This window comes from Pseudodesulfovibrio sp. zrk46, from assembly GCF_012516435.1.
GTDB lineage: Bacteria > Desulfobacterota > Desulfovibrionia > Desulfovibrionales > Desulfovibrionaceae > Pseudodesulfovibrio.
This window is the reverse complement of the sequence record NZ_CP051216.1, coordinates 1,997,672-2,113,014: the sequence shown is the minus strand read 5'-3', so window position 1 is coordinate 2,113,014 and position 115,343 is coordinate 1,997,672. Positions and strand designations below refer to the sequence as shown.

Annotated in this window: 92 protein-coding genes and 2 tRNA genes (1 of these 94 cut by a window edge); 38 read left to right on the top strand and 56 right to left on the bottom strand. The window is 51.3% G+C overall.

What is annotated here, in order from left to right; translation table 11 throughout:
• The first annotated feature begins 47 nt into the window (after positions 1 to 47).
• The gene (locus HFN16_RS09565; protein ID WP_168890535.1) at positions 48 to 599 is read left to right on the top strand and encodes a class I SAM-dependent methyltransferase; all 552 of its coding nucleotides are present in this window, start codon (positions 48 to 50) and stop codon (positions 597 to 599) included.
• Positions 600 to 1,120: 521 nt separating this feature from the next.
• On the opposite strand, the gene HFN16_RS09560 is transcribed toward HFN16_RS09565, so the two are convergent.
• The 5 genes from HFN16_RS09560 to HFN16_RS09540 form a co-directional block, all read right to left on the bottom strand.
• Complete coding sequence (locus HFN16_RS09560) at positions 1,121 to 1,846, bottom strand: 4Fe-4S dicluster domain-containing protein (protein ID WP_168890534.1); 726 nt, start codon at positions 1,844 to 1,846, stop codon at positions 1,121 to 1,123.
• Positions 1,847 to 1,856: 10 nt separating this feature from the next.
• A complete protein-coding gene (gene fdnG, locus HFN16_RS09555) occupies positions 1,857 to 4,913 on the bottom strand; it encodes a formate dehydrogenase-N subunit alpha (protein WP_168890533.1) in 3,057 nt (1,018 codons plus the stop codon).
• Between the two features lie 1,458 nt (positions 4,914 to 6,371).
• Positions 6,372 to 6,448 (bottom strand) — tRNA-Asp (locus HFN16_RS09550).
• A gap of 45 nt (positions 6,449 to 6,493) precedes the next feature.
• A tRNA-Val gene (locus HFN16_RS09545) sits at positions 6,494 to 6,569 on the bottom strand.
• A 191-nt stretch (positions 6,570 to 6,760) separates the two neighbouring features.
• Positions 6,761 to 8,044 (bottom strand): RsmB/NOP family class I SAM-dependent RNA methyltransferase, encoded by a 1,284-nt coding sequence (locus HFN16_RS09540; protein ID WP_168890532.1) that lies wholly within the window; start codon positions 8,042 to 8,044, stop codon positions 6,761 to 6,763.
• Between the two features lie 144 nt (positions 8,045 to 8,188).
• On the opposite strand from HFN16_RS09540, the gene HFN16_RS09535 reads away from it, so the two are divergent.
• The 10 genes from HFN16_RS09535 to HFN16_RS09490 all read left to right on the top strand — a co-directional run bounded on the left by HFN16_RS09535 (position 8,189) and on the right by HFN16_RS09490 (position 19,481).
• Positions 8,189 to 9,856, top strand: a complete 1,668-nt coding sequence (locus HFN16_RS09535) for a VCBS repeat-containing protein (protein WP_168890531.1) — start codon at positions 8,189 to 8,191, stop codon at positions 9,854 to 9,856.
• A gap of 65 nt (positions 9,857 to 9,921) precedes the next feature.
• Positions 9,922 to 10,938 (top strand): TRAP transporter substrate-binding protein, encoded by a 1,017-nt coding sequence (locus HFN16_RS09530; RefSeq protein ID WP_168890530.1) that lies wholly within the window; start codon positions 9,922 to 9,924, stop codon positions 10,936 to 10,938.
• Positions 10,939 to 10,993: 55 nt separating this feature from the next.
• The gene (locus HFN16_RS09525; protein WP_168890529.1) at positions 10,994 to 11,482 is read left to right on the top strand and encodes a TRAP transporter small permease; all 489 of its coding nucleotides are present in this window, start codon (positions 10,994 to 10,996) and stop codon (positions 11,480 to 11,482) included.
• On the top strand, positions 11,482 to 12,786 hold the full coding sequence (locus HFN16_RS09520) for a TRAP transporter large permease (RefSeq protein WP_168890528.1): 1,305 nt from the start codon (positions 11,482 to 11,484) through the stop codon (positions 12,784 to 12,786). The genes HFN16_RS09525 and HFN16_RS09520 overlap by 1 nt, the downstream gene beginning before the upstream one ends.
• The gene (gene bioA / locus HFN16_RS09515; RefSeq protein ID WP_348771043.1) at positions 12,783 to 14,792 is read left to right on the top strand and encodes an adenosylmethionine--8-amino-7-oxononanoate transaminase; all 2,010 of its coding nucleotides are present in this window, start codon (positions 12,783 to 12,785) and stop codon (positions 14,790 to 14,792) included. The genes HFN16_RS09520 and bioA overlap by 4 nt, the downstream gene beginning before the upstream one ends.
• Positions 14,793 to 14,829: 37 nt before the next feature.
• Positions 14,830 to 17,208, top strand: coding sequence for a YdbH domain-containing protein (locus HFN16_RS09510; RefSeq protein WP_168890527.1), 2,379 nt, complete (start codon positions 14,830 to 14,832; stop codon positions 17,206 to 17,208).
• A 148-nt stretch (positions 17,209 to 17,356) separates the two neighbouring features.
• Entirely contained in the window at positions 17,357 to 17,560 is a 204-nt protein-coding gene (locus HFN16_RS09505; protein WP_210772184.1) for a hypothetical protein, read from the top strand.
• The gene (locus HFN16_RS09500; RefSeq protein ID WP_168890526.1) at positions 17,550 to 17,912 is read left to right on the top strand and encodes a YdbL family protein; all 363 of its coding nucleotides are present in this window, start codon (positions 17,550 to 17,552) and stop codon (positions 17,910 to 17,912) included. The genes HFN16_RS09505 and HFN16_RS09500 overlap by 11 nt, the downstream gene beginning before the upstream one ends.
• Before the next feature lie 9 nt (positions 17,913 to 17,921).
• The gene (locus HFN16_RS09495; RefSeq protein ID WP_168890525.1) at positions 17,922 to 18,275 is read left to right on the top strand and encodes a DUF1318 domain-containing protein; all 354 of its coding nucleotides are present in this window, start codon (positions 17,922 to 17,924) and stop codon (positions 18,273 to 18,275) included.
• Positions 18,276 to 18,581: 306 nt separating this feature from the next.
• A complete protein-coding gene (locus HFN16_RS09490) occupies positions 18,582 to 19,481 on the top strand; it encodes an RluA family pseudouridine synthase (protein ID WP_168890524.1) in 900 nt (299 codons plus the stop codon).
• Positions 19,482 to 19,494: 13 nt separating this feature from the next.
• On the opposite strand, the gene HFN16_RS09485 is transcribed toward HFN16_RS09490, so the two are convergent.
• The gene (locus HFN16_RS09485) at positions 19,495 to 20,835 is read right to left on the bottom strand and encodes a hypothetical protein (RefSeq protein WP_168890523.1); all 1,341 of its coding nucleotides are present in this window, start codon (positions 20,833 to 20,835) and stop codon (positions 19,495 to 19,497) included.
• Between the two features lie 111 nt (positions 20,836 to 20,946).
• Between HFN16_RS09485 and HFN16_RS09480 the strand changes: the two genes are divergently transcribed.
• Together HFN16_RS09480 and HFN16_RS09475 are read left to right on the top strand one after the other, a co-directional pair.
• Complete coding sequence (locus HFN16_RS09480) at positions 20,947 to 21,501, top strand: BON domain-containing protein (RefSeq protein ID WP_168890522.1); 555 nt, start codon at positions 20,947 to 20,949, stop codon at positions 21,499 to 21,501.
• 12 nt (positions 21,502 to 21,513) lie between these two features.
• Entirely contained in the window at positions 21,514 to 22,038 is a 525-nt protein-coding gene (locus tag HFN16_RS09475; protein WP_210772183.1) for a C40 family peptidase, read from the top strand.
• Positions 22,039 to 22,215: 177 nt separating this feature from the next.
• On the opposite strand, the gene HFN16_RS09470 is transcribed toward HFN16_RS09475, so the two are convergent.
• Positions 22,216 to 22,680: a hypothetical protein gene (locus HFN16_RS09470; protein WP_247648299.1), complete on the bottom strand. Its 465-nt coding sequence runs from the start codon at positions 22,678 to 22,680 to the stop codon at positions 22,216 to 22,218.
• A gap of 172 nt (positions 22,681 to 22,852) precedes the next feature.
• Here HFN16_RS09470 and HFN16_RS09465 point away from each other — a divergent pair, with 172 nt between their 5' ends.
• On the top strand, positions 22,853 to 23,773 hold the full coding sequence (locus HFN16_RS09465) for a sensor domain-containing diguanylate cyclase (protein ID WP_247648298.1): 921 nt from the start codon (positions 22,853 to 22,855) through the stop codon (positions 23,771 to 23,773).
• Here the strand turns inward: HFN16_RS09465 and HFN16_RS09460 are convergent.
• The gene (locus HFN16_RS09460; protein ID WP_168890521.1) at positions 23,770 to 24,003 is read right to left on the bottom strand and encodes a hypothetical protein; all 234 of its coding nucleotides are present in this window, start codon (positions 24,001 to 24,003) and stop codon (positions 23,770 to 23,772) included. The genes HFN16_RS09465 and HFN16_RS09460 overlap by 4 nt on opposite strands.
• 54 nt (positions 24,004 to 24,057) lie before the next feature.
• Positions 24,058 to 25,530 carry a trehalose-6-phosphate synthase gene (locus HFN16_RS09455; RefSeq protein ID WP_168890520.1) on the bottom strand — a complete coding sequence of 491 codons (1,473 nt, stop codon included), beginning with the start codon at positions 25,528 to 25,530 and terminating at the stop codon, positions 24,058 to 24,060.
• Between the two features lie 213 nt (positions 25,531 to 25,743).
• Here HFN16_RS09455 and HFN16_RS09450 point away from each other — a divergent pair, with 213 nt between their 5' ends.
• The 3 genes from HFN16_RS09450 to HFN16_RS09440 all read left to right on the top strand — a co-directional run bounded on the left by HFN16_RS09450 (position 25,744) and on the right by HFN16_RS09440 (position 28,688).
• Positions 25,744 to 26,004 carry a co-chaperone GroES gene (locus HFN16_RS09450; RefSeq protein WP_168890519.1) on the top strand — a complete coding sequence of 87 codons (261 nt, stop codon included), beginning with the start codon at positions 25,744 to 25,746 and terminating at the stop codon, positions 26,002 to 26,004.
• A 159-nt stretch (positions 26,005 to 26,163) separates the two neighbouring features.
• A complete protein-coding gene (groL, locus tag HFN16_RS09445; RefSeq protein WP_168890518.1) occupies positions 26,164 to 27,750 on the top strand; it encodes a chaperonin GroEL in 1,587 nt (528 codons plus the stop codon).
• Positions 27,751 to 28,133: 383 nt separating this feature from the next.
• A complete protein-coding gene (locus tag HFN16_RS09440; protein WP_168890517.1) occupies positions 28,134 to 28,688 on the top strand; it encodes a hypothetical protein in 555 nt (184 codons plus the stop codon).
• Positions 28,689 to 28,757: 69 nt separating this feature from the next.
• Here HFN16_RS09440 and HFN16_RS09435 read toward each other — a convergent pair whose 3' ends face one another.
• Positions 28,758 to 30,821 carry a methyl-accepting chemotaxis protein gene (locus tag HFN16_RS09435; RefSeq protein ID WP_247648297.1) on the bottom strand — a complete coding sequence of 688 codons (2,064 nt, stop codon included), beginning with the start codon at positions 30,819 to 30,821 and terminating at the stop codon, positions 28,758 to 28,760.
• Positions 30,822 to 31,072: 251 nt separating this feature from the next.
• On the opposite strand from HFN16_RS09435, the gene HFN16_RS09430 reads away from it, so the two are divergent.
• A complete protein-coding gene (locus HFN16_RS09430) occupies positions 31,073 to 32,374 on the top strand; it encodes a right-handed parallel beta-helix repeat-containing protein (protein ID WP_168890516.1) in 1,302 nt (433 codons plus the stop codon).
• A 262-nt stretch (positions 32,375 to 32,636) separates the two neighbouring features.
• Positions 32,637 to 32,918: a DUF2325 domain-containing protein gene (locus HFN16_RS09425; protein ID WP_168890515.1), complete on the top strand. Its 282-nt coding sequence runs from the start codon at positions 32,637 to 32,639 to the stop codon at positions 32,916 to 32,918.
• 89 nt (positions 32,919 to 33,007) lie between these two features.
• On the opposite strand, the gene HFN16_RS09420 is transcribed toward HFN16_RS09425, so the two are convergent.
• The 3 genes from HFN16_RS09420 to HFN16_RS09410 all read right to left on the bottom strand — a co-directional run bounded on the left by HFN16_RS09420 (position 33,008) and on the right by HFN16_RS09410 (position 35,831).
• Positions 33,008 to 33,952: a chemotaxis protein gene (locus HFN16_RS09420; protein ID WP_168890514.1), complete on the bottom strand. Its 945-nt coding sequence runs from the start codon at positions 33,950 to 33,952 to the stop codon at positions 33,008 to 33,010.
• A gap of 170 nt (positions 33,953 to 34,122) precedes the next feature.
• A complete protein-coding gene (locus tag HFN16_RS09415) occupies positions 34,123 to 35,214 on the bottom strand; it encodes an N-acetylneuraminate synthase family protein (RefSeq protein ID WP_168890513.1) in 1,092 nt (363 codons plus the stop codon).
• 2 nt (positions 35,215 to 35,216) lie between these two features.
• Positions 35,217 to 35,831, bottom strand: coding sequence for a winged helix-turn-helix transcriptional regulator (locus HFN16_RS09410; protein ID WP_247648296.1), 615 nt, complete (start codon positions 35,829 to 35,831; stop codon positions 35,217 to 35,219).
• 553 nt (positions 35,832 to 36,384) lie between these two features.
• Between HFN16_RS09410 and HFN16_RS09405 the strand changes: the two genes are divergently transcribed.
• The 8 genes from HFN16_RS09405 (at position 36,385) to HFN16_RS09370 (ending at position 45,015) form a co-directional block, all read left to right on the top strand.
• Positions 36,385 to 38,097 carry a long-chain fatty acid--CoA ligase gene (locus HFN16_RS09405; protein ID WP_168890511.1) on the top strand — a complete coding sequence of 571 codons (1,713 nt, stop codon included), beginning with the start codon at positions 36,385 to 36,387 and terminating at the stop codon, positions 38,095 to 38,097.
• 5 nt (positions 38,098 to 38,102) lie between these two features.
• Positions 38,103 to 38,714 carry an adenylyl-sulfate kinase gene (gene cysC / locus HFN16_RS09400; RefSeq protein WP_168890510.1) on the top strand — a complete coding sequence of 204 codons (612 nt, stop codon included), beginning with the start codon at positions 38,103 to 38,105 and terminating at the stop codon, positions 38,712 to 38,714.
• Between the two features lie 343 nt (positions 38,715 to 39,057).
• Positions 39,058 to 40,200, top strand: coding sequence for an ABC transporter substrate-binding protein (locus tag HFN16_RS09395; protein WP_168892315.1), 1,143 nt, complete (start codon positions 39,058 to 39,060; stop codon positions 40,198 to 40,200).
• 125 nt (positions 40,201 to 40,325) lie between these two features.
• Positions 40,326 to 41,243: a branched-chain amino acid ABC transporter permease gene (locus HFN16_RS09390; RefSeq protein ID WP_168890509.1), complete on the top strand. Its 918-nt coding sequence runs from the start codon at positions 40,326 to 40,328 to the stop codon at positions 41,241 to 41,243.
• Between the two features lie 12 nt (positions 41,244 to 41,255).
• Positions 41,256 to 42,326, top strand: coding sequence for a branched-chain amino acid ABC transporter permease (locus tag HFN16_RS09385; RefSeq protein WP_168890508.1), 1,071 nt, complete (start codon positions 41,256 to 41,258; stop codon positions 42,324 to 42,326).
• A 12-nt stretch (positions 42,327 to 42,338) separates the two neighbouring features.
• Positions 42,339 to 43,106, top strand: coding sequence for an ABC transporter ATP-binding protein (locus HFN16_RS09380; protein WP_168890507.1), 768 nt, complete (start codon positions 42,339 to 42,341; stop codon positions 43,104 to 43,106).
• On the top strand, positions 43,103 to 43,840 hold the full coding sequence (locus HFN16_RS09375) for an ABC transporter ATP-binding protein (RefSeq protein WP_168890506.1): 738 nt from the start codon (positions 43,103 to 43,105) through the stop codon (positions 43,838 to 43,840). The genes HFN16_RS09380 and HFN16_RS09375 overlap by 4 nt, the downstream gene beginning before the upstream one ends.
• 290 nt (positions 43,841 to 44,130) lie before the next feature.
• Positions 44,131 to 45,015 (top strand): hypothetical protein, encoded by an 885-nt coding sequence (locus tag HFN16_RS09370; protein WP_168890505.1) that lies wholly within the window; start codon positions 44,131 to 44,133, stop codon positions 45,013 to 45,015.
• A 62-nt stretch (positions 45,016 to 45,077) separates the two neighbouring features.
• Here the strand turns inward: HFN16_RS09370 and HFN16_RS09365 are convergent, their stop codons facing one another.
• The 8 genes from HFN16_RS09365 to dsrA all read right to left on the bottom strand — a co-directional run bounded on the left by HFN16_RS09365 (position 45,078) and on the right by dsrA (position 53,752).
• On the bottom strand, positions 45,078 to 45,575 hold the full coding sequence (locus tag HFN16_RS09365; protein ID WP_168890504.1) for a peptidylprolyl isomerase: 498 nt from the start codon (positions 45,573 to 45,575) through the stop codon (positions 45,078 to 45,080).
• Between the two features lie 99 nt (positions 45,576 to 45,674).
• Positions 45,675 to 46,046, bottom strand: coding sequence for a hypothetical protein (locus HFN16_RS09360; protein ID WP_168890503.1), 372 nt, complete (start codon positions 46,044 to 46,046; stop codon positions 45,675 to 45,677).
• Positions 46,047 to 46,049: 3 nt separating this feature from the next.
• Positions 46,050 to 47,180 (bottom strand): DegT/DnrJ/EryC1/StrS family aminotransferase, encoded by a 1,131-nt coding sequence (locus HFN16_RS09355; RefSeq protein WP_168890502.1) that lies wholly within the window; start codon positions 47,178 to 47,180, stop codon positions 46,050 to 46,052.
• A 19-nt stretch (positions 47,181 to 47,199) separates the two neighbouring features.
• The gene (locus HFN16_RS09350) at positions 47,200 to 49,443 is read right to left on the bottom strand and encodes an STT3 domain-containing protein (protein WP_168890501.1); all 2,244 of its coding nucleotides are present in this window, start codon (positions 49,441 to 49,443) and stop codon (positions 47,200 to 47,202) included.
• 37 nt (positions 49,444 to 49,480) lie between these two features.
• Positions 49,481 to 50,869, bottom strand: a complete 1,389-nt coding sequence (locus HFN16_RS09345) for a cobyrinate a,c-diamide synthase (RefSeq protein ID WP_168890500.1) — start codon at positions 50,867 to 50,869, stop codon at positions 49,481 to 49,483.
• Between the two features lie 88 nt (positions 50,870 to 50,957).
• Positions 50,958 to 51,203 (bottom strand): dissimilatory sulfite reductase D family protein, encoded by a 246-nt coding sequence (locus tag HFN16_RS09340; RefSeq protein WP_168890499.1) that lies wholly within the window; start codon positions 51,201 to 51,203, stop codon positions 50,958 to 50,960.
• A 65-nt stretch (positions 51,204 to 51,268) separates the two neighbouring features.
• The gene (gene dsrB, locus HFN16_RS09335; protein WP_168890498.1) at positions 51,269 to 52,414 is read right to left on the bottom strand and encodes a dissimilatory-type sulfite reductase subunit beta; all 1,146 of its coding nucleotides are present in this window, start codon (positions 52,412 to 52,414) and stop codon (positions 51,269 to 51,271) included.
• 18 nt (positions 52,415 to 52,432) lie between these two features.
• On the bottom strand, positions 52,433 to 53,752 hold the full coding sequence (gene dsrA, locus HFN16_RS09330) for a dissimilatory-type sulfite reductase subunit alpha (RefSeq protein WP_168890497.1): 1,320 nt from the start codon (positions 53,750 to 53,752) through the stop codon (positions 52,433 to 52,435).
• A gap of 368 nt (positions 53,753 to 54,120) precedes the next feature.
• On the opposite strand from dsrA, the gene HFN16_RS09325 reads away from it, so the two are divergent.
• Together HFN16_RS09325 and HFN16_RS09320 are read left to right on the top strand one after the other, a co-directional pair.
• Complete coding sequence (locus HFN16_RS09325; protein WP_247648295.1) at positions 54,121 to 54,795, top strand: YkgJ family cysteine cluster protein; 675 nt, start codon at positions 54,121 to 54,123, stop codon at positions 54,793 to 54,795.
• A gap of 2 nt (positions 54,796 to 54,797) precedes the next feature.
• The gene (locus tag HFN16_RS09320; protein WP_168890495.1) at positions 54,798 to 55,058 is read left to right on the top strand and encodes a hypothetical protein; all 261 of its coding nucleotides are present in this window, start codon (positions 54,798 to 54,800) and stop codon (positions 55,056 to 55,058) included.
• Between the two features lie 71 nt (positions 55,059 to 55,129).
• Here HFN16_RS09320 and HFN16_RS09315 read toward each other — a convergent pair whose 3' ends face one another.
• The 31 genes from HFN16_RS09315 to HFN16_RS09165 form a co-directional block, all read right to left on the bottom strand.
• A complete protein-coding gene (locus HFN16_RS09315; RefSeq protein ID WP_168890494.1) occupies positions 55,130 to 56,530 on the bottom strand; it encodes an MBOAT family protein in 1,401 nt (466 codons plus the stop codon).
• Positions 56,511 to 57,617, bottom strand: a complete 1,107-nt coding sequence (locus tag HFN16_RS09310; protein WP_168890493.1) for a hypothetical protein — start codon at positions 57,615 to 57,617, stop codon at positions 56,511 to 56,513. Before HFN16_RS09310 ends, HFN16_RS09315 begins: the two co-directional genes overlap by 20 nt.
• The gene (locus tag HFN16_RS09305) at positions 57,583 to 58,722 is read right to left on the bottom strand and encodes a glycosyltransferase (protein ID WP_168890492.1); all 1,140 of its coding nucleotides are present in this window, start codon (positions 58,720 to 58,722) and stop codon (positions 57,583 to 57,585) included. Before HFN16_RS09305 ends, HFN16_RS09310 begins: the two co-directional genes overlap by 35 nt.
• 2 nt (positions 58,723 to 58,724) lie before the next feature.
• Positions 58,725 to 60,626 (bottom strand): asparagine synthase (glutamine-hydrolyzing), encoded by a 1,902-nt coding sequence (gene asnB, locus HFN16_RS09300; RefSeq protein ID WP_168890491.1) that lies wholly within the window; start codon positions 60,624 to 60,626, stop codon positions 58,725 to 58,727.
• Positions 60,627 to 60,675: 49 nt separating this feature from the next.
• Positions 60,676 to 61,857: a hypothetical protein gene (locus HFN16_RS09295; RefSeq protein WP_168890490.1), complete on the bottom strand. Its 1,182-nt coding sequence runs from the start codon at positions 61,855 to 61,857 to the stop codon at positions 60,676 to 60,678.
• A 9-nt stretch (positions 61,858 to 61,866) separates the two neighbouring features.
• On the bottom strand, positions 61,867 to 63,102 hold the full coding sequence (locus HFN16_RS09290) for an MBOAT family protein (protein ID WP_168890489.1): 1,236 nt from the start codon (positions 63,100 to 63,102) through the stop codon (positions 61,867 to 61,869).
• A gap of 279 nt (positions 63,103 to 63,381) precedes the next feature.
• The gene (locus tag HFN16_RS09285; protein ID WP_168890488.1) at positions 63,382 to 64,791 is read right to left on the bottom strand and encodes a MaoC/PaaZ C-terminal domain-containing protein; all 1,410 of its coding nucleotides are present in this window, start codon (positions 64,789 to 64,791) and stop codon (positions 63,382 to 63,384) included.
• A gap of 16 nt (positions 64,792 to 64,807) precedes the next feature.
• Complete coding sequence (locus HFN16_RS09280; protein WP_168890487.1) at positions 64,808 to 65,047, bottom strand: acyl carrier protein; 240 nt, start codon at positions 65,045 to 65,047, stop codon at positions 64,808 to 64,810.
• Positions 65,044 to 66,831: an HAD-IIIC family phosphatase gene (locus HFN16_RS09275; protein ID WP_168890486.1), complete on the bottom strand. Its 1,788-nt coding sequence runs from the start codon at positions 66,829 to 66,831 to the stop codon at positions 65,044 to 65,046. Before HFN16_RS09275 ends, HFN16_RS09280 begins: the two co-directional genes overlap by 4 nt.
• 27 nt (positions 66,832 to 66,858) lie before the next feature.
• Positions 66,859 to 68,385 carry a radical SAM protein gene (locus HFN16_RS09270; RefSeq protein WP_168890485.1) on the bottom strand — a complete coding sequence of 509 codons (1,527 nt, stop codon included), beginning with the start codon at positions 68,383 to 68,385 and terminating at the stop codon, positions 66,859 to 66,861.
• Positions 68,386 to 68,460: 75 nt separating this feature from the next.
• A complete protein-coding gene (locus tag HFN16_RS09265; protein ID WP_210772181.1) occupies positions 68,461 to 69,498 on the bottom strand; it encodes a glycosyltransferase family 4 protein in 1,038 nt (345 codons plus the stop codon).
• A 59-nt stretch (positions 69,499 to 69,557) separates the two neighbouring features.
• Complete coding sequence (locus HFN16_RS18975; protein WP_282097906.1) at positions 69,558 to 70,010, bottom strand: DapH/DapD/GlmU-related protein; 453 nt, start codon at positions 70,008 to 70,010, stop codon at positions 69,558 to 69,560.
• A gap of 109 nt (positions 70,011 to 70,119) precedes the next feature.
• Complete coding sequence (locus HFN16_RS09255; RefSeq protein ID WP_168890483.1) at positions 70,120 to 71,595, bottom strand: CDP-glycerol glycerophosphotransferase family protein; 1,476 nt, start codon at positions 71,593 to 71,595, stop codon at positions 70,120 to 70,122.
• A gap of 11 nt (positions 71,596 to 71,606) precedes the next feature.
• A complete protein-coding gene (locus HFN16_RS09250) occupies positions 71,607 to 72,605 on the bottom strand; it encodes a class I SAM-dependent methyltransferase (RefSeq protein ID WP_168890482.1) in 999 nt (332 codons plus the stop codon).
• A 15-nt stretch (positions 72,606 to 72,620) separates the two neighbouring features.
• Positions 72,621 to 73,793: a UDP-N-acetylglucosamine 2-epimerase gene (gene neuC, locus HFN16_RS09245; RefSeq protein WP_210772250.1), complete on the bottom strand. Its 1,173-nt coding sequence runs from the start codon at positions 73,791 to 73,793 to the stop codon at positions 72,621 to 72,623.
• 2 nt (positions 73,794 to 73,795) lie between these two features.
• Positions 73,796 to 74,497: an acylneuraminate cytidylyltransferase family protein gene (locus HFN16_RS09240; RefSeq protein WP_168890481.1), complete on the bottom strand. Its 702-nt coding sequence runs from the start codon at positions 74,495 to 74,497 to the stop codon at positions 73,796 to 73,798.
• Positions 74,497 to 75,507 carry an N-acetylneuraminate synthase family protein gene (locus HFN16_RS09235; RefSeq protein WP_168890480.1) on the bottom strand — a complete coding sequence of 337 codons (1,011 nt, stop codon included), beginning with the start codon at positions 75,505 to 75,507 and terminating at the stop codon, positions 74,497 to 74,499. The genes HFN16_RS09240 and HFN16_RS09235 overlap by 1 nt, the downstream gene beginning before the upstream one ends.
• Positions 75,508 to 75,525: 18 nt before the next feature.
• Positions 75,526 to 76,917, bottom strand: coding sequence for a hypothetical protein (locus HFN16_RS09230; protein ID WP_168890479.1), 1,392 nt, complete (start codon positions 76,915 to 76,917; stop codon positions 75,526 to 75,528).
• A gap of 24 nt (positions 76,918 to 76,941) precedes the next feature.
• Positions 76,942 to 78,150, bottom strand: coding sequence for an N-acetyl sugar amidotransferase (locus HFN16_RS09225; RefSeq protein ID WP_168890478.1), 1,209 nt, complete (start codon positions 78,148 to 78,150; stop codon positions 76,942 to 76,944).
• Entirely contained in the window at positions 78,151 to 78,825 is a 675-nt protein-coding gene (gene hisH, locus HFN16_RS09220; protein WP_168890477.1) for an imidazole glycerol phosphate synthase subunit HisH, read from the bottom strand.
• Entirely contained in the window at positions 78,818 to 79,687 is an 870-nt protein-coding gene (locus HFN16_RS09215) for an imidazole glycerol phosphate synthase cyclase subunit (protein ID WP_168890476.1), read from the bottom strand. Before HFN16_RS09215 ends, hisH begins: the two co-directional genes overlap by 8 nt.
• A 131-nt stretch (positions 79,688 to 79,818) precedes the next feature.
• Positions 79,819 to 80,886 carry a nucleotidyltransferase family protein gene (locus HFN16_RS09210; protein WP_168890475.1) on the bottom strand — a complete coding sequence of 356 codons (1,068 nt, stop codon included), beginning with the start codon at positions 80,884 to 80,886 and terminating at the stop codon, positions 79,819 to 79,821.
• 1 nt (position 80,887) lies between these two features.
• Positions 80,888 to 82,054 carry a UDP-N-acetylglucosamine 2-epimerase gene (gene neuC / locus HFN16_RS09205; RefSeq protein WP_168890474.1) on the bottom strand — a complete coding sequence of 389 codons (1,167 nt, stop codon included), beginning with the start codon at positions 82,052 to 82,054 and terminating at the stop codon, positions 80,888 to 80,890.
• A gap of 29 nt (positions 82,055 to 82,083) precedes the next feature.
• Complete coding sequence (gene neuB, locus HFN16_RS09200; RefSeq protein ID WP_282097910.1) at positions 82,084 to 83,118, bottom strand: N-acetylneuraminate synthase; 1,035 nt, start codon at positions 83,116 to 83,118, stop codon at positions 82,084 to 82,086.
• Entirely contained in the window at positions 83,096 to 83,767 is a 672-nt protein-coding gene (locus tag HFN16_RS09195) for a formyltransferase family protein (protein ID WP_168890473.1), read from the bottom strand. The genes neuB and HFN16_RS09195 overlap by 23 nt, the downstream gene beginning before the upstream one ends.
• On the bottom strand, positions 83,764 to 84,921 hold the full coding sequence (locus HFN16_RS09190; RefSeq protein ID WP_168890472.1) for a LegC family aminotransferase: 1,158 nt from the start codon (positions 84,919 to 84,921) through the stop codon (positions 83,764 to 83,766). The genes HFN16_RS09195 and HFN16_RS09190 overlap by 4 nt, the downstream gene beginning before the upstream one ends.
• Before the next feature lie 3 nt (positions 84,922 to 84,924).
• Positions 84,925 to 85,935, bottom strand: coding sequence for an NAD-dependent 4,6-dehydratase LegB (locus HFN16_RS09185; RefSeq protein WP_168890471.1), 1,011 nt, complete (start codon positions 85,933 to 85,935; stop codon positions 84,925 to 84,927).
• Between the two features lie 18 nt (positions 85,936 to 85,953).
• Positions 85,954 to 87,381: a UDP-N-acetylglucosamine 2-epimerase gene (locus HFN16_RS09180; RefSeq protein ID WP_168890470.1), complete on the bottom strand. Its 1,428-nt coding sequence runs from the start codon at positions 87,379 to 87,381 to the stop codon at positions 85,954 to 85,956.
• A gap of 2 nt (positions 87,382 to 87,383) precedes the next feature.
• On the bottom strand, positions 87,384 to 88,952 hold the full coding sequence (locus HFN16_RS09175) for a hypothetical protein (RefSeq protein WP_168890469.1): 1,569 nt from the start codon (positions 88,950 to 88,952) through the stop codon (positions 87,384 to 87,386).
• A gap of 2 nt (positions 88,953 to 88,954) precedes the next feature.
• Complete coding sequence (locus HFN16_RS09170) at positions 88,955 to 90,679, bottom strand: ABC transporter ATP-binding protein (protein WP_168890468.1); 1,725 nt, start codon at positions 90,677 to 90,679, stop codon at positions 88,955 to 88,957.
• Positions 90,679 to 91,203 (bottom strand): winged helix-turn-helix domain-containing protein, encoded by a 525-nt coding sequence (locus HFN16_RS09165; RefSeq protein WP_168892311.1) that lies wholly within the window; start codon positions 91,201 to 91,203, stop codon positions 90,679 to 90,681. Before HFN16_RS09165 ends, HFN16_RS09170 begins: the two co-directional genes overlap by 1 nt.
• A gap of 161 nt (positions 91,204 to 91,364) precedes the next feature.
• Between HFN16_RS09165 and HFN16_RS09160 the strand changes: the two genes are divergently transcribed.
• The 5 genes from HFN16_RS09160 (at position 91,365) to HFN16_RS09140 (ending at position 99,080) form a co-directional block, all read left to right on the top strand.
• A complete protein-coding gene (locus tag HFN16_RS09160; RefSeq protein ID WP_168890467.1) occupies positions 91,365 to 92,753 on the top strand; it encodes a radical SAM protein in 1,389 nt (462 codons plus the stop codon).
• 18 nt (positions 92,754 to 92,771) lie between these two features.
• Complete coding sequence (locus HFN16_RS09155) at positions 92,772 to 93,614, top strand: class I SAM-dependent methyltransferase (RefSeq protein WP_168890466.1); 843 nt, start codon at positions 92,772 to 92,774, stop codon at positions 93,612 to 93,614.
• 537 nt (positions 93,615 to 94,151) lie between these two features.
• Positions 94,152 to 94,586 carry a hypothetical protein gene (locus HFN16_RS09150; RefSeq protein WP_168890465.1) on the top strand — a complete coding sequence of 145 codons (435 nt, stop codon included), beginning with the start codon at positions 94,152 to 94,154 and terminating at the stop codon, positions 94,584 to 94,586.
• Between the two features lie 9 nt (positions 94,587 to 94,595).
• Complete coding sequence (locus HFN16_RS09145) at positions 94,596 to 97,943, top strand: S8 family peptidase (RefSeq protein WP_168890464.1); 3,348 nt, start codon at positions 94,596 to 94,598, stop codon at positions 97,941 to 97,943.
• 138 nt (positions 97,944 to 98,081) lie between these two features.
• A complete protein-coding gene (locus HFN16_RS09140; RefSeq protein ID WP_168890463.1) occupies positions 98,082 to 99,080 on the top strand; it encodes a GNAT family N-acetyltransferase in 999 nt (332 codons plus the stop codon).
• Positions 99,081 to 99,411: 331 nt separating this feature from the next.
• Here HFN16_RS09140 and HFN16_RS09135 read toward each other — a convergent pair whose 3' ends face one another.
• The 3 genes from HFN16_RS09135 to HFN16_RS09125 are packed head-to-tail and all read right to left on the bottom strand — an operon-like array spanning position 99,412 to position 102,300.
• Positions 99,412 to 100,293 carry an HNH endonuclease signature motif containing protein gene (locus tag HFN16_RS09135; protein WP_168890462.1) on the bottom strand — a complete coding sequence of 294 codons (882 nt, stop codon included), beginning with the start codon at positions 100,291 to 100,293 and terminating at the stop codon, positions 99,412 to 99,414.
• Positions 100,290 to 100,997: an OmpA family protein gene (locus HFN16_RS09130; protein WP_168890461.1), complete on the bottom strand. Its 708-nt coding sequence runs from the start codon at positions 100,995 to 100,997 to the stop codon at positions 100,290 to 100,292. The genes HFN16_RS09135 and HFN16_RS09130 overlap by 4 nt, the downstream gene beginning before the upstream one ends.
• Positions 100,981 to 102,300: a hypothetical protein gene (locus tag HFN16_RS09125; RefSeq protein WP_168890460.1), complete on the bottom strand. Its 1,320-nt coding sequence runs from the start codon at positions 102,298 to 102,300 to the stop codon at positions 100,981 to 100,983. The genes HFN16_RS09130 and HFN16_RS09125 overlap by 17 nt, the downstream gene beginning before the upstream one ends.
• 328 nt (positions 102,301 to 102,628) lie before the next feature.
• Between HFN16_RS09125 and HFN16_RS09120 the strand changes: the two genes are divergently transcribed.
• Genes HFN16_RS09120 through HFN16_RS09105 form a run of 4 tightly spaced genes read left to right on the top strand, consistent with a single transcriptional unit; the run spans position 102,629 to position 112,131 of the window.
• Positions 102,629 to 107,518 (top strand): type ISP restriction/modification enzyme, encoded by a 4,890-nt coding sequence (locus HFN16_RS09120; protein ID WP_168890459.1) that lies wholly within the window; start codon positions 102,629 to 102,631, stop codon positions 107,516 to 107,518.
• A gap of 31 nt (positions 107,519 to 107,549) precedes the next feature.
• Entirely contained in the window at positions 107,550 to 108,548 is a 999-nt protein-coding gene (locus HFN16_RS09115; protein ID WP_168890458.1) for a hypothetical protein, read from the top strand.
• A gap of 30 nt (positions 108,549 to 108,578) precedes the next feature.
• Complete coding sequence (locus HFN16_RS09110; RefSeq protein WP_168890457.1) at positions 108,579 to 110,888, top strand: AAA family ATPase; 2,310 nt, start codon at positions 108,579 to 108,581, stop codon at positions 110,886 to 110,888.
• Positions 110,881 to 112,131, top strand: coding sequence for a hypothetical protein (locus HFN16_RS09105; RefSeq protein ID WP_168890456.1), 1,251 nt, complete (start codon positions 110,881 to 110,883; stop codon positions 112,129 to 112,131). The genes HFN16_RS09110 and HFN16_RS09105 overlap by 8 nt, the downstream gene beginning before the upstream one ends.
• A gap of 787 nt (positions 112,132 to 112,918) precedes the next feature.
• Here the strand turns inward: HFN16_RS09105 and HFN16_RS09100 are convergent.
• Positions 112,919 to 115,343: the 3' portion of a DUF927 domain-containing protein gene (locus HFN16_RS09100; RefSeq protein ID WP_210772249.1), read on the bottom strand. The gene runs 278 nt beyond the window's last position; the window shows 2,425 of its 2,703 coding nt (coding positions 279–2,703); the start codon falls outside the window, past its right edge — the gene reads right to left on this strand; the stop codon is at positions 112,919 to 112,921.

Genomic DNA, 115,343 nt, shown 5'->3' with positions numbered 1-115,343 from the left:
GACACCAGGCATGTAATTTCAAACGCCCCAAACCAGAAGTCTCAGCCATGAAGTCAAAAACAATCACCGAGTCTTTTGTCATAACAACAACCGACATAGCTGAATTGAGACGGCGGTACGACAAGATATTAGAAAATGCGCACTCCAATCTCCAATGGGAATATTTAGCTCACGAGTCTGCGGCCAGAAAACTATGGCGCCACTTTCCTGAAAAGGATGTATGTATCCTTTGCTACGGAAACGACAATGAGTCTACCCAAAAAGCATTGGCAGACAAAGGCTTTACAGTCATCGACAAGCTGCCACCCCACGAACTTCCAGCAATGGGAAGCAGCACATATGACGCCATCATCTCTGTCGGCACATTCGTCAAAAGGGAAGCATCCCCGAATGACCTCGCAGAATTGGCTCGAATCACCAAACCCGAAGGCATGATCCTGCTTTCTCTTCGATACGGCGAGCATAGGAATCCGCTCATTGACCAAGAAATGGAAAGACTGGCCAACGCCGGGATTTGGAAGGTGGTGGAGGTATTTGGAGAGCACTATCTGAAAGATGGTGAAAATCTTTGTAAACTCTACATCCTCCAATCCCAGTAAATAATTTTGTGATGACGACTCGAGTGTCGGTCTACCAGCAGGCCCCTTCAACCATATTGCAAGTTGACCAAAGAAAAAGCCCTTACACGATTGTGTAAGGGCTTTTTCTTTCTAGTGGCGGAGCCAACGAGATTCGAACTCGCGGCCTCCGGCGTGATAGGCAAGCGACTAGCTCTAGCCTGCCTGATTTTATTGGATTAACTGTCGTTTAACGTAGCCTCAATGCGACCCATTGCGTTTAAAGGGCCCACAAGCGGACCACCTCATCTTCCCGCTAATTTCTTTTATACAAGCCACAGTAGGCTCGTCATATTTTACTATTGCTACAACCAGTAGCACTACCGTCCCCATGACATGCCTGTCTTCTGGGGTGAAGGCCACACCATATCGCTCTAACAAGAACCACAGGAGGATTGTTTAGAAATATATGAAATACTATACTGCATCAAAAGATCGGCCCGACCGAAGTCGGGCCGATGGAAAGGGAAGCAGGTTCCCATGCTCAGACATACGTTGGTGTTCTATGAACGTATGGTCCTAATTGGTGAACCCAGCTTTGCCAGTAGTTGTTTCCTGGTAATCAAATCAGGTTGAGCACCAGATGCATCAGCTTCCAGATACTCATAGTAATTAGCCGGAGGAGCCGAAGCCAAATATATGACCCGCGTCTCCTCTGGATCGACCAGCATAGCTTGAGGGAACTTTTTCTTGGCTTTCACCAAGCGTTCTTCAGCCAACTTAAGCATATCCTCGCGGTCTCCAAAGTTCATGGTTCCTGTGGGACAAGCCTGTACGCAAGCCGGAAGCATGCCTATTTTAACCCTGTCTATACACATATCGCATTTGTTTACTACTTTGGTCTCAGGATCCACACGAGGGATGTCATAAGGGCAGGACGAACGGATGGCCTCACCGTCTTCCTTGGCCGTGAGTTCTGTGTAGACAACTGCCCCGGTATCGGGGTCATGCAGAATAGCCTCGGGATTGTTCGGCACATCTGCGCATGGGGCCTCCACACAGTGACGACACTGCTCCGGGAAGAACAGCCATTGCAACTTACCGCCTTCCATTACTTCGGAGAAGCGGACAAGACGAATGGTTTTCGAGGAGAGATCCTTGGGATTCTGATACGAGCCCCAGTTTTTCGTCTTCTCGGCGGGGAGCTTCTTCCATTGTTTACAAGCCACTTGGCAGCCGCGACACGCAGTGCAGCGAGTCAAATCCACGAGAAATGATTTACCGTTCATTGTGTTCTCCTTACATCTTGCGGACGTTGGCCACAAAGACCTTGGTTTCTGGGATGCCGGTATTGGGATCACCCACCGACGGGGTCAGCAGGTTGGCGGAATCTCCACCACTGCCGTCATGAGGCATCTGCCAACCGAAGCACCACGGCAGACCAATCTGGTATATGGTCTTGCCCATGACTTTGAGCGGATGCATCCGCTTGGTCACGATGGCGACGGCCCAAAGCTCGCCGCGAATGGACTCGACCATGACTTTTTCGCCATTCTCGATACCTTTCTCCAAGGCCAGCTCTTCGCTCATTTCCACAAACATCTGCGGCATGGTTTCCAGCAGCCAAGGAGTGTGACGCGTCATCAAGCCTGTTTGCCAATGTTCGGTCACACGGTAGGTCGTGGCCACATACGGGAACTTGGGATCGGCCACTGCCAGAGCCTCGTGCGCAAAACGCAACGCCGTTGGATTGTTGAGCTGATCCGAAAGTTCGTGCGCCTTGAAAGGAGTCTCCATAGGCTCGTAATGCTCTGGGAAGGGACCATCCTGACGCCCCGGGCCGAAGATATGCCCGTGTCCTTGTGGCTTCATGATAAAGGCATACTTGGTGCCGGGGGCCCAGCCGCCATCAGGCACGTCGCCGATCCACTTCTCACCATTCCAGGAGACGACCGGTTTCTGGGGTGCGTAAGGCTTACCCGTGTTATCGCAGGATGCTCTGTTGTAAATGATCCGTCGGTTTACCGGCCAGCACCACGACCAATTCGAGAACAAGCCAATTTTTTCCTGTTCCGGAGTCTGGGCAGGATTCCTGCGAGCGGCCATGTTGCCCTTGTCGGTGTAAGAGTTGCAGTAGAGCCAGTTGCCAGAACAAGTTGACCCGTCATCTTGGAGCAAAGCGAAACTTGGCACCTGAGTACCCTTTTTGTAAGTCTTGCCCTTGATGATGACATCTTTGAGGAAGTAACCGTTGATTAACTTGGCCACCTGATGAGAGTCGAACTCGCCGTGGGATTTCCACTTGTCCACGGAGAGATTTTCAATTGGAGCGGAGAACGCTCCTCCTTCCTTGGAGTATAGTTCACGGATGGAGTCGAAGAGCTCGGTCAGTATATGACCGTCGGTCTTGGACTCTCCCCTGGGAACCGGTCCCTGGTAACGCCACTGCATCCAGCGACCGGAGTTGGTGATTGATCCTTCTTTTTCTATGGATACGGCGCAAGGCAGGAAAAAGACCTCGGTCTTAATCTTCTTTGGGTCCATACCCGGACCACGCCAGAAGGAACCAGTCTCGTTATCGAAGATATTTACGTTGACCATCCAGTCCAGGTTGGTCATCGCTTCACGATTCTTATTGGCATTTGCGCCGCCACATGCGGGATTCATACCCCAAGCAAAGAATCCGGAAAACTCATTCTTATGCATGGCCTCAAACAGCTGAAGCCAAGTGTAGGTCTTGCCGTCTTCAGCTTTTGGCAACCATGCATAGGCATCTTCAAGAGACGCATCTGGATACATGGCCTTAAGGAAACTCGCCATGTATTTGGGATAGTATTGCCACCAGGCTGCACTCTTAGGATCTTTTGCCCCTTCCAGATGTGGCTTGGCCTTGGTATCAACGTACTTCTTGTAGTTGTCGAGCGCCGCGTTTGGTGTTGCCAAATATCCCGGCAGGATATGCCACAACAGACAATGGTCGGTAGAACCTTGAACGTTCGACTCGCCGCGCAGAGCATTAACTCCACCACCAGCAACGCCGATGTTACCCAGCAGTAACTGGACCATGGCCATGGTACGGATGTACTGTACGCCGACGGTGTGCTGGGTCCATCCCATGGCGTACATGATTGTACCCGCCTTGTCTGGCTGACCAGTGGCAGAATAGAGCTTGTAGAATTCAAGCAATCCATCGCGGTCGATGCCGGAAATGCTGACGACCTTGTCCACGTTGTAGCGACTGTAATGTTCCTTGAGCAAGTTGTAGACACAACGGGGGTGTTTGAGGGTCTTGTCTTTCTTGGGCAGCCCCTTTTCATCCTCTTCAAAGGCCCATTGAGACTTGTCATAGGAGCCGACGTAGTCAGCCTCAACAGAGTTCTTATGGTAGCCGCTAAACAAACCATCCTCAAACGAGAACTTATCGCTGACGATAAAGGACGCATTAGTGTGACTGACCACGTAATCCTTCTGGATCAGATCGTTGTCCAGAATGTACTTGATCAGACCTCCAAGCACGGCAATATCAGTACCGGCGCGAAGCTGGCAATAAAGGTCTGCCTTGGAAGAAGTACGAGTAAAACGCGGGTCCACGCTAATCAGCTTGGCCCCTTTGTTCATGGCCTTTGTCACCCACTTGAATGAGATAGGGTGGTTCTCCGCCGCGTTACTGCCCATGACGAGTATACAGTCACTGTTGGCTATATCGTTCCAGTGATTAGTCATGGCACCGCGACCGAAGCTCTCGGCCAGAGCCGCAACAGTAGAACTGTGACAGATGCGGGCCTGATGCTCGACGTAGACCAAACCGAGGGCACGGAGCATAGCTTGGTAAGTCCAGCACTCCTCGTTATCGATGGCCGCTGAACCAACGGATGCCAATCCGTTGCACCGGTTTACCACCTGTCCCTTAGAGTTTTTCTCGGTAAAGCTGGCGTCACGCGTCTTCTTGACGCGCTTTGCGATTTCGCCAAGAGCCCACTCCCAGGAAACCTCTTTCCATTCCGAAGAATACGGTGCGCGATACAAGGGACGTTTTGGCCGTTCATCATTTTCAGCCAACTGCCAGATGGAAGCGCCCTTGGCGCAAGTGGCCCCTTCGTTTATTGGATGGTCAGGGTCACCTTCGACATTGATGGCCCGCTTGGTTTTCAGGTCAGTATTGACGATCAGACCGCATCCCACCGCACAGTATGGGCAAATGCTGGTGGTCTGCTTACTCCATTTGGGAGCCAACGCAGCAGCGTGGTCAGGAAGTCCTCCCATTTTCGCGACGCATCCGAACCCAAGCCCGCCAAATGCCGTGGATGCGGCAGTAGCTGCAGCGAGTTGAAGAAAGTTTCTTCTGTTGAATTTCATACCTACTCCTTTGATTTGTTAATCATCCGGCTCTCGTTTTCCGTCCCAATCGACATTGAAGTTCATAGCCATACACCCCCACGAACTGAGGAGTCGGGCGCACAATGGCGGAAATGACCTCCCAGCAAACAGATAGGCTTTCAGCTACGACCTTGATCGTTTCCGTGGCATGTCCGAGCCCAGAAAACGGCATACAGACATCCGTTGGAACGGATGACGGTGTGTTACGAGTTGACACAAACATCAATTCCTCCATTAACAGTATGGCTAATCCCGCAACTACGGGTTGCTCTCAGGACAAGAGAGAAGTGTCGCCCTTTCGGGCGGCTGAAGTTGAGAACGAAGCGTTCCCAATGAGAAAGGGAAGTAGAAAAGGCGTTAGAAATCGACCAACCACGCAACCAGCGTTGCGCTTGGCTTGAGGGTGCTCCCGGGAGCAGGGATCGAAGGGAACCATGCCTGGTACCCATACGGCCCCCTTCAGAGTCGTCGGGCCCAAAGCCCTGGCCCAACGAGATGTATATGATGAATTTTGTGCATTCGCTCCCTCTGCATATACTGTCCGGAAAGAATTGCGCCCAGCGGTTGCAAGCAGCGCCCTCGCATCTAGAACACACTCCTGATGCGTACCAGCCATTCAGCCGGTTTTCCGAATCATTATGAACCTAAGCAAAGGGAAACAACCAAGCAATTCATTCACACAATGCAATGATTTCACACAATTATGCTACTATAGACATAATAGATTATCTGTATAGAGAATCTCAATAAAACCAACTTTCAGTGAGTCTAATAGCCGCGCTTTTCTTCTCTGCCGACATATCTGAATCTCCCACACTTGAGGGCTTTCCTGAAACCAATCCATTTTGGCCGTTCCGAAATTCCCTGAGCTGAGACAAAACAGATACGTCCCACCGGAGAAGGATTTCTGGAAGGTCTGCGAAAAGACAGAAGGACAGAATAGACTCCTCCTCACCTTCCTGCATACGGCAGTGAGGCGCGGAGAGTTATACAGACTTCTATGGAAGGATGTAGACTTTGCAGGCAAACGCATTCGGTTTGGCACCAAGAAGAGACAGGACGGCTGAATGAATGGGTCTTTGTACAGCCCTCAGGCCGCTCCAAGAATAAGCCTTACACAGAGAACCGAGGATTCCCTCAAAAGCTCTGTAGAAGGCTGGAGTGATGGCTTTTGGGCGCCATGCGATCCTACACATGACAGCATCTATTCTAGCAAACAACAACGTGCCCATGATCGCTATCCAGCAAATCCTGAGGCACAAGAAACTCGCGACTACCGAGAGGTCTGTTCGCGGCATGGAACCAATCAGGCCCCACCTTCAAATTCTGGAAGGAGGCTTGAATAAAGGGCCCACTAGCGGGCCCACCAAGCAGACAGATGACGCTAGACCAAAGAAAAAGCCCTTACACGATTGTGTAAGGGCTTGATCTTTCTAGTGGCGGAGCCGACGAGACTCGAACTCGCGGCCTCCGGCGTGACAGGCCGGCGTTATAACCAGCTTAACTACGGCTCCGCACTATAATAATGGGGTGTTAAGCGATCCCCAATATTTCAAAGATGGTGGGCGCTACAGGGCTCGAACCTGTGACCCTCGGCTTGTAAGGCCGATGCTCTCCCAACTGAGCTAAGCGCCCGCAGGAAGAGGATGTTTATCCCGACCCGCCGTGGGTGTCAACTCTTTTTCAACTTTATTTCGCTGCGTTGACAGGCGGTTGCGTCGGTGAACTCATCCGCGTTCAGCGAAGGGGATACTGCCCACGAGTCCTGTTTTTGTCAACGGATTTTTGCAAAAAAATCTCATTTTCTAACACGCTGAAATTGCAGCCTATTTTGAAGACATCATCAGGCGACGCCCCTTTCGAGAGAGCCAACCGAGAGGAAGCCCGCGGTAGAACAGCCCGACAGGCCCTTTTCCGGGCTTGAAACTAAGGCTTTGCCCAGACAACATCTGCTCGATGGGCAGAGGCTCTTCCACGTCAAGGACATCCGGACCGCCCTTAAGCCCCGGCTCAGACAACAACACCTTGGCCGCCCCGTCAGGCAGGAACTTGGCTCTTTCCCCACGCCCGACCAGTTTGCCAAGCAGTGCACCCTGCCAACGCAATGATGCGGGCACTCGCTCAACAGCCTCGTCGTGCAGGAAAAAGACTTTGCCGCCGAAATCATAGACCTCGCCCGGCGGCAAATTATCGAGATTCATCTGTTTGCCGCCCTCGACCTTACGAAGATCAATGCGCTGCCCCGGCAGTGCTCTTTTTTGCACTTCCTCGCTGCTTTCTGCGCATTCTGTATCTTTTTTACGGAAACGAGCGAGGAAAAAGCCCTGCCCGTCGGAATCTTCTGCCACCCGAAGCACACCATCCATGCCGGGCAGAAGCGGGTCGCCAAACACAAACCCCTTCGGCTCGGCAAGCGGCACCAACTCTAGACCGAGCTCTTCCACGGCCCAGGCCACCTGCTCCTCATTCTCCTCGATATTGGTGGTGCAGGTGGAGAAAAGAACGCTGCCTCCGGGAGACAGCATAGCTTCAGCCTTGGTCAGGAGCGCCTTTTGCAACGTGACGAGAGGCCCTGTCTTGGATTCGGACCACAGCTCCATGACCTTGGGGTTCTTATCCACGGTTCCCCAGCCGCTGCACGGAGGATCAAGCTGGATGTAGTCCCAGGAGCAATCCGGGAAGGGAAGCTTCTGAGCCTCCACCTTGGCGGTTGCGGCATTGACCGAGCCTGTACGGCGCAGATTAGCACGCAAGGTGCCGAGCCGGTCTGCCGACGGCTCAGAGGCAAAGACAAAACCATCACGCCCCACAAGACGGGAGAGGAGGCTTGTCTTGCTGCCGGGAGCCGAGCACATGTCGAGCACGGCACTTCCTTTGGGCGGAGCAAGAAGAAGCGGCGGCAGCATGGAGGAACGATCCTGGATATATATCAACCCAAAGCGGGCAGCCAGGCTCTCTCCCAAAGGAAACGGTTCGTGAGTGAGCTTACGAGCCATTGCGTAGAACGGCTCGGGTTCAAAGGAAAAACCCTGCGCTTTGAGCAGGTCTTCCACGATGGTCGTGTCCGCTTTATCGCAGACCAACCGGAATGTGCGAAATTCGTTTGGCATTGGGAACCAATAACGTCATACCGGGGGTGAGGCAACCGCAGACTATCTTTGCATACCGGAAAGGAAACTGTTACAAGACCTTCCCGCGCGATGCTTTCGAGCATTAAGAGATAAAACCGAAAAACAACTGATTCGGAGGAATATATGTTTCAGCGACGTTTAACCGTCATCCTCACCGCCACCCTGGCCCTCATGCTGATGGCCGGCACGGCCATGGCTCAAGGAGCCAAGAAATATGCTGTAACGCCGTTTGAATATAACGGCCCGAAGAAATTTTCTTACTTTCCCAAAGCATTTCAGGCCAGCCTGAATAGCGATCTGGAATGGCCCGGCCACGCCGAATCCGCTCCTGATTCCCTTGTAGAAGAGCTCAAGGCCCCCACAAGTCAGGGTGAGGCCATCAACACCATGCGAGCCTCCGGACTTGATTACATCGTCACCGGCACCATCGCGATCTTGGACAAGGAAGCCACGCTCAGCATGAAGGCCTACGGCGTGGACGGCAGTTCCTGGACCCAAAAAGGGCAGATGGGCATCGATGAAATCACTCCGTGGCTGGATGAGCAGTCCAAGGCCATCATGGGTGAAGTATTCCATCGTCCCGGCTACAGCACCACCGACCAAGAGGTCAAGGCAGAGAAAACAAAGGACATCGTTCAGACTGGGCCCACCAACCCTCAGTTCATCCAGGCAGAAGAGCGCGAGTTCTCGGCAGCTTCCCTGAATCCCCAGTTCCGTTATGAGGGTGGTACAGGTAGTGTTGGCCGTTGGCGCAGCCAAACTCTTCGTTTCAACTCCAGCAATATGGTCGTGGGTGATGTCAACGGTGATGGTAAGAATGAAGTCGTTCTACTCACCAACGTCGGCATTTCTGTTTATGTGTTTGAGAACGGAAAGCTCAAGCACCTCGACAACCTTGAAGTGGCACCGAAGACCCAATTCCTCCGTGCAGAGTTGATGGATTTAGATGGTGACAACATTCCAGAAATCATTGTCGGATCTATCCAAACCTATTCGCGCAAGAAACTTCTGGCCCCTGAAATCACAGTTAAATCACACATCCTGTCTTTCAAGAAAGGCAAGTTGGAATACCTGCTTAAAAACTACCGCAAGTTCTTGGGAGTTCTTCGAACTCCCCCAACCTACTCGCCTGTGCTCGTGGTTCAGGACAAAGGTGAGCCCCAGGTATTCACTAACAAAATCAACGAAGCGATTTTCAAGAATGGTGACATAACCAAAGGACCTGCCATTCCCCGCCCTGAATATGCCAACATATACAACATGACGTATTTGCCCGATGGATTCGGCTACAAAGTCATAGTGTTGGATGATTACCATCGAATCAAAGTCTACGATCAGACTCTGGAGAAACTTTCTTCTTCTGATGTGGACCGATACAACAGTTCCGGTATCGGAGTTGAATACAGTGAACGTTTGGCCGGCATGGGGCCTGGCATGGGTGACGGCAAGATTGCCACCTACAATGTCCCGTTCCGCATGATCACTGCTCCTCTGAGCAAAAAGAACCAATATGAGCTGCTGGTCAACAAAGACCTGTCTATTGCTGCTCAGGTTTTTGAACGCTTCACCTACTTCTCACAGGGTGAAATTCACTCCCTTGCCTGGGATGGCGTGGGCATGAACCTCGCCTGGAAGACCCGCCGCATCAAGGGGCAGGTGTCCGATGTTGCGCTGGCCGACATCAACAACGATGGCAAAGATCAGTTGGTCGTGTTGCTCAACACCTTCCCGGGTGGCATGGGCTTCACTAACCGCAAAACTGTAGTTCTTGCTTACGACCTGAATATGTAATCAGTAGGCGGGCGGTCATGAGAGAGACCGCCCGCCTTTTATTTTTATCTTAAGGAGAGAGAGTCATGAAACGATTGCTGAGCATGATTGCCGCTGCAGCGGTAATCACTGGCCTGCTGGCCTCTGTGGCCATGGCTGGCACCATGCTGACCTACGCCAACTTCCCGCCTGCAACCACCTTCCCCTGTGTCCAGATGGAACACTGGAAAGGTGAAGTGGAAAAGCGCACCGGCGGCGACGTCATGGTGCAGACCTTCCCCGGCTCTACCCTGCTGGGCGCCAAGAACATGCTTCGCGGCGTACAGACCGGCCAGGCAGACATCGGCTGCATTTCCACTGCATACTACCCCGGCGTGTTCCCGGTCATCTCGGCCCTGAACCTGCCCGTGGCCTTCACTTCCACCGAAGTGGCCAGCATGGTCATGTGGGATATCTTCCAGAAGTACCAGCCCAAGGAATTCGATAAGGTCAAGGTTCTGACCATGTTCACCTCGGCTCCGTCTCAGGTCATGAGCAAGAAGCCGGTGAAGACTCTGGCCGACCTTAATGGCTTGGAACTGCGCGCTTCCGGCTCCATCCTGAAGATTCTCGCCAACCTTGGTGCACAGGGCGTGGGCATGCCCATGTCTCAGACTCCTGAAGCACTGCAGAAGGGCGTGGTCAAAGGCCTCGTTTCTTCCTACGACGTGCTCAAGGACATGAATTTCGCCGAAATCTGCCGCTATGAAACCGTCACCAACCTGCCGGTCTATCCCTTCGCCATCATCATGAACAAGGCCAAGTGGGACTCCCTGCCCGCCGACACCAAGAAAGTGCTGGACGAGTTGGGTCGCGAGCAGGCCCAGTGGACCGGCAAGTACCTGGACGACTACACCAGCGAAGCGCTTCAGTGGTCCAAGGACAAATATCAGGTGGAAGTCTTCACCCTGACCGACGCCGAGCACGCCGAGATCAAAGCCAAGGGAGCCGAACTGGTTGACGCCTGGAAAGAAGGCGTAACCAAAGCCGGTTTGGATGCCGACGCTGTCCTGGCCGACATGATGGCCCTGAAGCAGAAGTACGAAGCCGAACTCGGCAAGTAACCTCCGACGACACAACGCCCTCTGTCGTCTTGGCAGGGGGCGTTCTCCTATTTCTATGATAGATGCACTCGACAAATTGAGCGAGCTCGTCGCCAAAGTGCTGACCGCACTGGCCGGGCTGTTCCTCGTAGCCATGATGGTGCTGGCATGCGCCAACGTGGTGCTGCGGGCGGTATGGGCCCCGATTCAAGGCACCTTCGAACTCATGGGATTCATGGGTGCGGTGGTCGCCGCCTTTTCACTGGCATTTGCCCAGCGGCGCAAGAGCCACATCGCTGTAGGCATCCTGCTGGGCCGTTTCCCGGCCATCATACGTCGACTGGCCGACGCTGGCACCAGTCTGCTCTCCTGCGGTTTCTTCGCCCTCTGCGGCATGGAAACATACAAGTGGGCAGCTTTCCTCGTACAGACCGGGGAACTCTCCGAGACGCTCCAGATTGTGTATCATCCCTTTGTGTTCGCTGCTGCGGCCGGGTGTTTTGCCCTGTCTTTCGTGCTGCTGGTGGACACCCTCAAAACTATGACCGCTGAGAAGGTGCAGTAATGGATCCGATCACCGCCGGTATCGTCGGCACCCTGCTGCTGCTCACCGCCATCTTTTTCCTGCGCATCCCCGTGGGGTTCGCCATGGCCATCATCGGCTTTGGCGGGTTCGCCTATGTCCTCAACTGGAGTGCGGCCACGGGCATGCTGGGCACCGAACTGTGGAACGTCTTTTCCAAGTACGGTCTGACCGTCATTCCCCTCTTCATTCTCATGGGGCAGATCTGTTTCTACTCCGGGGTCAACGAGCGGCTGTACAAATCCGCGTACGCCTGGATGGGCGAAATCCGTGGCGGCATCGCCATGACCACCATTCTGGCCTGCGCCGGATTCTCCGCCATCTGCGGTTCCAACTCAGCCACGGCTGCCACCATGTCCACGGTGGCCCTGCCCGAGATGAAAAAGTTCAAGTACAACCCGATCCTGTCCACCGGTTCGGTGGCTGCGGGTGCGACCCTCGGCGTCATCATCCCGCCCTCGGTTGTACTGATCATCATCGGCCTGCAGACCAGCCAGTCCATTGCCCAGCTCTTCATGGGCGGCATGGTCCCGGGCATCCTGCTGACCACCTTGTTCATGGGAACCATCTGGTACCTGTGCAAACGCCACCCCGACTGGGGTCCGGCCGGTCCCAAGACCACCTTCAAGGAAAAGCTCGCATCCCTGCCCGGCTCCATTGAAATGATCATCCTGTTCATACTTGTCATGGGCGGCCTGTTCCTCGGCCTGTTCACCCCCACTGAAGCGGGTGCCACTGGCGCGGCATTGGCTCTGCTCATCGCCACAGTGTCCGGCAAGATGACCATCAAGAAATTCTGGTTGGCGGTAAACGACTCCCTCAAGATTTCCTGCATGATCATGGTCATCATCTTCGGCGCGGTCATTTTCGGCCGTTTCCTCGCCATCACACGCTTGCCTTTCGAGGCCGCCGGGTTTGTGGCCGGACTACCGATTCCGCCCATGGTCATCATCGCGGTCATCTGTCTCATCTACGTGGTAGGCGGTATGGTCATGGATGCGCTGGCGCTCCTGCTGGTGACCATTCCCATCTTTTTCCCGGTGGTCACGGCCATGGGTTATGATCCGCTGTGGTTCGGCGTGCTCATTACCGTCGTTACCACCCTCGGAGCCATTACGCCGCCTGTGGGCGTCAACACCTTTATCGTGGCATCCATGGCCAAGGACGTTCCCATGACCGATGTATTCAAGGGCGTCTCCTACTTCATGGTCGCGTACTGTATCTGTGTTGCCATCCTCATGGCATTCCCCAGTCTGGTCACCTTTGTCCCGAGCCTGATGCGATGATGCGCGGCTTCTTCATAACCGGCACTGACACCGGCGTAGGCAAGACCAGAGTCACAGCGGCTCTCCTCCGAGCCATGCTCGATGCGGGCAAAAAGGCCCTCGCCATCAAAGCGGTCCAGACCGGCTGCCTCGAAACCGAGGAAGGCCTGTGTGCCGAAGACGTGGATGTATACGCCCGCTTCACACGTGACCATTTCCCGGACGGCTATCCCGATGCCTGCTGCAAAAAATTCGTCCCGGCCTGCTCGCCGCATCTGGCGGCCAAGCTGGCAAACGATGTCATCGATCTGGACGAGCTGGTGAAGGGGATTCGTTCCAAGGGAGACGGCTACGACGTGGCACTGGTGGAAGGTGCCGGCGGCGCAGCTGTGCCACTCAATGACACTGAGACCTCACTGGACCTGATGCAACGCCTCGGCCTACCGGTCATCATCGTGGCCGACAACAAGCTGGGCATGATCAACCACACCCTCATGACTGTGGAGATGGTGCGCAACCGTGGCCTGAAAGTGGCGGGCGTGGTCATTAACAACACCACACGTCCCGACGAGGAAGACGAATTTCTGCGGGAGGACAACGTCAAGACCATCACCGAGCATGGTGACGTTCCCATTTTGGCAGACATCCAGTTTCTTGGCGACCAGACCTACCCCAAGCATCGACTGCTCAACCGCATGGTGCGCGCTCTGGAATCCCTGTGCACCGGCCCGGTGGCCTCATCCGATGACATTGATTTCGACCGCGACCATCTGTGGCACCCATACACTTCAGCCACCAACCCGTTGGTTACCACCAAGGTCAAATCCGCCCATGGCACCCGACTGGTGCTGGAGGACGGCACCGAATTGATGGACGGCATGGCCTCTTGGTGGTGCGCCATTCACGGCTACAACCACCCGGAACTCAACCGGACTGCGCGGGAACAGATCGGACGCATGTCCCACGTCATGTTCGGCGGCCTGACGCACGATCCTGCCGTAGAGCTGGGCCGCAGTCTTATCGGCATGGCTCCGGATGGGCTGGATCACTGTTTCCTTGCTGACTCCGGTTCCGTGAGCGTGGAGGTGGCCATCAAGATGGCCCTGCAATACATGCAGACCTCCGGCCAGACCGAGCGTACCCGACTCTTCACCGTACGCGGCGGCTACCACGGCGACACTTGTGGCTGCATGTCCGTGTGCGACCCCGACGGCGGCATGCATCATCTTTTCTCAGGGCTCCTGCCCAAGCAAATTTTCGCGCCGCGGCCGACCTGCCGCTTTGACGCAGAGTATGATCCGGCGAGCCTTGAAGAGGCACGAGCCGTCTTCGAGCAACACGCCCATGAGATTGCCGCCATCATCATCGAGCCCATCGTACAGGGCGCTGGCGGGATGTGGTTTTATCACCCCGAATATCTGCACGGTCTGCGCGAGTTGGCCGACGAGCACGGCGTACTCCTGATACTGGACGAGATCGCCACGGGCTTCGGCCGCACTGGCAAGCTGTTCGCCTGCCAATGGGCAGATATCGTCCCGGACATCATGTGCGTAGGCAAGGCGCTCTCCGGCGGTTACATGACGCTGGCAGCCACCCTCGCCACGGACAAGGTGGCGCGCACCATCTCCGCTGACGGCGGCGTACTCATGCACGGCCCGACATTCATGGGCAACCCGCTGGCATGCGCCGTAGCCAAGACCAGTCTTGATCTGCTCAACCGCAACGAGTGGCAAGAACAGGTCTCAAACATCGAAGGGTGGCTAGACGAGAGCCTGTCACCCTGTCGAGAATTGGCAGACGTCAGCGATGTTCGCGTCCTCGGCGCCATCGGCGTGGTTGAACTGACTGATCCGAGCAACATGCCGAAGCTCCAGGAGTTCTTCATTGAGCAAGGCGTATGGATTCGCCCGTTCGGGAAGCTTCTCTATGTAATGCCACCCTATATTGTCAGCCGCGACGACGTTGCGAAGCTCGGCAACGCCATATACCACGCCATTCAGTCAGGACACCATCTCGAAGTGCAATAGCTTGCCAATGACATGCAGGAGGCGTTATAGATCATAAATGGCCGTCTCTCTTGGCAAACGCATTCTTAAATGGACACTGCTTGTCACCCCCTGGTTGCTGACCATTATTCTGGCAGCCGGGTGGGGTCTTTTCCTGTGGACACCCGGGTATTTGGAAAAGCTCGTCCCACAGATGGCTGGCGAGATGGGACTGCCCCTGACCGAATTTCACATCCGCAATGCAGGCCTCTTTTCCGCCGACATCGGCCCTGTCCGCCTCGGGCCTGAAAAAGGCGGGCTGCGGCTTGCCAATATGCATGTCACCTACACCCCGGAATCATTGAAACAGAAGCGGGTGAACACCGTCACCCTTGAGGGTGTCAGCCTCGATGCCGAGTTTGCTGACGGCACATTTCGTCTGCCGGTCCTCGACTTGCTCCCCAAATCCGAATCAGACACATCTTCCGACAACGCCCTCCCCGACCTGCCGCTGGACTCCATTGCAATAATCGACTCCGTTCTGCATTGCACGGTGGACGGCACGCCCATCTCCGTCCCCTTCTCGGCACTGGTCACACCGGGGGATACCATTAATGTCGCAGCCACCATTATCCCTCGCGATCAGCAGATTGATGTAGCTGTTGAATTGGGCCCGACCATGGATGATGTGAAGGCCGAGGTGATTGCCAAAAAATTCCGACTCGGTGCAGTGGCCGATTTCCTTCCCATGCCTGTCACAGGTGATGCAGACATCACCATCAATGCCGCTCTCAACCTCACGGACCTCGACTCCCTGAACGCACAGGTGCAGACCGATATTGCCAACCTTGTCCTGCCGGATACAGGCGTACTGCTCGCGGAGGACTCAAAGCTCTCTATCGCAGCGAATGTGGTTGGCAAGACGGTCGACTTTTCGATCCAGCCACTCGCCATCGAAGCCCCGCAGCCCATGACTGTGACTATTGCCAAGGGTCACGCCTCGGCCGAGAATCTGGCAACAGAGTTCACCATCGAATCCATGGGTGTCACTCTGCCCGGAAAGCTGAACGCGACTTGTACCAATGACATCTGGAATGTGGCCCTGAACATGGACCATCCAGACAAGATGGTCATTGATACCGGAGGCCGCGCCATTCGGCTGGCCGGATTGAATCTGAGCCTCACAGGCACGGCCACTTCAGACAAAGCGGACGTCATTCTCAAGGGAAACACACGCGGCACGGCGCTCGACAAGACAGACCTGCGCACTGGCGCAGTGAAGTTTTCCCTCCCTCTGGCGTGGCCTGCACCAAAGAAGCATACGCGAGGCGACCTGCGCGTATCCGACCTGCGCTTCGACAAGTACCGCCTCGGCACGGTAGTCACCCGCATGCGTCAGCAAGGCATGGGCCTCGGCATTGAGGGAGCCCTCTACTCACAGCTCCTGCCTGATCTCAAAGTTGTTTTCGGCGGCAGCGCGTCCATGGAAACCAAGGACGCCCGGTTCACTTTTGACATCCCGAGTTACTCCATAGCCGACACGTTTGATCCGGCCACGCTGGCTCCGGCCATGAAGGGTGTGAAACTTACCGGAAACCTGTCGGTTGAAGGCGGATTGACCATCCACGACGGCGACATCGCATCGAACATGGGCGTATTCGTCACCAACGGTTCCCTCGTCATGGGCGAGGAGAAAACCGCCCGCCTCGAGGGTATCCGTCTCTATTTCGAATCACCGGACCTGATGAATTTCCGCAGCGCACCAGCCCAGCTGCTCAGTTTCGACAGCCTCACCGCAGGCCCGCTTTCCATCGGCAAAGGCCGCGTCACATTCCAATTGGAGCCTCGCGGCGTGGTGCTGGTGGAGAACATGAGCTTCAATTGGGTGGGTGGCCACGTTGCCAGCCGTGCTTTCCGTATCGTCCCCGGTCACGAGGAGTATGACGTCACCCTGTTCTGTTCGCATCTCAGCCTCTCCGGCCTGCTCAAACAGCTCGGTTTGGCCGATGCTGAAGGCAAGGCGGCCCTGTCCGGTGAATTGCCTGTTACATGGAAGCGTGGGAAAATTTCGTTCAACAACGGATTTTTGCACTCGTCACCGGGCGAAGGCGGCACCATTAAAGTCGAGGCCATGCAGGATCTGGTCAGCGCGATTCCTGAGGGGACACCCCAACGCGGACAACTGGAATTGGCGCAGGAGGCCATCAAGGATTTCGAGTATAGATGGGTGCGCATCAAGGCGGATACTGTAGGGAAAGACCTGCTGGTACGGCTGTCTTTGGACGGCAAGCCCGTCTCCACGCTCCCATTTATTTACCGCAAGGAGTTCGGCGGTTTTGCCCGTGTGACCGGAGATGTGAAGGGCTCCAATTTCCAGGGCCTGCGACTGGATGTGAATTTCACCTTACCACTGGACCAAATATTGCTGTATAAGGACATCATCAACATGATCGAATAGAAGAGGTTGCCCAAACATGTCCGATTGCGTCGTTGCCAACCGCAAATCAATCCACACCGTAGCGCGGCTACGCCTCCGGATGATTTACGCTTGTCGCCTAGCACTCAACCATGTTTGAACAACCTCATAAATAACGAGGGGACATGTTATGAAACAACTATGGATTATGACCACAATGGTCACTCTGATTTTCGTCTGGGGCTGCCAGACAAGCCACAGAGTCGAAGTGGCTCCCGTGGAAGTCAAACCGATCCACATCACCATCGACGTCAACGTCAAGGTGGACAAGGAACTCGACGACTTCTTCTCTGATATCTACGACACTGAACCGGAGGCTCCCAATGCCCAATAAGAAACATATTATTGCCCTTGTCACCATGCTGATCTGCCTGCTGGCTGCCACGGCTCAGGCACAGGGCATCAAGGATCGAATGAAGGCCCGAGTCCCCGCCATCCAGGCCCTTCAGAAGCAAGGGATCGTCGGCGAAAACAACCAGGGATACCTCGAATTCCGGGGGCCGCAGCAGCAGGCCGATCTCGTCGCCGCTGAAAACGCCGATCGCGCCAAGGTATACGCAGCCATTGCCAAGAAGACCGGCGCCGCCCCAGCCGTTGTCGGTCAACGAAGCGCCGCGAAGTTCATCCAAATAGTACCTCCGGGCAGTTGGGTTCAGAACCCGCAAGGACAGTGGTACCAAAAATAGGCTAGCCCCATGCGTTCCCTGCCCGTCATAATCGCCCTCTGCATGCTCGTAACGGCAGTTGCGGCCCAGGCTGACGATCTCAAGGAACGCATGACCAAGCGGAAGCCGACCATTGATGCCATGTTGGCCGACGGCACGCTCGGCGAGAACAACATTGGCCTGCTTGAGTACAGGGGCAAGGAGTTGCATCTGGCAATCATCAAGCAGGAGAATGAGGATCGCCTCAAGCTCTACAAGGCCCTCGGCAAGCGCATGGACAAGACATTCACCGAGGTCGGGATACTCAAGGCGCGCAAGATCGCCAAAGAAGCCCCTATCGGTACATGGTTGCAGAACGAGCGCGGGCACTGGTACAGGAAATAGCTGACGGCCCGCCCCGACATTGCTACTACTAACGGCGCAGTGAGTGACACTGCGCCGTTTTTTTTATGAGGAAATCAGATTTTGAGGTCGCCTTCGGCTCCATTGTTGGATGATTTCGCCTCCGGCGGCCAAAGGGCTATACCCTTTGGAATCCCACTCTCGCCTTCGGCGAAGTTAGTTCTGCACCGTAGGTGCAAAAGGGGGATGCAAGGGCGCGAGTCCTTGCCCGCCGGAGGCGAAATCACCTGACAATCGCCGCGTAGCGGCATCCTATTCTGCTTTCCCAAACCACGACCATAACACCATATGCCCAAAGCCCAGTTTATTACCGTTACCGAGGCCGAAGCCGGCCAGAAGCTGCTCCAATATTTGGAACGCCGCCTGAAAGGCGACGTGCCGCGCTCGGCCATCCAGCGATGGATCCGAAAAGGACAGGTGCGCGTGGACAAAGGGCGCAAAAAGCCGTTCGACCGCATCGAGGCGGGACAGATGGTCCGTATCCCGCCCTATACTCCGGGCGAGGACAAAACGGCATCTTCGGTGGGCACTTTGGATATCGCCCATGAGGAAAAGCACCTCCTTGTGGTCGCCAAACCTGCCGGACTGGCCGCACATGGCGGTGACAAGATCGAAGACTCGGTAGTGGCCCGCCTGAACGCCATGTTCAAAGGTGCGGATTTCATGCCCACACTGGCGCATCGACTGGACAGAGATACCTCGGGACTGCTCCTGGCTGCCAAAGACTATGCGACCCTGCGCGACCTGAACGACCGATTCGCTTCAGGCGATATCGGCAAGGTCTATCTGGCATGGGTCAAAGGCAATTGGCGCGAAACAGATACCGTGCTGCTGGAAGACCTTTTGGAGAAGCAAGGCGCACCGGGTGAAGAGAAAGTCCGTACTGGCTCGGGCAAGGAAGCGCTGGCACGCGTGACGGGTTTGGTTGCTGGCGACCAATACAGCCTCGTCGCTGTCCGATTGCTTACCGGTCGCACCCATCAGATTCGCGTTCAGCTGGCTTCCCGCAAACACCCTGTCGTAGGTGATCGCAAATACGGCAAGGGTAATGATCGCGGAGCCATGCGTCTGCACTGTTTTGCCATGCGCGTGGCCGATGCCACCTTCTCACTGCCCCCCAACTGGACCGGCAAATGGTCAGTGCCGGATAAAGCGTTGCAGCAGGCATTGGCCCTGTTGTTCGACTAGCTACCAATCATAATTACTTATTTTTTACCCGCCACAAAAAACAGCAAGGGTTCTCTCTTACTTGCTCCTGATAATCCTCATAAGTTTTATACCCTTGAACAGTCGCAACCAAAGCTCCCAAGAGGCTCCAACCAGAAGTCATCACACTTGTTGCCAGACTACCAGCTATAATAGCAACATTCGCGAGGGCCCCTCTCTTAATGCGCCTGGCTTTCTGCTCAATTTCTAACATTTTGACTTCTGCTATCTCATGCATGATATTATCAATTTTCAAGCTAACAGCTACAGCATCTCTTTCTATTCTTAATTCTCTAAACTGTGATTCAAGATAGCTACGAAAAGAAGAAAAAATTTCTCCATCGTTAAGTCTTACGTTCATCAAGTCTTCGATTTCAATATCACTCAAGAAAGGTAAGTCGACGCTCAAAATTGAACTTGCTGTCTCATTTTTTATATTGCCGACACTGCTTCCAACCAAACTTTGACTAAACTGAGACTTTAACAACAAATTTGCGTTGGCATACTGACTATAATAAACATCTGAAACAAGCTGTTCGTAATGATTAATTGCTGTTTTGTTTACTGATTGGTCTATCCAGTTTTTTAGTCTATCAACTGATGGCTTATCATCAGGCATGGAAAAACGTACACGCATCCTTGTATCATCCTCAGATTCAACAAATTCATTATTCATAAGCATGTATCCCATACAACACGATTTATCATCGCCAAATCGAATAGAAATATGCCTCGAAGGTTCATACGTTGGTGAAAAAGTCACCACTCCTGCATCGACTTTACCGAACCAAATTTCAGCATTCTCTCGATAATAAGATAAATTGTTTTCATTCAACACATCGAAAAACAAATTCTTATCATAAAATAACGGAAGCCCCCTGTCTTCCTCTAGTGACTCTCTCGGAGTCATCCGCAAGTAACCGCACTTCACCATTGGCAAAACTGACTTCATTTTTCGTATAAGAACAGCCAACTCTTTGCGGTCAATCACAGCGCTATGACTAACACCCGCTGCTGTAAATATTTCTGAGAATTCACCATTTAATGGATTTGAATACTTTAGCAAAGGGTCCGCAACGACGATTTCATCTAAATACAAAGCCGTTTGTTTAAAGAAAGTTGGATCATACGCTCCCTCTTGAATATATGTTTTCAATTGGGAATCTGTTTCATGACTCTGCTGAATGATAGAATCTAGATTCTCTCGGCAAAAACACCTATATCGCTCTAATTCATGGACCAGAACCTTTTCCATCACACCCTTAAATGAATTATTGATATGACGATCATCAAAAAGAAAAGAATCTTCCAAAAAATCATACTGCAATTTTGCCATAACCTCTCCTCAAGTTCGACCAAGCTATATCCTATAAACAATCGTAAAAGGTTGCACTACCCAATTCCGTCATGTATCTAAATTTTGTCTAGAAATACTCAGGGGGAGCCCATGAAACGCAGTATATCCATTCTTTTCGTAATATTGATGCTCGTAGCCGCATACATGACCCAAGGTTGCGCCATGTACGACGTGGCCGTGGAAGAGCGAAATGTCAGCACCTATTCCGGGGACAAAAAGATCTCATTTCTGATCGAAGAGAAATTCCTGGATGACAACACCGTCAAGTTCCTCGACTTCGACGCCTACACGTACGAGGGGCATGTCTACCTGATCGGCGAATATGAGAGCCATACACAGGTGGAACGCGCCGTAAAAATCGCCAAGGGCGTTAAAGGCGTGAAGACCGTGACGACTTACTTCATGCCCAAGAAGGTCGGCGACCATTGCGGCACCACGGACAACCTCAGCATCTCCAGCACGCTGCGCAAGGACCTCATTGCAGACGGTGACATCTGGTCAACCAACATCGATATCGAGATGATCCAGTGCCACGTCGTCCTGCTGGGCATTGTCGGCTCGGCCAAGGAACGCGACAAGGCCATCGCACACGCCAAGTCCATTGAAGGTGTGCGCGGCGTAAAGTCCTACATCAAGGTTCGGTAACCGGAGGCACGCATGGCCGCGAAACATTCCGCCCGCCGCTGGACGTTCTGCATGGCAGTTTTGCTGCTCATGGTGCTCCTTGCGGCCGGCGGTTGTGCGACCAAGTCCGTAGCCCCGCCTCCCGGTGCCTCACCACAGTCCGTCAAACACTCTGCCGCCAAAGGCAAAGCGGCATCTGTCCTGCGCATGGCCCGCTCCGTGATCGGTGCCCCATACCGATGGGGCGGCGAATCGCCCCGCTCCGGCTTCGATTGCTCCGGACTGGTCTGGTACGTGTACCGCCAGAACGGCATTTCCCTGCCGCGCGTCTCCTGGCAGCAGTTCGGTGCAGGCTCGTCCATCAAGTACGGCCAGCTCCGTCCCGGCGATCTCATCTTCCATAAGGTCGAAAAAGGCGCCAAGTCTCTCCACGTAGGCATCGTCACCGATCGCGGCACCTTCATCCACGCCCCCAGTTCCGGCAAACGGGTTATGGAATCCAGCCTGAACAATACATACTGGCGGGAGCACTACGTCGGCGCCAGACGCGTCCTGTAATTTCAATTCCAATCCCAACCAAAAAGGGCACCCCCAATAGGGCGCCCTTTTCATTAGCAAACATAGTGAGCCTTCGAAGAGTGGTGCAGCCGCTAGGCGGATGGGCTGAGGCAACCGGAGGCGTAGCAGCGCTACGGTGAGGATTGACTCGGACCATCCAACGACGCGGATGCGCTACTATTCGGAGGCGGGAGCAAGCGGCTTGTAGTACATGCCGATTTTGATTCGATCGGTGGTGTACTGGCTCTTGAGCTTGATCTTGAGGGTGTCGGTCTCCCAGCGGTAAACATCCCAACCATCAGTCTTCTTGGTGTCAGGCAGGCCATACTCGTCGATAAGCAGGGACACGACCTTCTTGAGATCCTTGGCCTTGTCGATTTCAACCAGCGTCACATAGAGCTTGTTCTGGGTGAAACCGTAGGTGACGCGGGTGTCCTCGATCTTGGAAATGCCGCACGCCTTGACCTTGGTCACGTTGTAATAGCGAATGCCTCCGGCTGCGTGGGAGAACTTGATTTCCTCAACAGAGGAAAGAGGCTCGCCCCAGGGGATGGCGTTGCACTGCTCGGCCTCAGCAAGAGCGGGCAGTGTCATAATCAGGGTCAGCAACAGGGACGCAATAAGCGAAATAATCTTTCTCAAACCGGCCTCCTCCTCAATTGGGCAGGTATAGTTGATACAGTCTCATGCACTGTTGCGAACAGCACCGTTCCTGTCAACCCGTTTCCCGGAACATATACTCCCAACAAGCTACAGAAATGTAGGAGATTCAATTTCTTCTGGTCAGAAATTGTCAAAGACGATATGCAGCGGCATGGATATGAACTGGTTTATGAGCGAGGACTTTGATCCCTATCTACTGCAGCGACTTTTCTATTTCGAGCGCTATGCATGGCTATCTCTGTCGCCTGACATGACTGCGGTCATTTCTCTGGACGGACAGTTCGAAGACGTGAACACCCAGTGGGAAGCCTGCACCGGCATTTCGCGTGAAGATTTGCAGGGTAATTACCTCATGGAGCATATCCATTTCGACGACCGGGAACGAGCCCTTGCCGACCTGCAACGACTCATTACCTCGGACATCGGCTCCACCACGTTTTCCTTCCGTTTCCTGTGCAAGGATGACTCCTACATCAAGCTCAACTGGAACGTGATCTTTTCGCCGGACCACAACGCCTATTTCTGTACAGTCCACGATCCCAACCGGAACAAGGACATCGACCAGCTTGCCTACCGCGATGTCCTCACCGGGCTCAGCAACCGGCTTGCACTGGAAGAAAACCTTCCCGCAGTGTTGACCGATGCGCAGGACACCGACTCAACCGTAGCCGTAATTTTCATCGATCTGGACGGATTCAAGGAAGTCAACGACAGTCTCGGCCACAAGGCAGGAGACACCCTGCTGGTCCGTGCTGCCAAGCGCATGAATCATGTGGTGGAAGACAACGGCACACCTTACCGTCAGGGCGGCGATGAATTCATCGTGGTTTTGCCCAACACCGACCGCGGCAGAGCTGCTGGTACGGCGGGACAACTGGTGGAACGACTGCGCTCTCAGTACGTCATTGAGGGCAGCCGCGTGAGCACCGGAGCATCTATTGGCATCGCCCTCTATCCCAAGGACGGCGAGACCATGGCCGACATCCTCGATGCGGCGGACAAGGCCATGTATCAGGTCAAACGCGAGGGTAAGAATAACTTCGCGTTCTACGAGTCTGACCTCGACAACTAATTATTCGTCTTCGTGCCTTTGTAAGTAAAGGCCTTCTTATCCATGGTGTAATAGCTGCCACGGTCAATGCCCACGGCTTTGCCGCAGGGGCACCACACCTTGCCGTCCCGCTCTTCCATGTTGAACACTTTCTTGATGCGGTCCTTATGGCAGCGGTGCACTTCTCCCTGACCTATCTTGTAATATTTCCAAAGTTTGCGGCGGCAGGCCGCGCATTTGAGTACGAGCATGAGAAGAGCCTACCCCAAACAAGGGGCAGGCTCAAATGATCTCGTAAGTGGGAATTATCCCCGTTCGAATTTGAGGGTCTCTACCTCAGGGAAATCATCCAGACTCTTGGCGATACCCGCCCTGAGGAAAGAATCAACCCACCAATAAATGTTATTGGTGCGAACCTGATCGCGCAAGGCTGTCATATGGCGAGAACGCTCTTCCTTGTCCCAGTGGAAGGCACGGTGCAGCGCCTTGGCGATCCCTTCCATGTCGTAGGGGTTCACGAGGTAAGCGTACTTCTGCATCTGGGCGGCGGCCCCGGCAAACTCACTGAGCACCAGCACACCGTCGCCGCTCGCATTGGCTGCGCAGTATTCCTTGGCCACAAGATTCATGCCGTCGCGCAAAGGGGTGACCAAGGCAATATCTGCGGCGGAATAGTACGCCACCAACTCCTCGTGCGGAAAGCTCTTGTAGTGATAGTGGACAGGCACCCACCCGGGGAAGGAGAACTCGCCGTTCACGCGACCTACCAGCTGCTCGATCTCGGTGCGCAGTTCCTTGTACTCGTCGACTTCCTCGCGGCTTGGGACTGCGATCTGCACGAAATTCACTCGTCCTTTCAGGTCCGGGTAACGGCGCAGAAGCGTCTGGATGGAGCGAATACGTTCAGGGATTCCCTTGGTGTAGTCCAGTCGGTCAACACCGAGGATGATCTTGCGATGTCGTAGGGCCTCTTTGATGCGGAAGGACATTTGGCCCACTTCCTCTCGCTGAGCCATTTCAGAAAACTGGTTGAAATCGATAGATATCGGGAATGCGCCGAGTCGAAATTCACGATTACCCACTTTCACGGTGATGACAGGACCGCGCCCTTCGCTCTTGGCCTCGGGCATGAGGCGACGCAGGCACTCCAGAAAATTTCGACGATCCTGCATTGTCTGAAAACCCACCAGATCAAACTCGGTCAGGGCCTGAATCACTTTCCAGCGCCACGGCAGCTTCATGAAAATATCCGGTGGAGGGAAGGGAATGTGCAGGAAGAATCCGATTTGCCGTTTTACGCCCATGGATTTCAGGAAGAAGGCCTGATGCATGAGGTGGTAATCCTGAATCCAGATGTAGTCATCAGGGGTCGTTCTGCGCGCCACAATTTCCGCGAACTTGAAATTCACGTCCAGATACATGCGCCAGTATTTGGGGTGGAATCGACAACGGGTCTGAAGATCATGGAACAGGGGCCAGATGATTTCGTTGGAAAAACCAAAGTAGTAGCCGTCCACTTCTTCCTTGGTCAGCGGGACGGTATACAGGTCATACCCTGCCTTGGACGAAAAATCTGACAGCAAACTGTCCACATCAAGTGTCGGGTCGGACGATCCGGACCAACCGATCCAGACACCGCCGCGGTTTTTCAGCACTGGCGCCAGCGCCGTCACCAGCCCGCCTGCGCCCGCCTTGACTGTCCACTCCCCATTCTCCTGCTTGAGTGCAGCCGGAAGCCTGTTTGAAACCACCACCAATCTCTGCTGCCCGGACGTCATCGTGCGCTCTCCTTACTCTGCGGCATGTACTTTTTCTTCATTATTGAATTGTTACCATGTTTCCCGCTTATTTCAAGTTTGCGAATGTCACGCCCTTGGAAAAATTTTGCACATGACTGTTGACACAGCGGCATGCAGTCTTATCTCTGTGCCCAGTCGATACACATGCGCCGCCCACGGGCGGTACTATTTTCATACATAAAGGAGATTAAAATGGGTTTGAAACCACTGAATGATCGCGTCATCGTCAAGAGGAAGGAAGAAGAAGAAAAGACCGCTGGTGGCATCTACATCCCTGATTCCGCCAAAGAAAAGCCCCAGGCTGGTGAAGTCGTGGCTGCTGGTCCCGAGTGCAAGACCGTCAAGGCTGGCGATGCAGTCCTGTTCGCCAAGTACGCTGGCAGCGAGTTCTCCGTTGAAGGTGATGAGCTGATCATCATGCGTGAAGACGACATCCTCGGCGTATTCGCTTAAACTGCCCATAAAGGCCCGATTGCTTCGTTGCTTCAAATCGACCAGATCCTTACGTAGCAGAACTACGCTGCGGCCCTGTTCGATTTTCGCACCTCGCACTTGAACCTTTCTGAACAGTTTTTCATTTGATTAAACTCCATCCAATAGGACTTTCATACAATGGCAAAAGCTATCGATTATAAAGCCGTCGCCCGTGAAGGCATGCAGAACGGCGTGAATATCCTGGCCAATGCAGTCAAGGTCACTCTCGGTCCCAAGGGCCGCAACGTCATGCTCGAAAAGACCTGGGGCGCTCCCCACGTCACCAAAGACGGTGTCACCGTCGCCGAGAAGATCGACCTGGAAGACAAGCTCGAGAACATGGGCGCTCAGATGGTCAAGGAAGTTGCTTCCAAGACCAACGACATCGCCGGTGACGGTACCACCACCGCTACCATTCTCTCCCAGGCAATTTTCAACGAAGGCGTGAAGCTGCTGGCTGCAGGCCGCAACCCCATGTCCATCAAGCGCGGCATCGACACCGCTGTTGAAGCTGTCGTTGCAGAGCTCGACAAGATGGCCAAGCCCATCAAGAAGACCTCCGAGATCGCCCAGATCGGCGCCATCTCCGCCAACAACGATGACAACATCGGCGAGATGCTCGCCCAGGCCGTGGACAAGGTCGGTGACAACGGCGTCATCACCGTTGAAGAGTCCCAGGGCCTCTCCATCGAGCTGGACGTTGTTGAAGGCATGCAGTGGGATCAGGGCTGGCTCTCTCCCTACTTCATCACCGATTCCGACAAGCAGGAAGCTGTTTTCGAGAATCCCTTCATCCTGCTCTCCGAAGGCAAAATCTCCAACATCAAGCCCCTCGTTCCCATCCTCGAAGCTGTGAACAAGGCTGGCCGTCCCCTGCTCATCATCGCCGAGACCGTTGAAGGCGACGCTCTGGCAGGTCTGACCATCAACGCCATGCGCGGCGCCCTCAAGGTTTGCGCCGTCAAGGCCCCCGGTTTCGGTGAACGCCGCAAGGACATGGTCCGCGACATCGCCATCATGACCGGTGCCAACGTTGTCTCCGAAGACACCGCTGTGACCCTCGAGTCCATTCAGCCCAACGACTTCGGTACCGCCAAGAAAGTTGTCATCTCCAAGAAGGACACCCTCATCGTTGACGGTGCAGGCAACAAGGAAGCTGTCGAGCGCCGCTGCGAAGAAATCTCCCAGATGGCTGCCGCTTCCACCAGCGACTACGACCGCGAAAAGCTGCAGGAACGCCTGGCCAAGATGGTCGGCGGCATCGCAGTGATCAAGGTCGGCGCACCCACCGAAATCGAAATGAAAGAGCGCAAGGATCGCGTAGAGGATGCCCTCAACGCTACCCGCGCTGCTGTTGACGAAGGCGTCGTGCCCGGCGGCGGTACCGCTCTGGTCCGCGCAGGCAAGGTCCTCGCCAAACTCAAGGGTGCCAACGACACCGAGCAGGCCGGTATCGATATCATCGCCCGCGCCGTCGAAGAGCCTCTGCGCCAGATCGCCAACAACTGCGGCCTCGAAGGCACCGTCGTTGTCGAAAAAGTCAAGGGCCAGAAAGGCAACAACGGCTTCAACGCCCGCACCAACGAATACGAAGACCTGGTCAAGGCCGGTGTCATCGATCCCAAGAAGGTCACCCGCATCGCACTGCAGAACGCCGCAAGCGTTTCCTCCATGCTGCTGACCACCGAGTGCGCCATCTCCGAAGCCGTCATCGAAGAAGACTAAGCTCTTCGTTTCAGACGCATCTCCAAGAGGCCGGGTTTATGCCCGGCCTCTTTTTTTGTGGGAGAGGGAATCAGGTTGGGAGGTCGGCCTTCGGCCTCCATTTGATAGGTAATTTCGCCTCCGGCGGCCATCGCTGCTGTCTTCATCCGTAAGGCTCGAAGACTCGCCAACGGCTGAAGCAAAGGGCTATACCCTTTGGAATCCCACTCTGCGCCTTTGGCGCAATTTTATCCGCGCCGAAGGCGCATATGGGATTCTTAAGGCCCTTGGCCTTAAGCCCGCCGGGAGACGAAATCACCCGACAATTGCCGCTCGCAGAGCGGCATCCTATCCTTCCCCTCTTCCCCATTGAGCCGCGCACCGAAACAGGCTAGTCTCCTGCCATGTCATTCTTTTCCAAACTCACACCGCCCTCCCGCGTGGGCGAGAAGAACTTCGAACGCGCCCGGGCCGCTGAAGTCCGGCGCGACTTTGGCAAGGCACGGGAGTACTTCGAAAAGGCCGCTGCCGGATTCGATGAGCACTTTGCCAACCTCAAAGAAAAGATAAAGGCACCACGGCCGTCACACCTTGTCATGGCGGGTATTAGCTATGTCCGACTGGGCCGCAATGAAGAGGCACTGAGCACACTGGATGCCTGCATCGGAATGAAAGAAATCCCAGATGCATTCCTGCATGCGGGATTTGCCGCTGCAAAGCTGGGCCAACTGGATAAGACCATCGATTACTGGTCGCGCTACCCGAAATGGTCGGAAGAGCGGCTTATCGGCAATGTGCTCAAAGAACAGGTCGCGCTGCTGAGAAATGCAGATGCACCGGATTTGCAAGCGGCATGCGAGGCAGTGGTGGAAGAGGCGCATAAGCAGGACAAAAAGAACACCAGAGATCGTCTGCGAGAACGTGGAAAAAGAGACGGCCCAAAAAATAAGGGCTACTAATGAATAAAAAATGGGCGGGACTCATATTGAGGCCCGCCCTTTTCATTACGTTATCAGCACTGATTTTCATCAGAACTTTTCGTATTGATGGTCTCCCGGAGGCAATTCGGCCATGGCGACTTGCTGACGGGAATACTCATCCACCACGAAGAAGCGGATGGCATCCTGCAACTGGGCAGCCTGACTTGCCAACTCTTCAGAGGTGGAAGCCATCTCTTCCGACGCCATGGCGTTTTGCTGAATAACCTGATCAAGCTGTTCCATGGCCTTTTCAATCTGACTTACGCCATGATTCTGTTCGCTGCACATCTTGGAGACATCCCGAATGAGCTCGGCAGTCTTGCTGATTTCGGGCGTGAGGCGAGAGAAGAGATCGCCGGTCTCCTCGGCCACTTCTACGCTGGAGGCAGAGAGTTCGCTGATCTCCTGCGCTGTCTTGGCGCTGCGCTCGGCCAGCTTGCGGACCTCGGCGGCGACCACGGCAAATCCCTTGCCCTGTTCTCCGGCACGGGCGGCTTCGATGGCGGCGTTAAGTGCAAGGAGGTTTGTCTGGCGCGCAATCTCCTCGATAAAGACGATCTTGTCAGCGATCTCACGCATAGCCTCCACGGTTTTGCGCACAGAATCCTCACCGGACTTGATGTCGGTGTTGGTGGAGTCTGCAATCTTGCTCGTAGCTTCGGCACTCTCCGCATTCTGACGGATGGAACTGACGATCTGCACCAGCGATGCCGACACCTCCTGAATGGAGGCGGCCTGAACAATGGAAGATTGGGAAAGCGTTTCAGACGAACTGGATAGTTCTTCGCTGCCAGCGGCGACATTATCGGTAGCTGACTGGACATCTCCCACAACAACACGGAGGCTGGAGCCCATGTCCTGCATGGAGCGGAGAATACCACGAACCTTGCCATTGCTGGAGCCGTTGCCATTGCCGACCACGGTAAGATCACCCTTTGCAATGTGCTGGGCAATACCTGCGATATCATGAGGCTCGCCGCCAATGGTCTTGGTGACGTTTCCGGCTCCGATGAATCCTGCGCCTATCCCTAGCAAGGCGAGAATGGCGGAAGCCACCAACACCAAGTACAGAATATTGGTGACAGTCTTGTTTAATTCAGCCTGCTTTGCGGCCACGGCAGCATCAATGTTATCAATGTAGACGCCTGTTCCCACGATCCATTCCCACGGCTTGAACAGCTTCACGAAAGAGAGCTTGGGGAAATTGCCTTCCTTGCCAGGCTTACCCCAGAAATAATCGACAAAACCCTGGCCGTCGGCCTTGGCCACGCTGACCATTTCCTGAAAGAGCAGCTTGCCGTTGGGGTCCTTGAACCCTCCCATATTCTTGCCGTTGAGGGCGGGCTTGATGGGATGCATAACCATGGTCGCTCCCAAGTCATTGACCCAGAAGTAGTTTCCGTCGGCCTGACGCATCTTGCCGATCTGGGTCAGGGCCTCCTTCTTCATTTCGGAAGTAATGTCTTCGATCCATGCTCCGGTACCGATAATCCATCCGGCCTCGGGCATCAGGCGGACGTAGGAAATCTTGAGCTTGGCCTCCTGCTCACCCGGCTTGGGCCACCAGTAGGAAGTCATGCCTTCGCCGTCACGCTTGGCCACAACAGTCATATCCGCAATGACGGCATTACCCTTGTGGTCCTTGAGTCCGCTGGCATCGGAACCACGAAGTTTATCTGATGGATGGATAAGAACTTTATTGTCCAGATTGTGAACCCAGAGATAGTTGTTCCCGTCGAAGCGGGCAGGAGCCACAATCTCGGTCAGTCCTTGGAGCAACTGGTCCTTGGTCATGTAGCTGCTGTTCTCCTTGTAGAAGGCCTCAGCCTGCCCATACACGGCATCCACCACCCGCTTGAGGTCATCGAGTTTGGCCTGCTTCAAAGCTTCGACGTCCTGAGAGCGCTTATAGTAGCTGTCCATGGTACCAACGGCCATGGAAACAAAATCCTGCAGTTTCCTCTTCTCTTCTTTCAACGCGGTTTCGCGGAAGGACTGCATCTCCCTTTCCGCATAACTATTGATTTCATAAATAAAAACCAAACAGAGCAGAATGATGGTTGCCATAACCATCCCCATCTGCATCAGCGTCATCTTGGTCCTAAGGCGCATAAGAAAACCTCCTGTGCACACTCTCCTTCCAAAGAGAAAATACCGATTCTCCTATCTCTACAACCACGGTGTGAATATTTTCAACAAGTATTACTAAAAAATAATGGGTCAACGACATTTCTGCCGTCGTGTCACTTCAGGCCATTTCCAACACGAGAGATATGCCAAAAGACAAACGCATTGTGCTGCGAAGCTAATGCATGTAAATTCAGTCCAATAATTACACTGACAACCATGTATTCGGAGGGATCATGCGCCGCTTCATTCTCACCCTGTTCACTTTTCTGCTCATAGCTGCACCGGCTCTGGCGGACAGGACCGTCACCGGCACCGGCGATCCGGCGCAGGACGTGCCCAATGTGCAGGCGGCGGTGAAAGAAGGCGGCACCATCACCCTCAAGGGCAAATTCAATTTTGGCCCGGATGGAAGAATCAAGGTGATCAAATCCGTCCGGTTGCAAGGAGAAGTCGACGCCACGGGCGAGCCTTCCACCTTCATCAAGGGAGGCTTCTGGACCATATATTCCCCCCTGCCCATCAAAGACGCCACGCCGTCAGGCAAAGGCCCCATCGTGGCCGTACACAACATCCACTTTCAGGGCGCAAAAGGCACTCCTCTGCACTTCCCTTACATAGGGGGGCTCGATGTCCGCGGCTGCACGATATCCGATGTCAAACCGCAATCCATCAACCAGAAATGGGCAGACGGTGACACCCTGGATTTTCAGGCAGGCATCGTGGTGGGCAATCGGTTGGACAGTCCGCAGAAGCGCATTAAGCGTGCGGTGATGGGCACCATCAAGATTGAGGACAACCGATTCTACATGGAGAACAACAAGCCGGACCGCATAGCAGGCTTCGGCGTCATGCTGGCGTGGACCTGGAATGCCCATGTCTCCATCTCGAAAAACATCGTCTTCAAGGCATCCCGTAACGGCATTGAGGTGCTCGACAACGTGCTCGGTCCCAAGGGTGAAGGCTCGATCACCATTGATGGAAACCGAATCACCACGCCAAGCGAGGGCATCCCCTACCCGCATAAATACGGCCCCAACGGCATTGTGGCAGGGTGGTATTACGATACGTCCGGTGGCGCAAACTTCAGCCAGAACAACCGCGTCTCCATGACCGGCAACCGCATCGAAGCACGCGGCGAAAACTCCACAGGCATGCTGCTCTATGCCAATGACATGGTCGTCACCTGCAATGATATCATCCTTGGCGGCGGTGTCGGCGCACGCGGTATCGTGCAGACAGGTTCCCGCGGATTCTTCGCAAATAACCGTGTTCGTGGCGAAGGTCGGTTCGCATTGTATTGCCATCCATTCGAAGCCCTCAAGGGCGAAACAAACACCTTTGCATGGTTTGATTTTAACGACTTCATTCCCATCAAGGGTGAAGTATTCCTTGGCGGCAACGTCAACGTGATCATCGGCCGCACTCCGTCGCTGGTCGATAAGGGTCTCGGCAACCGCATCGTTGAAGCCAAGCCCTGCGCCCTGCCTGAAATCGATCCCGAAGGCGAGTCCTGGGAACCGGTAGACGACTTTTAAGGCACCATCTCTCATCAATACGGGCACATAGCCCGCATGGTCTTTACTGAAACAAAGAACACGCACTCCACAGCCATCGGTTCAATGCATCTCAGCCCAACTCCACTTGAGTTGGGCTGATTCGTTGATGATAGTACTCCAGCCCACACAGCAGAATCTTTTCCTTTGTTACAATTACATTTGCCAGTTGACACACTCCTCGCGCCTCTGTATTGATTGATAACGATTTTCAATTTCAAAAACAAAACAAGAGGAAATTACCATGTGCGCAGCTTTGGTCGGAGGAATGGATAGACTGAAACGGGATTACATGAATGAAGCCAAAAAGAACGGCATCAAGCTCAAATGCTATACCGGCAAGGAGCGAAAAATTTCAGGCAGCCTCGGCAACGTTGATTTCGTCGTACTCTTCACCAACAAAGTCTCCCACAAGGCACGCAAAGATGTGCTTACAGCCCTTCGCAAAACCGACACCCCTGTCATCCAGTGCCACTCCTGCGGGATCAGCTCCCTGCGCGAATGCCTGGGTGAAGCTGTCAGCTAACAGCTTAGTACACATCTCCCAAAGTACGAGGCCGATACGTTCAGAACGTATCGGCCTCGTGCTTTGAACCTATGAGTAGATCGTGAGAGCTATCGCTCCCAACTCTTGACCAATTCGATAACCCGTTCGGTCAACCCGTTGAACTCCGGCTTTGTCACCTGAGCATCAGCCATGACAGCCTTGCCCTTGTGCAGGACGCTCTTGGAAATCAGGGAGGAGAACAGGGTCACAGGCAATTCCTTGAGAACCGGATCTTCCTTGATACGCCGGGTCAGGGTGTAACCGTCCATCTGCGGCATCTCAACATCTGAGACAACCACATCATAGTAATCCAACGGTCGCTTCCCTTCTTCCTGCGCCTTGGTTTTGACATCCTGCAGCTTGCGCCATGCCTCAGCACCATCGCCCGCCAGATCGACTTCAAAGTTGGCGTTGGTGAAATTCGTCCGCAGCAATTCACGAACCGAGGTAGAATCATCAGCGATCAGCGCCCGGTAGCGCTCATCGGAGACCACATCGGAAAGATTGGCCTGAGTGGAACCGGATTCATCCAAGTCGGCCAGCACTTGCTCCAAGTCGAGCATGAGCACAAAACGCTCATTGATTTTGACCGTACCAGTGATGCAGTTGGTGTCCATACTCGAAAAATACTTACTTGGAGGCTCGACCTCCGACCAATTCACTCGGTGAATTTGGGTAACACCGGACACCAGGAAGCCGGTGATCACACCGTTAAACTCGGTAACGATGATCGGCTCGTTCACATCCTGAGCCCGATCAACCTTCAGCCACACGCTGAGGTCGACCACGGGAAGGATGAGATCGCGAAGGGGAATAGTCCCCAAGAAACTTGGATGCGCGGCAGCCTCGGAACCGGTCAGCCCTTCCGGGGCCTCTACCACTTCCAGTACCTTGGCCACGTTGACGCCGAAATAATGCGTCTCCTGACTGTCACCCTTCTTTTCGTGAATGAAGAATTCAATAATCTCGAGTTCATTGGTTCCGGTCTCGAGCAAAATGTCCTGCTGACTCATGGTTCCTCCTTGGATGCAACTTACGCCGCAGCTATATCACTAGCATCCCCACACGATTAGATGAATGATTTTTTACACTTCTTACTAAATTGGCGAAATCATGAGGCATAAAAAAAGGCTGTACCTCGACAACGGTCAAGGCACAGCCTACTGAATTCATTCAATATCGTCTAGGAAGAAGCGGCTCCGGCACAAGCGACCTCAGGAGCCGTCACAGTTTCCCACTGAACAGGCTCTTCGTGCTTGACGGACTTGGTCAGTGTGGATCCAACCACTTCATCCCAGTGAACCGGGGATACGCCAACACGGGGGCAACGGGTGGTCAGGTCTGCTTCGGTCAGCACATGTCCAGCCGGCAGATCGCGGGAGAAGACGATGCACTTACGCAGCTTCTTGGAAGCGGCCTGCTCTTCGGCAAAAACCTTCTTGCCTTTGACGCACATGGCCTTTTCCACCTCGCGGATCATGGTCACCATCTGAGCCAACTCGGAAGGCTCCAGAGATGCCTGATGATCGGTCCCCTTCAACGATTTGTCCAAAGTGAAGTGACGTTCCACCACGCAGGCGCCCAGAGCAGCGGCTCCGACACTGGGGCCGATTCCCTGCTCGTGGCCGGAATAGCCAACCGGGATACCGTAGCGTTCGCGGAGGCCGTCCATAACCGGCAGGCCGATCTGTTCTTCCGGACAGGGATAGCAGGAGTTGCAATGCAAAAGGATAATGTCGTCATGGAAGCCGCGGATCTCGGCCAGTGAGACATCTATATCTTCCAGAGAGCTCATGCCCGTGGAAAGGATAATCGGAATATTGGCGGCAGCATACTTGCGAACCAGAGGTACATTCACCAATTCGGCGGAGCTGATCTTGAGAAGCTCCACATCAAGACCGAGCAACTGGTGCAGACTCGGATCGTCCCATGCCGAGGCAAAGAAAACCAGCCCCTTGGACTCGCTGTACTCCTTGAGCTCAGCCATCTGTTCGATGGAGAGTTCCAGAGCGTTGCGGTGTTCACCATAGGTGGGACCGAAGCTGTTGCGGCCACTATAGGCTGCAGCTCGGCCTTCGCGGGTGAGGAGCGCTTCCATGTCCCGTTTCTGGAACTTCACGGCCTGGACACCGGCTGCGGCAGCCTCGTCAACCATCTGCTTGGCCACATCGAACTCACCCTGATGGTTGTTGCCGATTTCGGCAACGATGAAGCAGGGGTGTCCCTGGCCAATGGTGACGCCGGAGCGCAGCGTTACGGACTGAATCTGTTTCATAATCAGAATCTCACGATTTGAAACCCGCGCGTATCAGCGTGCGGCTTCAGTTGCTCGTATATTTCGGCCTGTTTGCCGAACGAGGTGATAACCACGGCATCGCAATCTACCTGATCGATGACATGGGGGGCGGACACCACGTGTCCATTGAAAATCTGCCCTTGTTTCCTGGGGTCATTATCCAAAAGGACCATGACCTGGAAGCTCGTATCGCGCAGAGCGGACAGAACAACCTCACAGGTTTCGGATGCACCGAACAATGCGAGGCGGTTCTTCCCCTCTTCCAGCAGAGGGTTGAGCTTGTCCAGAACAAAGTCCTTTATGGTAGTATAAAGGCGGACGGTTTCCGAAGAGTAATCGGAAAACATCTCACGACGGGACTGACGTCCCTCTTCAGTCAGGGTGTAGCGATAGCTCTTGCCGTTGACCGGCATGAACTCTACAAGACCGCTCTCCTGAAGCTGCTTGAGATACTGGTTGACCATGGCCCCGGACAGGTTGAGTTGCTTTCCAAGTTCAAACTGGGAAAGACTGGAGTCACGGGTCAACGCCTCCAGGATGGCGAGGACACGTGTGGATTTGCTCGGTTTCAGGTAGAGCCCGTCTGTAATCAACATCCCATTATTTCCATTTACTGCTAATTGTGGCATCGAAGCTCTCATCCATTCGCTCGGTCAATGATTCATCGCATTTTGTGACAAGCTTCAGTGCGGATTTTTTCACTCTAGTCGCGCTCTGGCACCCTGTCAACAGCCCTACTGACAACATGTCTACGTCTTTTGACGTTTTTTGGGTTAACTGACCCTCAAAATGCAAAATCGTTGACACACTGAATAATCGGACCCTTTCCTGATTAACTTTAGTCGCTGGGCAATCATTTCCCAATCTGACGACTTCTGACCGATTTGCAATATACCTGCCAAGGTCTGAAACACATTCACGAACCTCTTTATCGGCACTGGCAACCCGTTGGGAAATAGTATTTTTTTAGACTTGTGATCCTATATCTCACGATCTTTCCATAAATGAATTGGCTGAGAAAACAGGAGCTACCGTCAAAAGTTTGCCTCCAAAAGCCATTTCAAACACCCGTATTGACCCGGTGAGCCCACTATTATACGTTCTCCCGACAATTTTTCGCGGACCATTAACATATATAAAGGACGATTCATGGAGCTGACCGATCGCCCCTGGCTCGAATCTTATGACCCGGAAGTTCCGGCCAACATCGACTATGAGAGGGTTCCCCTTTTCCGTTTCCTCGACCGTGCCGCCCACAAGTGGCCAAACCGTACGGCCATAGTCTTCAAGAACTGGAAAATCACCTACGCCAAGCTCAAGAAGCAGAGCGAGATCTTCGCAGCCAACCTCAGAGCCAATGGTGTCCACAAGGGCGACCGCGTGGCCTTGATGCTTCCCAACCTGCCACAGACCATTGTCGCCTTCTGGGGTGTGAACAGATGTGGAGCCGTGGGCGTCATGACCAACCCGCTCTACATGGAGACCGAGATCGTTCACCAGTTCAATGATGCAGGCGTCAAGACCTGCATTACTCTGGACCTGCTCTGGCCCAAACTGGAAAAGCTCCGCGACCAGATCCCGGTGGAGAAGTTCTTCATCACCACCATCGGCGATGGACTGAAATTCCCCCTGAACGTTCTGTACAAGCTTCAGTCCATGAAAAACGGCTCCTCGCCCACGGTGCCGTATGACAACTCCGCAGTATTTCCTTTCAAGACCCTGATGAAGGGCCGTGAGAAATTCACCGAGGAGCGCCTCAGCCCTGACGACACCGCTCTGCTCCAGTACACCGGTGGCACCACAGGCGTAGCCAAGGGGTGCGTGCTCACCCACTTCAACCTGGGTGCCAACATGCAGCAGTGTCAGTCCATGATTCACACGCTGGGCCAGCAACAGGAGACCTTCCTCGGCATCCTGCCCTATTTCCATATATATGGTCTGACCACGTGCCTGACTTGGCCCACTTCAATGGGCGCGACTCTGGCTCCGTTCCCGCGCTATGTCCCCCTCGATGTGCTCAAGGGCATCCACAAGCTCAAGCCCACTGTTTTCCCGGGCGCGCCGTCCGTCTACACATCCCTGCTCCAGCAGAAGGACATCGACAAGTACGACCTCAAGTCCATCAACGTGTGCGTGTCCGGCTCCGCCCCCATGCCTGTTGAGTACATGGAACAATTCGAGGAGCGCACCGGCACGGCCATCTCCGAAGGGTACGGCCTGACCGAAGCCTCCCCGGTAACGCACTTCAACCCCATCCTAGGCAAGAGCAAGAACGGCTCCATCGGTCTGCCCTTCCCTGACACCGACGCCAAAATCGTCGACATGGACGTAGGCGGCGAGCCCCTCCCGGCAGGCAAACGCGGCGAACTCGTCATCCGCGGACCGCAAGTCATGCAGGGCTACTACAACCGCCCCGACGCAACAGCGGACGTCCTACGTAACGGCTGGCTCTACACCGGCGATATCGCGTACATGGACGATGAAGGCTACTTCTACATCGTGGACCGCAAGAAAGACCTGATCATCTCCGGCGGCTACAACATCTACCCTCGAGAAATCGACGAGGTGTTGTACGCTCACCCCAAGATCAAGGAAGCTGTATCTGTGGGAATCCCCCACGAACAGCGCGGCGAAATCGTCAAGGTCTATGTTGTAGTCGAGGACGGCGAAGAACTGTCCCGCAGCGATGTCATCGGTTACTGTAGAGAAAAGCTGGCCAACTACAAAATCCCCCGCAAGGTGGAATTCCGAAAGGAACTCCCCAAGACCATGGTGGGCAAGGTCCTCCGTCGCGCCCTGCGCGAAGAGGAAGAAGCCAAAATGCAGGCCAAAAAGAACAAGAAGAAAAAGAAAAACGGGTAACGACTTTGGCAGAAGAAAATATATACAAATGCAAGTTCCGCGGTGAAATCTGCCGTGGACACCGCGAACAGAAGAACGGATACCGCGCCGTGACCCTCTGGTTCACCGGTCTGTCCGGTGCAGGCAAATCCACCATCGCCCACGCTGTGGAGAAACGCCTCTTTGATATGGGGGCCAGCGCGTACACATTTGACGGCGACAACGTCCGTCACGGCCTGTGCAGCGATCTGACATTTTCGCCTGAAGACCGGATAGAAAATATTCGTCGAATCTCTGAGATGACCAAGCTGTTCATGGATGCAGGCACCATATGTCTATGCGCATTCATCACTCCGCGCCATGAAGTGCAGAAGCAACTCCGCGACTCCCATGAGGAAGGAGACTTCTTTCTCATCCATGTAGACTGCCCCGTGGAGGTTTGCGAATCGCGGGATGTAAAAGGGTATTACAAGCTCGCCAGAGAAGGCAAAATCAAGAACTACACTGGCATCAGCGCACCATACGAAATACCTGAATCGCCAGACCTCAGGATCGACTCCGATACAATGAACGTCGAGGACAGCGTGGACGCCGTTCTTGACTTCCTCAAAGAGAAAATAGCCCTACCGCAACTATAGGGAATTACATTCGAATCACCAAGGCCCGCTCTGATGAGCGGGCCTTTTTTTGTTCCTTTTTTCCCTATTTTTAACATCGTTCATTCGGATCAAATGACATTAATGAAAAATCAAACGCTGAAAAACTGGCGTTTTAGCAAATAATCCCCTGCTAAAACCACACATATACAAAAATGATTCAGGAATAATGCGCCATTTGCAAAAATGTATTTCGTAAAACCCCTTTTCTTAGAGCCTTATTTTGTGTATTCATCAAGTCTGTTTACGCAACTGGTTACTGTAATTCCTATGAGAGGAGGAAATGATGAAAGGTTTTCTGAAAAGCGTAGGCTTTCTCGGCCTCATGCTCGTATGCTCCGCCTTCCTGCTTGCCGGTTGTGGCGAGGAGAAGGCGCAAACCATCAAAATCGGCTTCAACCTGCCCCTGACCGGCGACATCCCTGAAGTAGGTGAAGGCTCCAAGAACGCAGCCGAGATGTACCTGAAGGACATCAATGACGCTGGCGGCCTGGAAGTCGGCGGCAAGAAGTACCCCCTGGAATTTGTGTACATGGACAACGAGTCCAAGGCTGAATCCGCAACCAACGTTGCCCTGAAGCTCATCGATCAGGAAAACGTTGTTGCCATCATCGGCCCCAACTCTTCCAAGCAGGCCGTTCCCGCAGGCGGAACCTGTAACGACAACCGTGTGCCCATGATCTCCCCCTGGTCCACCAACCCCAATACCACCCTGGATCGTCCCTGGGTCTTCCGCGCAGCCTTCCTGGATCCCTTCCAGGGCCCGGTCGTAGCTGACTTTGCTGCCAAGAAGTTCAACGCCAAGAACGCTGCCGTTATCTTTGACGTTTCCAATGACTACTCCAAGGGTCTGGCCGAAATCTTCAAGTCTTCCTGGGAAGCCAAGGGCCTCGGCCCGGTCGTGGCCTTCGAGTCCCACGGCACCAAGGACCAGGACTTCTCTGCTCAGCTGACCACCGTCATCGCTGCCAACCCGGACTTCATCTTCGTGCCTGACAACTACAACCAGGTTGCTCTGATCGTGCAGCAGGCTCGTGACCTCGGCTACCAGGGTCCCTTCATGGGTTCCGATGCTTGGGGTACTCCTGACCTGATCAAGCTCTGCGGCGAGCAGTGCTACGGCAACTTCTTCTCCACCCACTACGCAGCTGCTGGTGCCAAGGGCGCCACCAAGGTCTTCATCGATCGTTACGAAAAGGCCTACGGCAACACCCCGGCTGACTATGCAGCTCTGACCTGGGACTCCATCGGCATCATGATCGAAGCCATCAAGAACTACAACAAGGTCGACTCCGACCCGGTTGAAATGCGCAAGGGTATCCGTGACGGCCTTGCCGCCATCAAGTCTTTTGACGGCATCACCGGTTCCTCCAAGTTCGACGCACAGGGTGACCCCATCAAGTGCGCCGTTGTTGTTAAGATCAGCGACAAGGGTGAATTCGTCTTCGAAGAATCCGTCTGCCCCTAAGCAGCTGATATCGTGAAGCTACAGGGCGGAGGCCATACGGTCTCCGCCCTTTTATCGAACCAAAACAGGCGCCTCGTTCGGCGAAGTGGCCTGATCAAGAAAGATTTTTCTCAGGAAGTAAGAAAGTGGACTTTATTATTCAAAATATACTCAACGCCCTTCAGTGGGGAAGCTTCTACGCGCTCATCGCACTGGGGTATACCCTGGTGTACGGTGTTCTGCGTCTGATCAACTTCGCCCATGGAGACATCTTCATGGTGGGCGCGTATATCGCATTTTTTGTGGCAGGCTTCCTACTCGGCCCGGCTCTGGGGCTGTCACCTTTCATGACCTTTTTGCTAGCGGTCCCTCTGACCATGGCGCTGACCGCCTGTGTTGGCGTGACCTTGGAACGCATTGCTTACCGTCCCTTGCGCAGAAAAGGGGCACATAGATTGTACGTGGTTATCACAGCGCTCATGTGCGGCCTGATCCTCGAGTACTCCAACCTGGCAGTGCTCGGCGCAAGCCGTCTGAAATTTCCCGAACTGGTCGAAAAGTCCATCTGGCACCTGGGCGGCGTTACCATCACCAACCTCAAGGTGATCGTCATCGTTGCCGCGGTGGTGGTGTTCCTGTTCCTGAACTTCATTGTCACCAAGACCAAGATCGGCATGGCCATGCGCGGTATCTCCTACGACAAGTTCGCCATCCCGCTCATGGGTATCCCCATTGACTCCATCATCGTGTTCACCTTTATTCTCGGCTCCGGCTTCGCTGGTCTGGCCGGACTCCTGTTCGCCATGTCCTACCCGATCCTGGAACCCTTCATGGGCATGCTTATCGGTTGGAAGGCATTCATCGCAGCGGTTGTTGGCGGTATCGGTGACATCAAAGGCGCATTTGTCGGCGGCTTCCTGCTCGGCTTCATTGAAGTCGGTGTTGTTGCCATGCCTTTCCTGGAGTCCACCTACAAGGACCTCTTCGGCTTCACCATCCTGCTGATTATTCTCTGGATCAAGCCTACGGGCCTGTTCGGCATGCCCCAGTCCACCAAGATCTAGTTGGGAGTCACCATGCAAAAATATACTCTCAACATCATCATGGCGGCCTGCGCCATTGTCCTGCTGGTGCTGGCCCAGTTCCGTATCATCGACAACTACATTCAGGCCGTTATCATGTTCGTCGGCATCAACATCATGATGTCCACTTCCCTGAACCTGGTAAACGGTAACATGGGTGAGTTTACCTGCGGTCACGCTGCTTACATGTGCGTGGGAGCCTATGTCTCATCCGTGCTCTCAGTGCTCTTCTTCGGCAAGGGCTTTGGTGCAGCATTGCTGCCCAGCTCCATGGCTGTACTCATCTTCCCGATCATTATTCTTATCGGTGGTGTATTTGCAGCTTTGGTCTCCATTCTTGTGGCCTTGCCCTCGTTCAAGACACGTGATGACTACCTTGCGATTATCACCATCGCGGTAAACTACATCGTCATCTCCGCCATTGAAAACATGAACTGGATCGGTGGCTCCCGCGGCTTCCAGGGCATGAAAGACACTGTCTGGGCCATGAAGGACACACTCAAAGGGCCTTGGATGCTCTTTTGGGTCATCCTGTTTACGGCCTTTACCATCTGGGTAATCCGTCGCTTCATTACCTCCACCTACGGCAAAGGCGTCAACGCCATCTGCCAGGATGAGGTTGCAGCGGAGATCATGTCGGTGAATACCAACAGAATCAAAACCGTGAACTTCATGATCTCTGCTGGTCTGGCCGGTTGTGCAGGCGGCCTGTTCGCCCACATCGTCGGCTACGTAAACCCGCAGTCATTCAACATCCTGAAATCCACCGAAGCCATGGTCATGGTCTACCTGGGCGGCATGGGCTCCCTGTCCGGCGCAGTGATAGCGGCCGTTGTCTTCACCGGCCTCATGGAAGTGCTTCGCTCCCAGGCCATCATGGACTTCCTGCTTGCTCCGGCCACATTCGTGTTCCCCGATTGGGAACCGTCTGCCGGTGTCATCAAGTGGGTTATGATTCCCCTGCTCCTGGTTCTGATCATGCAGTTCAGACCTGAGGGCATCATGGGCAACAAGGAGTTGTCGGACGTGTTCCCGAAACTCAAAAAATACTACACGTTCAAGTAGGGGGTCCGTCACATGTCTTTGCTTAAAATCGACGGATTGACCCAGCGTTTCGGCGGCCTGCAGGCCGTTTCTGAATTCAGCGTTGAGATGAAGGGCGGCGAGCTCATGGGCCTCATCGGGCCCAACGGCGCCGGTAAAACCACCATCTTCAACCTGATCTCCGGTTTCTATCAGCCCACCGAAGGTTCCATCACCCTGGACGGCACCCCCACTGCGGGTCTCCGCCCTCATCAGGTGACCTCCATCGGCGTGGCCCGCACTTTCCAGAACATCCGCCTCTGGCACGACATGACCGTGCTGGACAACATCCGCATCGCCCAGCACTACCGCATGGGCTATTCGGTCATGGATTCCATTCTGCGCGGCAAGAAGTACCGTGAACGCGAAGCGCGCATTCTTGAAATCGCCGAAGAGCTGCTCGAAGCCATGTCGCTCACCGAGTATGCACAGGAATACCCCAAGAACCTGCCTTACGGCCTCCAGCGTCGTGTCGAGATCGCCCGAGCCATGTCCATCCGGCCCAAGCTGCTGCTCCTCGACGAGCCTGCAGCCGGTTTGAACTCGGCTGACGTTGACGATCTGATCAAGCTGGTTCGCTGGATCCACGACAACTTCGACATCACCATCTTCATGATTGAACACCAGATGAAGGTTGTGACCAGCCTCTGCCAGTGGATCAAGGTCATCGACTTTGGTGCCACCATCGCCGAAGGCACACCGGAAGACATCCAAAGCAACCCGGCCGTCATCAAGGCCTATCTTGGAGACGACAACATATGAGTACTCCACTTCTCGAAGTCAAAGACCTGTACGTCAAGTACGGGAATATTGAAGCGCTCCACGGCATCAACTTCCACGTGGACGAGGGCGAAATCGTCACCCTCATCGGTGCCAACGGCGCAGGTAAATCCACCACGCTCATGTCCGTGGCCCAGCTTCCTCCACCGGAAGCCCCCAAGGTCACTCAGGGCGACATCCTGCACAACGGCAAGTCCATTCTTGGCATGCCGCCGGACAAGATTGTCTCCGAGTTGCACCTCTCATTGGTCCCGGAAGGCCGCCATATCTTCGGCAACCTGACCGTTGAGGAAAACCTCAAGATCGCCACTTACGCACGCAAAGACAGTCATGCAGACATCGAGCGTGACTACCGTCGCGTATATGATCTCTTCCCTCGTCTGGACGAGCGCAAAAAGCAGCGCTCTGAGTCCCTGTCCGGTGGTGAGCAGCAGATGCTGGCAGTGGGCCGCGCCCTCATGTCCGCATGCCGCTTCGTCATGCTCGACGAGCCCTCCATGGGCCTCGCTCCGCTGCTCATGTACGATATGTTCCGCGCCCTCAAGGAGCTGAACCAGGAAGGCATGACCATCCTGCTCATCGAACAGAACGCCAAACTCGCACTCGACTTTGCCCACCGTGGCTACGTCATCGACACCGGCGAGATCGTGGCAGAAGGCCCGTCTGACAGTCTCATGGAAGACCCGGAAGTAAAGAAGGCCTATCTGGGCGGGTAGACAACCCATCACAACTCAGCTTAAAAAAGGCCGAGCCTATTAATGGCTCGGCCTTTTTAATTTCCCAACTATCAAACGTTACCAATACACGATAAATGTTGAAACAAATCATTCATAACACTCTCCTGATCATCGCTTCTTTGGTAGCTACGTTCCTGCTTATGGAAGGAGTCTTTCGTCTGTTACCCGTAAACGAGGGACTCAGAACTCAAGCAGTGAATAATGACTCACCCATCATTCACTTCGAAAAGGACAGGACTTCAACGTGGTCACGGTTTCCTGATTTTTCCATGAAGAATACTGTTCACGCGAACAACTTCGGTTTTATTAATGATCAGGACTATACCGTTGATGGAGACCGTCCTGTGCTTGCTGTCATCGGTGACAGCTACGTGGAAGCTGCCATGGTTCCTTATGAAGAAACTCTCCAGGGGCGGTTGGCCAAGAGTCTGGCATCAACATACAGGGTGTATAGTTTTGCAGCATCGGGAGCACCCTTAAGTCAGTATCTCGCATTTGCGGGCTACGCGAAGGACAAGTTCAAGGCGCAGAAGATGGTCTTTGTTATTGTGTCCAACGACTTTGATGAGAGTCTGACTAAATACAAATCGGCACCAGGATTTCACTATTTCACGCTCCCTCCCAAGGAAAATCATGAGTTGGTTCGCATGGACTATACTCCCAGCTCAACGGTTCGCCTGCTGAGGCACTCCAGATTAGCGCTATATCTTGTCACCAATCTTCAACTAACCAATACGATATCTACTTTGTTCAGCGATGCCCCTGCAGCTGTGAACGTGGGCCAAACATCTGCCGATGCCAACGAAGAACGTTTGAATGACTCCAAGTATGCCGTAGATGCATTTCTTGCTTTGCTGCCTGAATATTCCGGATTGCAGCCAAGTGACATCATCTTTGTAGTCGATGGTTTGAGACCTCACTTATACTCGGAAACAAATCTGAAAAACGTCAGCAAAAGCTATGCGGCGCAAATGAGGGACTACTTCATAGCCCAGGCTCTTCAGCAACATTTTACCGCTATTGATCTTACAGATGCCTTCATCAAAGACTTTGAGCAACACAGGCAACCATTCGAGTTTCCTAAAGATGGACACTGGAATGGCCGCGGACACGGTATCGCAGCTCAACAGACAAGCAATGTACTTGCGCAATAACAAAAAGAAGCCCGGGAAGAACTCTTCCCGGGCTTCTTTTTGTTATCTAATCGAATTCAGACTTAGTCTTCGATGACGTAGGCTTTGTTGATGAAGACCGGCTCAACCGGAACATCATCATGGAAGCCGTTACGACCGGTTGCAACGCCCTTGATCTCATCGACGATCTCGGTGCCTTCAACGACCTTACCGAAGACGGCGTAGCCCCAACCCTGAGGAGTTTCAGCGGTGAAGTTCAGAAAACCGTTGTCCTTGACGTTGATAAAGAACTGAGAAGAAGCGGAATGCGGATCCATGGTGCGAGCCATGGCCAAAGTGTAACAATCGTTCTTCAGACCATTGTTAGCCTCGTTCTCGATGGGCTCACGGGTCTGCTTTTCCTTCATGTTCTCATCCATACCACCGCCCTGGACCATGAATCCGTTGATTACACGGTGGAAGATGAGCCCATCGTAAAAGCCCTCTTCAACGTACTGCTGGAAGTTCGCAGCAGACTTGGGGGCCTTGTCAAAATCCAGTTCGATGGTGATGTCACCCATGCTGGTTTCCATTTTGATCATACTGTTCTCCTTTGTGCCGGATCGGGCCGGCTTGATATCGTTTTATCCCTGTCTCAACAGGGCTTGAATTCTAATAAGGTTGTATCGGCCAGTGTCAAGCTAGGGAGCCTCAGGGGCTTCTTCCACGTCTTTCCTGACCACTCCTGTAGCGTTGGCATCTGAATCATTAGCTGAGAAAGTACCATTTCCAGCACCATCTATTCTTTCGAGCCCTGCCAAAGGATTATTTTCCGTCACAACCGCATTCGGCAACACCGACAATGGCGAACCGAGCTTCATGATGTTCTTCTCAGTCACCAAATCAGCCTGTGTCTCGACGATCTCTTCCTGCTTGGCCGCATAAGGATTTTCCGGCTGAAAATGAACCGGTGCAGGCTTATCGACGAACGCAGTTGCCAAATAGGCCAGGGCTACACCTGCCACAATGGGCTTGAGCACCCTGATGATGGTCGCCTTGCGTCCACCTGCCATGGATTACCCCTTGAGCACCTTGGCAATGGTCTCCTGATCCTCTGCTTCCAAGTACGGATGCATGGGCAGGCTGAAGATACGCGAAGCGAGATTCTCGCATACGGGAAGATCTCCCTCAGAATAACCAAGATTCGCGAACGCCTTCTGCAGGTGCAGCGGCTTCGGATAGTAAATTACTGATGGGATATTGACTTCCTTGAGCTTGCCCATGAGTTCCTCACGGTGCTCGGTATCACGGGCCAACAGCGAGTACTGCGCCCATACAGAGGTATTGCCCTCAGGAACAGTGGGCACGGTCACGCCATCAATGCCATCCAGCAGTTCATTATATCTCCCGGCAGCAGCCTGACGCTTCTCGATCTCATCCGGGAAGATTTCAAACTTAGCCAAGAGAACTGCGGCCTGCATGGAATCAAGGCGGCCATTGATGCCCAGTCGGACATTTTCATAGCGATCTTCTCCCATTCCATGCACACGGATAGAAACTAACAGTTTATGCAACTCATCATTCTGCGCAAAAACCATACCGCCGTCTCCGTAGCAGCCAAGCGGCTTTGCGGGGAAGAAGGATGTGCATGCCATATCACCCAGAGAGCAAACCGGCTTACCCTTGTATGTGGCACCAAAAGACTGGGCTGCATCCACAATGAGGAACATACCGTTATTCTGTGCCAGCGGTTCAATGCGGTCGTAATCAGCGGGCTGACCAAACAGATCAACAGCAATGATACCTTTTGGAGTCAACTCAGCATTGTTTTCCTTGAAGTCACGGATGGACCGACGCAGGGCATCGGGATCAATGTTGAATGTCACCGGGTCAACATCGACGAACACCGGGGTCGCCCCGAGCAATGCAATGGCTTCTGCCGTTGCCATGAAAGTAAACGGGGTAGTAAAAACCGCATCCCCCGGACCAACTTCCAAAGCCATAAGAGCCATAATCAACGCATCGGTGCCGGAAGCGCAGCCAACAGCGTGACGAACAGCAGAAAAGCTCGAAAGCCTTTCTTCCAAGTCCTTAATTTCAGGGCCCATAACATATGCACCGTGCTCCAACACGCCGTCGATACCGCTTTTCACGGAGTCTTCGACGAGTTTGTACTGTGCTTTCAGATCGATGAAAGGAATACTCATATATTTTCTCTCTTTTTACTTATTGAACCACTTCGTAGATTCGTACAAAGGGTAATTTATCAACGACTAACTTAAAGTATTTACTGATTTCAGGATCGTCGGCATCGCCCGTCAATAATCGGGTCAACAGACTTCGGTATGCAGTTCGATCCATAAGAACGCTCTGTCTGGAAACTTCATTAATCAACAAATGCCTCGTTCTAGGCAGCAGCTGAGGAGACAATTTGTTCAAGTAATACTCTTTCTTATCGACGCCTTGCTCGCTAAGTATTGTGATGTCACTGACAAGCCCACCACCACCATCGCGGTTCAAGACTGCGCCTTTCTTAATATTGAAACCTAACTGGCCTGGAGCAAAATTGCTCAATCTTGCCTGCTTGGTGTCGCCAGTCGCCAGATTCCAATTACCGTAAAAGGTTATCCATTTCGAAATGGTAAGGTCTTTCCAGGTGACAACGATATACTGAGGCGCTCTGAATGCGTAGGTTTTCTCAGAATTCTTCATCTGGTCTATGGCGCCCATCATCTGCGCACCGGATTGACCTTTCCATAGATTCTTTGTTTTAAACGTCGAATACGCTCCGATCAATTGACTTGCCTGTTGTGGCGAATGAGTACTCATGACTAAAGCGGTTGGGAAGACATCCTGACCTGAATGTTCACCACCGTCGATCGTCGTAACTCGTCCTGCATAATACTGAGTAGCGTATCCCCAATCCCACCAAGTCCATACACGACTATCAGCAGGACTGATCTTCTCTAGAATTTGCAACGCCTCCGCATGGCTCTTCGTAATAACAGGGGTCAAAGGCTGCTTGGAATATTGGGCATGACAGTACAAAAGCACGATAATCCCCAACGCTACTTGTATCCCTATGTGTCCCCATTGCTTCCACGCAAACTTTTTCAAGACCAGTTCAGATGCCCAGTAGACTCCCACACCGAGGCACACCATCATGGCTGCGCCACCAAACATGGAGAAACGAACACCCATCTTAATTCCAAGTAATTGGAGAACGATCAGAGGAAGTAAGAAGATTGCAGCAGGTCGCAATACAACAATCGGCAAGGCTAGCAAGAGAGCCACTCCACCGACAAACGAATTGAATGCCCCACGTTCAAGTATCTCAGATAAGGGAATCAGCTTGGCCTCAATGACACTCTGTAAAATTGACGGGAATGCAGGGCCTTCAACCGCTCCACCGCCACTAGAAGATACCGCAATATGATTAAAATAATCACCAAGCTTATCAAGGGTTGCAATAACGGGCGAATTAACAACACCTGTCAACAGGATGAAAACAAACAGTCCTGCACAAGCAACCCAAAGATTACTGACGAGGGCAACGTTTCGGGAATCAGCAAACCAGCAGCCAGCCATAACAACAACAGCCATAGCGATATAAAATAGTGCCCAGTAAGAATCCAGATGGAGGAGCTCCTTGACAAACCAATACCCTGGGCCGCCGTATACAGTACCAGGGAAAGCAGCGATCAAATATATCGCCAAGCTCCACAAGCCCCATGCTCTTCGCTCAGGAACGCTATTAACTACGACAACCATAAGTGTAAGCAGGAAGTAGCACACACTCATATTCTGAATATCATAGTGCCAAAGGCAAACGAACCGGGTTACCAAACCAAAGACTAATGCCATGCTCATGGACTTAAGGGGGGAGAACTCTCTCTCATCATTAGTCCGGGAGCCTAAAAACCAACCACGTTTGGTATGAAGCTCGCTCCAATAGGCAAGCATCCACGCGACCACCAAGGGGCCCAGCAGCGTGAATAAGTCGGTGTCAAAGTATCCTAAACGGGAACGATAAAAGAATCCGGGAGTGAGTGCCCCTGCTAGTCCTGCAAAAATTGCGGCTTCACGCCCAGCCAACAGCCAACCCCAAAGAGCACACACAACCGCAACCAAAGCCCCTAAGAAGGCGGGAGCCCAGAATCCTACGGTACCGAGACTCGCGCCGGTCCATTCGCTGATAATCTTGGCAGCTTCCGCCAAGGGATACCCAACCAGAGAGCCGAGCCCCTTAGCTTTTGCTAACCAAAAATAAGCATCATGAGTGGAGAGGAGTCGCTCGCCTCCAACCCAAAGAAGTTCGTTATCCCACCGACCAGCAAATGAAACTCTCAGCGCCAATACAGCAGCATAAATACATAAACAACAAATGGACATCCAACGCCAATCGTTAGCCCAAGAGAAACTCTTTGCTTTGGACTCCAGAAAGGTTTCATACGTCTCTTTTATATTCATTATTTCCCTATCCGATAAATTTCAATCTCAGCATATTCTATTTGCTAGCCGCACTCACAAAACGCTCTGCCCAGCCGGGCACTGCGAGTGCGTGGATGTGGTTATACCCTGCAAATGTGTTTTTCGAAAGCAGGCCGTCGCGACCATTGAGGATGCCTTTTCCTCGCGCCATCTTCATGGCGAATTCAGCATTCAGATCGCTCTCCGCCACACAGACGGAGTAATGAAATTCGTGGCCGAGCACAGTAGTTCCCTTAGGGTAGAACACTGTATCTTTGTCAGCTACAGCCTCTGTATAGCCCAGTCCTTGCGGCTTGGGACAGAACGTAGTCCCCACAGGAAAGACACCTGCCATCGGGTAGTTGCGCCCTTCGTACTCAAGGGTGTCGCACAGGACCATGAAGCCTCCGCACTCAGCATAGATCGGCTTGCCTGCATCAGAAAGGGACTTGATCTGGCTCAGCACACCCTTATTAGCGGCGATACGTTCAGCGAAGACCTCAGGAAAGCCACCTCCCAGATAGAGTCCATCAATCTCCGGCCAAGGCTCGTCAGACAAAATCGAGAGTCGAACGAGTTCCGCACCGGCATGTTCCAAGGCTTCAAGGTTCTCCGGGTAGTAAAACCACAAAGCAGCGTCATGAACATATCCGATACGAACTTGCTTCTCTGCAGGCTCGCCGCTGTAGACAGGTGGCGGCACCGCACCAAAATCGGATGCAGTACGGGCCACCTTTTCAATTGCATCGAGATCCAACCACTCTTCTGCCATCTCAGCTAAAGAATCGAGTGCTTTCTGCTCATCTCCGTAGTCGCTGCCATCATACTCCTGATCGGACATGAGCCCCATGTGCCTTTCTGGGATTGGATTCTGTGAAATCTTCGGCAACATACCTAATACGGGCACATCGGTGTGGGTTTCAATGCTCTTCTTCAAGACGGAGCGATGCCGCTGACCTGCAGTCCGATTAAGAATAACACCAGCGAGCTTAAGGCCCGGCTCAAACATGGTGCACCCTTGTATCACTGCAGCCACGGTACGTGTCATCTTTGTGCAATCTATGGTCAAAATGACCGGCGCATCCAACTGTCTGGACAACTCTGCTGTGGAGCACGATCCGTGCTCATCTTTGCCGTCAAACAGGCCGCGATTGCCCTCGATGATGGCAATATCGAGCCCTTCTGACTTGTGCCAGAACAACGACCGAATCACTTCATCTGTGTGGAAATATGGGTCAAGATTGGAGCAATTGCGACCGGCAGCAATGCCAAGCCATTTCGCATCAATGTAGTCTGGCCCTTTCTTGAAAGGAGCCACAGCTAACCCACGACGCTTGAATGCGCGCGTTAAGGCCAAGGAAACAATTGTCTTTCCTGTACCGCCAGAGAGGCCAGCAAGGATGAATCTGGGGAGAGAATTGGACACGTAATTACAAAAATTTCTATCCGTCTAAATTAAGAAAAGCCTTGCCCGGCAACGGGCAAGGCTTGATAACCGAAAAATCGAGAGACTACTATTCGCCCTCGGCTTCGGCCTGCTTGCCGGCACCGGCAAGGCCGTACATGGTGGTGGAACCGGAGGACCAGAACACCATCTTTTCTTCCTGAACCAGAGCGGTCAGGATCTTCTTGACTGCACGGCTCTTCTCTTCCGGGAAAAGCTTGGTGAAGTCATTGAAGTAGAACTTAGATTTGCTTTTAGACTTGGATTCGCAAAAAGCAATGATTTCAGCCTTTGCGGCTTCAACGTCGAGTGCCATAATAGGACTCCTTCTTTTTCAAAGACGGGGTACGGCAAGACGCCGTACCCCGGAGCTTTATTATCTTACCACTTGAACTGAGTGGTCTGACGCCAGGTGTAGTAAGCCGGGTCACGGAAGTCATCGATCAGGTGAGAGGAGAATTCCAGCTCACACTTCTCGAAGAAACGTTCCCAACCGATACGATTAGCCCAGTCACCCAGGCGCTCGTACTTGTTAGCATCGGCTGCGTAGGTGTCGAGGATCTTCTTGATCACCTTGGTCATGGTGGGCCAGTTCGGAGTTTCGTTCGGGATGAACGGAACAACGACCTTGGAGAAGGCAGGCTTGGTGATACGGTTGGAGATCTTACCACCGACCATGATGGCGATACCGTCGCCTTCACCGTCAGACAGAGGCAGGGAGGGGCACATGGTGTAGCAGTTACCACAGAACATGCAGCGCTCTTCCTTAATTGCGACGGTCTTGTAGGTTTTGCCATCGAGCTCAACCTTGGACGGACGAACAGCACCGGTCGGGCAGGAAGCGACGGCCAGCGGGATTTCGCACAGGTTGTCCAGGTATTCGTGGTCGATGATGGGCGGCTTGCGGTGGACACCGAGGATAGCGATGTCGGAGCAGTGTACAGCACCACACATGTTCAGACAGCAAGCCATGGAGATGCGCACGGGAGCGGGCAGCTTCATGTCTTTGAAGTCGTCAAAGCATGCATCCATGGTGACCTTAACGGTACCGGAAGCATCAGTTGCGGGGGTGTGGCAGTGAATCCAACCCTGGGTGTGAACGATGTTGGTAACACCAGCACCGGTACCACCGACGGGGAACTTGTAAGAGCCAGCTTCGAACTTCTGTTCGTTCAGGAAGTCACGAAGAGCTTGAGCTTCTTCAAGGGTTTCAACCATGAACTCGATGTTGTTACGAGTGGTGAAACGCAGGTGTCCGCCGCAGAACTTATCTGCGATGTCACAGATCTCGCGGATCATGGTGACGGACATCAGACGGGCAGCACCGCAACGGACGGTGTAGACCTTATCGCCGGATTCGGCGGTGTGGCACAGCATGCCCGGCTCGAGGATCTCGTGGTAGTCCCACTTGCCGAAGTTCTTGGCGATAACCGGGGGAAGGAAATCCGTGAAGTGGCGGGGGCCGATATCAGAGATACGACCTTCCATCGGTTTTTCAGGATTGTATCCGGAAGAAATGAAAGCCATATTATTTTCCTCCAATCTTTAGCGCTGGTGGCGTTTACGGAAGTCAGCGATGTCGCGTTCCCAACCACCGGTAACATCTTCAGCTTTCCAGAAGATGTAGGGGTTGTGACGGGGCTCCTGAACGTGGCGCGGGTCAGCATCAATGCCGACAGCATCTGCCAGAGCGGCAAAGCCGAGACGCTTCATGGTCTCACCGATACGCTCACGGTTCTTACCTTCGTCCATCCACCAGTCCCAAACGTTTTCAACGATGTCTTTGATGGCCTGGAAGTCGTCGTCCTTGTTGACTTCAACGAAGGGTACGAGCAGGGAACCCATCTGGGGACCGTCGAGGATCGGGGCCTTTGCACCACAGAGGATGGAGCAGCCGCGCTCGTCGCCGATGCGCAGGGCCTGAGGCATGGTGTTGATGCAGTGCATGCAACGGACACACTCTTTGTGATCCATGACCAGCTTGCCATCTTCGTAGGAGATGCACTGGGACGGACACAGGTCGATGACTTCTTTCTGGATGTCAAATGCACCCCAGTCACGACCGGCGTGAGCGCCAGCGTTAGGAGCGATCTCACCGCCAACGTAGGCAGCGACCTTTTCCTGGTCGACCTTAATGGGATCTTTCCAGGTACCGATGAAGGACAGGTCGGAACGGGCGATGGAAGCTACGCAACCATTCGGGCAACCGTCGAACTTGAACTTGAACTTGTAGGGGAATGCGGGACGGTGAAGTTCGTCCTGGTATTCCTGGGTCAGATTGTAGCACAGCTCCTGAGAGTCGTAACAGGCGTACTGGCAGCGAGACATACCCATGCAAGCAGCAGGAGTACGCAGGTTGGAACCGGAACCACCAAGGTCAACGTCCATGTTGTGGGTCAGTTCCCAGAAGATTTCTTCGAGCTGCGGGGTGGAAGTACCGAGCATAACGATGTCGCCAGTGGCGCCATGCATGTTGGTCAGACCGGAACCGCGGAGGTCCCAGATGTCCATGATACCGCGAAGGAAATCAGTGGTGTACCACATACCAGCGGGCTGAGCCACGCGAACGGTATGGAAGTGAGCAACACCGGGGAACATCTCGGGCTGGTCACAGTAACGGCCAATAACGCCGCCGCCGTAACCGAAAACGCCGACGATGCCGCCGTGTTTCCAGTGAGTTTCACCATCGGTGTAAGACATTTCAAGAACGCCGAGCAGATCTTCAGGGCAGTCCACTGCTACCTGATAATCAATGCCTTTCTCGTTCTTGGCTCGGTTAGCTGCCTCCTGTTTGATGTCGGATACGAAGCTGGGCCACGGGCCGCTTTCCAGCTGATCCAACAGAGGAGTCTTGTGTTTCGCCATTCCCTTAACCTCCATTGTTTGATTAAGATGTTGCCATCAACCATTTTAATCCGGGCCATCAACAGTTTTTACCGGAGCCCGGACACCTTTGCTACATGACGCATAGTGCGTTGAACAGGGCATTTGCGCCGCTATTCACAAAGTATGCAGGGGTGCCAATGTAATGGACGTACCGGTTTTATGTCAACCGGTAATTGCCCAAAAAGCATTGCCAATCCTTATTTTGCGGGACCATCTCCCGCTACGGATCCTGCCCTTTTTTCATGCCCGGACTTGCCTTCGCCTCCCAGGCAGAGTATCGGTCCTTGGCAGTAGGTTATGGATCGACATAATCGATACCCGAAAAGGATATGAGGAGCAACACAAACTTGCAAAACGAGTACGAAAACAACGACATCTGTAAGCGTTGCGGCGAATGCTGCCGCAAGGGCGGCCCAGCCCTTCATAAGGAAGATATGCCCCTCATCGAGGACGGCACTATCGAACTAGCCAATATCGTTACACTTCGCCCCGGCGAACGGGCTTACGATCAGATCGCCATGAGCGTCCGCCCCCTCGAAGCTGAGATACTCAAAATCAAGGGACGCGACGGCCGCTGGACATGTCATTTTTATAGCCCTGAGGGGTGCAGTTGCGGCATCTACGAGTCGCGTCCGGTAGAATGTGAAAAATTGTTCTGTGGTGATATTGGTCCGCTTCGCGACATCTACAATCAGGATCGACTCACCCGCCACGATCTTCTTCCCGAAGGCCACCCTCTCCTCGAGTTGGTCGAGGAGCACGACGCCAAATGTCCTCCCATCGGCATGGAAGAGATCGCCAAGAAGGCGCGTGAAGGTGACGCCGAAGCAGGTCGAGAGCTCAAGGAGATGGTAACCTACGACATGGAGATCCGCCGACTCGTCGTGGAAAAGGCCGGCATATCTCAAGAGATGACCGAATTCCTTTTCGGCCGCCCCTTGAAGACCCTGCTGCTCACCATGAACATTAAAGTATATGAAATGGGCGACTCCATCCGGTTCAGCTTCGCCCAGGGAGAATAGATATGAAAGATGAACGCGGGCACTACTACACCCCGTCCCTCCAGCACCCTGATGTGCGCATGTACGTGCGCGACAACAACGGCTCCATCGAATTTCGCATGTACAACCCCCAAGAACCCATCATCTGGGAAAAGCACCAGTGGGTCCCCTACGAAGCCATTCAGGCTGCCGCCGAGATGTACAAGAAGGAACGCAGCGCCGAACGCAACCCGCTCGGTCTGTATGATTTAGATATTGCGAAGAAGTTGTTGAGCAACGCTTAGAGCGATTTGACTATCAATTTTTAAGGGCTGCCTTTGATATTTTATCCAAGGCAGCCCTTTTCATTTAAACCTTAAAACTGGAAATAAATAAAAGGGCTAAATCCTTTGGGCTGAAATAATATGACAGCCCACACAATGGAGAGCAATAGAGCCGGAGCATACCATTTTTCTTCTTTAAGAAAAAACCAGGACATTCGCCCTGAAAGCTCTACTAAATGAATCACAGCGGTCCCTATTATTGCATATATCGCAAAAGCAGGCATCCACCGCACTCCATCCGACAGTACCAGCATTCTCTCCACCATCACCTTTGCATGCCCGAATGTTTCCGCACGGAACAAAATCCATCCGACCAACACAAACAACATTGTTCCGGCCCAATTCGCCAACTTTACTCCGCCCCCCACTTCTCCTTCGTTTCTACCCACAATGGCCATCTTCAGTCTTGCGGCCACTTGACCAAAACCATGAAGGGCGCCCCAGGCAACAAACGTCCAAGCAGCACCATGCCAGGCTCCCATCACCACCATGGTCAGCATGAGATTGAAGCAATTACGAGCAAGCCCACACCTGCTTCCTCCCAACGGGATATACAAATAGTCGCGCACCCATGAGGAAAGGGAGATGTGCCATCTTTGCCAGAACTCCGACAAGGAACGTGAAAGATATGGGAAATTGAAGTTCTTACCCAGATCATACCCCATGCATCTCGCGACACCGATAGCCATATCCGAGTACCCGGAGAAATCGAAATAGATCTGGAGTGAATAGCTTGCCGCAGCGAGCCACAAGGTGCCGGAACTATAGAGCTCTGGCGAAGCAAAAACCGGATCAACAAAAGTAGCCAACCGATCCGCAATAAGCACTTTCTTGCCCAGTCCAAAAACAAACTGCCTTGCCCCTTGGTAGAAGTCATCCCAGCGTGTGCTTCTTGCCTCCTCCAACTGAGGTAGAAAATGGGAGGCACGCACAATGGGACCTGCGACAAGCTGTGGGAAAAAGCTGACGAACAAAGCAAAATCCAACAAGCTCTTCGTGGTCTTGAGGCGCCCTCTGTAAACGTCTATGGAGTAGGACAAGGTTTGGAATGTATAGAAGGAAATACCAACTGGAAGGATGATATCCAGCGTACCGGGGTGCAACCCAATCATCTGGAATGCCGGGGCGAATGAGTCAATAAAGAAATTATAGTATTTGAAAAAAACCAGCAGCCCGAGATTAACACTTATGCTCACGATCAAAAGCACCCTGCGAGTCAAGGCATCCCTGTATTTCTCGAGTCCCAGTCCTACGCAAAAATCAACCAGCGTTGAAATCAGGATAAGCGATAAGAATCTATAATCCCAGTAGCTGTAGAAATAATAGCTGGCCCCCAGAAGAAATACCTTCCGAGTGGTGTTGTTTTTCACGACACCAAGAAAGGTCAACACCAGGACGAAAAAGATAAAGAACTCAATTTGGGAGAACAACATAACCATTCTCCATTAAATATTGAGCAAGCACTTCAGTGACCACCTTCAAGCCCTGCTTGTTGAGATGACCAAGCCCCGGACGGGTATTATCGAATCCACGGGGCAACAACCCCAAATCATCATAAAGCTCCTTGTACTGTTGACTGCTGTCGACAAAACCAACGCCGGATTCATTGCAAAGGGATGAGAAGGCGTCGACATAAGGCCTATCAGGATCATCGAATTTTGTTATGAGATTCTCTCCGGGAGGACTGGGAGGGACATACAAAAAAATAATGGGGGCAGTGGTGACTGCCTTCAGTTCTCCAAGAAGGAAGCGCCACGCATCCTTCAGGCGCTCTCCATTCATCTGCTGCGGTTCGCCTGCTGCAGACGCCGTGCTCACAACAGGACCCGGGGCAATTCTAATGTGCAGGTTACGCAGCTGATTATATATCTCGTAGAGAAAACTTGTCCCTGTTTCATAAAGGAAAGGCGTGTATTGAATAGCGGTGTCAGAAGGAAAACACTCCGAAAATGTCAGACTCGGCTGCGGAGTGCTGTCGAAGCGACTGTGGCAACTCCTGTCCTGATCCGGCATGACGTCATCAATGCCAGACAGCAAAATGACATGGGCCTGAACATGGCCAATGACGTTCTCGTACAGAGGGATTCGAAAAACGTAGTCAGCAACACTTTCGCCGCTTCGGGCAACGCCGACGCCAACGCTGTTGGAGTATCCCTTTTCTTGCAGGAGGCGGGTCAGCACCTGACCCGGTTTATCCTTGTCGTCGACTTGAAGCGCTTCAACATGGGAATCACCCCATATGCAGATTTTTTCGCCATCAAGCACACCGACATCAGGAATACCGGGGATGCCATACTTCCCGTAAACGGTAGTCCCGCCCCCTTCATCTCTGTACCGATATACGGTTCCGGCAGGCGGTGCGTGAAGCTGCAACTCAGGATAATAGATGATAGGCCGGATGGTATCCAAAAAGAAAAAGGAGAGCCCCCAGATCACGAAAAAGCTCCCAATGGCCCCAAACAGCCACCATTTCAAGATATTAGGATTATTTCGTCTCATCAGGCCCACCAAGAACTTCATGCAGCACACTTTCGGTACGTTGTACCATCAGTGAGACGCCGTACTTTTCTTTTATACGCATCCTCGAAGCACGCCCTAGTTCCGCAAGACGCTCCCGAGGCTGTCGCAACAAAGAACAAAGAGCCTCTCCCAAAGCAACCGGCTGACCGGAAGGTACGACCTGGCCAATTTCTCCCACAATCTGGGCTGCATCACCAACGTCGGTCGAAATGCATACAGTCCCGCAAGCCATGGATTCACACAAGGCATTGGGAAACCCTTCCCCCGAAGAAGTTAAACACGTCACATCCAGCGCACTATAGACGCTCGGCATATCACCTATATGCCCGGCCCAAATCAGAGACTGTTCCAGCCCCAATTCGCGAGAGGTGGCTAGAAGAGTAGCTGCATACTCTGAATTGCCCCCAGAGCCTACACACACGAACCGCAACTTAGGCAAGCTTTCGGAGGCACGTGCTGCAGCTCGGAGAAACATGTCATAGTTTTTGATCGGATCGATACGAGCCACTATTCCAACGAGCAGTTCATCGTCGGAAACGCCCCACTCTGCCCGGAGCGCCTTGCCCTCTTCCGGCATCGGACGGAAGGACTCCACATCGATACCGTTTGGAATAAAAACACAACGCCCCCGTGGGAATCCGGACTTCACTGCATACTCCAGCCCGGCCTCAGAATTTGCAATGATCTTGGATGCAAAACGGGAAAGCAGGCACTCCGCCTTGTAATGCGCCCTGTGCACCCACCCGTAATTCTCTAAATTCATTTCAGCGGAACGAACGCCCCACACGACCTTCACCCCCGGCAAGAACGGGCGAAGGAGTGCCCCAAATGCATTGGCTGTCCCAAGAAAACTGTGAAGCACATCCGGCCCGAGAGTGTTCACCAGCCGCTTCAAGCGCAGTAAGAAAGGTATCAAATCCCAGCGTCCACCTTTATTCAAAGAGTGCAGCGAGACGCCTTCAAGCTTGGATTCCAGTTCGCCGCCCGGATAAAAAACTGCGACAGAAACATCATGGCCCGACCCGGCCAAACCATTGGCCAGAGTCACCAATTGTAGTTCTGCCCCTCCGGGATCAAGACTGCGAATCAGAAATAGTACTTTCATAATTAGATTTGATGATTCTCTTTCAGCCACAGCTGGAACATCAATACGTCCCAAAGATAGTAGTTCCAGTTCACTTGACCCTGAAGATATTCACGCCACATCTTCGTGACAGCACCAGCATCAAGATAACCTTGTGAACGGAGCAGGTTTTCATCAAGAAGCGCTTCAGCCCAGTCTCTCAACTCGGCCTTCAACCATCGTTCAATGGGAACACCGAAGCCCATCTTCGGGCGTTCCACCAACTCCCTTGGAACATGCTTGTACAACACTTCGCGCAGGACTCTCTTTCCCTTGCCGTTCTCATATTTATATGAAGTTGGCAAAGTGGATGCAAATTCAGCCACCCGATGGTCCAAAATAGGCACTCGCATTTCCAGACTCGTTGCCATGCTCGCACGATCGACCTTGGTAAGGATATCATCAGGCAGATATGTCTGCACATCACACAAAGCCATGTCCGACATTCTGTCTGAGCCAACAATGGCCTTAAACGGATGCACTTGAGGCTCACTGCCCCCAAGCACGAATGTCGCCGGATTTTTATGATGTGAAACGAAGTAGCGATACAGATCGGAAAAGGACTCAAGCCCCAACGCTTCGAGTCGCCAGTGTATCTTGGTTCCTTTGCTTCCCAACAAGGAAAAGAGTTCTTTGGGAAGGTGTCGGGCATGCGCCAGTAGCTTCCTCACAGAGAGTGGGAATCGGGAAAGCTGACGCCAGACAGAATCCATCCACTGATAACGCTGATATCCATAGAAAAGCTCATCCCCGCCATCGCCGGAAAGACACACCGTCACGCTCTGGCGGGCCAACCGACTGACGCACAGGGTTGGCAACTGGGAAGAATCAGCAAAAGGTTCATCCCAAATTGTGGGCATCTCAGAAACGGCATCAAGCAAATTCTGCGGGCTGACCATCAACTCCGTGTGGTCAGTTCCTAGATGGGATGCCACTTTGCGTGCAAATTCTGCTTCGTTAAATGCGGCTTCCTGAAATCCTACCGAAAAAGTTTTCACAGGCTGAGCACTCTGCTTCTGCATCAAGGCAGTGACAACGGAAGAATCTATTCCGCCAGAGAGCAAGGCTCCCAAGGGCACATCAGAAAGCATGCGGAGGCCGACGGCATCAGTCAGAATTTTTTCCAGCTCGACGACGGCATCTTCTTCCGTACCGAGAAACGGATTACGAATGCCATGGTCCCAGACATCGCTTGGCGACCAATATTTATCCTCGTCAATCAGGCGACCGGAGCCATCAAACTGCACCAGCATGCCGGGCTCAAGCTTCTTGATCTCTTTGTAGATACTGTATGGAGCGGGAATATAGTTGTGCCTGAAGAACAGGGAAAGGGCTTCACGGTCAACAGAGAGAGAAATTTCAGGAAAAGCTCGAATCGCTTTCAGCTCCGAGCCGAACACCAGTGCACTGGAAACCAAGCCATAATACAGTGGTTTGATTCCCATACGGTCCCGGCAAAGGAACAACTTCCTGTTGACGTTGTCCCAAAGGGCAAAGGCGAACATCCCTATGAAACGCGTCACCGCCTTGCGAATGCCCCACGCTTCAAAGGCCGCCAACATGGTCTCGGTGTCTGAGCCGCCACGGAATTCATAGCCAGAGGCAGCCAGCTCTTCACGAAGGGAGAGGTGGTTATACACTTCTCCATTGAAGATCAGCGAATATCGCTTCGAGACTGACTGCATCGGCTGATGCCCCAAAGGCGACAGGTCAAGAATAGACAGACGGCGATGCCCGAATGCGACTCCGGCGGTCTTGTCGACCCAAATGCCCGAATCATCAGGACCTCTGTGCGCGAGCGTATCGTTCATCTCGTGCACTGCCTGCGACATCACCTCATCGGACCAGGCTGCATTTTTCAGCAGGAATCCCGTTATACCGCACATACGGCACTCCCTATCGACTCTCTGTTCATCATATCAATCCGACCAGTCATCACTTGGCGGGCTGACAGCCCAGCCCAAGGTAATCTCGTTCCAGACCTTCTTCTGGTCTCTTTTCGTAATAGCTCATGGGGCGACCCGCAAACTGATCAACCACTTCTCGCATCTTGTCACGACGAATGAAATCAGCAACCAATGTTGAATCCTTCGCTGCGGCCAACAACACACGTTGGTATATAACATCTCCAGGATGCGAGCCATCAAGGAACTCACAATCTATAGCCCCGATGCTTTCAGGAGCAAGGAAGTAAAAATGATCTTTCTTGCCTGTAAAATATTGCTCAACTGACGAGAGGTAATCGTACTCGCCATTCCGGGTAAGCATCGCATCCAACACAGGCTTTGCAAGCGGGACCACAACGGCGGCCACAGGCACTCCCTGCTCCTCACAGAATCTCAAGACATCTTCATATGCCGCAATCCGCTCTTCGGAGAGACTCCGCCCTGGCTGGAAATTCTTAATGCCGTCCCGGACGAACCGCAGGGTATCCTGAAACCCGGGTGGGATATCGTTCTGAAAGAACAATCGCTTACCATACAATCGGGAGCCATCTTTTCTGAAGCCATCCGACCACAAAATACCGGCAAGGCCTATTCCCTTTGAGGCTGTCACCTCATTGGGAGTATGCATCCCCTTGGTCAATAAATCCATGTACTGAGCGGCTTCTATTTTGCTGTTCAAGACGTATTTCATGGGATTCAACAGGTGGTCGGTCGAGAGTTCCGGTCGCTTATCGTACGGTTTCTCAAAGGTGAGCCCTTTGGCAGGAACAGCATCGTTGAACCACCACGGATCAACGCTCAACACCAACATCTTGGGCTTGTGCAGTTCAAAAAGGACTTTGAGGAAGGGCTTCAACGAATAGATGTTACCCACTGAGCCGCCTGCATTGACGAAAGAGGAGGAAAAGAATTCTTCGCGAAACTCCAACGAACGAGAGGAGCCAACCGCTATCACATCAGGCTTGTCCTGCTCGATCCTTTTCAAGCTGCACATGACTGACATTGAACTCATTGCACAACCGTAGATGGCTTCTTGCTCTGATTGCATCGCTACAATCTCGTCAACGCTCATGAACTCCCCTGCTCTCCATGAGACAGCCAGGTTCATTAGAAACGGCAATGCCGTCAGCAGACAAGCGCCGATGTATGTCAGGATGAATCTTTTATGCATAGCGTCCTATTAAAACTGAAAATACAAAAACACCTTGGCATTCTTCAAATGCACTACGGCAAGCGTGGTCAGCAAGCCCAGAAATACGGCGTTTCTTGAAGTAAGGGGCATTTCGTACGCCAGCTTGTGCGAACTTTTTCCAAAGAAAGCAAGGAGCACGGCCACCATAAAAAAGAAGAAGAACTCGAGAATGTCGCCTCTGAAACCCCAGTCCGTTAAGTATGCGAAGGTATTCCCTTCCATTACACTTCCGAGTCCGATGCCATTGAGCCATCCTGCAAGTGATGCGGGGAGCGCCACACCATGCAGCCCCACCATTCCTGCAAGCAGATCAAGGGCAACACCGCAGGACTCTGCTCTGAACCAGACCAGAGAGATCATGAACGTCAGGAACGTTAAGACAATCCCCAAAACTCTGGGCATGCCATATCTACGGTGACGCCAATAGTGGTTTACAGCCAAGGCCACACCATTGATCCCACCGAAGATGACAAACGTCCAGCCAGCTCCATGCCACAAGCCAGCGATAAGCATGGTGAGAACCAGGCTGATCAGAGAGTAGGAAAGACTGAATTTCCCCCAGGCCCTGACCATTGGCGTGTAGATGTACGAGGTGATGAAATTGCTGAGGGTGATATGCCAACGACGCCAAAATTCAATGATGTTCGGAGATCGCAAAGGCGCATCAAAATTGAACGGAATCTTGATGTTAAAAATTCTCGCTGCACCAATGGCCATGTCCGAGTAGCCACTAAAATCAAAATACAACTGGAAGGTATACGCCAGCGCCCCAAGCCATGATGAGATCAGCGTAGCCTCATCTGCGCTCGCAAAAACATTGTTGGCATACGTCGCAAGTGAATCCGCCACAACGACCTTCTTTGCCAGGCCAATAACGAATAGACTGCCTCCTCGTATGACATTCTCAATATCGACCTTCATGGAGTCAGGCGCCTTGAATTGGGGCATCATCTCCCGATGGTGCACAATGGGCCCGGCGATCAACTGCGGAAAAAAGGAAACGAACAGCGCATAGTCCGAGAACGAGCACTTGTCGGCTCGCCCCTCGCTGCAATCCACGACATAGGCGATTTGTTGGAATGTAAAGAAACTGATCCCCAATGGAATCGCTATGCCCAGAGTATCCCACTTGGAATCGGTGACGAAATTGAAATTGCCAATGAAGAAGTCCACATACTTGAAGTATGCGAGCAGCAGAACGTTCAACCCAACGCCGATCCACATCCACTGAGACGATCTCGTCTCCTGCGCTTTCATTCCGATGAAATAGTTACAGCAAATGGACCCCAATAGAATGGGGAGATAGCGGATGTCCCAATACGAGTAGAAGGTCAACGATGCAAAAAGTAAGAAAACTTTTGCCCAGTGAGGAGATTCTCTCCGACAAAGCAGAAAGTAGAAGACCAGCACACACGGGAGGAAGATGAATATATATTCGAATGAATTAAATAGCATTTCTGGCTGCCTGCGTCATATATGAGACAAAACGCATTGTTGTTCTCGCTACTTTTTGTCTTTAGCTACGACATCTCTCAGGGCTTTAAGCATGACGGCCAGCGGCTCTTCCCTCTGTGTAGGAATAAGGCTGTTCGTCTGATCGGTTTTCATTTTGGGAAGACGCGGCATTGAGACTTCAGCCACACGCTTTGCCTCATGCAGATGACGACACAAAAATTCACTGGAAGCCTTTGCTGCAGCGTATGCCGCCAAACCATGTGGACAATTATCTACAAATACTGTCGAGGGATTGAAGACATGGATCTGCGAGGCCTTCTCCACGGTCTCTACCAGCTTGAAAAGGGCATCAACGTAGTAGGATGAGAACCGCTGAAAATCCTCATGAGAGAACAGCGTTCCTTCAGATTCAGCAATCTTGGGCGTGGCAAAATAAAACATATGGGTCGGGTGCCAATCATCTTTCTGAATCGCCTGTATCCCTTCCTCAGGGGCAAGGACATCCAACTTGAAGGCCTCACATGCTCCACCGCAGCCCCTGACCTCGGCTTGCAGTGCATGGGCATCCTTTTCACCGGAGTGGAAAGTAAAGCGTACATCAGCCCCGCCCGCAGCCAACAGCTTGGTTACCACTTCACCAAGTCCGCGGGAGCCTGCCACCACAAGGCCCTTGATATGGGCAAACTCTCCCTCTTCAACGTGGGCAGCTATGGTTGCGCAGGAAGGCTGCTCGACAGGCGCAGGTCGGAGAAATGCATGAATACGCCCTTCGAGGCCGGAAGCATTGTAATCAACTTCCACCAGCGAGAAACGAGGTTCAAATCGACCAACGCTGTAGCGAACAACCGAGGAATCATCCATAGAGCTCTTTTTCAAATCCAAACGGGAGAAGATGGAGTGCAGTCCAGGACACCGCATGCCCACGACACGGGTTGCCCCGAGCAATGAAGCCAACTGTCGCTGCGGTATTTTTTCGACCAACTCTGGAAAGAGTTCTTTCCCCACCTGTCCATCGTAGGCCAATTCAAATTCACCGGAACACTCGGACTCCAAGTCGGCACTCGTGAGGTGCTGCACCTCATCCTTCACCTCGATGGCCCCGATCCCTTTCCCAAAGGCCTCATCTGGAGCGCTAATGACGACCTGCCCTTTTAAAACAAGCTCGCCATCACGGAGCAGTTCGACAGTGAGTGTGTCCTCATTCCATTCATGGTTAGTGCAAACAGCCTCGCCTACCTCAAGGCTCTTCATGAAGTGAGCAGATACCGATTCAATGACTGCTGCTTCCTGATCCTTGAAGGCACAATCGAGTGCCCAAAGCAGCATATGCACGCCATGAACGACAACGTTCCCGAAAAGAGTCCGACGTGCGGCCTCGGGATCGACGTGTACAGGATTTCTGTCACCGGACAACTGCGCAAACAGTCCCTGATCCTGCGCAGTAAAGATTCGCTCCATCAGACTACCATTCTGCCTAGTTCGTTTTGCTTTCGATGGTGGACAGGATGTCCCCAACTGTCTGCAAAGAATCAAGCTCGCCCAGATCAAAACGGAAATTAAACTCAGCTTCCAAGGCCATGACGATATTGATGTTCATCAGGGAATCCCATCGTTCCACCTCTTTCACGACAGTCTCCGGAGTCAACACCAGATCGTCTTGAGCAAGGATGCCTCGAACTATCTCAGTCACCTTATTCAGAATATCATTACTCATATCTGTTCTACCTTAATGTGCTTATTCATTGGCTTGTAATCAGGTCCTATGACCATTGTCCAACGAGATTCATCATTTTCTTCGCTTTGCTCACACTCGAACCCAAGTTCCTCATACAACTTGGAGACAATATCGTTCTTCGGGGTTCGCTTGTATGTACCCCTCAGCTCTTTTACCCCATGCCGCAAAGCGTGTTCAACGAACACATCAAACATGGCATATTCAGCTTCTCTCTTGAAAACGCGGCAACTCATCAGCCACAAGTCTATGGAACAAACCGCATCTTCAATGGAACCAACCATGACCGAAATGATGCCATTATCTCCAAACTTATCAGTCAATCGAGCGCACAAAGAGATCGTGTTTGCGTCGTTCTCCATCTCCGCGACCTCTGCAGAGGAACACCGCTTAGTCGTGAGATTGAACTGATTGGTTTTATTCGTCAGCTGGGTAATACGCTCCTGATACTGACCTTCAAACCCCGACACCTGCATCGTCATCTCAAGAGAATCAAGGAAATCTCCATAGTCGCTGAAGCTCTTCTTAACCTGAGCCCGCTTTGCATTCTCCACATAGTACTGGCTCCGCGCCAGATCCTCAGAGGCAACCCCTACGGTCTCGAACAATTGCATGCGATCAAGGCACCGGATGTATGAAGCGATGTCTCCGTCAGGTTCCACCACGGTCACTTCAGGGACCCACTCGCGGACCGCTTTTCGCTCCACAGGATTGTCGTCCACGAACACCAAGCTGTCTTTACCGATATTGATGGTCTCGGCGATCGCCTCGATATTACCGGCCTTGGGTTCCCAGTTTGCCTGAATCACAGCGAAGTCATCCGGCTTCAACAGACAATCGGGATGATTCAACCCTTCAAGGGCATTCTCGTGCTCGTTCTTGGAACAAACTGCGAGAATAATGCCTCGCTCTTTCAATGCAAGAATGTACTTTTGAAATTCAAGGTATGCAGCGGCTTCCGTGCCTTCAGAACCAATTCGGATACCATCGACACCATCATCACCAATCACACCGCCCCACAAAGTGTTGTCCAGATCCAGGACCAAACATTTGTTGCTCTTGCCAAATGCGGCAGACGCGATTCCTGCGACCTGATTGGCGAGATAAGGCATGCCCTCATGGCTCAAGGCATATTTGTACGCATGCCACATCTGCGTATCGTGCCAACGGTCCAGCCCGATCTGAGCAGAAAGGTAGTGGATGTCGTTGATGATAAGACTTTGTCTTTCAGTTGCCTTATCTGCAAAAGCGTCATTCAATTTTCCAACAAACGTAGTCAGGCCTCGGCCATCAACACCGTCAATATTGCCCAGTGACCGGAAGGCCGGAAGCTCGAAATTGTTTTGAATAATGGTACAATTAAATTTCTCGGTCAGGCGATCCCAAACTGTGCTGAAGTGATCGAGTACATCGGAGACCAATCCATCAATGGCTTCCTTGGAATCACCAACCTGCGGGGCAGCAAACAGATTTCTGACGGATGTGTGAATGAACACCAGGTCCGGATTGAACTGATCTAACTCAGCAGAATCAAAAACAGCTTCTTCGTAGTACCGGTTGTAACTGGACTCATAAAAAGATGCTTTGATCCCCTTCTGAAGAAGAAAGAGATCCAACAAATCCCGAACTTCTGCGGTCGTAGAGCCACCTAAAATGGCGACCTTTTTTTCCAAATAGGAGTCATGACTGGAAAACTTCTTGCGCAGCTCCCTCTTGGCCATCAATATTTCTCGAAAATCAAATGGGTAATCCAAGACATCTTTCATTAGTTAATCCTCCGGGTGGGAACGTCGCTAACCGCTAAAGGCTTCCCGAACCTTTCTGACAATAAAAGGCAAGATCTGATCAGGGTGACGCACGCCCTGCCTGATATAAGCAATGAATCGCAATTGAGGGATATTGTTATTCTCCCACAAGAGGTGACGAAGGTAGCACTTTGAAATTTCCCAATGAGCAAAAAAATCAACCGGATTTTTGATCGACTCTTTCAAGAAATTGGTGATGGACTTCAATTCATATTCACCGACCAACTCAAAGAAGACCTCATCGCTCAATTCGGTTTTGTTGTACTGAATACCCTTGTCCTGGAAGTAAGCACAGAGCCTCTCAATGTATTCTAGTTCAGTAAACTTCAGCCCGATATGGCCATCTTGTTTTGCTTCTTCCCATAGTTCAGCCCCAGGCAATGGCTTGATTACAGAGAATCTCCTGACAGGGCATTTCAACTCTTTGAAAAGATTAACCGTTTCATCAAGGGTTTCTAGGCTTTCACCGGGGTAGCCATAGATCAGCTGCGCTTTGACCGGCAAATTGATCTCTCGACAGATGGAGAGAGCACTCCTTATCTGCTCGACCGTAATCTGCTTGTTCATTCGCTTCAGAATTTTCTGGCTGCCTGATTCGATTCCAAAGCCAACACAGACACACCCGGCGTCTTTCATTGCTCTGAGCATCTCTTCATCCACGAGATTAACGCGGGCCTGGCAGTCCCACTTCAAGCCCAGGGGCTTCAAGCGTCGGCATATTTCCAGAAGACGCTTCTTGGTTATTACCAACAATTCATCAACGAAGTGAATGGCTTGAACCTTATGTTCACGGACGAAGTAGTCGACCTCTTCCATGATGGAATCAATATCCCGTACTCCCACTCCGTGAACTGACTTCGAGCAGAAGTTGCACGAGTATGGACACCCGCGTGCAGTGATCATGGCCGCAACTCTCAGACCTTTGTAAAATGGCCGTACGACATCCATCAGCCCCGTATGGGTCACATAGAATTCGACATCGAAAAGATCGTAGGCGGGCGGGGGAAATATGTTCAGATCCTTGGGCAGCTTTCTATCGGGAGTCCGAACGATTGCGCCATCATCCGTCCGGAAGGCAATCCCCTCGACATCCGCCAGATTGGCGCCACTCAAGATTTCTTCAGTCGAAACTTCGCCGGGACCAAGGATACAAATGTCTGTCTTGGTATGCTTCAAAAGCAATTCATGGGAATGCGTCGACAACGCGCCGCCCACCATGACGGGCACATCGGTATGGGCCTTGATGTCTTCAATAAGGCGTTTGACATAGGAGAACTGAGTAACAATTGCAGTAATGCCTATGTAGTCATAGCCATCCAGAATTCCTGAGCGAATCTGCCGCAGAACGTCGTCATATCCTTTCTCCTCGATCAGGATATCCCACACGCCCACTTCATGGTCACGTTCTCTTATGTAAGACGCGATGTAGCCGATCCCGAACGGGAACAGGACATGCCCTCCCTTTTGCTCCGGAGGCTCAAACCTAAAGGCAGGATTGATAAATAGAACAGACATACACTAACGTCCTACAAGCTTTTTCAGTCCAAGAAGATGTATTGGATCTTCTCGTGTTCACCCAGACAGCCGGCCTTAACCGGCTACCGCACCGCTCTTCGCACTTAAGACGTTGAGCCACTCTTCCATAATCGAATCCAAGCCAAACTGCGAGGTAACGTTTCGCGCCGCGCCAGACAAGCGTGTTCTCAAAGCGTCATCACGCATCAACTGCAACAACTTGTCTCCAAGGGCGCCAGCATCATCCAACGGACACAACAGTCCGTTACGATCTTCTTCGATCAATAATTCGGCACCATGGCAACGAGTAGCGACAACAGGAACGCCACTGGCCATGGCCTCTGCGAGCACATTCGGAAATCCTTCAAAACGAGAAGACAGGACAAAGATTCCGGCTTGAGCCATTTCCTTGTCCAACTCTGTCGTATGTCCAGGAAGGGACACCCTCTCTTGCAAGCCATACGACTCGACCATCTCCTCCAGTTCGCCTCGCGCATGCCCTTCACCAAATATTTTCAATGTCCACTCGGGCTCAAAAGAGCTTACCCGCTGAAAAGCTTCAAGCAACAGATCAAAGCCCTTTTGTGCGTCCAGTCTCCCTGCGGCCACAATGGAGTGTCCTCGATCCGCCCCGTCGTCGCTCACCATGGGTAACACAGGATTGGGTATCGCCACCGTCTTCTTTCTAATAGCTCCAGAGAAAGACTTGATAAAATAGGGAGCCTGAACGACCACCTTATCTGTCAGCAAGTACGCAATTTTTCGAAGCAAACGCCACATTCTTCCAATCTCGTATAAAACGGGGTCATTGCGCTCTCCAACCACACATCGGATATCAAGACCGACGGCAGCCAAAGCAACAAGAACATTGGTCTGCTCAACAAATGACAACACCACTTCCGGAGTCTCTTCCTGAAGCGCCTTTCTTATGGTTCGAATCCGCAACCAGTTGTTGCTGACAGCAGCGGTAATTCCAGAAGAATTCCCCCTGCAACCAAGACGCCGAAAATGAATCAGTGACGACAACTCATATGCGACAGGGCTCTCATCCCCTGAGAGAGTCATCAAAACAACCTGGTGCCCGTGCTCAGCCAACCAATTGGCTATGAGCACGATGTTCTTTTCAGCCCCTCCCTGCTCCAGGCTGGCAATAACGAGAGCGACCTTCACTGCTATCCTCGCTTACGGATAAGCTTGGCAGGAACTCCTCCGACGACAGAAAACGCTTCCACGTCAGAGGTCACTACAGATCCGGCCCCAATGATGGCCCCTTGCCCGATGGTTACACCAGGCAGCACAACGACATTGGCCCCGATCCACACATCATCTTCGATAATGACAGAATCATAAGTCATGCCCTGTCGCCGCATGGGAATATCAAGGCGATCATTATTGTGGATAGCCGTCACGACCACAGTGTTCGGGCCGAACATGACATGGGAGCCAACTACAACTTTGCCGCCACCGTCTGACCCCAATTGGACATTCTTGTTGAGATAAACATCATCGCCAATGCGAAGCTCAGCATTGGCGCAAAACAGCGAGCAACGACGCTCAACAGTAACGGCTTCGCCCATGTGCATGTTCTTAAAGCAGGAGATTTCGACATCCGAAAGAATATCCATACTCCCACAGCTCCCCATCAACGGACGGTATATCAGCCTCCGCAGGAAGACACCGAGTCGCGTTGGCACTGCGCGTATGGCTGTCAGTGCAACATCTTTCAGATAATACTTAAGGCTGCTTAACCGCATGGCTCCCCTCTCCGGTCAAAGTCACACCCTTGATCATGGCATTATAAATTCTATTGCCGGCCGATCCGTCAAAAGGATCACAAAACCTTGCCTTTGCAGAAACCCTGAGTTCCATATCCTTGTCACGGTTCTCAACGTACGCAAAAATGGCGGCGTCCAACTCATCAAAATTTTTGACAACCTTACAGCCGCCGCTTTGCATCACCGGTACGTAATGCGTCACCCCGTAAAACTGACCCAGACAGCCCTCACCCTCGCTGCCATCAAAGGCAACATTGATAACAGGAGTGCCGAAGCAGAGTGAGTCCAGCGTCAACGTGCTGGGGCCCGTACAAACAAACTGCGCATGATTCAGCAGGTTCGTGAGTTCCTGGAGATCACTCAATCCGGTCTCATTGGCGTAGGAATTTGAAGGACGACCGATAATGCGATCAGAATTCAGTGCTGCGGCAAAACGCGTCTTCCACCCTTCATCCACCGGATGCGGCCGGAATATCACATAGACGTCTTCCCCAAACGTACCCTTTTCAAACTGATCTGCCAGATAATCGATGATCTCAGGTTCATTCGGGGAAACGCTGGGTACATAGGCTCCATACAAAACAAACTTCGCATTGGACGGCAAACCTAAGTGAACAAGAAACTCTTCGCGGGGAAGGAGAAGGCCCTTGTCGGCAAACACATCAAGATGAGCTGCGCCAACAACTTCCACTTTGTCTCCGGGAATCCCGTGGTAGCGAATCAATTCCTCTTTCATCTGAGCGTTCCACACCATGAAGTCGTCAATTCCCGGCGGGAAAGGCCCTTTGATCGTGGGCTGGTCCCAACTGTTGACGTATACAGAGACCGGCACACCTCTCCGGCGCGCTTCTCTGGTTAAATCAAAACCAGTCACACTTTGCGGAAGAGCAATGAGAATTCTATCCAGCTCAGCGTCATCGAACAGCGTCTTGATCCACTCTGCTGTGGGCCAGAAGTCAGCCTGATAGACTTTTCGCAGCAAGGCCAACAGGGACGGGCTCTCCGGCATGGGCCAGCCATACAGAGGGGAGACGCCTGTTTCGTCGAACTCCTTATGAAGCTCCTTTTTGATCCGGTGAGTGGAAAATCCGGCGACCTCATTGAAACGGTAGCAAATCTGCTTGTACGTCAGGAGACGCATATACGAATTGATCTTCTCAAAAACCAGACGGGCGCACTGCCCGGCTGCAGCCAGGCTGGGAGCTTTGAGAAAGTGCTTAACGGACTGGCCCAACCCTTCACGCCGCCCCAACTTCTGCCACGAAATATGGCTCCCACCATTTTCCGAGACATAAGCTTCATGCTCATCATCGAAGGTCACGAAAACGAATTCGTAATCTTCCGCACGATTGAGCTCATCCCATAGCGGCGTAAAAAAGAAGTTCCTGACGGAAAAAATATCCGAAAGGACAATGCCGACCTTAGCCTTTGCCATCAATGCCACCCTTACACTTTACGTGCATACATCCGCAGGTTCTTACCATGACCAGCGGCATTAATGTAAAACTGCAACGTCTCGAGATTCTCTTTTACAAGGTCGGTATTGTGGTCGGTCTTCTCATCGAGGAACCACATCCAGTCATTAAGATCCAGCCCCTGCGTTTCCCAATGAAACACCTCAAGACCAGCTCTTTCGAGGAAGCCTTTCAACGTATCAGGAGTGAAGTAAGTCAGGTGGTGAGTCGGCCAGATGAAGTGTGAATTATCATTACCCAACAACTGCCTGGAGGCGCTGTTGTAGTTGGGAACATAGATGTACAACGCGCCCCCCTTCTGCATCATGGACACGACGTTGTTAAGCAGCTCCATCGGATTGATGAGGTGCTCCAAAACATCATACATGGCCACCGCAGAGAACGGCTCATCAGCTTCAAACTCTTCCACGGGGGCGCTCACGACCGGAAGCCCCCGCTCCTGTGCGAATGCAGCTGCTGAGGGATTCAGTTCCACACCCGTGGCAGTCCATCCGCGCTCAATAGCCTCCTCGATCACGAAACCAGTCGAGCAACCGACCTCAAACAGCGTCTTTGGGAGTTTAGGGTCATGGAACTTGTCAATGACGGAGACACGCTCAGCACCAAACCGCTGCTTCCTATACAGATGGCTGTCTTCACCCAGGCGTTTGACTATTTTCTGGTAGTCTTCGCTGCGATAAATCTCTTGATATTTGTCATCATCGAAAACGGGGTTAACGTAGACGATATCGCACTCGTTGCACTGAACGATCTTCAAGTTATCCTTGCTGTAGAGGAAAGAATAATCACCTGAACGGCAGCATGGACAATCGCGTTCGATCAGGAATTCATTCAGTTTTTCCTCATCTTCGAGGACATCCTTGAGAGAGGCATTGCGATTCTCAATCAAGTAGTCATACGACTTGTTCGGTCGAAGCTGATTGATGTCAATATTCTGGTATTCGATTTCGTCTTTGTAATCGATTTTCATGATGTAGTTCCCGCCTTAATAGCAGATGAGTTTCTGAACAGAAACGGATTCCAATTCAGAGAGAATGGACGCGATCTTCTGACCGGAATCTCCAGCACCGTAGATCGTGCTTCTGTCATACTTTCCGTGTTCCAGCTGCTTCTTGATAGTTGTGACAATTTCATCCTTGTCCGCAGCACAGTAGATGACGTTATCGCCATGCACCCTGCTATTCTGACGAGTACCAACGTTAACCGCGGGCACGCCGACGAAAGCGCCTTCGCGCAAAGCACTACTGGAGTTACCAACCATACAGGCACACAGGTCCATCAGCTTCGTATAAACATCGACCGGCAGGTTGATGAACAGGTTGAGCCATTCCGGTTTTCTGTTTTCACGGAATGTTCTGATACCTTTCGAGACTTCGTCAGAACCGGCGTCTACGTTGGGCCAGATCATGATGACGGGCATCTGCAGCTCTTCAAGAGCATACAGTACGCTTTCCACCTGCTGACGGTTGGAACCGTATTCGGTGGTAACCGGATGGTGGGAAACGAGAAGGAAAGGTTCTTTCTCGATGTCGAACCCGGAACCAAGGCCCTGGTTCTCCTGCCAGAAACGCTCCTGGCACAGACGCTCGCCGTTCTTGTGATTCGACAGAATCTCACTAACCAGATCCATACGCGGGCAGCCGACGTTAAAAACCATATCTTCAGGTTCACCCAACTTGATGATGCGCTGCTTGGCGTCTTCGTTGGCCGGGAAGTGGATGTGAGCCAGCTTGGTCACTGCGTGGCGGATGCTTTCATCAATGGTACCGGACACCTCGCCGCCCATGGTATGAGCAAGGGGAATATTCATCATGGTCGCAGCAACCGCAGGAGCCATAATGTCGAAGCGATCACCGACAACCAGCACAACGTCCGGAGTCAGGTTGTTCAGAACCATGGTCATTTCGATGATGCCCAGACCTGTGGACTTGGACATGGTAGCAGGGGTTTCACCCTCGACGATCATGTGGAACTTGGCATCGATCTCAAAACCATCTTTGCGAATGAGGTCCTCGATATTGCCGTAACGCTGAAGCACTGCGGCCCCACCAAGAACGACTTGAAGAGAAAGATCGGGGTGAGCCTGAATGGCCTTCATCAACGGTTTGCAGCTCGAATAATTAGCTCGACTACCACAAAATACACATACTTTTTTCACGATTATCCCTCACTACGCTTTGAGATCAACCAGTTACACAGTTCAAGATCAAAAGGCTCATCCACATCGACCGAATCCTGTCGGCTCATCTCATAGCAAATGGTCTTGTCACCATATATACTGTGCTTCTCTTGTAAGCATTTTGTTCTAAACGCATATACCGCCCCATTTCGGGCAAAAAATACCGGCTTGTTCTGACGCATTTCACGAAGCTCATCACGAGGCATGAACGGCTTCACTTCGTCGCCTTCCCTCACCATTGCAGATGCAGGGCTGACATTGTGCTCAACCTCAACGACACTTACGAGAGAATCTGCATCCGATGCCATGAACAATTCCAGCGCCTCGTCCAAATGCCTGGAAGTGCGCAGGGGTGAAGTTGCCTGCAGCAGCACGATGGCATCCGGATTGTAGCCCTCCTGCTCCTGCATCCACTTCACGGCATGCTCAATGACAGGCAGTGCCGGGGTATTATCTTCTGCCAGCTCTGCGGGCCTCACAAACGGGGCCTCGGCGCCAGCAGCCGTGGCAGCATCAATGATGTCCTGGGCGTCCGAAGACACGATCACCCGGTCAATGTGCTTGCAGCCTTTTGCGGCTTCAGCAGAGTGGGCAATCATGGGCTTGCCGCCCACCAATGCTATATTCTTCCCGGGAATCCCTTTGGAGCCTCCACGGGCAACGATAAGACCAAGAATTTTCATTATTTCTCCGATTCAAGCATATCCCAAGACAGGCGGATATTGTTTTCGATATCTACAGCGGCTACTTTGCCGATAACCTTCCGAAACTGTGCCGCCGGGATGCCCAGGCCAGGCTTTTTGTATCCAAGATGCTCAGGTCCGATAACTGTTCCTGCCGGAATCTCCGTAACAGAGACTATGCTCTTTTCAAACGTGGTCTTCATGGTCGACAGCTGAGCAGCCTTCTCATCTTTGTTGACCTCAGACGCCAAGGCTTTCTCCACATCCCTGATGGCCTTGACCAAGGCGGTCATCTCCTCAGGAGTGACGGAGAACTGAGCATCAGGGCCATACATGACCTTGCTCAAGGTAAAGTGTTTCTCCACCACACAGGCACCGGCTGCAACAGCTGCAATAGGCACTGCAAGGCCGAGGGTGTGATCTGAAAAGCCAACAGGCAACTGGTAGCGTTTGGCCATCTCTTTGAGTAGCCCCAGTCCAGCATTCTCTGGCTTGCAGGGATAGTCGGAAGTGCACTGCATCATCAGGACCTCGCCGCCACCCTTTTTCAGGATTTCCACGGCTTCGTCGATCTCATCCCAGGAACTCATGCCACTCGACAGATAAATTTTCTTCCCAGTCTGGGCCAATTTCTCAAGTAAAGGAGTATTGGAAACTTCGCCTGATGCAACCTTGTAAGAATCGACTTCGATGGCCTCAAGCAGATCAACTGCCTCAAGAGAAAAGGGGGAAGACATGAAACCCACGCCGCATTCCTCTTCCGAGTAGCGCTTCAGCTCTCGCCAGTTTTCCAGAGAGAACCCGGTCCGGTCGAAGTATTCTTTTCGAGTTTCGTCCTTGAAATACGGTGGATTCGGAGCATCCGGCAAACTCTCAGCATCAAAGATGTGGGTCTGGAACTTGACTCTGTCGACACCGCAATCAGCAGCAGCCTTGATAAAGGCTTTGGCCAATCCAAGAGAGCCTTCATGAGTGTTGCCAATCTCAGCAATGATTTCTGTATGTTGCATCAGTTTCACACTATCTCGCTAGTTAGGATTTCCGCCACAGGCAGTTTTCAAGGCAGAACAAATTCTTACGGAACTATTTCCGTCAAACATGGACGGAGCCGCATCAGTGGCATTGACCACATTGAGCGCTTGTCCCAAATTCCTTTCAAACGAAGTCGAATCCTTCAAACTTTCAAAAAATACAGCTGTATCCGTTGGGGTATAATACTCACACTCATTAATCAGATCATCGACCAGAATTAAGGGAATGCGACACAGCTCAGCCCAGCCAGCAGTCGTCGATGCTATGGTGGCGATGAAGACATCGGCAACCGGCAGAACATTCGACAATCTCTCAGAAAGCAGCTTGATCCCGAAACGCTCCTCAAGAAATCCGTAATCGGCCGGATTCATCTTGGGATGCAGCGAGGCAAGAACCGGCCCGTCGAATCTCTCCAGCACACGCGCTTGCTTGGTCACGAAATCATACTGTTCATCCCAGGTCTTCATGCCCAACTCGTAAAAGGCAGAGACACTGAAGACGACCAGGGGCGAAGCTGAGTCAAACTGATACTTAGCAGCAAGCTCCTTTCTGACTTCATCCCTACGGGTATAAACTTCATACAGGTTGTCATGGCTGCACATACCCGTGACAACGATCTTTTCCTCGGGACACCCGCCATCAATATACCGTTCGCGGACGTTGTGGCTTTCAGCCAGCACAAAGTTGACGCCGCCACCGCCGTTCACCCAAGGGTTCTCCGGCAGGCAACCCATTGTATCGAGCGCTCCCATCACCCACGGAGGATAATAGAATCGTGGCGTCCCTGTCCGGATATCCGGCTGGACCTGCCCTGGGAACTTCGCAGCCCAACTGCTGAACAGCTTGGCATCGTATTCGGGCTGGGATCTGAACCGAGGAAGATCCATTTTGTCAGCGCCCACAGCGAAAGGAATCAGAACAGTGGGAATGCCTCGCTCCTCGCAAAGCATAACGAGCAGCGCGTCAACCACTGTACGATCTGAAACCAGACCAACGACATCAGGTTCACACCGATCAAGTACGGCTTCCAGTTCAGCTTTCAAAGACTGTTGGGAGGCTAACTCCTGTTCGATGCGGGTTTGAACCCGCCCGTTGTCGCTCAGTCGTCTCTTGTGGATATAGTTACCTATCGTTGTATTTCCCAGATAGGATTTAAGCTCAGCAAGCCAACTCCTCTCCTTTCTCACTTCAGCCCCATTACCAGCGGCTTTCAGGGAAAGAATATTGTCTGAAGGAACGCCTTCGGTAAGGAGGCATTCCTTCAGATCCTCCCGCAAAGAGAGAAAGATTGTGTTCAGTCCACCCTTGACGCACTGGTCGGCAACGAGTTTCATTTCCCGCGCCGCCGGCACCTGATGGGGAACAAACAAAACAGAGTATGGCATCATACTTTCTGGCACCTTTCGTTCGCGCTACTCTTCCCAAACCTTATGCTTCAATTCCCACTCGCCGTTCACCTTTTCCCAAAGGTGGGGAGAACGGTTGCGGTCGCACAGTTCATGGAAGTAGTCAGGATCCATCTCAAGGAAGTCCATCAGTTCAGCGAAGTACTTGTCAGGGAATTCACCATCATACTTCTTTACGAGGGCCACGCCTTCTTCCCTGGTCAGGTGCTTGTTCCTGATCTCCTGGGAGGCATCGTAAGTGGTTCGTCCGATACCGAACTTCACGTAGGTAGTGTAGTAGTGCAGATCGTCGACCTTGTCGTCGATGCTGTTGTATTTGCTGTAAGTGCCCTGCGTACGGAAGGGACGTGCAGAGAAACCGGTATTTTCTACTGCGTAGTAGTATGCTTCCTGAGGAGTCCACGGCACATAGTAGCCGAGGTAGTGCACCTCAATGTTGGATTTGGCCAGCTTGTCAGCTTCCGCGGGGAAGTATGCGGACAGTTCGTTCAAGCGAAGCCCATGGACTTCCATCAGTTCTTTGATGGACACGCCACCAAGGTAGAGGTCATCGATGTTCTTCATGCTGTAGTAGGACTTGTCACGAAGAGAGGTTGACGTCTCTGCAATGGGGTTACCGTACTCAGCCTCGGGCTCTCCGTAGAAAATGAGAGGGATGTTGTAATCAAGGGCGAGCTTGGGAGCCAGGTTCTTCTGACCGAGAATGAAGGTCTGGAACGGGTGGAGAAGATTCTCGATGGCAAGCTTGGTCAGCAGCTTATGCGCGCGGCCATTCTGATTGAACGTAATGTTGTCAAAACCACCGACCTCGACCCAATTACGGAAATTCTTGTAACCGTAGTCAGTATACATGATGGGAGGCCAGGTCACGGTCAACGGATTCATTCCGTATTTGTACTTGAGTACATGAGCGGCCAAGGCGCTATCCTTGCCACCACTGCCGGGAACGATGCAGTCATAGCCGCCATCAGACCTACGGTGTTCATCACACAGCTTGATGAGCTTCTGTTCACGAGCTTCCCAATCGATATCAACTTTCTTCTGCTCGTTGTAGCGACAGGCATCGCACACACCTTCTTCGTCGATGTGCAGAGTCGGGGTGATTCGATCTTTGGTATGCTTGAACTCGGGATACGAAGACGGCCTCTGGTTGGACATGACGCATTTTTTGCAAAAGCGCACTTCTTCCGGAAGACCAAAAAGAGTTTTGGACATTTATTTCATCTCCTCGGACTGGATGTAATTTGCTAAATTCTTATATATTGAAATTCCAACCTCACCGCTTCGTTCCGGGTGAAATTGAAATGCTGTAACATTGCCTGAAGAGCAGGCAGAACAAAAACGGACATCGCCGTACTGGCTTTCAGTCAACACCGTTTCAGGATTTTCCGGCGCGACATAGCAAGAGTGGACAAAGTACATTTCCACACCGGGTTTGACCCCTTCAAGCAGCGTCGAATTCCAACTCTCGACACTCCCACCAGAGGGAGGTTCAATGGTATTCCAACCTACTTGAGGCACCTTGTATGTACGCCCGTCTATCTCCTGCACAGGGAAATATTTAACGACACCGGGAATCAATCCCAACCCGGGATGACTTCCGAATTCTTCACTCTCATCAAAAAGCAATTGCTGCCCAAGACAAATTCCCAGCAGGCGGGTTCCCTTTGCGACGATGTCATGGATAGGTTCCACCAGATCGAGCTTCTTCAGGGCCTGCATCGCATCACCGAAAGCTCCGACTCCTGGCAGGATAACCACTTTGGCATTCAGCAGTTCCTGCTTGTCATTGGTCACGCCTGCATTCAACCCTACATAGGTGCATGCATGCTTGATGGAGAACAGATTACCTACACCGTAATCAATGATGGCGACGTCCAAGTTATGCATTGTTTCCCCCCATGCGACAGGGCAGGCCTTGGGCGCTCATTTCCCGTTTGATATCCATTATTGAACAGGATTTCCTGGAAGTAGTGGTCTGCTTGGATTTGAGAAACTCGATATTACCTTCAGTCGAATACTCACGGCCTCTGGAGGTCTCGAGCAAATAGTCTACTGCGTCGTAGTGCAGAACCGAAGCCATGCTCACGGCATCTGCCTTGCCTTCCACAACAGACTGTGCGGCATCCGCAGGGCTGCCGCAGCCACCGCCGGCAATGACGGGGATAGAGACACTTTCTGCGATCTGTCTGGTCAACTCCAGATCATACCCTTTTCCGGTGCCTTCCTGGTCGATACTTGTGACCATTAACTCGCCAGCGCCCAGAGAATGAGCCTGCTTGGCCCACTCAAGAGCATCAACACCGGTGGTTTCGCGGCCATACTCGATAAGCGCTTCCCACTTGCCATCCCCCCGGCGCACGGCCTCAATGGACACGACAATGGTTGAAGACCCAAAAGTTGAAGCAGCTTCACGGATGAACTCGGGCCGTTTAATGGCCTCGGTATTGATTGCGACCTTGTCGGCTCCAGCCCTGAGCACCTTGCGAATATCTTCGACATTTCGAAGCCCGCCACCGACACAAAGAGGGATAAGTATCTGAGATGATGTGCTGCTTATGATGTCATGCAGACTATTTCGATCGTATAGACTTGCAACGGCATCCTGAAAGAAGAGTTCATCCGCGCCTTCATTATAGTAATACTGCGCAAAATCCTCAGGTTTACCGAGGACTCTCAAACCTTCAAAATGAATACCTTTTACAAGGTTCGGCCCTTTAATATCAAGCCGTGGGATAATTCGAAAATTCATATCAGCTACGCCTATCAAGCGGTCTACATACCGTCAATTAACTGTTCATTTCACCAAACGGTGAATAGCTTTCCAATCGATCAACGAGTGTAAGCCAGCCACTTAAAATACAATTGCCTTGCCCAACAGCCCTACTCAGAGCTGCCAGGAAGATCGAAATGCACCTCATAATCGCTATTGGCCTGCTCAAAGTCCTTCATCTGACCAATATCCACCCAGTACTCGTGGACGGGGAACGCCGCAGCCTTTCTATTCAATTCAATCTGCTTATCAAACAGGGTAGGCATATCGAGGTATTCGTCTTTGGGAATCTCAGCCACAATCTCAGGAGACAGGACATACACCCCGGCATTGACGAAGAAGGATTTGATGGGCTTTTCCTGAATGGCCTGCACACGGCCTTCTTCAACCTCCACCACACCATAGGGCACCTGCATCTCAAGGTTCCTTACAGCCATGGTCGCTACGGCTTCATTGGCAATGTGAAAGTCCATCATTTTGCCGTAATCCACGTTGGTCAGCAGGTCGCCATTCATGACAAAAATGGGAGCATTTGGCACTTCAGGCAAAAGCCCCAGTGCACCGGCAGTACCCAACTGCTCTTTTTCGTGGATATATTCAATCTGGACGCCAAATTTCGAGCCATCACCGAAGTAGTCCTGAACCATCTCTGCACGATAATTCACCGAAAGGTGGAAATGCTCGAAACCGTGATCAATGAACTGGCGCAAAATGGTTTCCAGAATCGGACGCCCACCGACAGCCAGCAGCGGTTTGGGACAATCATTCGTCAACGGACGCAAACGGGTTCCAAGTCCACCAGCCATGAGTACAACATGATTGTCGTGTTTGGGGGCAGACACCATGTCGAGGAGCAGCTTCAATCCGAGCACACGCCCGTTTTCACCCACTACAGGCACCTGGCGTATTTCCTTTTCACTCATCAGGCGAAGGATATTCGCGTTGATTTCGTCCTCGCCTACAGATTGATAGGTCCGGCACATGATCCCCGTGGCAGGAGACTGGAAATCATTGCCGGCAAGAAGACCACGACGAATATCACCATCAGTAATGATACCCAGCAGGGACTCATTCTCGTCAACAACGAGTGCTATCTGAGCGGAAGATTTGTTAAGACTTTCAACAGCATCAAAGATAGTAGCATCCGCGCCAATAAGTGTTTTTCTCCAATCACGCATATTAATCCCCTTGTTTCACGTCACAAGGTAAATCGTAAAACCGTTTCATCACTCCTCCATTGAATCGCAGCAGCTGTTCAACAATAGTCGAACTGGGAGCGTCGCCTTCATAGGGATTTTTTATCTGCTTTGCAAAGGAGGAAAATTCGGGAGACAGGGCCCGCTCAAGGGCAGCGCGGATAGAATCCGCGTCAGTACCACAATCAATAACACTCTCGGCCCGCACCCTGCCCTTCTGTCGATCTCCAATGTTTACAGTAGGTACCCCAAGGCTTGGAGCTTCGATAATGCCACTGGAGGAGTTACCTACGACTCCTGCCGAGTACTTCATGGCAGATAGATATCTGACAAGTCCCAAGGACTCTGTAGAAAATCTCAGCTCAGGATTCTCAGCGGCAAACTCATCAATACGCTCATTGATGAAGCGTCCCTCGGCATCCGCATTGGCTTTAGTAAAGACAAGACGGCAGCCGGTTTCAGCCATGACGCTCAGAAAGTTGTTAAATTCAGGCAGGGTCGCTGAGGACAACGTCACAGGATGATAGGTCGCGACAAGGTAGGGCTCACTCAAGTCAAAACCGATTGACTCAGCCAACTCGCTCTTCGACATCAAGGGGACTTTCTTGATGTTCTCCACACCGGGAGAACCCACGTTAAAGACAGTCACAGGGTCTTCGCCCAGTTGGATAATCCGGCGGCGGTGCTCTTCAGTGGTGCAAAAGTGAAGCTGGCTCATCTTGGTTATGGAATGGCGAATTCCTTCATCGATGGCACCTTCTGTCACCTCACCACCATGAATATGCGCAACAGGCAACCGCATGGCCAAAGCTGCCGCGCAGACAGAGAAGGCTTCAAAACGATCTCCCAGAACGACAAGCATATCCGGCTTCAAACGCGCAAAAGCGTCGCCATATCCAATGAGGCCAAGCCCCATGGATTTGACCATGCCTACCTCGCTATCTGAACTCAGCAGCATTTCGACTTTCTCGTCTATTACGAACCCGTCGTTCTCGATTTCGGTGAACGTATTCCCGAACTCTGGGCTAAGATGACTGCCTGAAGCAAGAATGGCCAACTCCACTTCGCTTGCATCACGCAACTTCTCAAGGACACCACGCAAAAGCCCATACTCGGCACGAGTCCCCGTAAATACGCATATTTTCTTCATAGTCTTCTATCCCGCCTACCTAAGAGAGATTAAAAAACCAACATGTCGCCTTCGGAATAATCCCGATCAGCCGTACTGCCCATTACTTCATCCCAACGCATGGGGCTCACGCCACGACGCCCGGTTCGGAGTGCGCGGACATTTTCCGGGCTAAAGCTCTCGCCCTTGGCAATGTCACAGCCTGCCACCAGATACTTGCGAGCAATGTCCACATTTTCCTTTTCGGAAGGAGACGGCTCCTTGTGACCGGTTCCCAGAGCCAATTCTGTATTGCGAATCAACTTGATCATCAGTCGAAGCTCATCAGGCTCTGCGGAGGCACCGTGGTCCGGGCCTTCCATGGACTTGTCGAGGGTAAAATGTTTCTCGACCAACTTGGCTCCCAGACCAACAGCAGCGACAGCGCATTCCACTCCCAGCGTATGATCGGAAAAGCCAATTGAACAATCTGGAAATTCTTCAGCCAAAGAACGAATAGCAAGCAAGTTGGCATCGCTCAGAGGAGTAGGATACTGGGTGTTGCAATGGAGAAGGGAGATGTGATCGCGGCCAGTGCCAGCTTTTTCCAGTACAGCCACAGCCTCACGGACCTCATCCAAGGAACTCATTCCGGTGGAGAGAATGATACGTTTGCCCAGCTGCCCCATATGCCGCAGATAAGGAAGATTGGTTATCTCACCAGAGGGGATTTTCATTACATCCACGCCGAGATCGACCAGGAAATCAGCGCTACTCTCATCAAAGGGAGTCGACATGAACTGAATTCCTGCCTGCTCGCAATGGTCTTTGAGAACCTGATGCATGTCCTGACGCAACTCCAAACGCTTGAGCATCTCAAACTGGGTTTCCGTGCCTCCAAGTGCGTCTTCCTGGTAACGGGCCTTATCAGCCGTTTTCGTCACCAGTTTTTCCGCCTTGAAAGATTGAAACTTGACGGCATCAGCCCCTGCTTCGGCTGCGATATCGATCATCTTGAAAGCCAAATCCATATCACCGTTGTGATTGACTCCAGCTTCCGCAATGATGAAGACACGCTCTGAATTATCTATCGGGGTTGTACTCAAACTTCATCCCTCCAATTTCAAAGTAGGCCCCAGGCATACCGGGGTATGTGGTCGCCCTCACCCTTCGATGAATTTCTGATTCGGACATTTCCATGTCCAAAACGCACAACGCTTCCAACTCGGTTCGCTTGAACGGAGCTCGCGTCCATTTTTCGTCAGTTTCCGGAAGTGCTCCGGTTTCAGCGATCTGTCGGAGAACCTGATTAAATAATGCCAACATGGCATCGTAACTTTTAATGCTCAGCGACAGTACGGTATCGCCCTCGGTCACAGGGAACCTGGAGACGCCCACAATAACTCCGGTATCTACCCTGGGTTCCATCACATGTCCGGTAACGCCATATTCCTCCACTTCATCATACAACGCGAAGTTGAAGCATCCGATACCGGGATACTCGGGAGGGGCCGGGTGAAAATTCAGATTGAACTGCTTGGTATTAGACAGCGTTTTCGCAGGCACAATCCACGGAGAGAGCCAGGAAACCACCATGTCATAGGAATCGTTCAATAGAGCCTCAGGATACTCATCGCCCAATTTTCCCAAGAAAAAATCTACATCTCCGAACAATTGTTCAAGAAGCTCCGAGACTTCTGGGACACCAGGCTTGCCCTCTTTGGCCAGTAAAGCGACTTTCCAATCTTCGGTCATGAAATCATCTTCTCCTGGGCACTGCTAGGGATGTTCACAACACGATTGACGAGATCTTCAGCAACACTCAGATCATCTCGCATCGCATTCTTATACATGGGCAGATCAGATAGAAGACGCCAAACAGGACGCATCATCACGCCAGCTCCGTTGGCTTCTTCCAGCAGTTGATCGCGTGCGCTCTTGTCCTTCATGCCGATGGCACAAAGCCAGTAGTTGCCTTTTGACCCCGGCAAATCCTCATAGAAGTGAATCTCAGGGATGTCGGCGAAAAAGTCTCTGTACTGCATTGCCACAGCCCGCTTGCTCGCCAGAATGTCATCAAGATATTCCATCTGAGCGCAGCCAAGTGCGGCATTGATATTCGGCATGCGGAAGTTCCAGGCGACTTGGTCATGATTGAACTCCCAGGGGTGCGGCAGCTTAGCCGTTGTCATCTTGTGACGTGCAGAAGCAATCAGCTCTGGATCATTCACCAGAAGCATTCCGCCACCACCGGTGGTAATCGTCTTGTTACCGTTGAAGCTCAAGACGCCGTAACGGCCAAACGAACCAAGGTGCCTGTCATTACGGTAGCTCCCCAACGCCTCGGCCGCGTCCTCCACAAGTTCAACATCCCATTCACTGCATATAGAGACGATTTCTTCTATTTGGCAGGAATGACCAAAGACATGCATGGGAACGACCGCCGCCACTCTTTGACCAGTCGCTTTCAGAACAGGCCCATTAGCACCGGGCTTTGTTTCACCTTCAAGGAAAGCCTTCAGGGCTTTCGGGGAGAGGCCCATGGTGTCTGCATCGCTATCAAGAAAGACCGGCTCGGCACCACAGTGACTGATGGCATTGGCTGTGGCGACAAAGCTCAAGGCCTGAGTGATGACCAAATCCCCAGGCTCAACTCCGGAAAGCGTGAGTGCTGCCTGAAGAGCACACGTACCGTTCACGCATGCGATGGCCCCTGCCACTCCCGTGTAATCCGTGACCATTTCCTCGAACTGGTCAACGAATTTTCCGACGCTTGAGACAAAGGTCGTATCAACACAATGCTCAAGGTAAGCTTTCTCCTTTCCGAGAAAGAGCGGGGCGTGCAACGGGATCAGGTTCTCCTGCTCACCATAGAGCTCGCGAATAAATGAAATAATCTTATCGTTCATGACTTAGACGTTGTAGATGTTTGCCTTGTATTTCTTGATGTTTCTTTCGTCGGCAAACCACTCGGCAGTCAGTTTGAGACCTTTCTCAAACCCTTCGACTCCGCCGAATTCTGGTTCCCAGCCTGCCAACTTATTCACCTTGGAATTGTCCGCGAAAAGCCTTTCCACTTCGCTGCCTTCAGGCCTGAGACGCTGCTCGTCACAAGTAATCTCAATATCAACGCCCATGACCTTGGCGATCAGTGCTGCAGTGTCACCAATGGAAATCTCAAAACCGCTGCCGACATTGGTGACTTCACCGACGCACGCATCAGCTTCTGCCACCGCAACAAAGCCGCGAACCGTGTCGAGCACATAGTTGAAATCTCTCGTGGGGTGCAGCGCGCCAAGCTTGATGGAGCGAGCGCCGTTGGCAATCTGGGTAATGATGGTCGGGATGACCGCGCGCGCAGACTGCCTGGGGCCGTAGGTGTTGAACGGTCGGATAACAGTCACTGGTGTTTCAAAGGAGTTGTGAAAGCTCAATGCGATCTGATCAGCGCCAATCTTTGATGCAGAGTAAGGCGACTGTCCCTGAAGCGGATGTTCTTCATGAATGGGAACAAAACGAGCTGTACCGTACACTTCACTGGTGGAAGTATTCACCACACGCTCAACCCCTAGATCCCGGGCAGCCTGAACGATGTTCAGCGTGCCCTTCACATTGGTATCAACATAGGTATCAGGAGAGTGATACGAGTAGGGAATAGCAATCAAAGCAGCAAGGTGCAGGACCACATCGCATCCAGACACAGCCTGCCTGACGCCATTGGGGTCACGGATATCTCCGGAGAAAATTTCTATTTCATCCAAGATTTCCTTGGGACTGTCATCAAGCCATCCCCAGGAATTGAACGAATTATACAATGTGAATGCCTTAACATCACATCCCATCCGGACGAGATACTCGGTAAGGTGAGAGCCGATGAAGCCATCAGCCCCGGTCACAAGAATCTTTTTTCCTTTCAACTGCATATCAATCTCCTTATGGAGCTACTTCACGATCTCGGCATAGCGAGACGCCGTGTTTCCATCGAACAGGGCATCGCGTGAGAGCAAATGCCAATCATGAGTGAAATCCAAATCAGAATCCAAAGCCGTTCTCAAGGCCTGCTCCAATTGTTCCGGAGCCTTCACCTGAGAAAGGCATGTAAAGTCATCCCAAAACCCTTTGGTCACGGCTGCTACACGATAATAATCAATGTTAATGGCAGGAACTCCGGCAGCCAAAGCCCAGGTCAACGTGCTCGACGCAGACGCAACAAATGCATCAGCCAAAGGCAGCACATCGAACAGGCGCTCTTTCAAAACCTTTGCACCGTGCTTATCCAAAACATGCTTGATCTCATTCTCCCGTGCCATGGGATGGAGAGAGACAAGACATTCAACGTCAGGCAAGGCGATGCGCTCCAACAGCGCATCCATTTCTTGGCAATACTGCTTTTTTGAATCGAAATTCAGCTTAATATACTGCGGCAAAGAACAAATAACGATCTTTCGCCCCTCGGCAAGTTGATACACACTCCGAAGCGATTTCAGTCTGGCCTCACGATCCACCTGACATGCGTACAGATAATCGTACGAGACATCGCCCACTTCGCAGATTTTACTTTCAGGCACTCCCTGGGAGACAATCCGTTTACGGGTGAACTCGCTATCAACACAGACGACGTCGGCCATTCCGGTTCCACTCACCCATGAAGGCGTGAAGTTCGCTACCGACTTGTTCAACGCAACGGTTTCCGCCACCGGGAAAAATGTCACTCCGCGGTACGCATGGTTTTCAATCTCCCCGAACATCTTCTTCTTTTGGGCAGAAGAGAATCGGGTCAGTTGAAAATTGCTCAACAGACAACGCCCGTAGCGAACGCGGTTAAACCACAATTCGCCATGAGCGGAACTCCACACGAGGTGTGGCAGGACAATCTTAACGCCTCTCTTTTTGCATTCCTGAAGAAGCAGCAACAAATCGGCAGATGACCGGTCGCTTTCAGTAAAGATATAGTCGGGCTTCACTTCATCCAGGAACTTGCGATGTCGAGTCACCAACGAAGCGTGTGCCTTCATATGCTGATCGACCTTGCTCTCAAACTTACTGCCTGAAGCATCTGTTTTGAGAGCTTCGAACTTCAACTGAACTTGCTGTACGTATCTCCGTCCTGTGACGTATGCCGTCATTACGGCATCCAAGGACTTGCGGATGAGAGGATGACGCTTTGTACCCGGGCGCAACGTCACGGATTTCCGGTTCACGCAGTCGAAACCAGCCTCTTTGACGGCAACTTCCACATCGGCAAAAGCTGCACCTCCAGGCAGGTAAAAGACCATCCTTGCATCAACAAGCGGTGCCATCATCTTGGCCAACGCCAAAAGATCACGACAATGCTTAGCTGCAAGGGCGTAAAACGCAATCGTCTTCATCCCTATCCCTCATCTCCGAGGCGACGGACACGCTGCATTTCACAGGTATCGCCATGCTCTGCATAATCGGCCAAAGCCTGAACCAACAGACGAGCGTTATCTTCCTGGGGAATATCAACCATACGAGCAAAGATGCGGTCAAAGTATCCGCGGTAAGAGACGTCAACAACCGTCTGGAAATACTTTTTCACCTTCTCCAATTCCACAGTGCCCATCTCATCAAGTTTCTTGAAAAAGTCCACGCATTCTTCATAGGAATCAACACGATGAACACCTTCACAGAAACGGTACCAGCAATGCCCAAAGATCATGGTCTGTTTTCCTCTGACCACGGCCTCCCAGCCAGCAGTTCCTGTTGCGGTGGCAACAGCCTGTGCACCGTCAATCAGTTCAGTGGACGAAAGCTCAAGGGGCATAATTCGGACGTTATCCACTTTCGCGATATCGTCATAGAAAGTGCAGCTTCTGGACCTAAAGAACGGCTTTGCTCCATTGAGGACAACAGGGTGCTCTTTCACATACAGAAGCCACCCTTCAGGAAGAGCCTTGCTAATGGCTTCGACCATCAACTGGGAATGCACCCACTGACCGGCGCATGGGGAGGTGTTCATCTCTGGCTGGTAGCTGAGAGCAAAGAAAACATAGGGTTTGTCGTGCTCCGGCTTGGTGGCAAGAGAGTCGTAGTGCCTACGGACCCACATCCTGCGGAGAGTGGATAAATCCCTGTAGGTGTAATAGCCGAACAAGCCAAAGAAGGATTTCTCGAACGGCTTACCGATCTTTTTCATGTTGCTCGGGGGAACGCCGTTGGTCAACCTCTTGAAGTAATACAAGAAGTCGTCGAACCTCTCTCGGGCTTTCTTGGACAACGAAGTATGAGCAGAAGCCAGCTTGCCACCGATCTTCTTCTGGTAATGGACCTCATGAACACTTGAGGCAGAGCCGGTAATCTTTGAAAAGTACTCTTCTACATCCGGGGTGTACTGAACTTTGAAATCATCCCCAGCTTCAAGGCGTCGGGTATACTCTTCCTTGAGAAATTCAAAACCGGAGCCGTAGCTTTCCATCAGATAGATGTATCCGGGAATGGCAACACGCCCCCAGAAGGCTGTCTTGACGCCCTGCTTCTGGCAGATCTGGTAGAGGATATAGTCATATCCCATATGGGGGATGGTATCGAACAGGACCAGCTCAGGCTTGAAGTGGTTCACGACCTCCAGCCAGTATCGCAGCAACTGGTGGAACAGACGAACGCGGTCAGGATAGCCGAAGGTTTCCAGCACGTCATACCTGTCGCACATCTTCAGGAATTCACTCTCAACATCAGCATATTCATTGAGAATGGAGGTTTCCAGGGGGATGGCTTCCATCTCGGGAAGGCCGGTTGCACCAACACCACGAAGGGCCTTGGCCGCATTATGTACGACAGTATTGGGGAAACGCTCTCTGATAGCAGGCTGCCCGGCTCGACCAAAGGTCCAATATGCAATATCCCAGCCATGTTCCTGTTCAAGGGTGCGTACAATGCCTTCCCAAAAATTAGGCATCATTTCCATCAAAAACACGCGCATATCTAGAGAACTCCCGGTGCAGCTTCAAGGGCATGCACATCTATGATTTTATCTGCAAACCGCATGATCGCCTGACGGTGCGAAACAGCGATGACAGTCATTCCTTTTTCTTTTGCGTACCGATGAAGATTCGCAAGGATCAACTCTTCATTATCCTTATCCAAAGCACTCGTTGCTTCGTCCAGAATCAAAACATCTGGCTCAAGGGCCAGTGCTCTTGCAATGACAATCCTCTGTCGCTGGCCACCGGAGACCTGACCGCCTCCTTCTCCAACTTCAGAGTCGAGCCCCTTGCTGAGCTGCTTGTCAATCTCATGAAAGCCTGCGACTTCGAGCGCCTCTTGAAGAGTTGCCTCATCGGTAACGCCCACGACTTCCATATTTTCACGAATAGTGCCGCTGAACAAACATGGAGATTGTGAAACAAAGCCGATTCGCTTGCGCCAGGAACCGATGTCGTAAGCATTAATATCCTTGCCGCCGACTGTAATTTTTCCGGAACTCGGATCTATCAACCGGACAATCATATTGATCAAAGTAGACTTACCTGCGCCAGACTTACCGATAATGACAGACAGATCTCCCTTCGGGAGTGTGCAACTGAAGTCTTTCACGACATTGGCACCATCAGGGTAGGCGTATGATACGTTCTCGAAGACAATATCGCCGTCGATTGACTCGATACTTTCACGCTCCCGAGATCCCTCTCTCGGCATATCGCCCTGAAAAACTTTCCAGAGCAATTCTAGAGAAGGGAACTTTTTCGACAATGTCATCCACGCGGTGGACATCTTCATAATTGCGGTTGCGAGGCGGTGAAAAGCCAAAGCAAAGAACCCCAACAAGGGGATGGCGGCCTCCGGAGAAAGCCCTACGTTCTGCGTGTAGTGCATAAGCAGCCCGCCAAAGGCCAATGCAACGATCACATGGGCCGAGTTACTCGGAACCGCAGAGAGGAATACGGACAGAACTGCAAGCCTGATAAATTTTAAAGACTCTTTTTCATACTTGCCCATGAATGAGGGGGCCAGTCCAAGCATTTTCACATCACGAATAGAACTGAAAGCCTCGGACAAATAGGAAGTGAGAACCTGCTGCACTTCAATGAGCCGTCTGCCAATCATGACCATGTACTTGGATCCGAGCCACCTCGAGACAATTATACCAACGATCGCAACCCCTGTGGCGAACAGGGCGATTTTGACGTCGGCAAAAAAGATGGTCGTATAGAGAGACAAAAACACCATGCCCTCAAAGAACATATTGGCACTTTGGACAAGAAACCCGCCTGAGGACGCAGCCTCGGTGGTAATATTATGGAGCAACTCTCCATGCTTTTTTCTTTGAACGAACTCATACTTGGCATTGATGTATTGATCATACATCTTCATACGAAGACTGAGCCTGATATGGTGAGCGAGCTTGGCCTTGTAGCACTCTGCAAAGAGCCCAAACAGGAAGCGGAAAAACATCACTACGATCAGGATTCCGACGACACTGTAAATCAATGTCATCTGATCGATGCCTGCTGTCATTTCCTCGAGCATCTTCACGACGGAGCCACCACCACTTCCACCTGAAATAGCGGAAAGAACGGGTAACACAAGCGTGATGGAAACGCTCTCCAGCAAGGAGGCGATCAGCAGCAAAAAGACAAACAACAAGAGACGTCCGCGATAGCCTTCGGAAAGGGCCCAAGCGAACCTGAAGAGAGCTTTATGCCCCATTACACCACCTTCCAATTGGGACGTTTCAGAAACACATCACGGCTTGCCTCAAAATCCTCAGGAGTAACGTCCATTACTCGAACCTTACGGCTGATTTTGCCTTCCACGATCCCACGTAGCTCGTTCAGTCTCTCTCTATTGATATCACCGACAACGAGGACATCGATAAGCCCCGAATCCTTGCCGACTGCATAGTCGTCAAGGATGTATGCAGCCTCGACGCTGCCAAGGCTTTTGATAACCTCATCAATCAGCTTATCTATCCCTAGAGACTTTCGAACAATCGAAGACACTTCCGGGAAAAAAGGATGCTTCTTGTTCGCTCTGAAATACACCGAGCGCCCACTCTGCTCTCGAACGAGGTATCCGGCTTCACTCAAATTATCGAGCTCAACCTTCAACGAGTTGGGGGACAACTCGAACTCAGAAGCCAATTCCCTGAGATAACAGGACACTTCTGGATTCAAGAACAACTTCAACAGAACCCTGATTCTGGTTTTTGAGGCAAATAACTGTGCAAGCATGCACATGGTTGTACAAGAAAATTGTACAAACTTCAACCACACCCCATCTCATAATGCAGTCGGCTACCAGCACACGTTATAGACACGTCCCCCTTAAACTGCTATCCACGCCAAGATATTTCTTAATTAAAAAGCGCCATTCTCAATACACGAGGCCACAAATGAAAATCTTGCTAGTAGTATACGACAATCTTTCCGATACACATCACTTCCCCATGGGACTCGGCTACATCGCTTCTGTCCTTAGAGAAGCAGGCCATGAGGTTGTCATTTACAGCCAGGACTTCCACCACTATCCGGACGAACATCTCACGGAATACCTGGATGAAAACAAGTTCGACGTCATCGGATACAGCACTATTGCTGGATACTACCAGTACAGAAAGACCCTCGCGGCCGCTGAAGCAATCAACAAGTCCAAAAACAGGCCTTACTTCATTCTTGGCGGACACGGCCCGGCACCGGAACCGGAGTTCTATCTCAAAAAAACCCAGGCTGATTGCGCGGTCATCGGTGAAGGTGAAGAGACGATGCTCGAGATCATCGACGCTCTTGAAAACAAGAAACCCTTCTCTGACATCCTGGGAATTGCCTACCGGGAAGGCGACGATGTTCACATCACTCCTCGCAGACCTGTCATTGAAGATATCGATGCCATTCCCTTCCCGGCCTGGGACCTCTTCCCCATCGAGTACTATCGACAAAAGAGGATGCCCAACTCGCTTTCCACAGATTTTGTCATGCCGGTTCTCTCCGGTCGTGGCTGCAAGTTCAAATGCAACTTCTGTTACAGACTGGACCCGGGACAGCGAATCCGTTCCGACGAGTCCATTTTGGAAGAGATCGAGCGTCTGAAAAAAGACTTCGGAATCACCTACATTGTCTTCATTGATGAGCTCCTCATGTCTTCTGAAGAGCGAACGATATCGTTGTGTAATGCAATGATTAAGAACAAGACGAACGTGAAGTGGTGGTGCAACGGCAGGCTCAACTACGCCAAACCGGATGTTCTTGCACATATGAAGAAGGCCGGATGTGTCTTCATCAACTACGGCATCGAATCCATGGATAATGATGCTCTCAGGAACATGAACAAGGCCCTCACCGTTGATCAAGTATATAAGGGCGTTGACGCCACCCTCGCAGCAGGACTCAGCCCGGGACTCAACATCATCTTCGGTAACATTGGTGAAACCATGGAAACCCTGAAGAGCGGTACCGAATTCCTGCTCAAATACCTTGATGGGTCGCAGATGAGAACGATCCGTCCCGTCACCCCATACCCGGGTTCTCCTCTCTACTATCACGCAATCAAAGAAGGGCTCATCAAAGACGTCGAAGACTTCTACGAGAACAAGCACCTCAACTCTGATCTACTGGCGGTCAACTTTACAACCGAGAGCGAAGAGGACATCTACCGAGGGCTGTTGGAAGCCAATGAACAGCTCATCAAGTCCTACTACGACAAGCAGGTAGAGAACGCTCTTTCATCCATGCGGAGCCTGTACCTGGACAAGAACGTTGCCTTCCGAGGCTTCCGCCACAGATAGCATCTGCGAGAAGAGAACATGCACAACAACGAATCTCACGCAGGTGACATTGAACAGAAAAAGCGGTTTCGCTTTGGTAAAAATTGGCGCAACTTCCTGTCACAACTGACAGAGGCCAGAAAAGCAGAAGCCGAGAAGTCGCTCAGAGAGCTCCTTGAAGTGGACACCCTTGAGGGGAAAACCTTTCTGGATATCGGCTCTGGCAGCGGTCTCTTTTCGCTGGCAGCCGCCAGAATGGGTGCCAAAGTCCGCTCTTTTGATTTCGATCCTCAGTCTGTCGCTTGTACGTCGGACTTGAAGAACAGCTTCGCTCAAAGGGACAACTCATGGGAAGTCAGCGAGGGATCGATTCTCGATCAAGCCTTTGTTGACTCACTTGAGCAGCACGACATTGTGTACTCCTGGGGCGTTCTTCACCATACAGGCGACATGTGGACTGCCATAGACAACGCGCAATCCTTGGTATCTCCGGGAGGCAAACTGATCATTGCTCTTTACAATGATCAGGGCTTTAAAAGCAGACTCTGGACCAAACTGAAGAAGACATACGTTCAATCAAGCCCATTCTTTAAGAAGGTTATTTTGTACTCCATGGTGGCTGGCATGGAAACCATGTATGCCACTGCCAGGGCAATCAACGGGAAGAATCCCTTACCTTTCAAGGAATGGAAAGAATACCAGAAGAACCGCGGCATGAGTAAATGGTACAACTACATCGACTGGATCGGAGGCTACCCGTTTGAAGTCTCCAGGCCGGAAGAAGTGTTCAACCACTTGCGAGCCAAAGGGTTTCAATTGGAACACCTCATCACATGCGGTGGAGGCCACGGCTGCAACGAATTTGTTTTCGTCAAGAAATAGCCAAGCCACATATTTTTGAAATCTAAAGCGGTTTACGAGAATGTCTCGTAAACCGCTTTTCATTTCATACTTCATTCATTGATTACAGATCGAATTCTAACCCAACATGATTTGGCGTCCCTTATACTTAACCGGATTATCCACGATGCCCTTCACTCATTTATCCCATACTCGAATTCAGGCAGTTCGTCCTTGGAGGTATTGGCGTCGTCGAAGCGGAACACTACGCACAGTCTGTCTGTAGGCATGCTGATGACGCCCGATAGATGGGGCCTTGTTTGAAGGTGTGATGAGGCTGCGACGTTGCGCTATTTACCGCGCAGATTGTCCACTTACAGATTTTCTTTTCGAGCGAATCAATTTCTTTTTCATCGTAAGCCGCCTTTTCTCTCATTCAAAGAAGAAAATCATGCTCTATTTCCGCCGAAGCCGCATGTTATAATCTTATACTACCGTCCCGAAAACCCCCTTCAATGCATGGTCCCGATGCCCGGTTTCTGCTATGTATGCAGTAGCCTTTTTTTGGGGGAGGAAACTATGCCAAACATATGTTCACGCCTAATTATGGCTATGGTTATTGCATTATTCATGGCGGTTGGAGCCGTTCACGCCGGGAGCAATGATGGCTTTTTGCCGCCCAAGGTGTCGCTCCTGTCAGTGGAAGACACTATCGCCTGGAAAGACATCCCGAAAGACTTGCGCCCTGCCAACCCGTACGAGGGGGCGAGGGAACTGCCGGGTGAACGCCTCGGGCTTATCGGGCCGATCATCGCCAAGGGTGGAGCGGGGAAAAAACCGTACATCGTGGTCTTTGATGCCGCCGGGACATTGGTCGGTGGCATGCTCATGAAAGAGGTCAAGAAACGCCCCGACCAATTCCGGTATTTGCTGCAACGTGCTCTAGAACGAAGCCAGGCACAAAACGGTGCGGCCCTTCAATTCATGCGCCAGCGCGGCACGCTCAAGGACTAGGAGGACGCCATGAAATATTTCCTGAAAGTTCTGCTGGTCGTGACCGCGCTATTCATTATTCCTATCCTCTGTCACTCCGCTGACACCAAGACCCCGACCACCAAGGAGTTCGCCCGAATGGTATCAGATTCGGCAGATGCTCTGAGCAAATTCAACACCACGGGGCTGGAGCAAACCGGTGCCGGATGGCTGGTAGGCGTAACACGCTACGGCATGGAACAGGCCGGCATGACGGTCTGGAATAGTGAATTGCAGGTGTTGGGTTTCGGAGAGACCGCCACCTTCAGCGATTATTCCACCATTCTCAAATACGAATGGCTGCCCAAGGCCGGTTCGGAAGACGGTTTTCTCCTTGTGACGTCCACTTGTAGCAGCGAAGCCGAAGACAAGCCTTCCGGAACGGTCATGTTCAAAATACCAGTCACAAAGAAAGGCTACGAATACAAGGTGAGCAAGCCCGAGAGGGTCGTGGTAACTTCCAACATTGGAGACAATCCTGTTGTCTCCAGCACAGTTCACTACACTGCTTACGGCAAGGCCATGAAGGTGCCTGGGACCATGAACCCACCCGACAGTACGGACTGGCTGTGCGAAGAATGCGACAAACTCGAAGAACTGCTCGCCAAATACAAAGGCAAGATGGGCGAACTCAAACAGGAACGGAAAACCGCGCCCGAAAAAAGCGATATGACGGCCTACGGCAAAGATGCCTATGATCAGGCAATCTACATGCTGGGACAGGACATCAAGAATACCGAGGCCCGCCTCAAGGAATGCAAGGAAGCCTGTGCGACCAAGCGCACCACCGCTGTTGCCTCGGACCTCTCGCTCAATGCCAGGGAGAAGTATTGGAGTAAGTGGTACGGCGGGCCGATCAGTTATGACATTTATTACTGCGATCATGGCGAATGTCTGACCGCCGTTGTCGGCGACGTGAACGGAGCGGACCTGCTCAATGATCTCGAGATGTTTGACTTTGCCTCGCCCGGCACGGTTGCAAAAGAGATCGAGAAAGACATGGCAGCAGTCAAGGCCACGGAAAAGGAACCGCTCAAACTCGTAAAACCGGAAGATTCGGTCATCCAGTATCTGTCCGACCCGTTCCTGAATCCCAAAAGTGCGCCCTACAACATGCTGTCGGCACGCATACAGGACATCGCCATCATGCTCGAAGGCGGCGCTCTGGCAGTCGAAATAGGATACAAGATAGGTCAACGACACAAGGGGATTTCCCTTGAGGGCTTTCCCCCATGGATTGGAGCATACAATGAGGCCGAATTCCTGTTCAGTGGTTTGGATTTGGGATTTGGCAAATTGTCGATAGATGTCGGTTCTGCTGCTGCAGGTGCGGCAAAAGGAGCAGGCGCCAGCGATGCTGAAGCTCGGCGTCTGGGAGCACGGGCCGAGGCTTGGACCGGCGGCACACCTGCTGCTACCGGCAAGGTACTCTCCGGAAACGCCTTGAAGCCAGACTCTTCTGCTGGCAACCCTGACGTGAAATTTGCAGACAGTGATTTCACCCCGTCCCTTATGGAAGATAAACCGCCCAGTGAGTATCGAGGAATGCGCAGTTCAGGCGGCGATGGTCTTTGTGTGGCAGTGGAAGGAACCAGCGAACTGGTGCTGGGTATCTCTCTTGACGATCCGCCTAGCAGCTCCTCAAAGATACGTTTTTCATTGGCTGACTCAAAATCAGAACAAGGAGTCGATGAAGACATCTTCGGCGACTTGATGAAACGCCGGCGAGCCCAGCAGTTCACGAGCGGCTCCTTGTGGGAGAACCACTTTGCCCCGGATTGTGAAACACAGAAATGGGCTGGAGGAAAGTGCACTGACCCGAGGACCGAAGACGATGAGTTATGGGAATCTCTTAACTCCGTTCTCTTTGAGAAAAATCTCAATCGCGACGTACAAACCAGAGTCGTCCCCAACGACCCCTTGTTTGCAGAACAAAAGAATGCCGACACAACCGATGCCTCCGATGTCGCCAAGAAAGGAGTTGGATTCCTTTTCGGCGCGCTGACCAAAGGGACGATTTCCGTGGGCGGCGACGATGACGACGAGGTTACATGGCAGTGGTACATGCCGGTCATCGGCATGAAGCCTATTGGCAAAGGCTCGGCATGGGATGTGTTCGACGGCACCCGCCCCAACGTAACAGTGGCAGTCATTGATTCCGGACTGGATCTCAAGCACCCTGATCGCCCCAAGTACCTGTGGAAGAACCCGCGAGAAATTCCAAACAATGGCAAGGATGACGACGGCAATGGATATGTCGACGACATTCACGGCTGGAACTTCCTGAATGAGAGCCCTGACGTGCAGGACGACTATGGGCACGGCACGTTTGTGGCTGGCATCATCGCGGCTGCCACAAACAACGGTAAAGGCATCGCAGGCATAAACCCTGGCGCGCGGATAATGACGCTGAAGGTCACTGGCCGCGACAGTTTTGCCAAGAGCCTGAACATCTACCGCGGCCTCCGATACGCCGTGGACAATGGAGCCAAAGTCATCAACATCAGTCTCGGCAAAAACGATATCTCGCATCTGGAGCAGATCGGCATCAACTACGCATGGAACATGGGCTGCCTCGTGGTGGTCGCCGCGGGCAATCAGGCCGGACTGGTAAGCGAGTACGGCCCGCCCGGCGTGCCACGCGCCCTCTCTGTCGGCGCACTTGATGCCGATAACGAAAAGCGGGGAACCTCAAACCTTGGCCGCACCGTGGTCATCTCTGCACCGGGAGAAGGCATTTACTCACTGACATCGAGTACCGGCAAACGCGATGGTCGCATCATCCCCATGGGCGCCAGCGAATACCATACGCTAGACGGCACTTCGTTCTCGGCCCCCATGGTAGCTGCCGTGGCATCGCTCAAATGGGCCATGGATCCGAAGCTCACCAACCGCCAAATCGCCAATCTGCTCATGGCAACAGCCAAGGACATCGGCAATAAGGGCTGGGATGTACGAACCGGAGCAGGCCTGCTTGATGCTTACGGTGTAATGAAGGGCGACGGTAACAAGGCCCTGGGCGTCCGCATCACCGACCTGATCATCGGACGTAAAAAAGGCAAGCGCAAGGCGCAGTGGGTAGATCTCTATGGCGTGGTCAGTGGCCCGGTGAAGTCATATACCGTGTCCGTAGCTGACGGTCGAAATCCCTCCCAAAACAGCTACAACCAGGTATGGGGACCGGTCCCTGCTCAGGTCGATAATAATCTGCTCTGTCGTATCCCTGGAAAGCTCCTTGGCAGCCGCAAATGGACCTTCCGTATTGAAGCAAAAGGGATGGACGGTAACACCAGAACCATAACCATGGGCTTCGACAAGGACGGCAAAGTCCTCAAGTAACCCATTCATAATCTAGACCGGGCGGATGACTTCCGCCCGGTTCTATGCTCAAAAGGACTTACTCATTGCTAAGAACAGCAATGAACATCTCTCGGGTGCCCATTGCGCAAGAACAGCACATCATCATAGGATGATAACGTGGAATTCAAGCTCTACTCTCAATACGCTCTGCCCAGTCATCACCTCGTTTGGACAAAAAATGCCATCAGCACCAACCAGGCTGACCCATTCTGCTCCACCCCGGCATGGCAGATAACATTTCACGATGCTTTCGCCCCAGGACGCCGTCTTCTGATAGAGTCTTCTGACAACTCTCATATTGCTTTTGCAGAACATATTGTCTCGCCGACTGAGGTATATCTGACCCCCATCGAGTCTCACTGGTGCTTCGGATGTCCCCTGCTGGGAAAGCATGCTGTGGAAATGCTGATATCCTTCCTGCCAGACATCGAAAACAAATACGCAACTCCACCCAAGATCCTCGTCAGTGGAATACGTCCCGATGGAGTATTGTCCCAAAGGCTTATTCAGGCCTTTGCCCCCAAATTTGACATCTACATATATAATTCAAGCACTCAGGGAGTAGCCTCACTACAAAACGGCTTGGATGGATATCTTTCTCGCCGGTCCGGCAACCATCGCAAAAAGCTCAAAAAACAGGCCCGCCGTTCTACCGAACTGGGCATTTCCTATGAAAGAGTCTGTCCTATGTCAGCTCAAGAGGCAGAAGCGACATACTCCCGCATGATCCAGGTTGAGCTTACGAGCTGGAAGGGAATCGAAAAGTGCGGCATGGCAGAAACTCCTGCAAGAGAGTTCTACGACATCATGCTTAAACGACTGTCTGCTTCAGGAGATGGACGCGTCATTTTTGCCAAACACGAAGGCAAGGACATCGGTTTCATCTTTGGAGCCATGGCCGGAAACATCTATCGAGGACAACAGTTTAGCTATGACGATCAATGGAAAGACTATTCCATCGGCAATCTGATGCAAATCGAAAAAATCAGATGGCTCAGCGAGGAAGGCGCCAAGCGCTACGACATGGGCCCAGTGTCAGGCCCACAGATGGAATACAAAACACATTGGACAGAAAAACACCTTCCAATCCAAGCCTGGCTTCTTGTTAAAAAATAACAGCAGAAAAGGGCCAAATCCTCACTCACTCGGTTTGTCACTGCCGCATTCTCCATGGGAAAGACAAACGACAAACAACAGATATTGGACCAAGTAACGGCCAGTGGATCTTACGCAAACAAAAAAGCGGCTTACGATTTCCATCGTAAGCCGCTAATTTCATTCTGGTACCAGGGGAGGGACGTGAATAAATATTTCATACTATTGATTTAACACAGTATCCTACACTCGAAAAACAATAGTTACGCACAAAGTTACTCACACCATCAAATAACCCATCGCATATACCATTCCCATTTTCTCAACTACATAGATTGACGAAAAGGGCGAATCAAAGCAATCCAACAATTCCCTGCTGCTTTCTCATCTTTTTTATCAAGCTAATCTGCTTTGCAAATTCTGGATTGGGCTCCATGTGAGTGTGCATGAATTGCTTCGAATGACAATCAGCGCAAAGGACCCTCAAATTGCTATGGTGGTTGTTTTGTCCATTTCCATCGACATGATGTAAATGTAAGCACCCCTTACTACTGCTGCAATCCACTCGACATATTTGACATTTATACTTTTCAGCCTCTTTGTAGCGCGTCGCAACCTCTTGGTGATCTGGCGAATATGCTTCGCTAGTGATTACTTGCTCCGTTTTAAGAATAGTCTTGGGGATTTCTGGCTGGAAGCGTTTAAAAAACTCTTTCAAAGAAAACGGCGATGGAAGCATGCCTCTGTCTGCTAAGATTCTTTTACAATTGGTACAAAGTTCAAGTTTGAGTTCCAGTTCGCGCACTTTGTAGCCAGATTGATCGATAACCGGGAACACCCCATCACTTCGAGTCGTAGAAACATATCGGCTCAATCGACCACCAGATATCATTTGCTCAATTGTGTGGCAGTTGCAAAGGTGGAAACGATACTCTGACGTCTTGCGGTAATGATCAATACCCTGCCTTTGTTTTTTAATATATGCACACGCCTTTAGACCGTTGACTTCTATCGTGCCGTCTTTGCCGATAGTGACTTGTGCCTGATTCAAAGGGACAGCCTCAAGCTCTAACCTTTTACCAAAGGATAATTGCGGATTTTCGACTTCAACCTTTTGAACTTTGACAATCTCACGAATAAATTCAACAGGCTTTAGTTCGGGAATTTTCTCGATCCCCATTTTGAGCAGTAACTCTTTTACCTCCACACATTTAAGATAATCTGGAAGCTTCATCGCTCAATTTCCATGATGATTTCGACAATTTTCTGTTCAGCATTTGTTCTAGTTCTAAACTCAACTCTTCTAGATAATGCCTTTTGCTCGACACCAGTCCCATCAGTAACCAAATGGCTAGATGAAAGCCCATTTGCGGTAACATACTTTCTCATTCTAGCCCTTTGCTCAGCATCCCCCGTAATTTGATAGCAATACTCTAAAACAGATCTCGTTCTATCTTGTGAGAGAGCCATGTTATTGAAATAAGCGACCTCTTTTGAAGCCTTGCCATTATCCCATTCTGAAGAAGTATGCCCTTCGATCCTTATCTCGCTAATACTATCCGCGTATTCTGGAGAAAAAAGGATGTTCAGATACCGAGGGAAAAAATCGTTGAGTATGGCTTTGAAGGCAGGTGTGACGTCTGAACAGCCAGATTGGAATAAGACCTCTGGCTCCATAAACTTGACTGACAAAGTATCAGGATCGATCTCAGCTTTCCATTTAGGTAGGTCTGTTTTGAACTCATTCATCAAAGATTCGTACAAACTGACTTGTGTCTTTTGATAAGTAACGGCCACCTTTTCAATACGCTTTTTCCCCTGCTCGACATTGTGCATGTAAGCAATGGCTATAAGGAGAAAGACCAGCATCAATCCCGACATCAAATCAGAAATTGTCGGCCAGTATCCCTCTGAGTCAGACTTAGTTCGTGCGAACATTGCCATTCTCCGCCAGTACAATCACCTCGCGTAATCTTTCAGTAAGCGGAGTATAGTCTGACACAAACTGATTTGAGAGTGCCGTAAGAGCTCCAGCAAGAGAATTGAGTGATTTAGTAAGCTCTTCTTCAAGCGCCTTCTCGATGGCCTCCACATGCTCCTGAGTCCCTTTTGCGAGAAGATCAAAACCTGCTTTCAATTCCTTAGTTGAATCCTTCACAAATGCATTTGTAGTTGCTTGTAACTCTTCAGACTGTGCAGAGAGAGTATCTGTAACTTCTTCAACTCCAGATTCAATTCTATCAGTGACCTCACGCACAAATTCATTCGTCTTCAACTGCAACGAACCAATGTCGGTTATTATTGTATTCATTTTTTCGGATATAGTCGGCACGACCTGCGAAGCTTCACGACCAACATCACGAATGGATTTGATGGACTCTTCCAACAGTAAATTCTGGCTGGAAAGAGCTTTAGAATGCTCATCAAGCTCTGAACCTGATGTAGAGATCGCCGTCAAACTAAGATCAATGCTTTCAAAAGAAGAATCGAGTTCACCAAGTCTGGAGGCGATTTCAGAAAAAGTCCGCCGCAATTCTTCCACCTGGGTCAAAGTCTCACGAAGCTGCCCCTGATTCTTATCGATAATTGTCTTGTATTCCTGCTGCCACTCATTCAGCCGTATCGTGGAGTCAGAGAGCTCCTTAAAGGATTCACTAACTAATTCATTGAGCATCACATTAAATTTATCAACGACCTGTTGCAGCTCAGAGATAAGAGACTCAGAAGCCATTTTGGAAAACTGCTCTGCAAAATCCTGAAAAGCCGCCTTAGTTTCACGTCTACTGTCTATCAGCTCCTGCCGAATTAATTTGACCTGTGACACCAAGGAATACTCTTCATCAGATCTGAAACAAGACACGATGGCGGATTCAATTTTTTGCAAACTTTTGATCGGGTCGTCTGATCCTTGAGGCTTCCTGTCATCTCGAATTGCATAATACCCCTTCAATACAATGGAAGTGGCCATACCCAGCAGAGAGGTTGCAAAAGCTGTTTTCATCCCACCAAGAAGTCGAGGGATGCTCCCAGAGATGTCTGACTCCTGAAAACCAAGAAGTCCTATAAAAATGCCCGTAAATGTTCCAAGAATACCCAGAGAGATCGCTACACCTGGAAGAGAGGAAGTAAATCGACTCCTTTCTCCTCCGCCTTTCACCAATCCCAACCCCAAGCAAACAGCTATTGGAACGAAGAAAAACATATTCGCCTCAGTCAGCAGTGATGCCCACTCAATATTCATAGCAACCTCCTCGGCGCTGTAGCGGTTGATTTATGTATATGTGTAGCCACATATATTGCGCAAAATTGCATATCAACACCCCGTCACATATTCAAGTATGTTATGCAATTATGACTAATTACCAGTCATTACTGGCAGGCGCTAAGCGCTTGAAGCACGGAACAAGAAGTCACTCGAAGAACGACACCAAACAAAAAATAGTCAACCATATCAAGCGATACCAACAACAGAAATGTCCATAGATGGCTTGCGCTTATTCCTTCTTTGGGTAATACCCAACAAAGTATATATTTCCTGCGCTGATAGCGCCTTTACAACAGGAGCCACAATGACTGCCCTTCAAAAGATACTCGACACCTTCCGTGAAACCGCCACCAGCGAACGCGAGAAAGGCACCTACTTTGAAGAATTGACTATCTGCTACCTCAAAAATGAAGCCACATACAAAGACCTGTACAGTGATGTTTGGACATATGCGGAATGGGCGGAGCTTGAAGGGCTTGAGGGGACAGACACAGGCATTGACCTTGTTGCTAAGACGAGAGGCACGGATGAATTTCACGCAATCCAGTGTAAACTCTATGCTGAAGATCACACGCTCCAAAAGAAAGATATCGACAGCTTCTTTACTGCTTCCGGCAAAACTAATTTCTCCCGCCGAATCATCGTTTGCACGACCAATAAATGGAGCGGGCCCGCAGAGAACTCTTTGAGCAATCAAAATCCTCCGGTTTTCAAAATCGACTTGCACGATCTTGAAAACAGCCAAATCGATTGGTCGCAATACCAACCAGATTCCGAACCGATTATTAAGGAAAAGTACGACCTTCGAGATCACCAAAAAGCCGCTTATGACGCCGTTGAAAAAGGGCTGAAGACGACAGACCGAGGCAAGCTCATTATGGCTTGCGGAACCGGCAAGACCTTCACCAGCCTAAAAATCGCTGAAGGACTGGCAGGCAAGGGAAAGCGAGTCCTATTCATGGTGCCAAGCCTTGCCTTGCTTTCTCAGACCCTCACAGAATGGACACAACAGAGCAAAACGCCCCTGCACAGCTTTGCCGTATGTTCGGATAGTGACGTCGGCAAAAAGCGTAAAAAAGACGATGACAGCGTACAGGTGTTCGCCCATGAGTTGCGCTACCCTGCCACCACGAAAGCAGACAAACTGGCGAGGGCAATGGAAAAACGTCACGACAGCGAGCACATGAGTGTTGTGTTTTCCACCTACCACTCAATCGATGTTCTCAGTCGGGCACAGTATGAACACAACTTACCAGAGTTCGACCTTATTATTTGTGATGAAGCGCATAGAACTACGGGCGCGACTTTTGCTGGAGAGGATGAAAGTAACTTCGTCAAAGTCCATGAGGACCGCTTCCTTAAAGGCGCAAAGCGTATATACATGACCGCAACCCCGCGCCTTTATAGTGACACAGCTAAGACCACCGCCGAACGCGATGACATAGTGCTTTGCTCCATGGACAATGAAGAACAATACGGCAAAGACCTATATACCATTAACTTCTCCGAAGCGGTCAAACTCGGACTGTTGTGTGATTACAAGGTGCTGGTTTTATCCGTTGACGAAACTCATGTTAGTCGCCGTATTCAGAGTTTGCTTTCTGACGAGAACAACCAGCTCAAAGTTGACGACGCCGCAAAAATAATTGGTTGCTGGAAAGCTCTTTCAAAACAGGACGTGACCGCCGACCTTGTAGACGATTCCGACCCAATGAAACGGGCGGTTGCCTTTTGTCAGGTTATCGAGATTGCCAAGAAAGCACGGAAACACAAGGTCAGCTCAAAAAATATTGCTGGCATGTTTCAGCAGGTAGTGGCGAGCTATCAAAAGACCGAAGATGACGAACTAGCCTCCACTCTTGCCTGTGAAGCCGAACATGTAGACGGCTCCATGAACGCCAGTGAGAAGGAAGAGAAACTTGACTGGCTTCGAGCAGAATCCCCAGATAACACCTGCCGCATATTGAGCAATGTCCGCTGCCTTTCCGAAGGCGTTGACGTCCCCGCGCTTGATGCAGTGTTATTCCTCACTCCCCGCAATTCACAAGTTGATGTGGTTCAGTCTGTCGGACGCGTAATGAGAAACGCTCCGGGCAAGAAACGTGGCTATGTCATTCTCCCTGTAGTTATTCCTGCAGGTAAGGAGCCTCATGAGGCCCTGAATGACAACGTGACCTATAAAGTCGTTTGGCAAGTGCTACAGGCTTTGCGTTCTCACGATGACCGCTTTGACGCTATGGTGAACAAGACCGAACTGATCGGTCCGGATATCAGCAAGATTGAAGTCGTTGCCATTACGGATAAGATTAATGCAAAGACCTCAGCAAAGAAGGGAGACACAGGCAAAGGCTCTCATACTATTGGCGCTGCTGAACCGACGCGGCGTGATCCGGTAGCGAAACAACTTACGTTTGAAATCAGCGACTTTGAACGCGCCATTTATGCGAAGCTGGTTCAGAAATGCGGCAACCGGCACCACTGGGAAGACTGGGCCAACGATATTGCAAAGATCGCCCAGACGCATATCAACCGGATTCACACGATTCTTGAAGACGAGAGCCACGTACAGGAGCGCAAGGCGTTTCAGGACTTTGCCGAAGAGTTACGAGACGATCTCAATGACTCTATTACAGACGATGAAGTCATAGAAATGCTGGCCCAGCACCTAATCACAAAGCCGGTTTTCGACTCGCTCTTTGAAGGCTACAGCTTTGCCCAGAACAATCCCATTTCACAGGCCATGCAAGGGGTCTTGGATACCTTGCAGGAACACCGGCTAGACAAAGAAGCCGACACGCTCGAAAAGTTCTATGACAGCGTAAAACTCCGGGCCGAGGGCATCGACAGCGCCGAAGGCAAACAAAAAATCGTGGTCGAACTCTATGACAAGTTTTTCCGGAACGCCTTCCCGAAAATGACCGAACGCCTAGGTATCGTATATACCCCAGTCGAGGTGGTGGATTTCATCATTCACAGCGTCAATGACGTGCTGAAAAGCGAATTTGGCCAGACCCTCGGCAGCGAGGGCGTACATATTATCGACCCCTTCACCGGCACCGGCACCTTTATTACCCGCCTCCTGCAAAGCGGCCTGATTTCGCCGGAACAGCTCCCCCACAAGTACAGGCATGAGATTCACGCCAATGAAATCGTTTTGCTGGCCTACTACATCGCCGCAATCAATATCGAGGCGGTCTACCACACCCTCATGGGCGGCAAGGGAGAGTATGAGCCGTTCGAAGGCATTTGCCTGACTGACACCTTCCAAATGTATGAGAAAGACGACCTGATTAGCGTTGCTCTTGAGGACAACAGCGACCGCAGGAAGCGACAAAAAGAGTTGGATATTCGGGTTATTATGGGGAACCCACCGTACTCAGTGGGACAAGGAAACGAAAACGATAATAACCAGAATATTGTCTATCCCACTTTAGATGAAAGCATACGAAATACTTATGTCGCACGATCCAAGGCTGTGCTGTCCAAAGGGCTGTATGATAGCTACATTCGGGCTATTCGGTGGGCTTCCGACCGAATAGGGAATACGGGTGTAATCGGCTTTGTCACCAATGGCGGTTTTTTAGAAGCAAATACCGCAGCTGGAATGAGGCAATGCCTTGCTGATGAATTTTCAAATATCTATGTCTTTCACCTTCGTGGGAATCAACGCACGTCTGGAGAGCGTTCCCGGCAAGAAGGGGGAAAAATATTTGGAAGCGGAAGCCGTGCTCCGATCGCCATTTCTTTATTAGTCAAGAATCCAAAGGCCCATAAGACTGGGCAAATTTTCTTCCATGATATTGGTGACTATCTTAGCCGCGAAGACAAGCTGAAAAAGGTTGAAGCCTTTGCAAGTATCGAAGGTATTGCCGAAATCACTGGCTGGAATCAAATTACGCCAGACGAACGCGGTGACTGGATGAACCTACGTGATAATAGTTTTGACGAATATATAGTTATTGGAGACAAGAAAAATCAACAAAAGAAGATGGTCGAAGAGTACTCTTGTGGCGTACTGACTTGCCGAGATGCTTGGTGCTTTAATGCATCGAAGACTGATTTAGCTAATAATATGCGGCGAATGATTGACTTCTATAACCACGAAGTAAACCGCTTTCAAAGTCTTTATGAGAACCTAGACAAAAGGGACCGTAAGAAAAAAATTGCCGATTTTATTGATACAGACCCCGCTAAGATCAGTTGGTCACGCGCTTTAAAGAATCAGTTAGCACAAGGGAAGATATATCAATACGAAGGGAAGGGAATAACTCAAAGTGTCTATCGACCATTTTCCAAAAGGTGGCTATATTTTGACCGTTCCTTCAATGAAATGGTATATCAAATGCCCCGCATATTTCCTAATGACGAACTAAACAACCTAGTGATTGTTGCAACTGGTACCGGAGAAAAGAATGACTATTCTGTTTTAATGGTTAATGCAGTTCCAGAATACAAAACACATTACAATGGGTTGTGCTTCCCACTCTACCTCTACGAAGAGGAAAAGCCCGCCAAAAATCAAAAACAAGCCAGCCTCTTTGACGAACCCAATCCCAAAGAAGCCAAGCGCACGAAGCGGGATGCCATAACAGACGAAGGTTTGCAGGAATTCCAGCAGGCCTATCCCGGTGAATTCATCAGCAAGGAAGACATTTTCTATTACGTGTACGGCCTGCTCCATTCCCCGGATTACCGGGAACGGTTCAGGAACAACCTGACCAAAGAGTTGCCCCGTATCCCATGCGTGAAAACCGCCACCGATTTCTGGGCCTTCAGCAAAGCGGGCCGGGACTTGGCAGACCTGCATTTGAATTATGAAACCGTGGATATGTACCCCGTCACCGTGGATACGAATGGCAAAGAGCTCAAAAACAGCGACTACCGAGTCAAGAAGATGAAATACGGCAAGGGCAAGGACAAAACGGTCCTCATCTATAACCCCCGTATCACGTTACGCGACATTCCTTTGGAGGCCTACGACTACGTGGTCAATGGCAAACCTGCTCTCGATTGGGTTGTAGAGCGTCAATGCGTTAAGCAGGACAAAAAATCTGGCATCATTAACGACGCTAACGATTGGGCCATCGAAACCATGAACAACCCGCGCTATCCGCTAGAGCTCTTTATGCGCGTAATCACGGTCAGTCTTGAGACCATGAAGATCGTGAATGGGTTGCCTAAGTTGGATATTTAGCCAGTAGCAAATGAATAACGGGAATCTCATCATGTACAAAGGGGCAGAGTACTGTACTCCTGACAACAACTTACTAAGTCATTCTCAAATGGAGGCTTACGAAGCCTTTTGTAGTTTCCTCGTCGAAAAGTCGAAAGCTGACGAAATCATGTTTCTGTATAGGGGAGATAGGCAACGTGATATCAAAAAAAGGCTGTCCGGCCAGACATTAACCGACCTTTTCTTCTTCGGGGATAAGGCTAGACACTTTTTTAAAGACAAGCATGCCGATGATCGAGATTACTTAAATGGGATTAATGATTGCTCTCGCAAGACTTTTAGAGAAATGTTCGATCGGATTGCTGGTATAGTGAAAAGAGAGCGTTTTAAAGAACGGTTGCCTGCCCCATTTGTTAATTTCTTTGCTGTAAAAGGAAATGAATCAGCATTCTGTAACTCGGTACAAAATATTGCCACCGAAGAGAATCGATTGAAAGTAAGAGATTATTATTTGTATTTGTTACACACTGGTGGGTCTGCAGGTGTTAGGAAAGAAACAGTCCTTGTCTCAACCAGCACACAACATGAAATGACACGTCATTTTTCATGCAACAGCAAGAGAGAGATTAAAGACAGTTCAATTGTTCATTATTATCTTCCTAGGCCATATGAATTTCACTGTATTGCTCCTTGGCTACTTTCCGCGAACTACAGCATTGTCACCGACATTGGGCTTCCTACCTATAACCCAAAAGGACTTTTTCCTGATCAGTTTGAAGTAGCCGTAAAGGGTGCTTTATTTCCGCACTTTATTATAGGAGTGTGGCTCAGAACTGAAAAACGGTTCATAGTAAATCCTGCCATTTTGACTACTCCAGAATGTGATTTTGAATATGCTTCACAGCATGGTTTGAGTATTGATCAAAGTAATTTTGAAAAACTGTTAACTCGTACAAACTACCTTCGTGGAGTTTATTCATATCAAAATGGAAAGTACGATCAGTTTGAAAATCAAGGGGCTGGTGACAACTTCCCCCCATCTGATTATTAAATATGGATAAAATAGCTTGAGGAGAAAGTAGTGGCACGCAGTACCGAACCTGGATCAGCTGAAATCTATCAGACTGCCGAAATATTCCGCGACAAATGCCTTATGAGCGATGGTTCTCTTTTGTTTGAAGGTAGAACTGTTTGGTCTCCTGAGAATGTTGATTATTTCTTCAGGGCCTTTGTGGAAAATCCAGATTTAACTCCTGACAAAAGTTTCATGACGAAACTCGAAGAACAGCTTTTAGGACAAAATGATGATGTGATCATTTTGGCTGCTGAAATGTTAGCTATATACTTTTTGTTTCCAGAAACTTATTCGGTGAAAAGTAAAACCAAAAAAGAAAATTTAAACAATGTCTTAGAATGGGCAGGCTTAGTTCTTCCAGTTGACCATGTAATTACAAAAGCTTTTAATGCGGGCCTTGCAAAGACTGGAACGTATTACAATACGGGACGGCCTGATGAAATAACGTTCTTCGCTCGCTTTGCAAAAGCGTGGAAGGCATTGCCAGCAGCTCAGCAAACAGAACGGATTAGTGATCCTTGGCTGTTCCAAGACTTTGTTGATCAAATTGACACTGCCAAAAAACGTCCTCTAAGACACGTACTCCTTCACTTGCTATTCCCAGACACCTTTGAACGGATATCTGGAGGCAGCGCAAGAAAAGACATCATCAAAGCATTTTCCTCACTAGCTCCGGAGGCAGAAGAAACTGACAACGATGATAAAAAATTATTAGCCATAAGAAATGCAATCCAAGCTGAGCACCCTCAGTTTGAGCATTTTTTTCAATCACCATGGGCTGAGCAGTGGAAAACACATGCTCCCAACAAAAAAGCTAAGACCCCTCCCAGCGCCAAGCCCGAAAGCGAAAAGGCTATCAGCAACTCGAAATCTAAGAATGTTATTCTATATGGCCCCCCAGGGACTGGTAAAACTCATGCATTGATCTCAGGTAAAATTCCAGGCCTTGAGTTCATAAAAGACCTCCCCCCTGAGCAACAGCGTTTTGTAACATTTCACCCTTCATTTAGTTACGAGGACTTTATCGAAGGCATAACCCCTGTTCTAAAAGATGATTCAGATGGCACACTCAAGTACGAACGAAAGAATGGAGTTTTAAAGCAACTAGCACAGCTCGCCCAATCGGACTCCATCGCCATTGACTCCAACATTGACCTATCCAAAGTAAACAAATGGAAAATGTCATTAGGGAACACGAAAACGGCCGATGGAGATTTGGTTTTTGAAGCATGCATAGAGAAGAGCCTTTTGCTGTTCGGCTTTGTTGGCGAAGATTTAAGCAAAAGCATTAGCAGCACTGAATCCCTTCGAGATCGATTGAATGAACTCAAGGTGGATAACCAAAGCATTGCTACAATGATGCGCCAATTTACAATTGAAATGCGTAAAGGCGACATCGTCCTTGTGACAAAAGGTAATTCTGGTGGAATTAGAGCAATTGGTGAAGTGCAAGGTCAATATGAATACAAACCGGAGCTAGCAGATGAGTTTGGGTTCAATTCAGACTATACTCACGCCCGAAAAGTAAACTGGCTGTGGGTGAATGATGAAAGAACAATCCCGTCAGAGAAAATACTCAACAAGCAAGTCTCCCAGCGCACGCTCTATAGCATAAACTCCATACTTAAAAATGAGGAGCTCATTCGAATCCTCAACTCAAAGACTCGAGGTAAGGACAAGGATTACGTTCTAAAGATTGATGAAATAAATCGTGGCAATGTTGCCAAGATCTTCGGCGAATTCATTACTGCTATCGAAGAAGACAAGCGTGAAACACCTATTACGCTCGCTTCTGGTAAAACCTTAATGATTCCCCAAAATCTATTCATCGTTGGAACCATGAATACGGCAGATCGCTCACTAACACATCTCGATACTGCCTTACGGCGTCGTTTTAAATTTATTGAACTCCTGCCTAACCCAAGCTTGTTAAACGGTAAGACCATCGAAGGAGTAAACCTCACAACGCTTCTCACCAAAATGAACGAGCGAATTGAGTCATTACTTGGGCGTGAACATACTCTTGGGCATGGCTATTTCATGAAGGGTGTAAATAAGACAATAGACACATCCCAAGAGCTCTACGATGTGATCATGGAAAAAGTACTCCCTCAACTACAGGAGTACTTCTTCGATGACTACGAGCAGATTCAAATGATTTTGGGGAAAGAGATTATTAATGAGGCTGAATTAAAATCCTTGCCTGACAATTTCACAACAAGAAAAGTATATCGAATTAACAGGCTAGAGATTTCGTCGTTCATTCGAGCTCTTCAAAATGAGTACGACCTGAAAGTCGAGCAAGGTGATGCTTAGTAACAAAGTACTTGTCTTCGAAAGCGTCCCTTTCGCAAAAAGCCAACTCAGTAAGTCAGCAGCTTACGAGCTGGAAAATATTACTACGCAATCTGTATTCCTTCGGGGTGATCAGCAGGAAGCTGACGACATCAATAAATTCATATTTGAACCATCAAGGGATGAGTCACTGGTCTCTTGGCGCTATGTCGGAGTTATCAAAACTTCTGATGGCACTGTCATCGAAATTCTTCCCAAGATTTTTAAAGACCTTGCATTTGAAAACACATCAGAAACTCAAGCTCATAGGGCTCGAAATGTTTTAGTCAGAATGCTCATTAAGGCTGGCCTCATTTCATATAGAAGAGGCCCCAACTCTAAGCTAGATGTTGATGATTTCCCTTTGTTGGAAGTCTTTATTCACTCCTTTCTTTCAGAGATGAAAAATCTAATTCGCCGAGGGTTGAAAAAAGACTACGTTGAGCAAAACGAGAACATCTCGATGCTAAAAGGTAGAATACACTTTACAAAGCACATCCGCCTCAACTCAGCAGCTCAACACAGACTATATTGCCGCTTTGATGAATTCTGCACAGATAGCATTGAGAACAAACTGCTCGCCACCGCCGTCACTAAGGCTCAGAGAATCTCCAAGGACACCTTAAATAAAAAGCTGGCATCACAACTACTCCCTCAGCTAGATCAGATTGATGAGCTAAAAAAGCCTGAAGAATACCACTTTAAGATGTGTCGAACGAATAGGCATATGAACTATTATCAGAAGGCACTAAAACTCGCTCGCTATATTCTTTTATCTCCACCAGTCCCTAGGGCAGGCAATAGTGATACGCTAGCCATTCTTTTCGACATGTCTAAACTCTTCGAGAAAACGGTCGAGGCTGCCTTGCGCGAAGACACAGAAATAAAAAGCCTTCAGGCACAACAAGGCCTAGGATGGTTCATCGGATTAGGTAGCCCTCAACCTGATTATATTTTTTGTAAGAACGGAGAACAGATCGTTGCAGATGCGAAGTGGAAAACTCCTGCGAGTGGAAAACCTGGAAAAGGAGATCAATACCAGCTTTTTACATACATGAAGTTGCTAAAAGCAGGACGTGCGATACTAATCTATCCGCAACTTTCAGAGTATGGACTTCAGCAAGCTAAACAATTTGATTTAGTATCAGAAAATAAAACGTGCTCATTAATTATGACCCCGTTTTCTCTAAAGACATTTTGCTTTGAAACACAGGACATTTTATAATAACTCATCCATACGCCCTAGACTACCATAATGTTAACCATAACACGATAAGGCCTCCATGAAGAAGACTGTCTTCGTAGTCTGCACATAAACTGAGCAGGCCAGTCAGCTCGTTGGGATCTACGAAGAGGAGTCGTTTTCCGAAGTCGTGGGCGATCCCTTTGGCCGCGAGGATCTTGGGAGTGTTCCGCACCTGAACCTCGAACACAGTTCCAGCGGTTTGTCCCCGGTCCAGATGAACGGAAAGTCCTCGCTCAAGCTTGGCAAGTTCTCCGTCTGTGGTAAGTCGTTTGTCTTCTTTTTGTCGTTCGACATATGAATTCTCCTTGCCTGACTGGTATCACGTAACGCCCCTTACAGCCTAGCGCCACATTTGCTCCACAATCAGTTCGGCCAGGAGGTAAACGCATGATGTCAAATCTTACATTGTATACGACTCAATACTACCAACAACACAACCTACGATCTCAAATTATCACATAATTACGGTTAGTTTACGACTAATACCAAAATTACTACAACAATTATTACTCTTCAGGAATATCATTTTTTTTAGAGGGATAATCTTTCTTATGGGACTCCGAAGGGGGCTACCCCCTAAAGAAAAAGTAGGGGGTGGGGGATGGGGGGAGCCCTAGTATGTTGTTTATTTCCACCTTTGTCGTGAAAGGTAGTATAAGTAGTATCATTCGTAAAAAAGCTGTAATTAATGCACTTTTTTGTCGAACACACAACGAAAGGTGGTATCAGATACTACCTCTGACACCACCCTTATCTCTCTCAGGCGCTAAGCGCTAATTATGTCGGCCTTCAAACCGTACACCTTCGTCTGACCGAGCCCAGGAAGCTTCTTATTGATCTGGAACCCTCTTCCACCCGGCTGTTCGAGCAACAAGCCAAGCTTCCTTAGCTCGCGGCAAACCATCAAAGGGTTATAGCCATCACAAAGCTCTTTAGCGAAAACCTCGCTCAGAACGTAGTATTCATACTTGCCGTAACGATTGAGACTCCTGAAGCCTGCACGATTCTGCACGCCGAAGTCAGTCAAGTTATCATTGTCACCAATCAACTCAAACCTACTGCTGCCATGTTTTTCGAGGAATTCCCGAATCTGTTTGATGGAGCCAGATGCTTCAGAGCTACCTACGCCACCACGGAAGGCGATCCAATTCTGGAAACAAACGTTAGCGGCCCAGTGCGCGATACCAAGACTCCAAGGAAGAATCCCAAGTTTTGTAGCAAGCATCCCCGCCGAAGCAATAAGCGCCGTGCGCTTGCAGACACGTTTAACCTGCCCATCAGCATTTTCAGGGAGATTTGCATTATAAAACACATCCACCATATACCGCACCTGCTTACGCACCTCAGACTTATTTTCGGCAACACGTTCTAGAAAGGCACGAATAGGCGTCCCATAACAAGCGCCGGAAGCTTTGCGAATTTCATTGGCAAAAGCATCGCCATCCTTAAATCCATGGAGTTGCTCAAATGCTCCAAGCTGCTGCCCTGCATCAGCTTGAATGTCCATGAAACGAACTGACTGCCCTGCCATAGCCTTAAAACCGTCCTCCCTGAGCTTCTGTTCAAAGGACAATTCGCTAGAGCTCAGCCCCAGCAACCGCCACCGCTGAATGGGGGCGCTAGCGCCAGTTTTCTTTGCCCGAGCCTTTCCCATACCGTTCGCGAACATATATGTCGCTTCCGCGAGTTCTTTGCTGGAACATTGGGACAACTCGTCCATAAGAAGGGGCATATCATTACGGGAAGCAGCAAGAGCTTCCAAACCATTACCAGTTGCTCGCCAAGGCATAATGTAGCCGTTCCCACCACAAACGCTGGCTGCGGCCATAAGAATAGTCGTTTTCCCGATCGAACTCGCACCAACAAAATTGATGATGCCAGACTCCATCCCTACCAATTCAAGAAGCACAGCGGCAAAGGTCGTGCTAATTGCAAAGACTAAACGGGAATTGCCTACAGCCAAGCGCCCAATTCCATTTTGCCATTCATCCAAAGTACCACGACACTGGTAAGGATTATCGACAACCTGCCCCTGAAAAACGGTTTCAAGGCCACCTGCGGGACCATAAGATCTGTCAAGTAGGACAAAACGATCACCGTGCCACCCCGTACGCGTAACGCTAAGTGCCCGCTGTTCAGGATCAGCCTGGGTAAGATATTTAAGCAACAGGTCATTACTTTTGCGGTCTGCACCAATCCTCAGCCCCTTATTTACAAGGAGGATGAGGTATTCTTTGCCCCTGGAATAAAGCGACTCCAAAGGCATCGTGAAGGTGTGCAGCTTGCCGTCCGGGTCTTTTACACGGCAATGCAATCCCCAGTTCTCGTTATTTTCATCATGGGTGGCAGCAAGAATCTCAAGATATGAACAGACCCAAGTCTCTTCAGGATTGCCTTCGCGGTCCAAGAACCGAAAAACCACTCCCTTATCGGTAAGCGCGAAGCCAGGTTCATGCTGTTCAACAGGAGCTGCATGCTGCGGCTGAATACCATAGCGCTCAGCAGCGTGCGTCTTGAACTCTCCAAGCCCCATCTTGTTAGCCTCAATCCAAGCCAGCAGATCTTCTTTGCTCCAATCCGGTGCATCTGCGATATCCCACCCCTTAGGGGCCTCTGCATAGGGTAATACAATTTCACACGATTTAGCCTGCACAATTGCAGCAATGTTCAGCCCAGCCTCAAATCCCGGCTTATCTGCATCCACAAGGATTAACACGTCCCGGTTAGCAAGGGGAGTCCAATCCGCCTTGGTAACTGCCTTGGACCCACCGGGCCAAGTCATGACAACCATTTCTTCACCGAGCAGTTCACGCGCAGCCTTAGCGGCTTTTTCCCCTTCGGTGATTACAATTTTTTTGTCGGGGGTAGCGGAAGCAAGCAAATCGAGCCCATAGAGCGGACGAAGTCCCGGAAGACCCTTCATACGCCAGGCGCGGTTCCCGCGACCGTCATCACAGTACGTAAAGGGACGAATTTCCTTGCCCCCAGACGGCAGATCAAATCTGCATACGACAAAAAGGATATGTCCCTCAGCATCTCGGTATACCCACTCGTTAGAACAGGTGCCTAACTTATAGTGCTCAATCGGCCAGCCCGGAGCATTTTCAGGGACAGGAGTAATCGGAGTCCATTGAGCCTTAGTAGACTGAATCTTCCTCGGGCGCTTAGCACTATCAACTTCAATTCCAAGT

Bases quoted from the DNA above. Each gene is read 5' to 3' on its own strand.
- HFN16_RS09565 (WP_168890535.1), top strand. From the start codon at position 48: ATGAAGTCAAAAACAATCACCGAGTCTTTTGTCATAACAACAACCGAC.
- HFN16_RS09560 (WP_168890534.1), bottom strand. From the start codon at position 1,846: ATGAACGGTAAATCATTTCTCGTGGATTTGACTCGCTGCACTGCGTGT.
- fdnG (WP_168890533.1), bottom strand. From the start codon at position 4,913: ATGAAATTCAACAGAAGAAACTTTCTTCAACTCGCTGCAGCTACTGCC.
- HFN16_RS09540 (WP_168890532.1), bottom strand. From the start codon at position 8,044: ATGCCAAACGAATTTCGCACATTCCGGTTGGTCTGCGATAAAGCGGAC.
- HFN16_RS09535 (WP_168890531.1), top strand. From the start codon at position 8,189: ATGTTTCAGCGACGTTTAACCGTCATCCTCACCGCCACCCTGGCCCTC.
- HFN16_RS09530 (WP_168890530.1), top strand. From the start codon at position 9,922: ATGAAACGATTGCTGAGCATGATTGCCGCTGCAGCGGTAATCACTGGC.
- HFN16_RS09525 (WP_168890529.1), top strand. From the start codon at position 10,994: ATGATAGATGCACTCGACAAATTGAGCGAGCTCGTCGCCAAAGTGCTG.
- HFN16_RS09520 (WP_168890528.1), top strand. From the start codon at position 11,482: ATGGATCCGATCACCGCCGGTATCGTCGGCACCCTGCTGCTGCTCACC.
- bioA (WP_348771043.1), top strand. From the start codon at position 12,783: ATGATGCGCGGCTTCTTCATAACCGGCACTGACACCGGCGTAGGCAAG.
- HFN16_RS09510 (WP_168890527.1), top strand. From the start codon at position 14,830: ATGGCCGTCTCTCTTGGCAAACGCATTCTTAAATGGACACTGCTTGTC.
- HFN16_RS09505 (WP_210772184.1), top strand. From the start codon at position 17,357: ATGAAACAACTATGGATTATGACCACAATGGTCACTCTGATTTTCGTC.
- HFN16_RS09500 (WP_168890526.1), top strand. From the start codon at position 17,550: ATGCCCAATAAGAAACATATTATTGCCCTTGTCACCATGCTGATCTGC.
- HFN16_RS09495 (WP_168890525.1), top strand. From the start codon at position 17,922: ATGCGTTCCCTGCCCGTCATAATCGCCCTCTGCATGCTCGTAACGGCA.
- HFN16_RS09490 (WP_168890524.1), top strand. From the start codon at position 18,582: ATGCCCAAAGCCCAGTTTATTACCGTTACCGAGGCCGAAGCCGGCCAG.
- HFN16_RS09485 (WP_168890523.1), bottom strand. From the start codon at position 20,835: ATGGCAAAATTGCAGTATGATTTTTTGGAAGATTCTTTTCTTTTTGAT.
- HFN16_RS09480 (WP_168890522.1), top strand. From the start codon at position 20,947: ATGAAACGCAGTATATCCATTCTTTTCGTAATATTGATGCTCGTAGCC.
- HFN16_RS09475 (WP_210772183.1), top strand. From the start codon at position 21,514: ATGGCCGCGAAACATTCCGCCCGCCGCTGGACGTTCTGCATGGCAGTT.
- HFN16_RS09465 (WP_247648298.1), top strand. From the start codon at position 22,853: ATGGATATGAACTGGTTTATGAGCGAGGACTTTGATCCCTATCTACTG.
- HFN16_RS09460 (WP_168890521.1), bottom strand. From the start codon at position 24,003: ATGCTCGTACTCAAATGCGCGGCCTGCCGCCGCAAACTTTGGAAATAT.
- HFN16_RS09455 (WP_168890520.1), bottom strand. From the start codon at position 25,530: ATGACGTCCGGGCAGCAGAGATTGGTGGTGGTTTCAAACAGGCTTCCG.
- HFN16_RS09450 (WP_168890519.1), top strand. From the start codon at position 25,744: ATGGGTTTGAAACCACTGAATGATCGCGTCATCGTCAAGAGGAAGGAA.
- groL (WP_168890518.1), top strand. From the start codon at position 26,164: ATGGCAAAAGCTATCGATTATAAAGCCGTCGCCCGTGAAGGCATGCAG.
- HFN16_RS09440 (WP_168890517.1), top strand. From the start codon at position 28,134: ATGTCATTCTTTTCCAAACTCACACCGCCCTCCCGCGTGGGCGAGAAG.
- HFN16_RS09435 (WP_247648297.1), bottom strand. From the start codon at position 30,821: ATGCGCCTTAGGACCAAGATGACGCTGATGCAGATGGGGATGGTTATG.
- HFN16_RS09430 (WP_168890516.1), top strand. From the start codon at position 31,073: ATGCGCCGCTTCATTCTCACCCTGTTCACTTTTCTGCTCATAGCTGCA.
- HFN16_RS09425 (WP_168890515.1), top strand. From the start codon at position 32,637: ATGTGCGCAGCTTTGGTCGGAGGAATGGATAGACTGAAACGGGATTAC.
- HFN16_RS09420 (WP_168890514.1), bottom strand. From the start codon at position 33,952: ATGAGTCAGCAGGACATTTTGCTCGAGACCGGAACCAATGAACTCGAG.
- HFN16_RS09415 (WP_168890513.1), bottom strand. From the start codon at position 35,214: ATGAAACAGATTCAGTCCGTAACGCTGCGCTCCGGCGTCACCATTGGC.
- HFN16_RS09410 (WP_247648296.1), bottom strand. From the start codon at position 35,831: ATGTTGATTACAGACGGGCTCTACCTGAAACCGAGCAAATCCACACGT.
- HFN16_RS09405 (WP_168890511.1), top strand. From the start codon at position 36,385: ATGGAGCTGACCGATCGCCCCTGGCTCGAATCTTATGACCCGGAAGTT.
- HFN16_RS09395 (WP_168892315.1), top strand. From the start codon at position 39,058: ATGCTCGTATGCTCCGCCTTCCTGCTTGCCGGTTGTGGCGAGGAGAAG.
- HFN16_RS09385 (WP_168890508.1), top strand. From the start codon at position 41,256: ATGCAAAAATATACTCTCAACATCATCATGGCGGCCTGCGCCATTGTC.
- HFN16_RS09380 (WP_168890507.1), top strand. From the start codon at position 42,339: ATGTCTTTGCTTAAAATCGACGGATTGACCCAGCGTTTCGGCGGCCTG.
- HFN16_RS09375 (WP_168890506.1), top strand. From the start codon at position 43,103: ATGAGTACTCCACTTCTCGAAGTCAAAGACCTGTACGTCAAGTACGGG.
- HFN16_RS09370 (WP_168890505.1), top strand. From the start codon at position 44,131: ATGAAGAATACTGTTCACGCGAACAACTTCGGTTTTATTAATGATCAG.
- HFN16_RS09365 (WP_168890504.1), bottom strand. From the start codon at position 45,575: ATGATCAAAATGGAAACCAGCATGGGTGACATCACCATCGAACTGGAT.
- HFN16_RS09360 (WP_168890503.1), bottom strand. From the start codon at position 46,046: ATGGCAGGTGGACGCAAGGCGACCATCATCAGGGTGCTCAAGCCCATT.
- HFN16_RS09355 (WP_168890502.1), bottom strand. From the start codon at position 47,180: ATGAGTATTCCTTTCATCGATCTGAAAGCACAGTACAAACTCGTCGAA.
- HFN16_RS09350 (WP_168890501.1), bottom strand. From the start codon at position 49,443: ATGAATATAAAAGAGACGTATGAAACCTTTCTGGAGTCCAAAGCAAAG.
- HFN16_RS09340 (WP_168890499.1), bottom strand. From the start codon at position 51,203: ATGGCACTCGACGTTGAAGCCGCAAAGGCTGAAATCATTGCTTTTTGC.
- dsrB (WP_168890498.1), bottom strand. From the start codon at position 52,414: ATGGCTTTCATTTCTTCCGGATACAATCCTGAAAAACCGATGGAAGGT.
- dsrA (WP_168890497.1), bottom strand. From the start codon at position 53,752: ATGGCGAAACACAAGACTCCTCTGTTGGATCAGCTGGAAAGCGGCCCG.
- HFN16_RS09320 (WP_168890495.1), top strand. From the start codon at position 54,798: ATGAAAGATGAACGCGGGCACTACTACACCCCGTCCCTCCAGCACCCT.
- HFN16_RS09315 (WP_168890494.1), bottom strand. From the start codon at position 56,530: ATGTTGTTCTCCCAAATTGAGTTCTTTATCTTTTTCGTCCTGGTGTTG.
- HFN16_RS09310 (WP_168890493.1), bottom strand. From the start codon at position 57,617: ATGAAGTTCTTGGTGGGCCTGATGAGACGAAATAATCCTAATATCTTG.
- HFN16_RS09305 (WP_168890492.1), bottom strand. From the start codon at position 58,722: ATGAAAGTACTATTTCTGATTCGCAGTCTTGATCCCGGAGGGGCAGAA.
- asnB (WP_168890491.1), bottom strand. From the start codon at position 60,626: ATGTGCGGTATAACGGGATTCCTGCTGAAAAATGCAGCCTGGTCCGAT.
- HFN16_RS09295 (WP_168890490.1), bottom strand. From the start codon at position 61,857: ATGCATAAAAGATTCATCCTGACATACATCGGCGCTTGTCTGCTGACG.
- HFN16_RS09290 (WP_168890489.1), bottom strand. From the start codon at position 63,102: ATGTGGATCGGCGTTGGGTTGAACGTTCTGCTGCTCGCATACTTCAAG.
- HFN16_RS09285 (WP_168890488.1), bottom strand. From the start codon at position 64,791: ATGGAGCGAATCTTTACTGCGCAGGATCAGGGACTGTTTGCGCAGTTG.
- HFN16_RS09280 (WP_168890487.1), bottom strand. From the start codon at position 65,047: ATGAGTAATGATATTCTGAATAAGGTGACTGAGATAGTTCGAGGCATC.
- HFN16_RS09275 (WP_168890486.1), bottom strand. From the start codon at position 66,831: ATGAAAGATGTCTTGGATTACCCATTTGATTTTCGAGAAATATTGATG.
- HFN16_RS09270 (WP_168890485.1), bottom strand. From the start codon at position 68,385: ATGTCTGTTCTATTTATCAATCCTGCCTTTAGGTTTGAGCCTCCGGAG.
- HFN16_RS18975 (WP_282097906.1), bottom strand. From the start codon at position 70,010: ATGGATATTCTTTCGGATGTCGAAATCTCCTGCTTTAAGAACATGCAC.
- HFN16_RS09255 (WP_168890483.1), bottom strand. From the start codon at position 71,595: ATGGCAAAGGCTAAGGTCGGCATTGTCCTTTCGGATATTTTTTCCGTC.
- HFN16_RS09250 (WP_168890482.1), bottom strand. From the start codon at position 72,605: ATGAAAATCGATTACAAAGACGAAATCGAATACCAGAATATTGACATC.
- HFN16_RS09240 (WP_168890481.1), bottom strand. From the start codon at position 74,497: ATGAAAATTCTTGGTCTTATCGTTGCCCGTGGAGGCTCCAAAGGGATT.
- HFN16_RS09235 (WP_168890480.1), bottom strand. From the start codon at position 75,507: ATGCAACATACAGAAATCATTGCTGAGATTGGCAACACTCATGAAGGC.
- HFN16_RS09230 (WP_168890479.1), bottom strand. From the start codon at position 76,917: ATGATGCCATACTCTGTTTTGTTTGTTCCCCATCAGGTGCCGGCGGCG.
- HFN16_RS09225 (WP_168890478.1), bottom strand. From the start codon at position 78,150: ATGTCCAAAACTCTTTTTGGTCTTCCGGAAGAAGTGCGCTTTTGCAAA.
- hisH (WP_168890477.1), bottom strand. From the start codon at position 78,825: ATGCATAACTTGGACGTCGCCATCATTGATTACGGTGTAGGTAATCTG.
- HFN16_RS09215 (WP_168890476.1), bottom strand. From the start codon at position 79,687: ATGAATTTTCGAATTATCCCACGGCTTGATATTAAAGGGCCGAACCTT.
- HFN16_RS09210 (WP_168890475.1), bottom strand. From the start codon at position 80,886: ATGCGTGATTGGAGAAAAACACTTATTGGCGCGGATGCTACTATCTTT.
- neuC (WP_168890474.1), bottom strand. From the start codon at position 82,054: ATGAAGAAAATATGCGTATTTACGGGGACTCGTGCCGAGTATGGGCTT.
- HFN16_RS09195 (WP_168890473.1), bottom strand. From the start codon at position 83,767: ATGACCGAAGATTGGAAAGTCGCTTTACTGGCCAAAGAGGGCAAGCCT.
- HFN16_RS09190 (WP_168890472.1), bottom strand. From the start codon at position 84,921: ATGAACGATAAGATTATTTCATTTATTCGCGAGCTCTATGGTGAGCAG.
- HFN16_RS09185 (WP_168890471.1), bottom strand. From the start codon at position 85,935: ATGCAGTTGAAAGGAAAAAAGATTCTTGTGACCGGGGCTGATGGCTTC.
- HFN16_RS09180 (WP_168890470.1), bottom strand. From the start codon at position 87,381: ATGAAGACGATTGCGTTTTACGCCCTTGCAGCTAAGCATTGTCGTGAT.
- HFN16_RS09175 (WP_168890469.1), bottom strand. From the start codon at position 88,952: ATGCGCGTGTTTTTGATGGAAATGATGCCTAATTTTTGGGAAGGCATT.
- HFN16_RS09170 (WP_168890468.1), bottom strand. From the start codon at position 90,679: ATGGGGCATAAAGCTCTCTTCAGGTTCGCTTGGGCCCTTTCCGAAGGC.
- HFN16_RS09165 (WP_168892311.1), bottom strand. From the start codon at position 91,203: ATGCTTGCACAGTTATTTGCCTCAAAAACCAGAATCAGGGTTCTGTTG.
- HFN16_RS09160 (WP_168890467.1), top strand. From the start codon at position 91,365: ATGAAAATCTTGCTAGTAGTATACGACAATCTTTCCGATACACATCAC.
- HFN16_RS09155 (WP_168890466.1), top strand. From the start codon at position 92,772: ATGCACAACAACGAATCTCACGCAGGTGACATTGAACAGAAAAAGCGG.
- HFN16_RS09150 (WP_168890465.1), top strand. From the start codon at position 94,152: ATGCCAAACATATGTTCACGCCTAATTATGGCTATGGTTATTGCATTA.
- HFN16_RS09145 (WP_168890464.1), top strand. From the start codon at position 94,596: ATGAAATATTTCCTGAAAGTTCTGCTGGTCGTGACCGCGCTATTCATT.
- HFN16_RS09135 (WP_168890462.1), bottom strand. From the start codon at position 100,293: ATGAAGCTTCCAGATTATCTTAAATGTGTGGAGGTAAAAGAGTTACTG.
- HFN16_RS09130 (WP_168890461.1), bottom strand. From the start codon at position 100,997: ATGTTCGCACGAACTAAGTCTGACTCAGAGGGATACTGGCCGACAATT.
- HFN16_RS09125 (WP_168890460.1), bottom strand. From the start codon at position 102,300: ATGAATATTGAGTGGGCATCACTGCTGACTGAGGCGAATATGTTTTTC.
- HFN16_RS09120 (WP_168890459.1), top strand. From the start codon at position 102,629: ATGACTGCCCTTCAAAAGATACTCGACACCTTCCGTGAAACCGCCACC.
- HFN16_RS09115 (WP_168890458.1), top strand. From the start codon at position 107,550: ATGTACAAAGGGGCAGAGTACTGTACTCCTGACAACAACTTACTAAGT.
- HFN16_RS09105 (WP_168890456.1), top strand. From the start codon at position 110,881: ATGCTTAGTAACAAAGTACTTGTCTTCGAAAGCGTCCCTTTCGCAAAA.